This window comes from Bradyrhizobium sp. JHI2711 (assembly GCF_056156565.1).
On sequence record NZ_JBPZPT010000006.1, the window covers coordinates 110,395 to 199,006 of the forward strand.

Annotated in this window: 90 protein-coding genes, 4 tRNA genes and 2 pseudogenes (1 of these 96 cut by a window edge); 42 read left to right on the top strand and 54 right to left on the bottom strand. The window is 63.0% G+C overall.

Annotated elements, in window-relative coordinates:
- The 7 genes from ACTEK7_RS33400 to ACTEK7_RS33430 all read left to right on the top strand — a co-directional run.
- Window positions 1–130, top strand: partial view of a class I SAM-dependent methyltransferase gene (locus tag ACTEK7_RS33400; RefSeq protein ID WP_225147685.1) — the 3' end only. It extends 536 nt beyond the left edge of the window; the window shows 130 of its 666 coding nt (coding positions 537–666); its start codon lies off the left edge, out of view; the stop codon is at window positions 128–130.
- On the top strand, window positions 108–692 hold the full coding sequence (locus ACTEK7_RS33405) for a WbuC family cupin fold metalloprotein (RefSeq protein WP_225147686.1): 585 nt from the start codon (window positions 108–110) through the stop codon (window positions 690–692). Before ACTEK7_RS33400 ends, ACTEK7_RS33405 begins: the two co-directional genes overlap by 23 nt.
- A gap of 103 nt (window positions 693–795) precedes the next feature.
- Window positions 796–2,259: a hypothetical protein gene (locus tag ACTEK7_RS33410; protein WP_225147687.1), complete on the top strand. Its 1,464-nt coding sequence runs from the start codon at window positions 796–798 to the stop codon at window positions 2,257–2,259.
- Window positions 2,260–2,655: 396 nt separating this feature from the next.
- Window positions 2,656–3,621: a lysylphosphatidylglycerol synthase transmembrane domain-containing protein gene (locus ACTEK7_RS33415; protein ID WP_225147688.1), complete on the top strand. Its 966-nt coding sequence runs from the start codon at window positions 2,656–2,658 to the stop codon at window positions 3,619–3,621.
- 193 nt (window positions 3,622–3,814) lie between these two features.
- A complete protein-coding gene (locus tag ACTEK7_RS33420; RefSeq protein WP_225147689.1) occupies window positions 3,815–5,020 on the top strand; it encodes a class I SAM-dependent methyltransferase in 1,206 nt (401 codons plus the stop codon).
- 9 nt (window positions 5,021–5,029) lie between these two features.
- Window positions 5,030–6,235, top strand: a complete 1,206-nt coding sequence (locus ACTEK7_RS33425; RefSeq protein ID WP_225147690.1) for a class I SAM-dependent methyltransferase — start codon at window positions 5,030–5,032, stop codon at window positions 6,233–6,235.
- Window positions 6,236–6,238: 3 nt separating this feature from the next.
- Window positions 6,239–7,300: a Gfo/Idh/MocA family protein gene (locus ACTEK7_RS33430; RefSeq protein WP_225147691.1), complete on the top strand. Its 1,062-nt coding sequence runs from the start codon at window positions 6,239–6,241 to the stop codon at window positions 7,298–7,300.
- On the opposite strand, the gene ACTEK7_RS33435 is transcribed toward ACTEK7_RS33430, so the two are convergent.
- Window positions 7,263–8,957, bottom strand: coding sequence for a hypothetical protein (locus ACTEK7_RS33435; protein WP_225147692.1), 1,695 nt, complete (start codon window positions 8,955–8,957; stop codon window positions 7,263–7,265). The two genes, ACTEK7_RS33430 and ACTEK7_RS33435, sit on opposite strands and share 38 nt — an antisense overlap.
- 136 nt (window positions 8,958–9,093) lie before the next feature.
- Here ACTEK7_RS33435 and ACTEK7_RS33440 point away from each other — a divergent pair, with 136 nt between their 5' ends.
- The 3 genes from ACTEK7_RS33440 to ACTEK7_RS33450 all read left to right on the top strand — a co-directional run bounded on the left by ACTEK7_RS33440 (window position 9,094) and on the right by ACTEK7_RS33450 (window position 11,011).
- Entirely contained in the window at window positions 9,094–9,600 is a 507-nt protein-coding gene (locus tag ACTEK7_RS33440; protein ID WP_225113242.1) for a hypothetical protein, read from the top strand.
- 4 nt (window positions 9,601–9,604) lie between these two features.
- Window positions 9,605–10,111: a hypothetical protein gene (locus ACTEK7_RS33445; RefSeq protein WP_225147693.1), complete on the top strand. Its 507-nt coding sequence runs from the start codon at window positions 9,605–9,607 to the stop codon at window positions 10,109–10,111.
- A gap of 138 nt (window positions 10,112–10,249) precedes the next feature.
- A complete protein-coding gene (locus ACTEK7_RS33450) occupies window positions 10,250–11,011 on the top strand; it encodes a glycosyltransferase family 2 protein (RefSeq protein ID WP_036010911.1) in 762 nt (253 codons plus the stop codon).
- Between the two features lie 105 nt (window positions 11,012–11,116).
- Here ACTEK7_RS33450 and ACTEK7_RS33455 read toward each other — a convergent pair.
- A tRNA-Trp gene (locus ACTEK7_RS33455) sits at window positions 11,117–11,192 on the bottom strand.
- 148 nt (window positions 11,193–11,340) lie between these two features.
- On the opposite strand from ACTEK7_RS33455, the gene ACTEK7_RS33460 reads away from it, so the two are divergent.
- Complete coding sequence (locus ACTEK7_RS33460) at window positions 11,341–12,576, top strand: serine hydrolase domain-containing protein (protein ID WP_225147694.1); 1,236 nt, start codon at window positions 11,341–11,343, stop codon at window positions 12,574–12,576.
- A 190-nt stretch (window positions 12,577–12,766) separates the two neighbouring features.
- On the opposite strand, the gene ACTEK7_RS33465 is transcribed toward ACTEK7_RS33460, so the two are convergent.
- Together ACTEK7_RS33465 and ACTEK7_RS33470 are read right to left on the bottom strand one after the other, a co-directional pair.
- On the bottom strand, window positions 12,767–13,534 hold the full coding sequence (locus ACTEK7_RS33465) for an SDR family NAD(P)-dependent oxidoreductase (RefSeq protein ID WP_036010906.1): 768 nt from the start codon (window positions 13,532–13,534) through the stop codon (window positions 12,767–12,769).
- A gap of 34 nt (window positions 13,535–13,568) precedes the next feature.
- The gene (locus tag ACTEK7_RS33470) at window positions 13,569–14,267 is read right to left on the bottom strand and encodes a histidine phosphatase family protein (RefSeq protein WP_225147695.1); all 699 of its coding nucleotides are present in this window, start codon (window positions 14,265–14,267) and stop codon (window positions 13,569–13,571) included.
- Window positions 14,268–14,401: 134 nt separating this feature from the next.
- Between ACTEK7_RS33470 and ACTEK7_RS33475 the strand changes: the two genes are divergently transcribed.
- Together ACTEK7_RS33475 and argE are read left to right on the top strand one after the other, a co-directional pair.
- Window positions 14,402–15,187 (top strand): SDR family NAD(P)-dependent oxidoreductase, encoded by a 786-nt coding sequence (locus ACTEK7_RS33475; protein WP_109143341.1) that lies wholly within the window; start codon window positions 14,402–14,404, stop codon window positions 15,185–15,187.
- Between the two features lie 332 nt (window positions 15,188–15,519).
- Complete coding sequence (gene argE / locus ACTEK7_RS33480) at window positions 15,520–16,692, top strand: acetylornithine deacetylase (RefSeq protein ID WP_225147696.1); 1,173 nt, start codon at window positions 15,520–15,522, stop codon at window positions 16,690–16,692.
- Window positions 16,693–16,843: 151 nt separating this feature from the next.
- On the opposite strand, the gene ACTEK7_RS33485 is transcribed toward argE, so the two are convergent.
- The 3 genes from ACTEK7_RS33485 to ACTEK7_RS33495 all read right to left on the bottom strand — a co-directional run bounded on the left by ACTEK7_RS33485 (window position 16,844) and on the right by ACTEK7_RS33495 (window position 20,145).
- Window positions 16,844–17,470, bottom strand: coding sequence for a LysE family translocator (locus tag ACTEK7_RS33485; protein WP_057029609.1), 627 nt, complete (start codon window positions 17,468–17,470; stop codon window positions 16,844–16,846).
- Between the two features lie 249 nt (window positions 17,471–17,719).
- Window positions 17,720–18,778, bottom strand: coding sequence for a phosphotransferase family protein (locus ACTEK7_RS33490; protein WP_036010960.1), 1,059 nt, complete (start codon window positions 18,776–18,778; stop codon window positions 17,720–17,722).
- A gap of 131 nt (window positions 18,779–18,909) precedes the next feature.
- Window positions 18,910–20,145 (bottom strand): acyl-CoA dehydrogenase family protein, encoded by a 1,236-nt coding sequence (locus tag ACTEK7_RS33495; protein WP_057029608.1) that lies wholly within the window; start codon window positions 20,143–20,145, stop codon window positions 18,910–18,912.
- 208 nt (window positions 20,146–20,353) lie between these two features.
- Here ACTEK7_RS33495 and ACTEK7_RS33500 point away from each other — a divergent pair, with 208 nt between their 5' ends.
- Complete coding sequence (locus ACTEK7_RS33500; protein ID WP_036027671.1) at window positions 20,354–21,016, top strand: TetR/AcrR family transcriptional regulator; 663 nt, start codon at window positions 20,354–20,356, stop codon at window positions 21,014–21,016.
- A 303-nt stretch (window positions 21,017–21,319) separates the two neighbouring features.
- On the opposite strand, the gene ACTEK7_RS33505 is transcribed toward ACTEK7_RS33500, so the two are convergent.
- The 8 genes from ACTEK7_RS33505 to ACTEK7_RS33540 form a co-directional block, all read right to left on the bottom strand.
- Entirely contained in the window at window positions 21,320–21,535 is a 216-nt protein-coding gene (locus ACTEK7_RS33505) for a hypothetical protein (protein WP_036010888.1), read from the bottom strand.
- 206 nt (window positions 21,536–21,741) lie between these two features.
- A complete protein-coding gene (locus ACTEK7_RS33510) occupies window positions 21,742–22,971 on the bottom strand; it encodes a CaiB/BaiF CoA transferase family protein (RefSeq protein WP_036027673.1) in 1,230 nt (409 codons plus the stop codon).
- Between the two features lie 180 nt (window positions 22,972–23,151).
- Complete coding sequence (locus tag ACTEK7_RS33515) at window positions 23,152–24,354, bottom strand: MFS transporter (protein WP_225147697.1); 1,203 nt, start codon at window positions 24,352–24,354, stop codon at window positions 23,152–23,154.
- Between the two features lie 132 nt (window positions 24,355–24,486).
- A complete protein-coding gene (locus ACTEK7_RS33520; protein WP_036027676.1) occupies window positions 24,487–25,314 on the bottom strand; it encodes a 3-oxoadipate:acetyl-CoA acetyltransferase in 828 nt (275 codons plus the stop codon).
- Window positions 25,315–25,618: 304 nt separating this feature from the next.
- Window positions 25,619–25,789: a hypothetical protein gene (locus ACTEK7_RS33525; protein WP_225147698.1), complete on the bottom strand. Its 171-nt coding sequence runs from the start codon at window positions 25,787–25,789 to the stop codon at window positions 25,619–25,621.
- Between the two features lie 13 nt (window positions 25,790–25,802).
- Window positions 25,803–26,018 carry a hypothetical protein gene (locus ACTEK7_RS33530; RefSeq protein ID WP_036010879.1) on the bottom strand — a complete coding sequence of 72 codons (216 nt, stop codon included), beginning with the start codon at window positions 26,016–26,018 and terminating at the stop codon, window positions 25,803–25,805.
- 61 nt (window positions 26,019–26,079) lie between these two features.
- Window positions 26,080–27,414, bottom strand: a complete 1,335-nt coding sequence (locus ACTEK7_RS33535) for a PQQ-dependent sugar dehydrogenase (RefSeq protein ID WP_225147699.1) — start codon at window positions 27,412–27,414, stop codon at window positions 26,080–26,082.
- The gene (locus ACTEK7_RS33540; protein ID WP_225132621.1) at window positions 27,411–27,863 is read right to left on the bottom strand and encodes a DUF2231 domain-containing protein; all 453 of its coding nucleotides are present in this window, start codon (window positions 27,861–27,863) and stop codon (window positions 27,411–27,413) included. The genes ACTEK7_RS33535 and ACTEK7_RS33540 overlap by 4 nt, the downstream gene beginning before the upstream one ends.
- Window positions 27,864–28,027: 164 nt before the next feature.
- Here ACTEK7_RS33540 and ACTEK7_RS33545 point away from each other — a divergent pair, with 164 nt between their 5' ends.
- Window positions 28,028–28,891 (top strand): formate/nitrite transporter family protein, encoded by an 864-nt coding sequence (locus ACTEK7_RS33545; protein WP_036010870.1) that lies wholly within the window; start codon window positions 28,028–28,030, stop codon window positions 28,889–28,891.
- A 135-nt stretch (window positions 28,892–29,026) separates the two neighbouring features.
- Here ACTEK7_RS33545 and ACTEK7_RS33550 read toward each other — a convergent pair whose 3' ends face one another.
- The 3 genes and pseudogenes from ACTEK7_RS33550 to ACTEK7_RS33560 all read right to left on the bottom strand — a co-directional run.
- A complete protein-coding gene (locus tag ACTEK7_RS33550; RefSeq protein WP_225147700.1) occupies window positions 29,027–29,194 on the bottom strand; it encodes a hypothetical protein in 168 nt (55 codons plus the stop codon).
- A 55-nt stretch (window positions 29,195–29,249) separates the two neighbouring features.
- Window positions 29,250–29,323 (bottom strand) — tRNA-Gly (locus ACTEK7_RS33555).
- Window positions 29,324–29,652: 329 nt separating this feature from the next.
- A pseudogene (locus ACTEK7_RS33560) lies at window positions 29,653–31,398 on the bottom strand (ATP-binding protein); the annotation flags it as partial.
- Window positions 31,399–31,809: 411 nt separating this feature from the next.
- Here ACTEK7_RS33560 and ACTEK7_RS33565 point away from each other — a divergent pair.
- Window positions 31,810–31,980, top strand: a complete 171-nt coding sequence (locus tag ACTEK7_RS33565) for a hypothetical protein (protein WP_463671665.1) — start codon at window positions 31,810–31,812, stop codon at window positions 31,978–31,980.
- A gap of 11 nt (window positions 31,981–31,991) precedes the next feature.
- Here ACTEK7_RS33565 and ACTEK7_RS33570 read toward each other — a convergent pair.
- Window positions 31,992–32,253: pseudogene (locus ACTEK7_RS33570) on the bottom strand (hypothetical protein).
- A 27-nt stretch (window positions 32,254–32,280) separates the two neighbouring features.
- A complete protein-coding gene (locus ACTEK7_RS33575; RefSeq protein ID WP_036010865.1) occupies window positions 32,281–32,466 on the bottom strand; it encodes a hypothetical protein in 186 nt (61 codons plus the stop codon).
- 211 nt (window positions 32,467–32,677) lie between these two features.
- Between ACTEK7_RS33575 and ACTEK7_RS33580 the strand changes: the two genes are divergently transcribed.
- Window positions 32,678–33,052, top strand: a complete 375-nt coding sequence (locus tag ACTEK7_RS33580; protein ID WP_036027698.1) for a YciI family protein — start codon at window positions 32,678–32,680, stop codon at window positions 33,050–33,052.
- Here ACTEK7_RS33580 and ACTEK7_RS33585 read toward each other — a convergent pair.
- Window positions 33,019–33,612, bottom strand: coding sequence for a TMEM175 family protein (locus ACTEK7_RS33585; RefSeq protein WP_225147712.1), 594 nt, complete (start codon window positions 33,610–33,612; stop codon window positions 33,019–33,021). The two genes, ACTEK7_RS33580 and ACTEK7_RS33585, sit on opposite strands and share 34 nt — an antisense overlap.
- Before the next feature lie 122 nt (window positions 33,613–33,734).
- On the opposite strand from ACTEK7_RS33585, the gene ACTEK7_RS33590 reads away from it, so the two are divergent.
- From ACTEK7_RS33590 to ACTEK7_RS33600, 3 genes are all read left to right on the top strand, one after another.
- Entirely contained in the window at window positions 33,735–35,792 is a 2,058-nt protein-coding gene (locus ACTEK7_RS33590; RefSeq protein ID WP_225147701.1) for an ATP-dependent helicase, read from the top strand.
- Between the two features lie 56 nt (window positions 35,793–35,848).
- Window positions 35,849–36,829 (top strand): NADPH:quinone oxidoreductase family protein, encoded by a 981-nt coding sequence (locus ACTEK7_RS33595; RefSeq protein ID WP_225147702.1) that lies wholly within the window; start codon window positions 35,849–35,851, stop codon window positions 36,827–36,829.
- A gap of 95 nt (window positions 36,830–36,924) precedes the next feature.
- On the top strand, window positions 36,925–37,956 hold the full coding sequence (locus ACTEK7_RS33600; RefSeq protein ID WP_225147703.1) for an LLM class flavin-dependent oxidoreductase: 1,032 nt from the start codon (window positions 36,925–36,927) through the stop codon (window positions 37,954–37,956).
- A gap of 125 nt (window positions 37,957–38,081) precedes the next feature.
- On the opposite strand, the gene ACTEK7_RS33605 is transcribed toward ACTEK7_RS33600, so the two are convergent.
- Window positions 38,082–38,167, bottom strand: a tRNA-Tyr gene (locus ACTEK7_RS33605).
- A 207-nt stretch (window positions 38,168–38,374) separates the two neighbouring features.
- Between ACTEK7_RS33605 and rlmB the strand changes: the two genes are divergently transcribed.
- On the top strand, window positions 38,375–39,205 hold the full coding sequence (gene rlmB, locus ACTEK7_RS33610; protein WP_225147704.1) for a 23S rRNA (guanosine(2251)-2'-O)-methyltransferase RlmB: 831 nt from the start codon (window positions 38,375–38,377) through the stop codon (window positions 39,203–39,205).
- Between the two features lie 262 nt (window positions 39,206–39,467).
- Here the strand turns inward: rlmB and ACTEK7_RS33615 are convergent, their stop codons facing one another.
- Both ACTEK7_RS33615 and ACTEK7_RS33620 read right to left on the bottom strand, forming a co-directional pair.
- On the bottom strand, window positions 39,468–39,974 hold the full coding sequence (locus tag ACTEK7_RS33615; RefSeq protein WP_225147705.1) for a hypothetical protein: 507 nt from the start codon (window positions 39,972–39,974) through the stop codon (window positions 39,468–39,470).
- A gap of 41 nt (window positions 39,975–40,015) precedes the next feature.
- Window positions 40,016–40,498 (bottom strand): hypothetical protein, encoded by a 483-nt coding sequence (locus tag ACTEK7_RS33620; RefSeq protein ID WP_036010846.1) that lies wholly within the window; start codon window positions 40,496–40,498, stop codon window positions 40,016–40,018.
- A gap of 281 nt (window positions 40,499–40,779) precedes the next feature.
- Between ACTEK7_RS33620 and ACTEK7_RS33625 the strand changes: the two genes are divergently transcribed.
- The 5 genes from ACTEK7_RS33625 (at window position 40,780) to ACTEK7_RS33645 (ending at window position 45,433) form a co-directional block, all read left to right on the top strand.
- Entirely contained in the window at window positions 40,780–41,274 is a 495-nt protein-coding gene (locus ACTEK7_RS33625) for a hypothetical protein (protein ID WP_057029593.1), read from the top strand.
- A 171-nt stretch (window positions 41,275–41,445) separates the two neighbouring features.
- A tRNA-Thr gene (locus ACTEK7_RS33630) sits at window positions 41,446–41,520 on the top strand.
- Between the two features lie 409 nt (window positions 41,521–41,929).
- Window positions 41,930–42,193, top strand: coding sequence for a hypothetical protein (locus ACTEK7_RS33635; RefSeq protein ID WP_225148780.1), 264 nt, complete (start codon window positions 41,930–41,932; stop codon window positions 42,191–42,193).
- A gap of 301 nt (window positions 42,194–42,494) precedes the next feature.
- Window positions 42,495–44,321 (top strand): DUF3696 domain-containing protein, encoded by a 1,827-nt coding sequence (locus ACTEK7_RS33640; protein ID WP_225148781.1) that lies wholly within the window; start codon window positions 42,495–42,497, stop codon window positions 44,319–44,321.
- Between the two features lie 155 nt (window positions 44,322–44,476).
- Window positions 44,477–45,433, top strand: a complete 957-nt coding sequence (locus ACTEK7_RS33645) for a hypothetical protein (protein WP_225148782.1) — start codon at window positions 44,477–44,479, stop codon at window positions 45,431–45,433.
- Here ACTEK7_RS33645 and ACTEK7_RS33650 read toward each other — a convergent pair whose 3' ends face one another.
- A complete protein-coding gene (locus tag ACTEK7_RS33650; RefSeq protein WP_225148783.1) occupies window positions 45,434–46,303 on the bottom strand; it encodes a hypothetical protein in 870 nt (289 codons plus the stop codon).
- A 362-nt stretch (window positions 46,304–46,665) separates the two neighbouring features.
- Here ACTEK7_RS33650 and ACTEK7_RS33655 point away from each other — a divergent pair, with 362 nt between their 5' ends.
- On the top strand, window positions 46,666–47,118 hold the full coding sequence (locus ACTEK7_RS33655) for a hypothetical protein (protein ID WP_225148784.1): 453 nt from the start codon (window positions 46,666–46,668) through the stop codon (window positions 47,116–47,118).
- Window positions 47,119–47,139: 21 nt separating this feature from the next.
- Here the strand turns inward: ACTEK7_RS33655 and ACTEK7_RS33660 are convergent, their stop codons facing one another.
- The 13 genes from ACTEK7_RS33660 to ACTEK7_RS33720 all read right to left on the bottom strand — a co-directional run bounded on the left by ACTEK7_RS33660 (window position 47,140) and on the right by ACTEK7_RS33720 (window position 58,523).
- Entirely contained in the window at window positions 47,140–47,637 is a 498-nt protein-coding gene (locus ACTEK7_RS33660; protein WP_225148785.1) for a hypothetical protein, read from the bottom strand.
- A 40-nt stretch (window positions 47,638–47,677) separates the two neighbouring features.
- Complete coding sequence (locus ACTEK7_RS33665) at window positions 47,678–48,073, bottom strand: response regulator (RefSeq protein ID WP_225148786.1); 396 nt, start codon at window positions 48,071–48,073, stop codon at window positions 47,678–47,680.
- A 749-nt stretch (window positions 48,074–48,822) separates the two neighbouring features.
- The gene (locus ACTEK7_RS33670; protein ID WP_225148787.1) at window positions 48,823–49,050 is read right to left on the bottom strand and encodes a hypothetical protein; all 228 of its coding nucleotides are present in this window, start codon (window positions 49,048–49,050) and stop codon (window positions 48,823–48,825) included.
- A 693-nt stretch (window positions 49,051–49,743) separates the two neighbouring features.
- Window positions 49,744–50,454, bottom strand: a complete 711-nt coding sequence (locus ACTEK7_RS33675; protein WP_225148788.1) for a hypothetical protein — start codon at window positions 50,452–50,454, stop codon at window positions 49,744–49,746.
- 12 nt (window positions 50,455–50,466) lie between these two features.
- Window positions 50,467–51,900: a terminase large subunit domain-containing protein gene (locus ACTEK7_RS33680; RefSeq protein WP_225148791.1), complete on the bottom strand. Its 1,434-nt coding sequence runs from the start codon at window positions 51,898–51,900 to the stop codon at window positions 50,467–50,469.
- 345 nt (window positions 51,901–52,245) lie between these two features.
- Window positions 52,246–52,629: a hypothetical protein gene (locus tag ACTEK7_RS33685; RefSeq protein ID WP_225148789.1), complete on the bottom strand. Its 384-nt coding sequence runs from the start codon at window positions 52,627–52,629 to the stop codon at window positions 52,246–52,248.
- Window positions 52,630–52,996: 367 nt separating this feature from the next.
- Window positions 52,997–53,584, bottom strand: coding sequence for a hypothetical protein (locus ACTEK7_RS33690; protein WP_225148790.1), 588 nt, complete (start codon window positions 53,582–53,584; stop codon window positions 52,997–52,999).
- A gap of 242 nt (window positions 53,585–53,826) precedes the next feature.
- Window positions 53,827–54,834 carry a hypothetical protein gene (locus ACTEK7_RS33695; RefSeq protein ID WP_225148748.1) on the bottom strand — a complete coding sequence of 336 codons (1,008 nt, stop codon included), beginning with the start codon at window positions 54,832–54,834 and terminating at the stop codon, window positions 53,827–53,829.
- Complete coding sequence (locus tag ACTEK7_RS33700) at window positions 54,824–55,081, bottom strand: hypothetical protein (protein ID WP_225148749.1); 258 nt, start codon at window positions 55,079–55,081, stop codon at window positions 54,824–54,826. The genes ACTEK7_RS33695 and ACTEK7_RS33700 overlap by 11 nt, the downstream gene beginning before the upstream one ends.
- The gene (locus ACTEK7_RS33705; protein WP_225148750.1) at window positions 55,078–55,377 is read right to left on the bottom strand and encodes a hypothetical protein; all 300 of its coding nucleotides are present in this window, start codon (window positions 55,375–55,377) and stop codon (window positions 55,078–55,080) included. Before ACTEK7_RS33705 ends, ACTEK7_RS33700 begins: the two co-directional genes overlap by 4 nt.
- A 382-nt stretch (window positions 55,378–55,759) precedes the next feature.
- Complete coding sequence (locus ACTEK7_RS33710) at window positions 55,760–56,209, bottom strand: hypothetical protein (RefSeq protein WP_225148751.1); 450 nt, start codon at window positions 56,207–56,209, stop codon at window positions 55,760–55,762.
- Window positions 56,206–57,597 (bottom strand): tyrosine-type recombinase/integrase, encoded by a 1,392-nt coding sequence (locus tag ACTEK7_RS33715; protein ID WP_225148752.1) that lies wholly within the window; start codon window positions 57,595–57,597, stop codon window positions 56,206–56,208. The genes ACTEK7_RS33710 and ACTEK7_RS33715 overlap by 4 nt, the downstream gene beginning before the upstream one ends.
- A 206-nt stretch (window positions 57,598–57,803) precedes the next feature.
- Window positions 57,804–58,523 (bottom strand): class I SAM-dependent methyltransferase, encoded by a 720-nt coding sequence (locus ACTEK7_RS33720; protein WP_225148753.1) that lies wholly within the window; start codon window positions 58,521–58,523, stop codon window positions 57,804–57,806.
- A 320-nt stretch (window positions 58,524–58,843) separates the two neighbouring features.
- Between ACTEK7_RS33720 and ACTEK7_RS33725 the strand changes: the two genes are divergently transcribed.
- Window positions 58,844–59,047 carry a hypothetical protein gene (locus ACTEK7_RS33725; protein ID WP_225132630.1) on the top strand — a complete coding sequence of 68 codons (204 nt, stop codon included), beginning with the start codon at window positions 58,844–58,846 and terminating at the stop codon, window positions 59,045–59,047.
- A gap of 43 nt (window positions 59,048–59,090) precedes the next feature.
- On the opposite strand, the gene ACTEK7_RS33730 is transcribed toward ACTEK7_RS33725, so the two are convergent.
- The gene (locus ACTEK7_RS33730) at window positions 59,091–59,255 is read right to left on the bottom strand and encodes a hypothetical protein (RefSeq protein WP_167361680.1); all 165 of its coding nucleotides are present in this window, start codon (window positions 59,253–59,255) and stop codon (window positions 59,091–59,093) included.
- Window positions 59,256–59,354: 99 nt separating this feature from the next.
- On the opposite strand from ACTEK7_RS33730, the gene ACTEK7_RS33735 reads away from it, so the two are divergent.
- Window positions 59,355–59,726 (top strand): hypothetical protein, encoded by a 372-nt coding sequence (locus ACTEK7_RS33735; RefSeq protein ID WP_128264674.1) that lies wholly within the window; start codon window positions 59,355–59,357, stop codon window positions 59,724–59,726.
- A 312-nt stretch (window positions 59,727–60,038) separates the two neighbouring features.
- The gene (locus tag ACTEK7_RS33740) at window positions 60,039–60,293 is read left to right on the top strand and encodes a hypothetical protein (protein WP_036010552.1); all 255 of its coding nucleotides are present in this window, start codon (window positions 60,039–60,041) and stop codon (window positions 60,291–60,293) included.
- Window positions 60,294–60,320: 27 nt separating this feature from the next.
- Here ACTEK7_RS33740 and ACTEK7_RS33745 read toward each other — a convergent pair whose 3' ends face one another.
- The 4 genes from ACTEK7_RS33745 to ACTEK7_RS33760 all read right to left on the bottom strand — a co-directional run bounded on the left by ACTEK7_RS33745 (window position 60,321) and on the right by ACTEK7_RS33760 (window position 62,860).
- Window positions 60,321–60,476 (bottom strand): hypothetical protein, encoded by a 156-nt coding sequence (locus ACTEK7_RS33745; RefSeq protein ID WP_225124862.1) that lies wholly within the window; start codon window positions 60,474–60,476, stop codon window positions 60,321–60,323.
- Between the two features lie 384 nt (window positions 60,477–60,860).
- A complete protein-coding gene (locus tag ACTEK7_RS33750) occupies window positions 60,861–61,565 on the bottom strand; it encodes an outer membrane protein (protein WP_036010580.1) in 705 nt (234 codons plus the stop codon).
- A 261-nt stretch (window positions 61,566–61,826) separates the two neighbouring features.
- Window positions 61,827–62,222, bottom strand: a complete 396-nt coding sequence (locus ACTEK7_RS33755; protein ID WP_057029712.1) for a hypothetical protein — start codon at window positions 62,220–62,222, stop codon at window positions 61,827–61,829.
- A 230-nt stretch (window positions 62,223–62,452) separates the two neighbouring features.
- Entirely contained in the window at window positions 62,453–62,860 is a 408-nt protein-coding gene (locus ACTEK7_RS33760; protein ID WP_225148754.1) for a His-rich protein BRANT, read from the bottom strand.
- A gap of 248 nt (window positions 62,861–63,108) precedes the next feature.
- On the opposite strand from ACTEK7_RS33760, the gene ACTEK7_RS33765 reads away from it, so the two are divergent.
- Together ACTEK7_RS33765 and ACTEK7_RS33770 are read left to right on the top strand one after the other, a co-directional pair.
- The gene (locus ACTEK7_RS33765) at window positions 63,109–63,651 is read left to right on the top strand and encodes a tetratricopeptide repeat protein (protein WP_225148755.1); all 543 of its coding nucleotides are present in this window, start codon (window positions 63,109–63,111) and stop codon (window positions 63,649–63,651) included.
- Between the two features lie 109 nt (window positions 63,652–63,760).
- Window positions 63,761–65,149 (top strand): serine hydrolase domain-containing protein, encoded by a 1,389-nt coding sequence (locus tag ACTEK7_RS33770; RefSeq protein ID WP_225148756.1) that lies wholly within the window; start codon window positions 63,761–63,763, stop codon window positions 65,147–65,149.
- Here ACTEK7_RS33770 and ACTEK7_RS33775 read toward each other — a convergent pair.
- Window positions 65,136–66,704 carry a S10 family peptidase gene (locus ACTEK7_RS33775; protein WP_036027728.1) on the bottom strand — a complete coding sequence of 523 codons (1,569 nt, stop codon included), beginning with the start codon at window positions 66,702–66,704 and terminating at the stop codon, window positions 65,136–65,138. The genes ACTEK7_RS33770 and ACTEK7_RS33775 overlap by 14 nt on opposite strands.
- 253 nt (window positions 66,705–66,957) lie before the next feature.
- Here ACTEK7_RS33775 and ACTEK7_RS33780 point away from each other — a divergent pair, with 253 nt between their 5' ends.
- The 3 genes from ACTEK7_RS33780 (at window position 66,958) to ACTEK7_RS33790 (ending at window position 68,982) form a co-directional block, all read left to right on the top strand.
- Window positions 66,958–67,737 carry an NAD kinase gene (locus tag ACTEK7_RS33780; protein ID WP_036010536.1) on the top strand — a complete coding sequence of 260 codons (780 nt, stop codon included), beginning with the start codon at window positions 66,958–66,960 and terminating at the stop codon, window positions 67,735–67,737.
- Window positions 67,738–67,829: 92 nt separating this feature from the next.
- On the top strand, window positions 67,830–68,375 hold the full coding sequence (locus ACTEK7_RS33785) for a response regulator (protein ID WP_011088265.1): 546 nt from the start codon (window positions 67,830–67,832) through the stop codon (window positions 68,373–68,375).
- Window positions 68,376–68,403: 28 nt separating this feature from the next.
- On the top strand, window positions 68,404–68,982 hold the full coding sequence (locus ACTEK7_RS33790) for an Hpt domain-containing protein (RefSeq protein ID WP_225148757.1): 579 nt from the start codon (window positions 68,404–68,406) through the stop codon (window positions 68,980–68,982).
- A gap of 135 nt (window positions 68,983–69,117) precedes the next feature.
- On the opposite strand, the gene ACTEK7_RS33795 is transcribed toward ACTEK7_RS33790, so the two are convergent.
- From ACTEK7_RS33795 to folE, 4 genes are all read right to left on the bottom strand, one after another.
- A complete protein-coding gene (locus ACTEK7_RS33795) occupies window positions 69,118–70,293 on the bottom strand; it encodes a DUF2336 domain-containing protein (protein ID WP_225148758.1) in 1,176 nt (391 codons plus the stop codon).
- A gap of 327 nt (window positions 70,294–70,620) precedes the next feature.
- Window positions 70,621–71,640, bottom strand: a complete 1,020-nt coding sequence (locus ACTEK7_RS33800; RefSeq protein ID WP_225148759.1) for a transglycosylase SLT domain-containing protein — start codon at window positions 71,638–71,640, stop codon at window positions 70,621–70,623.
- 214 nt (window positions 71,641–71,854) lie between these two features.
- Entirely contained in the window at window positions 71,855–72,277 is a 423-nt protein-coding gene (gene hisI, locus ACTEK7_RS33805; protein WP_036010523.1) for a phosphoribosyl-AMP cyclohydrolase, read from the bottom strand.
- 27 nt (window positions 72,278–72,304) lie between these two features.
- On the bottom strand, window positions 72,305–72,997 hold the full coding sequence (gene folE / locus ACTEK7_RS33810) for a GTP cyclohydrolase I FolE (RefSeq protein WP_036027718.1): 693 nt from the start codon (window positions 72,995–72,997) through the stop codon (window positions 72,305–72,307).
- 252 nt (window positions 72,998–73,249) lie between these two features.
- Between folE and ACTEK7_RS33815 the strand changes: the two genes are divergently transcribed.
- Window positions 73,250–73,705, top strand: coding sequence for an iron-sulfur cluster assembly scaffold protein (locus ACTEK7_RS33815; protein ID WP_036044037.1), 456 nt, complete (start codon window positions 73,250–73,252; stop codon window positions 73,703–73,705).
- A gap of 105 nt (window positions 73,706–73,810) precedes the next feature.
- Here ACTEK7_RS33815 and ACTEK7_RS33820 read toward each other — a convergent pair whose 3' ends face one another.
- Window positions 73,811–74,707 (bottom strand): COG3904 family protein, encoded by an 897-nt coding sequence (locus tag ACTEK7_RS33820; RefSeq protein WP_225148760.1) that lies wholly within the window; start codon window positions 74,705–74,707, stop codon window positions 73,811–73,813.
- 255 nt (window positions 74,708–74,962) lie between these two features.
- Here ACTEK7_RS33820 and yidD point away from each other — a divergent pair, with 255 nt between their 5' ends.
- Both yidD and ACTEK7_RS33830 read left to right on the top strand, forming a co-directional pair.
- Window positions 74,963–75,301, top strand: coding sequence for a membrane protein insertion efficiency factor YidD (gene yidD, locus ACTEK7_RS33825; RefSeq protein ID WP_036010511.1), 339 nt, complete (start codon window positions 74,963–74,965; stop codon window positions 75,299–75,301).
- Window positions 75,302–75,390: 89 nt separating this feature from the next.
- Entirely contained in the window at window positions 75,391–75,597 is a 207-nt protein-coding gene (locus tag ACTEK7_RS33830; RefSeq protein WP_036044035.1) for a hypothetical protein, read from the top strand.
- Here ACTEK7_RS33830 and ACTEK7_RS33835 read toward each other — a convergent pair whose 3' ends face one another.
- Together ACTEK7_RS33835 and ACTEK7_RS33840 are read right to left on the bottom strand one after the other, a co-directional pair.
- Window positions 75,598–76,812 carry a hypothetical protein gene (locus ACTEK7_RS33835; protein ID WP_085972298.1) on the bottom strand — a complete coding sequence of 405 codons (1,215 nt, stop codon included), beginning with the start codon at window positions 76,810–76,812 and terminating at the stop codon, window positions 75,598–75,600.
- Window positions 76,813–76,814: 2 nt separating this feature from the next.
- Window positions 76,815–78,182, bottom strand: coding sequence for an APC family permease (locus ACTEK7_RS33840; protein WP_036044034.1), 1,368 nt, complete (start codon window positions 78,180–78,182; stop codon window positions 76,815–76,817).
- A 360-nt stretch (window positions 78,183–78,542) separates the two neighbouring features.
- Between ACTEK7_RS33840 and ACTEK7_RS33845 the strand changes: the two genes are divergently transcribed.
- Window positions 78,543–79,862, top strand: coding sequence for an alpha/beta hydrolase (locus ACTEK7_RS33845; protein WP_225147499.1), 1,320 nt, complete (start codon window positions 78,543–78,545; stop codon window positions 79,860–79,862).
- Between the two features lie 21 nt (window positions 79,863–79,883).
- On the opposite strand, the gene ACTEK7_RS33850 is transcribed toward ACTEK7_RS33845, so the two are convergent.
- Together ACTEK7_RS33850 and ACTEK7_RS33855 are read right to left on the bottom strand one after the other, a co-directional pair.
- Window positions 79,884–80,249, bottom strand: coding sequence for a hypothetical protein (locus tag ACTEK7_RS33850; RefSeq protein WP_036010500.1), 366 nt, complete (start codon window positions 80,247–80,249; stop codon window positions 79,884–79,886).
- Window positions 80,250–80,338: 89 nt separating this feature from the next.
- Window positions 80,339–81,514, bottom strand: a complete 1,176-nt coding sequence (locus tag ACTEK7_RS33855; protein ID WP_225147500.1) for an MFS transporter — start codon at window positions 81,512–81,514, stop codon at window positions 80,339–80,341.
- A 187-nt stretch (window positions 81,515–81,701) separates the two neighbouring features.
- Between ACTEK7_RS33855 and thrS the strand changes: the two genes are divergently transcribed.
- The 3 genes from thrS to ACTEK7_RS33870 all read left to right on the top strand — a co-directional run bounded on the left by thrS (window position 81,702) and on the right by ACTEK7_RS33870 (window position 85,734).
- Complete coding sequence (gene thrS, locus ACTEK7_RS33860; RefSeq protein ID WP_225147501.1) at window positions 81,702–83,744, top strand: threonine--tRNA ligase; 2,043 nt, start codon at window positions 81,702–81,704, stop codon at window positions 83,742–83,744.
- A 93-nt stretch (window positions 83,745–83,837) separates the two neighbouring features.
- The gene (locus tag ACTEK7_RS33865) at window positions 83,838–84,401 is read left to right on the top strand and encodes a nitroreductase family protein (RefSeq protein WP_036010490.1); all 564 of its coding nucleotides are present in this window, start codon (window positions 83,838–83,840) and stop codon (window positions 84,399–84,401) included.
- Window positions 84,402–84,465: 64 nt separating this feature from the next.
- Complete coding sequence (locus ACTEK7_RS33870) at window positions 84,466–85,734, top strand: serine hydrolase domain-containing protein (RefSeq protein ID WP_225147502.1); 1,269 nt, start codon at window positions 84,466–84,468, stop codon at window positions 85,732–85,734.
- On the opposite strand, the gene ACTEK7_RS33875 is transcribed toward ACTEK7_RS33870, so the two are convergent.
- The gene (locus tag ACTEK7_RS33875; protein ID WP_225147503.1) at window positions 85,720–88,182 is read right to left on the bottom strand and encodes a putative bifunctional diguanylate cyclase/phosphodiesterase; all 2,463 of its coding nucleotides are present in this window, start codon (window positions 88,180–88,182) and stop codon (window positions 85,720–85,722) included. The two genes, ACTEK7_RS33870 and ACTEK7_RS33875, sit on opposite strands and share 15 nt — an antisense overlap.
- Window positions 88,183–88,612: the final 430 nt, after the last annotated feature.

Below are 88,612 nucleotides of genomic sequence, written 5' to 3' on the forward strand. Positions count from 1 at the left end.
CGAGCGCGAGAAGGCCAATCTGCTTTACTGGCAGCTCACCTGCCTGAGCTTCCACGGCCCGCAAACATGGGCCTGGATCTACGACAAATGCGGGTATCGGGGCGACCATGGGTTCATCTTCTTCGAATGAGGCAGGCCTGCACCGGCCGACCTCGTTGCGCGCGCAAAATCCGGAAGTGTACTATTCGGACGATGCCATCGTCACCGCGGACGATGCCACGATCGCGGAGCTGAAGCGCATCGCCGCCGGCAACCCGCGCCTGCGCAGTCGGCTGTGCACGCATCCCGATCCTTCGTCCGGACTGCACGAGATGCTGATCGTGCACCATCGCGAAGCCTATGTGCGGCCGCACAAGCACCTTGGCAAACCTGAATCGTTCCACGTGATCGAGGGGACCGCGCAGGTCGTGATCTTCGAGGACGACGGCGGCATTCGCGAGGTGCTCGAGATGGCGTCCTACGGTCAGGGCAAACGCTGCTATTATCGCATGCCGGAACAGGTCTTCCACTCGATCCTGATCACCTCGGAATGGCTGGTATTTCACGAAACCACCGCCGGCCCGTTCGATCCTTCGCGCACGGCATTTCCCGATTGGGCGCCTGATGGCAGCGACGCTGCCGCGGTGCAGGACTACGTGATGAGAACTGGCACCCTCGCTACGGAGTATTTGGAGAGACGAGGCAAAGCTTAGGACCATGGCCACGCCCGTCGGTTTCGGTGATACTCGCACGAATGTAGACCCGATAGCTGCAGCTCTCCGACAACGGGAGCGGGCGAGCATTGGATATGTCTACATGGCTCTGGCTCTCGCCTTCGTTACAAGCCTGCCTGCGCTGTTCGCGCGGGAGGTCTTCGGCGACGATTGGACCGTGTACTACATTTACTGGACTCAAGGTGCAGCCGGCGTCGCTCGCGTGCTGTGGGAGTCGGCGCACGCCGGCTTCGCAATCCCGATGACGCTGTTTGTGGCACTTTTGGACAATACTCCCGATGTGGCCGCACGGCTCGCCGGACTGGGCTGCCATCTCGTCAATGGCTTGTTGCTCCACTTCATCCTGTTGCAATCATCACATACGAGACGGATCGCTGCACTTGCCACGGCTCTATTCCTACTCAGCCCATTTTATGCAATCCGCCTGACGCTCAACGCAGTCTACGACTTCTTCCTGCTCTTCTATTTGCTTTCCTACGCGCTGACATATTCAAAGGTTCGAGCACTTCGACGGACGGCGCCGTTTGCTCTCTTTTTCTCGCTGTCGTTGGAAGTTCTGATCGCACTTGAACCGCTCCGCATCGTGCTGACCTGGTCCACCTCCGAAACGTGGAAACGCAGGCTCGTGCGTCTTGCTCCGTTCTACCTAGTGATCGCGGCGGTGGTCATACTGCGTCTGACCATCCTGGGAAAAAGCGGTCACTACGCGGGACAATACGGCTTTATGTACGACCTCAGCGTCATCCGCAATTCGCTGCTGGAACACCTCCGGGCTTTTCCCGAGGGCCTATCCTATGCCGCCTCCCATGGGACCGCACTGCTGGGCCATTCTGTCCGGACGGCACTGACGTTAGTTGCAATTGCGGGATTCGCTCTCCTCTCTTCCAGAGCATTGTGGACACCTTGGGTGCTCGAGGGTCGCGGCTCGATCAGACGCGTGCTGGTGTTGCTCCTGTTGGGAGCCGCGATTGCCCTTCTTGGCGCTATGCCATTCGCCCTGACTGGGACTTATGGCGCCATGACCAGGGGGGAATCGAGGCTACTCTTCGCCTCGCAAGTCGGCATACTGATATTGGCGGCTACCATTGTACAAATGATTCCGACGTCGCGCCTCCGCGCCGCTACCGCGGGCGGACTGATCGCGATCTTCGCACTGGCGATGGCGCAAGATTCAAAATGGCTGCTGTATGATGGTCTGATCAGCGCAGACCTGCAGCGGCAAGTTCGGGCAGCCTTACTTGCAGATCCCCAGCCAAAGGTCGTAAAGCTCCGAGTTGAGAACAGCGAGATTATCTCATTTCGGTCCAGATGTCTCGGTGCCAGTGACATGAATGTTGCGCAAATGATGTTGCGGGATGAGAATCGCGAAAGGTCGTTTATCTATACGGATTATTGCGGGGATTTTCAGTACCCTGGCGCCATCCTCAGTGGCAACTGCACGGTCTCTTACCTCGAGTTTTTTCCCTGCCCGCCACGCCGAGAGACCTGGCGCTATCGCGCTGAGCCGGGGTTCCGAAGCTCGACAACATCGGATTCGTTGAACTAATGAAGGCCGCCCTCACGGAAGCGCCGTCGGCCACGCAAGGTCGCGGCGAACTCGTCCAATTGAAGGACGATCTGCCGGTCCCCTTGCCAAGAGCAGAATACCGGCCGCCTTGCCGCCGGCCTGGAGTACGCGGATCCGCCTGGCTGCTGGCTCTACCCACGCCGGCCTGCGAGGATTCTGGCTCAGGAGCTCGATAGACTACAACGATCCTTGTACTTGGCACACTTTTGAGTCACAGCAGGGTATTCTGGAGATGGACCGGTTGGATTGGTTCTTTCCCCTCATTCTCGTCGGAGCTCGTGCCGCGGCTCACAATTACCACCGCCCGGCGGGTCGCATTCGGCCGATACGCGCTGCCGGACGAAACTGGTTGATGACGGGTAGAACGAGCTGACGATGCTGCTCGGCAGGAAGAAGATCATTGTCGTCCTGACCAAGCTCATGGTCTCGGCCGGCATCATCGTTCTGATCGCACGCGACTTGGATCTTTCGTCACTCAAGGCCGACCTTCTCGCTGTTAAATTGCACCTCCTGGCGATAGCGATCTTGCTGTTATTCGCGCAGACGCTCGTACTGTGCAACCGCTGGATCCTGGTCCTCCGCGCGATCGGCGTATCTCTGAAGTGGCTGGCTGGGTGGCGCATCCTCATTGCCAGCGCCTGGTTTAATCAGGTATTGCCCTCCGGTGGTGAAGCCATCCGCATATGGATGTTGCGGCGGCATGGAATACAGTGGCCGCAAACCCTTAGCAGCATTATCGCAGATCGGTTCATCGGCCTCCTGGCCCTCGGCTTCCTCATTCTGGCAGGAACGCCCTTCTTGATCTCGCGCATCCACGATAATGTCTTGCTGTTCGCCGTCTTGGGTATTCTCGCTGGCGCATACTTCGGCGCAATTGCCCTAACAATGCTGAATCGTTTGCCGGCCCGAGTGACTGCAGTTCTTCCAGAAAGGCTCTTGCAATTTGCGGCACTTCTCGAGGCTCCGCTACTCGCGCGAGCAGGACGTACAGCATTATTCGGGTCGGCTATTGTTGTTCATCTTCTGACCGTTTCAGCTTGTTATGCCCTCGCGATTGGATTGGACGCCGGGCTGTCCGCATTTGATGCACTCATCCTCGTTCCGCTGGTAATTATGGCGGCCGCTGTCCCGCTATCCATCGGAGGGTGGGGCATTCGCGAGGGAGCGATGGTCGGAGCGCTCGGTCTCGTTGGTATTGCACCCGACAAGGCGCTCGCAATATCGATCTTGTTGGGGCTCGGCAATCTCATCGTGGGCGTCGTCGGAGGAGCTGTGTGGCTGCTTGCACCAGAGCGTGCGACTGACAGTCCTGATGCCACTGCGCTGCTGCGACAACCGTAATTACGCGGTCCATCGCACTGAACTGCAGCGGTGACCGAACGCCCTGGGTGCTTCTGCTCGAACGCGCCCGCGTTACTGCACAGCACTGTTCCGGCCCGGTTGGTGCAGGGAAAGGGCAACTTAGGAATTGTCGCGCAGGCGGAGCCAATATATAGGCTGTTGTCCAGCGTCATTCCTGCGAAGAGCCGAAGCCGTGACCGACCATTGCCGCCTTTGCCATTCGACCAACCTGCGTCCGGTCATCGACCTCGGATTGATGCCGATTGCGCATCGCCTTCGGCATAGCCGAAACGAGCAGGAGGAACGCTATCCGTTCGAGGTGCTGGCGTGCGGCGAGTGCGGCCTGCCGCAGATTGTCAAGCCGATCGATCCAGACATCCTGTATCGCCAGTTCAACTACAATTTCAGCAGCTGGAAGCCGGAGCCGCACCAGGTCGACGAGCTCGACACCATCGCGAAATTCTCGAAGCATCAGTCCGTGTTCGAGATCGGATGCAACGACGGCCTGTTCATGGACAGGCTGCGCGAGCGCGGCGCGAAGGTCCTGGTGGGCGTGGAGCCCAACCCGGTGTCGGGCAAGATCGCCCGCGAGCGCGGCATCAAGGTCTATTCCGACATGATCAGCCCGGCGCTGTGTCACGACGCGGTCGCCCAGGCCGGCAAGTTCGACCTCGTCGTCTCGCGCCAGGTGCTGGAGCACATCGTCGATTTCGAGAACTTCTTCGACTGCGTGAAGATCGCGCTCAGCGACGAAGGGCTGCTGTTCATCGACGTGCCCGACTTTGATCCCGGTTCAACGGCGGGCGACCTCTCCGTCCTGTGGGAGGAGCACGTCAGCTACTTCACCGAGCCGACCCTGCTCGCGCTCTTGGCTCGGCACGGCTTCGAGACGGTTTCGGTGAAGAAATACAACTTCAGCGGCGGCAGCCTCGCGGTCGCCGCTCGTCGTGCAACCCGTGACGTGACGCCGCCGCCTGCGCCCTCCGGCGTCGGTGAGAAATTCGGCCAGCGCGCAAGGGAGTACGGCGCGCGCCTGCGGCCGATCCTCGCCAAGGCCCGTGCGAACGGCGCCGAGATCGCGATCTACGGCGCGGGCTGCCGCGCCTGCACCTTCACCAACGCGCATGAGCTGGCGGATCTCGTCGACCTGTCGGTCGACGACCAGAGGGAGCGTCAGGGGCTGTTCCTGCCCGGCACCGGCATACCGATCCGTTCGCCGGACGAGCTCGCAGGCAAGTCGGAGCCGCTCGTCTGCCTTCTCGCCGTGAACCAGGAAAACGAAGCCAAGGTCAGCAGCCGGCTGCGCGAGAACGTGAAGCGGCCGCTGCACATCGTTTCGATTTTCGCGCCCTCCGACATCTGGAGCGAGCTCGATCGGCTCGAGGCGGCCTTGGGTTAGGGACGCGGCATGGCTGACGAGAAGCTCTTCAATTACTACGAACGTCAGGACGTCCTACCGACGTTCGGGAATTTCAAATCGGCCGCCGAACTCGATGCATATGCCAGCCAGCGGCGCGAGCTGTTTTCAGACAAGCTCGTGCTGCCGCCGCGGCTGTTCCGCGATGCGGAGGTGCTCGAATTCGGTCCTGATTCCGGTGAGAACGCGCTGGTGTTTGCCGGCTGGGGCGCAAACATGACGCTCGCCGAACCGAACCGGCATGCGCATCCGAAAATTGAGGCCTATTTCGCGCATTTTGGCCTGACCGAGCGCCTGCGCGAACTCGCGTTGGCCGATGTCGAGGGATTTCGCAGCGAGCGCCGCTACGACATCATCGATGCCGAAGGTTTCATTTACACCGTGCAGCCGACCGAAAATTGGCTCGGCGTCTTCGACCGGCTGCTCCATCCGGACGGTTTCGCCGTCGTATCCTATTACGAGCGCTATGGCGGCTTCTTCGAGCTCGCGCTCAAGGCAATCCATGCCGCCGGCAAGGCTTTGTCGGGCCGTCCTGCACTCGCAACCGCGAAGACGCTTTTCGACGCGAAATGGAACAGCATTCCGCACACCCGCAGCTTCGAATCCTGGCTGATGGACGTGCTCGAGAACCCGTTCGTCCGGCATCGGTACTTCCTCGACGCAGCCGCCTTGTGCACGGCAGCGCATGAGCAGGGATTCGACATCCATTCGGCGTGGCCAGCCTATCGCGACAGCCTGGACGTTTACTGGCACAAGAAGGTTCTCTCCGCCGACGAGAAGCTGCGGCGTGCGGCGCGCCATCTCGACCGCAGCCGCCTCAGCTTCCTCGGCGGACGCAAGCTCTACCTGGTCGGCAAGGCCGATGCCGTGGCGGCGATTTCGGCATCGATCGAAACGCTGGTTCTCGACGTCGACGCGATGATCGACGCCCCCTTCGGCGAGAGCCTGCCGCGCGTGATCGCGAGCCTTGCGTCCTTACGCGAGGCGATCCGAACGACGGACATTCTCGCGGACGATGCTTCCGACATCGAAACCATCGTTGCGACGCTCGACAGTTTCCACCGCATCTTTGGCGCAATCGGGCGACGCGATGCGCCCGCGGTCACGGCCCTGACCCAGACAGATCCGGCGTTCATCAGCACCTGGGGACAGCCGGCGCATTTCCTCGTCATCCGGAAGCGGTTCAAGGGATCATAGCCAGTGAGGCCAGGCATTGGCATCATCGGAACCGGGATGGTCGGCCAGATGTGCCACCTCGCCAATTTCGTCGCCAATCCCGCCTGCCGCGTCGTCGCCATCGCCGATCTCCGGCCGGATCTCGCTGCCGCTGCAGCGCAGAAGTTCGGTGTCTCGCGGGTCTATGGCACGCATCGGGAGCTGCTTGCGGACAGCGAGGTCTCCGCCGTGGTCGTCGTGACGAAGCGGCGCGCGACCGGGCCAATCGTCCTTGACGCGCTGAACAGCGGCCGCCACGTGCTGTCGGAAAAACCGATGGCCTATACGACGGCTCAGGCGAATTTGCTGGTCGAAGCGGCGCGGCAGGAAAACCTCGTCTACAGCATCGGCTACATGAAGCGTCACGATGCCGGTGTGGCGCGCGCGTTCGAGGTGCTGACGCGCTTGCGCAACGACCGATCGCTCGGAGACGTGGTCCGTGCCAAGGGCTGGTGTTTCGGCGGCGACACCGGCCGGTCGCGCGACAATTTCGTCATGACCGGCGAAACGCGGCCGGACGGGATCGAGCTCTGGCAGGACGGTCCCGACTGGATGCCGAGCGCGATGCGGGCCGGCTACGACAACTTTCTGAACGTCTTCAGCCATATCATCAACCTGGCGCGCTACTTGCTCGGATCATCGCCAACGGTCGCCGACAGCTCCGTCGAAACTTCGGGAGCCGCGCGCATCACCCTCGACTTCGACGGCATCGCTTGTACGCTGGATCTCGTGAACGGGTCCGAGGGAGCCTGGCGCGAGGGACTGACGATCGATTTCGAGCGCGGCGCCCTTACCATCGAATTGCCAGCGCCCTTCGCCGAAGAGGAGGCACGGGTCATCCTCGATCATCAAGACGAGACCACGCAGCTCGTGCATGCAACCAGCTGGGCATTTCGGCGCCAGGCCGCTGCCTTTGTCTCCGATGTTACCGAACGACGGATGCCCCTCGCGTCTGGCCAAGACTCGGTGACCGACATCGCGCTTGCAGAAGCGATCTGGAAGCGGCGCGCTAGCGGCCAGGCGAGACATCTTCGCTGGCGCCGTTGAGCGGCAAGATTCCAGCGATCGGGCCGACCGTGATCTTGACCTCCGCGAGTTGAGCCAGAAACTCTGCAACGTCACAGCGCGCCAGCAACCGACATGCGTAGTACTTTCGCACCAATGCCCGGTCCGACGCAGCTCCAGAGCCCGCCTTCAACAAGATCGTCGCCTGCGGTCCCGACGGATCGAAATGACGGAATGCAGTTCCCGGAGCAACCCGCTTCCACTCCATTTCCTGGAGGATGTCGGGCCGCTCGGCACGCAAGGCAAACCCAAAGAAGGGCTGATTGCCCCAGGCGAGCCGGAGCATACCGGTGACTTCGGCCAGGCCGAACGGCACGTCCCGTGACCGATAGTCGAAGAATCGGTCGTCGAGCGCGTAGACCGTCGCCGTGGGCTGGATCCGGTCGGCGAGGCTGCGCGTCAGAGCCTCCTGCTTCAGCGTTCTCGCCTGCATGAAGACGTAGTCATTCCACAGCATTCCGATCCATAGGATCGAGCCCAATCCGAACAACATCGCAACGGCGGCGGTCGGGCCGATCCAACGTTCGGCCTGACGCTTGAACGCGAGAAGCGCCAGCCCCGCCGGCACGCCAAACAGCAGCAGGTGACGGCTTTCGTAGAAATGCTTGGACGAGGGACGCAGGCCGGCAATCAGATAGGGCGAGGACAACGCGAGGAACAAACCAACGGCGAGGATGAGCGGCAAGGCGGTCGCCCGTCTGAGTGCAGTTGCCTCTGTGCCGGGACGAAGTAGCAGCAATGCGACGCCGACGAGCACCGCAGCCAGGACAAAGGGAGCCGGGACCTGGATCGCCGCCCTGATCGCGTGGCCCACGACGTCCCTGTAGCCGGCGTCGAAGAACGCCTTCCATCCGCTCGCCAGCTCCCCGAGGGTCGGCAAATGGGCGCCATAATGCTGCGCGTACAAACCGATGCGCTTGAACCAGATACCAAGCGTGCCCGCATAAACAAGAGGAAGGGCAATCAATTCCGGATAGCCCAAAGCACAGCGCCAGGCTGCGAGCCATGCACGACGAACGAAGCCATGCGCAACGGCTCCGCTCCGCCATGTTGCAACGAACAGTCCGAGCATGACACAGGCATAGAGCACAACCGTCGAGTTGAGCGCGAAGCTGAGCACGAATAGGCATGCACAGGCCACGCGAAGCAACACACGCCGCCAGCCCTGCGCGCTGAAGGCGAGCGTCAGCAGCCATGCGCCGACGAACAGGAGTCCGAAGCTGAAGACATAGACCGCGTTCGCCTTGCCGGCCCAAAGCTGATAACCGGGATAGGTCCAGACGATCAGAGCGAAGCCGACCGCTTCGGCGCGGTCGAGCAGATCGAGCCGTATCGCTGTCAGCATCAGACACACCGCGCCGAAGACGATTCCGGCCAGTGCCAGCGATACCATCACAACGACTGGGGCGCCGGTCCAGTTCGCGAACGTGTCGTAGCTGTAGAAGATCGGATGGCCGGCGCCATTCAACAGGAAATCGATGTCGATGAAATAGTCCGGACGCGGCTTGAGCACCAGCCAGTCGTCCATGAACAGGCCGTCATTGAGAAGCATCGGCGCATGCGCGACAAGCAGCACGACGATCAGGATGGCTATGGCGCGCAGCGACGGGGACAAGCTCGGAGGGGAAAGAGAGGACATCGTCGGCGAGGATTCGCACGCCCACGCGGCGACCGCAAGGCCGGGGCGCCAGGGCTCCCTTGACCGCAAAAATGCGACCTCCTATAGACTGCCACTCTGGCTGGGCCTTCAGAGGCGTCCGGGACGATTTTCCGCAATGAACCTGCTACCGGGCCCGGCGCAAGCTGCTGCGATTGGTGTCAGCCTCGCCTTTCCACTGTTGTTGCTGCTTTACGCGCGCATCGCCGCCACCGGCGGAGCCGGCCGTCGCTTCCGGCTGGGCTGCATCAGCGTCGTCATCCTTTACGCCGTCGCCTGTATCGCCCTTCCAGGTCAGCGCCACGTCGGCGATGTGCTTGGCGGTCTCTTCCTGCTCGGGACCGCAATGATGCTCTGCTACATCCTGTTCAGCCTGCTGGCCTGGGGCTTCACGCTGACGCTGCTCACCGCACTCGTTCAGGCTGGACATCCTCTCACCCTGGAGCAATGGGCGACAGCCTACATGCAAGGTGGAGATCTCGGCACCTTCACGCACAACCGCCTGAAGCTCCTGATCGGGGCCGGGATGGTCATCACGGCGGACGGCCGGCTTGCCCCCACCTCCAAGGGGGTTGCGGTAGCGCATCTCGTCAAGCTCGTTCGTCTGTCGACAGGCCTTGGGTGAGTCGATGTCCTTTGCTGTCGGACTTGCCGCCGTCGCCGTGTTCGCCCTGCTGGCGCCTGCCCTGCAATTCATGGCCCGCGCACGCGCTTGGCCGCTCGGACCCGTGACCCTGCTGGCGATTGCCACGGTTGTCTCGCACGGTCTCGGGGTGATGCTCGGAATTCTCTTCGTCCCGCAGCTTCAGTACTGGGACGCCGCATCGATTTTCGGATTTTGCGTCATGGCTTACGTGTTCGCCTTTGGCGCCGTGTATAAATCGGTTTCGCTGGGCATCCTGCTCAGCCTCGTCGATCGCCCCGATCGCAGGGCACCGCTATCGGAGATCGCTGACGGGCAGGTTCCAGATCTGTTCCGCGGACGAATTGGGAACTTGGTCGATGGCGGCTTGGTGGAACGGACCGATTCGCACTTCGCGGCGACGGCGGCGGGCCGGAATATGGCAGGCCACGTCGGACGGCTGCGCCGCGCCTTCGGCATTGGCAACACCAGCCTCTATGATTTTTCCGACTAGTTGCGCGGAACACACACATCATAGGTTTCGCGCCGGTCTTGTGGGCATACCGGCGAGCCGCATTGTTCGCCCGGTTCAGATGACCTAGACTTGCATGGGGCCACCGGGACAGAGTGGCCCCGCCAACGGGCGCATACAATGACACCTTCTAGGGCGGCAAAAAGGCTTACGATCGTCATTCCTGCACTGAACGAGCAGGACAAGATCGCCGACACGATCGACGGCGTGCTGCCGCTCGCCCGCGACCTGCTCGACGATTTCGAGATCTTCCTGATCGACGACGGCAGCACCGATGCCACTGGCGCGATCATGGACGAGTTCGCAGCCGGCGAGCCGCGCATCATTGTGCATCACAATGCCGAACCGCGAGGTGTCGGTGCCGGCTTCGAATATGCGCTGTCGCGCGCGAAATTCGATGCCATCACGCTCATCCCCGGCGATCACGCCTTCCAGAACGAGGGTGTTGCCCGGATGTTCAAAGCGGCGGGCGCCGCCGACCTCGTCATCACCTATCGCGACAACCAGTCGGACCGCTCCGTCAACCGCTCGCTGCAGTCGCATTCGTTGCGGTTCATCCTGAACTGCCTGTTCGGCTTCTGGCTGTCCGACTATCACAGCATGATCGTCTATCCCGTGAAATGGCTGCGCCAGATCGCGGTCAAGGCCGACGGCTACGGCTACCAGATCTGTGCGCTGATCTCCCTGCTCCAGCTCGGCCTCACCTACGTCCAGGTTCCGGTGAGCCTGAACGCGGAGCTGAAGGGCTCGTCGCGCGCGCTGCGGCTGCGCACCTATCTCGAGCTCGGCGGGACCATCCTTTCCCTGCTGCGCCGCGTTCCCATCCGGAACGTCAACCTCAGGCAGATTCCCGCCGACGCGGAACGGACCCCGGCGCGCTAGGCCTCGCCGGACCACGACACGGCACCTCCAGCACAGCGGCTGCGAGAGCACGGGCGCGCGCGGGACGCCCTCCCGCCGAAATCTAGTCTAAGTGATTGATTTGGCTGGCAGGAGTGGCAGGGCTCGAACCTGCGACCCCCGGTTTTGGAGACCGGTGCTCTACCAATTGAGCTACACTCCTACGAACCCGCGTCGCCGCGGATCAGGGGCGCTTTCAAGCACAGAGAGCGGCCGGTTTGCAAGGGTGAACCGCGCCGGCTTCGCTTGTTTGTGCCGGGGGTTCTGGGCCACAGTCCATCGGCCATAACGAAAAACAATCGGGAGTGCCCATGACCGCTACAGCGACCGCCTCTGCCGCCCCGCAGGCCGCAAACGCGCCCCACACCCCAGCTTTGCCGGAAGCGCGCCCAGAGACGCTCGGGCTGTCGCGGCCGCGGCTCCAGGCCATGTCGGACGCCTTCAAGCGCGAAATCGACAAGGGAACCGTTCCCGGGGTCACCGTGCTGGTGGCGAGGCGCGGCCAAATCGGCTGGTTCGAGGCGCTCGGCAAGCAGAGCCCGGCAGGCGCGGCGCCGATGGCGCGCGATTCGATCTTCCGCATCTTCTCGATGACCAAGCCGATCGTCTCGGTCGGCATCATGGCCCTGGCCGAGGACGGACAGCTCCTGCTCAGCGATGCCGTCGCAAAGTTCATACCGGAGTTCGCGAGCCAGCAGGTCGGCGCCGTCAAGGACGGCCGGTTGGAGCTGGTACCGCCGGCGCGGCCCATGACCGTGCAGGACCTGCTCCGCCACACCTCCGGCCTCACCTACGAGCACCAGGGCGACGGCCCCGTGCACAAGCTCTACCAGGAGTCCCGCGTCCGCAGCCGCAAGATCACCAACGCCGAACATGCCGCGCTGGTGGCGAGCTTCCCGCTCGTCTGCCAGCCCGGCGCGGAGTTCAACTACAGCCGCTCCACAGATATTTTGGGCCGCATCATCGAAGTCGTCAGCGGCAAATCGCTCGGCGCGTTCCTTACCGAGCGCGTGCTTGCGCCGCTCCAGATGGCCGAAACCGGCTTCTCGACAAGCCAGGCCAATGCCAGCCGCCTTGCCGAGCCGTTCGCGGCCGACCCGTGGACCGGCGACAAGGTCGCCCTGTTCAACATGCTCGAGCAGCCCGTGATGGAGTCCGGCGGCGGCGGCCTGGTCTCTACCACGATGGACTACGCCCGCTTCTGCCTGATGCTGCGCAATGGCGGCACGCTCGACGGCAACAGGATCATCGGCCGCAAGACCCTGGAGCTGATGGCCTCCGATCACCTCGGGCCAGGCGTGCCGACCAACGGCACGCTGCTATCGCCGGGCCATGGCTTCGGCCTCGGCTTTGCCGTGCGCCGCGAGGCCGGCATCGCGCCCTTCCCCGGCAGCGTCGGCCAGTATTTCTGGAGCGGCATTGCCGGCACGTTCTTCTGGATCGATCCGAAGGAGGATCTGTTCGCAGTGTTCATGAGCCAGGGGCCGGGACAGCGCGACTACACGCGGACCTTGGTGCGGGATCTGGTTTACGCGGCGGTGGAGTGACCGCTGGTTGAATCGAATGATCGGGCGGCGAGCTCGGTGCAACCTCTCCCGCTTGCGGGAGAGGTCGGCGCATAGCGCCGGGTGAGGGCTTTCTCCTCGTTGGGAGTCTCTCTGCGGATATACTCTCTCCCGCAAACGGGAGAGGGAGCGCACTGTTCTTCGCGGCTACACCTCGACCTGATCTCGCACCTCAACTGATCGTCGCGCCGCCGTCGATCACCATGGTCTGGCCGGTCATGAAGTCGCCGGCCTTCGAGCCCAGGAACACGGCCGCGCCAGCGATCTCGTCGGGGATGCCGATGCGCAAGAGCGGCGAGCGCGAGGTCGAGGCTTTCAGGTTCTCCGGATTGTCCCACAGCGCCTTGGCAAAATCGGTCTTGATCAGGCCCGGCGCGATGCAGTTCACGCGAATGTTGTGCTGGCCGTATTCGCAGGCGAGATTGCGCGCGAGCTGCATGTCGGCGGCCTTCGAGATGGCATAGGCACCGAGGATGGTCGAGCCCTTGAGGCCGCCGATCGAGGAGACGATGATGATCGATCCGTCCTTGCGCTCGATCATCTGGGGCACCACCATCGAGATCAGCCAATTGTTGGCGACGATGTTGTTGTCGAGGATCTTCCTGAACTGATCGTCGGAGATGCCGGCGAGCGGGCCGTAATATGGATTCGATGCGGCGTTGCAGACCAGCACGTCGATCTTGCCGAAGGCGCGGTTGCTCTCGTCGACGAGGTTTTGCAGATTCTCTTTCGAGGAGATGTTGGCGGCGACCGCGACCGCGGTGCCCTTGCCAAATCTGTCGTTGATGCCCTTCGCCACCTGCTCGCACACGTCGGCCTTGCGCGAGGAGATCACCACCTTGGCGCCGTGCTCGGCCATGCGCTCGGCGATCGCAAGCCCGATGCCGCGCGTCGAGCCCGTGATGACGGCGACTTTCCCCTTCATGTCGAACAAGGTCATGTTTCTCTCCCAGATTTGATTTTCGTATTCAGTGTCAGGCCAGCTTCTTGACTTCCGGTCCCGCCGGCTGATGCATCGCCGAGTGCGCGGGATCGGCGATCCAAGGCTGCTGATTGACCATCGGCAGCCGCCAGACCGTGCGATCGGGACTCGCAAAATAATCCAGCCGCGTCACCGAGCAATTGTCGATGTCGAACGACAGCCCGCGTTCCGGCTGCCCGCCGAGCGCGAACCCCACTGCCGCCCTGATAGTGCCGCCATGCGCGACTGCGATGATGTCCTGTCCGGCCGCCTCGGCGTTGATCCGCTCGATGGTGCGGCGCGTGCGGTTGTACAGGTCCATGAAGCTTTCACCGCCGGGCGCGGGCTCGTTGATGTCGGCGAACCAGCTCGCACCGACGGGGCGGCTGGCAATGAACTGGGCGCGGTTCATGCCCTGCCAGCGGCCGAGGTTCTGCTCGGCGAGATCCGCCTCCCATTTCAGCGCTGCCGGCCTTGGAAAACCCGCAGCCCAGATCGCCTCGGCAGTTTGATGGGTGCGCATCAGATTGCTCGAATACCAGACCGCCTGGCGTGGCAGCACCTTGGCAACAGCATTGAACACATAAGTATCGCTGGTGTCACAGGCGATGTCGCTCTGCCCGTAGATGTTGCCGCCGTCGTTGCGCACCGGCGCGTGACGGACCCACCACCACCGCGTGATGACCACGTTCGGCTTGTCTGCACCTGCCATCGAAACCCTTCCATCCAGTCTATTGTCGCTGTACGTGAGTAGCGAACGTGTCTCAAGACACTTTGCCGTTTGAAATCTTGTTTGAAATTCCGTCGCGCGGCAAGCGTCGTGCGCGAACAAAAGGGAGAAAACGCATGGGCCGCCTGCAAGGCAAATCCGTCATCATCACCGGCGCCGGCAGCGGCATCGGTCGCGCGGCTGCGCTGCTGTTCACCAAGGAGGGCGGCAAACTGATCGCGGTCGATCGCACCGAGGCGGTGAAGGAGACGGTCGAGGAGATCAAGAAGGCCGGCGGCGTCGCGGAAGCGATGGTTGCGGATGCCGGCTCCGAACAAGACGTCATCGCTGTGATCGACAAGGCGGTGAAAACGCACGGCCGGCTCGACGTGATCTGGGCCAATGCCGGCGTCTCCGGCGGACTCGTTCCGCTCGCCGAGCAGACCGTCGAGCATTGGCAGGAAATCCTGCGCGTCAACCTGATCGGGCCGTTCCTCGCGGTGAAGTACGCCATGCCGCACATGGTCAAGCAGCAGTCCGGCGCGATCGTGCTGACCGCCTCTGTCGCCGGCCTCAAGGCCGGCGCGAGCGGGCATCCCTATGCCGCGAGCAAGGCCGGCGTGATCAGCCTGGTGCAGACCACGGCGTATTCGCTCACCGGCACCGGCGTGCGCATCAATGCGGTCTGCCCCGGCCTGATCGAAACAGGCATGACCAAGCCGATCTTCGACCGCGCCAAGGAGCGCGGCACCCAAGACAAGATCGGCCAGCTCAACCCGCTCAAGCGGCCGGGACAGCCGCACGAGCTCGCGGCGATGGGACTGTTCCTGGCGAGCGACGAGGCTTCGTATGTGAACGGCCAGGCGTTCCCGGTCGACGGCGGCTTGACGGCATCGATGCCGTATACGGGCAAGCCGGTTTAGTTGCACGGCGCGCTGTGGCATGGGCCGCAGCTCTGCAGCGCACCGCCGAACCGGACGATGCTTCGCATCGCCGGGGAGACGCTGCGCAGCGTCCGGGCCACGAGACGTGAGTTTCAGGTACACAGCTGCCTCAACCCGTCATTGCGAGCGCAGCGAAGCAATCCAGAATCCCTCCGCGGAAAGACTATGGATTGCTTCGCTGCGCTCGCAATGACGGTCGTGTGGTGGGCAGCATCCGGGCTGCGGGACTGTGTTGATTTGCTCGACCGGGGCTCACGTTGGTATGGTTCCTGCAGGCAACTCAGCCTCCATTCCCTGACAAGACCGAGACAATGCCAAGCTCAAGACCCGACCGTATCCGAAAACTCCTCGCCGACCTCGTCTCGTTCGACACCGTCAGCGACCGCACCAACCTGCCCCTGATTGCCCATATCGAGAGCTATCTCGCCGCGTTCGGCCTCAAGGGTGAGCGCATCGTCGACGAGACCGGGGAGAAGGCTTCGCTCTGGGTCACGATCGGGCCGGAGGATCGGCCGGGCTTCGTGCTGTCGGGCCATACCGATGTGGTGCCTGTCGTGGGCCAGGACTGGAGCCATGATCCGTTCAAGCTGGTGGAGCGTGACGGCAAGCTGTACGGCCGCGGCACCACGGACATGAAGGGCTATGTGGCGGTGTGCCTCGCCATGGTGCCGGAGATGGTGGAGGCGAGACTCAAGACGCCGATTCATCTGGCGATCTCCTATGACGAGGAGATCGGCTGCGTCGGCGTGCGGCCGATGCTGCACGAGGTCGCGAAGAAGAGGGTCCGGCCGCTCGGCGCATTCATCGGCGAGCCCACCCAGATGCAGGTCATCATCGGCCACAAGGGCAAGCACGGTGTACGCGCCACGTTCCATGGGCTCGCGCGTCATTCCTCGATCGCGCCCGACGGCGTCAATGCGATCGAATATGCCGCCGAGCTGATCGTCGAGATCCGCCGCCGCGCCGTGGCGCTGGCGGCCGTGCGGTCGACGGACAGCCTCTACGACGTCCCGCATTCGACGCTGCTCACCAGCATCGTGCACGGCGGCGCAGCGCTGAACATCGTGCCTGATACCTGCACCGTGGATTTCGAATGCCGCGGCATCGGCATCACCGAGTCCAAGGAGGTGACCGATGCGATCGTCGCCTGGGCCAAGGCCGAGATCGAGCCGGCGATGAAGGCGAGACATCCGGATTGCGGCATCGATTTCGAGGAGATCCTCGACTATCCCGCGCTCGACACCGCCGCCGACGCCGCCATCGTCACGCTGGCCAAGAGCCTCGCAGGGCGCAACGACCACGCCAAGGTCGCGTTCGGCACCGAGGCGAGCTTGTTCGCCGACATCGCCGACATTCCCTCCGTGGTGATCGGCCCGGGCTCGATCGCACAAGCGCATACGCCTGATGAGTTCGTGGAGATGGCGGAGCTGGAGAAATGCGCGGGGTTCCTGGAAAGGCTGATCGCGCATTGTGCGAAAGGGTAGTCCGCGTCTTTGCGAGGAGCGAAGCGACGAAGCAATCCAGCTGTCACCGCGGAACGACTCTGGCTTGCTTCGCTTCGCTCGCAATGACGGAGCGCGGGGGAACCACCTGTCCGGATCGTCGCACTCATTGCCGCTACGGCTTCACCGCGCCCTACCGCTCCTGCAGGGCCAGCCGCACGCCGACGGCGCAGTAGATGGTCCCGACCACTTTGCCCTGCCACTTCACCACCGCCGGATGGCGGCGCAGTAGGTTGCCGAGACGACCGGCGCCGACGGCGAACACGACAGTGCTGACGAGACCGAGCAGCACGAAGACAACACCGAGAATGGCAAGCTGAAGTGCAGGCGCGCCGTGCTCCGGCTTCACGAATTGCGGCAGGAACGCCAGGAAGAACAGTGCGGTCTTGGGATTGAGCACCTCGGTCAGCACGGCCTCGCGAAAGGCACGGCCCGCGCCGATCGGAGGGGCACCGCCGTTCAGCGCGATCGGCGCCTTGTCCAGCATGGCCCGAATGCCGAGATAGATCAGGAAGCCAGCGCCGGCATATTTGACGATGCTGAACAGCAGCGCCGAGGTGGCGATGATCGCCGAGAGTCCGACAATCGCCATCCCCGTATGTACCAGGTCTCCAGCGGCGATTCCCGCACCCGTGGCGATGCCGACCTTCGTTCCCGAGCTTGCCGCCCGCGCCATCGTGAGCAGCGTCGCTGGTCCCGGGATGAAGACGAAACCGAGCACGATGAGGACGTAGGTGATGAGGGTAGTGTGGTCGATCATGCGCGGGTCTCCCGGGGCGGATTGGGCAAAGGGATACAAGGACTCGGTCGCTGCGAAAGGCACTTGCGCGGTGTGAATTGCGAGTCTTGGATTCCGCCTCCTCGTCATTGCGAGCGCAGCGAAGCAATCCAGGGGGCCACCGCGGAAAGAATCTGGATTGCTTCGCTGCGCTCGCAATGACGGCGCGTGTGGAGCAGCGCCTTACCAAAACAAAAAAGGGCGCGGCCATCAGCCGCGCCTTTGTTCTTCCTACACCGCCCCCGCCTTCTGCGCGTATTCCCAGGAAGCCTTCGAAAGCGGCACGGTGCGCTTGGCGGATTCGAGCGCCTTGGCGTTGGCGGCAGTGCCGTCGCGGACGCGGCCGGCGATGCCCTGGGTGATGCCGGCGAGACGGAACAAATTGTAGGCGAAGTACCAGTTGAGATCGGGCACCGTCATCTCTGTGACGTTGCAATAGATCTGCGCGGCCTCTTCGAGGCTCGGGATATTGAGCGCCTTGAGGTCGGCACCGTCGAGGCCCGGCATGATCCATTGCATCAAGAGATAGGTGAAATCGGCCATGGGATCGCCGAGCGTCGACAGCTCCCAGTCCAGCACCGCCTGCACGCGCGGTTCCGTCGCGTGGAAAATCATGTTGTCGAGGCGATAGTCGCCATGGACGATGGAGACGCGCGCCTGCTCCGGCACCGTCTTCGGCAACCATTCGGCCACCTTCTCAAACTCCGGAATGTGCTGGGTCTCGGACGCCCGATATTGCTTGGTCCAGCGATCGATCTGGCGGGCAAAGTAGTTGCCAGGCTTGCCGAAGTCGCCGAGCCCGATCGTAACAGGGTCGAACATATGCAGCTTGGCCAGCGTCTCGATCTTGCTGGTGAAGATCTTGCGCCGCGCTTCCGGCTCCTGGCTCGGCAGCGTCGGATCCCAGAACACGCGCCCCTCCTCCATCGACATGATGTAGAAGGCCGCGCCGATGACGCCGTCGTCCTGGCACAGCGCATAGGCGCGCGCGACCGGAAAGCCCTGCTTGCCAAGCGCGGCGATGACGCGATACTCGCGGTCGACTGCATGCGCCGAGGGCAGCAGCTTGCCGAACGGCTTGCGGCGCATCACGTAGGAGCGGTTCGGTGTGTTGAGGCGATAGGTCGGGTTGGACTGCCCGCCCTTGAACTGCAGCACCACAAGCGGGCCTTCGAAGCCTTCGACGTGCTCGCGCATCCAGGCCTCGAGCCGCATCTCGTCGAAGCGATGCCGCTCCTCGACCGGCTTGGTGCCCGAAAACTCCTCGTCTTTCCTGACGCCGTCAGCCACGGTCACGCTCCCTCTTCAGTCCGAACATGATCCTAATCGGTAACCGCTAACGCACTTGCGTCAAGCGGTTACCGCAATTGGATCATGTCCCGTCGTTTCTTCAAGTCGGGAGCGCCGCAGGGCTCCCCCGCTTAGTGATTGGGAGAGTTTGCATACTTCCGAAGTTCGAGCCTGGCAATGGCGCGGTTGTGCACCTCGTCCGGGCCGTCGGCGAGGCGGAGCGTGCGGATGTGCGCATAGTCCTTGGCAAGGCCGGCTTCGTCCGAGACGCCCGCACCGCCGAAGGCCTGGATCGCCTCGTCGATGATCTTCAGCGCCATGTTGGGCGCGGCGACCTTGATCATGGCGATCTCGGCCTGCGCGGTCTTGTTGCCGACCTTGTCCATCATGTCGGCGGCCTTGAGACACAGAAGTCGCGTCATCTCGATGTTGGTGCGCGCCTCGCCGATGCGCTGCTCCCACACGCTGTGCTCGACGATCTTCTTGCCGAACGCGGTGCGCGAGGCGAGCCGCTTCACCATCTTCTCCAGCGCCTCCTCGGCTTTGCCGATGGTGCGCATGCAGTGATGGATACGGCCCGGACCGAGGCGGCCCTGCGCGATCTCGAAGCCGCGGCCTTCGCCGAGCAGGATGTTCTCCTTCGGCACCCGCACGTTCTCGAGCAGCACCTGGGCATGGCCGTGCGGCGCGTCGTCGAAGCCGAACACCGGCAGCATCTTCTCGACCTTGATGCCTGGCGTGTCGAGCGGAACCAGGATCTGCGACTGCTGCTGGTGCTTGGCCGCCTTGAAATCGGTCTTGCCCATCAGGATCGCGATCTTGCAGCGGGGATCGCCGACGCCGGACGACCACCATTTGCGGCCGTTGATGACGTAATGGTCGCCGTCGCGCTCGATGCGGGTCTCGATGTTGGTGGCGTCGGACGAGGCCACCGCCGGCTCCGTCATCAGGAAGGCGGAGCGGATCTCACCGTCCATCAGCGGCCGCAGCCATTTCCGCTTCTGCTCCTTGGTGCCGTAGCGGATGAACACTTCCATGTTGCCGGTGTCGGGCGCGGAACAATTGAACACTTCCGAGGCCCAGGTGATGCGGCCCATTTCTTCCGACAAAAGCGCGTATTCGAGATTGGTCAGTCCCGCGCCGCGGAATTCATCGTCCTCATGCTCGGACGGCGGCATGAACATGTTCCAGAGGCCTTCGGCCTTCGCCTTCTTCTTGAGGTCCTCGAGAACAGGGATCACCTTCCAGCGGTCGCCGCTCTTGTCCTGCTGATCGTAGATCGGCACCGCCGGGCGCACGTGCTTGGCCATGAAGGACCGCACGCGGTCGAGCCATTCCTTTTGCTTGGGCGACATATCGAAGTCCATGCGACGCTCCTCTCTCTCACTGGTCCTTTTGCGCCGGACTGTCCTCCCGCTTTGCGCGGCCCGCAAGCGCGAATGCGCGTCCTTGCGGACCTGTCGAAACCCGGCTGCAGTTGCGAACGAGTCCCGATTGCGGATTGACTTTTCCCGACCTTCAAACGATAGTTTCATACAACTGTTTGAATTGCAACTCCCCTCCCCGAGGGCATCCATGGCCAGCGATCATACGAGGTCTGCCATTCTCGCCGCCGCCGAGCGGCTCTATGCCGATCGCGGCTTCGGCGACGTGACGCTGCGCGACATCGTCGCGGAGGCGGGCGTCAACCTCGCCGCGGTGAACTATCATTTCGGCTCAAAGGACGAGCTGATCGCGGAACTGTTTGTCACGCGGTCGATCGCCACCAACCGCGAGCGCCTGCACGAGTTGAAGGCGGCGGAGGAGCAAGGCGGCGGCCGCGCACCGATCGAGGTCATCCTGCGCGCGTTGGTCGGGCCGACCTTGCGCGGCTGCCTGGGGCCGGAGAACCAGCGCTCGACCGCCGCGCGCTTCATGATCCGCGCCTCGATCGAATCCGTGCCGCCGATCCGGCGCATCAAGAACCGCGAGATCGACCATTTGCGCAAATTCGTCGGCGCGATGCGGCGGTCCCTGCCCGACCGCAGTGACGTCGATATCTATTGGGGCCTCAACTTCGCGCTCGCCATGGCGCATCACACCATCCGTGAGAGCGAGCGGCTGACCAAGCTGTCGGAGGGCAAATGCGACCTCGACGACGTCGAGGATGTGGTCACGCGCGTCGTCAGCGTGGCGACGATGGCGCTGACGGCGGGACGGATGGAGCCGAAGGTCTCTTCAAAGGTGGCGGCGCGTTAGCGCGGATGGGCGTTGACGGTACGGAGCTGGAAGCTGCATTCGCGGTGCGCTCCCTCGCCCCGTTCTTACGGGGCCGCGACGAGCTTTGCTCGCGCTGAGAGGGGTTGGGGTGAGGGGCCTCTCTCCACACGTGCGGTCTTCGGGGAGACCTGTACCCCCTCACCCGGATCGCACCGGACGATGCTTTCGCATCGCCGAGGCGATCCGACCTCTCCGCGCAAGCGGGGAGAGGTGAAGTCAGCGCCATTCACCTCACAACAGGCGATGCAGTCGATCTGGTCGAAGAATGATTGGTGGGCGGGACTACGCCCGCTGCGGCATCTCCTCGGCCTCTTCCTTGGCGAGCAGCAGCAGCATCTCGATGCCCATTTCGCCTTCCTGCGGCGAGCGGATGAACTTGATCTCGTCGGCGCTCTGCCGCAGCGCGGCAATGATGGCGACGGCCTGATTGGCGGTGGCCGCCTCGGTCGCCAGAATGGCTTTCTGGTCCTTGGCCTGGAACCCGATCGTGTAGGACATTCACTTCCCTCCCCGAACTCAAGTGGAGAGATCGAATCAGAGTCGGAGGCAAAGCGGAAGCCTGTGCGACTACGGACCGGGATTACTTGGGGATTGCGGGCAAGCTTCACGCAAGCCCCGGCATGGCGCGCGCGTCCACGGCTGTCACAATATAGTCGCGCTGCGCATGAATCCCGGCCTCTTGGCCCCAGGCGCGGAACAGAGCGTCAGATAATCCCCTGCGCCTTCAGCTGCTCGATCTTGCCGGCATCATAGCCGAGCTTGCCGCCGAGCACCTCCTGGGTGTGCTCCCCGAGCAGCGGCGGGGCGCGGTAGTCCTTGATCGGCGTCTCCGACAAGGTGAGCGCGTTGCGGACCAGCGACAGATCGGGCTCGAAGGGATGGTTGACCTTCACGCGCATGCCGCGCGACTGGACGTGCGGGTCGGAGAACACCTGCTCGAAATTGTTGATCGGCCCTGAGGGCACCCCCGCCTCCTCCAGCTTCTCCAGCCAGTAGGCTACCTTTTGCTTCAGGAACAGGCCGGCGAAGATCGCCATGATCTCCTTGCCGTGCACGACGCGGTCGTTGTTCTTGACGAAGCGCGGATCGTTCGCGAGCTCGGGCTCGCCGAGCACGGCGCAGGTGCGCTGAAACTGGCCGTCATTGCCGACCACCAGCATCAGCTCGCCGTCGGCGCAGCGGAACACGCCGGCGGGCATGCCGCCATTGCCCCAGGTGCCGCGGCGCGGCGGCGTCTTGCCGTTGACAAGGTAAATTTGGAGCCAGTGCGACAGCGATGCGATCACGGTATCGAACAGGCAGACGTCGATGTGCTGTCCCTGCCCGCCATTGGCATCACGATGGTAGAGCGCCGAGAGAATGCCGATCGAGGCGTTCATGCCGGTCATGTAGTCGACGATCGAGGGGCCGACCTTCATCGGGCCCTCGCCGGGCTCGCCGTCGATATGGCCGGTGACGCTCATCAGGCCGCCCATCGCCTGCAGGATGGCGTCGTAGCCGGCGCGCGGCGCGTAAGGTCCGGTCTGGCCGAAGCCGGTCACCGAGCAATAGATGATGCGGGGATTGATCGCCTTGATGGTCTCGTAGTCGAGACCGTAGCGCTTGAGATCGCCGACCTTGTAGTTCTCCATGAAGACGTCGGCGTCCTTGGCGAGCTCGCGGACGATCGCCTGCCCTTCGGGCTTGGCGATGTTGACGGTGACCGACTTCTTGTTGCGGTTGGCACAGAGGTAGAACGAATTGTTGTTGTTGGCCTTGCCCTCCGGGTCGGCCAGGTAAGGCGGACCGAAAGCGCGCGCGTCGTCGCCGGTGCCCGGCCGCTCGATCTTGATCACCTCCGCGCCGAGGTCGCCCAGCATCTGGGCCGACAGCGGCCCGGCCAGCACGCGGGTGAGGTCAAGGATCTTGATGCCTGAGAGCGGCAGGGCCGACATGTCGATTTCCTCCGGGGAACTAACCTTGGCGCGGCGGCGGGATCGCGAGGCTGCGCTCCCTGCCGATACCACCATTTTCGCACGCTGAGCACTGCACTGGCGGCATACGGCTATCTCCTGCCGGGCCGGAGGTGATCGCCGTCCGCAAACTTTCCGCGCCGCGAATATTGCGTGATCGGCTCAGGTCACGACCGCCGGCTGTCGCGGCCGGCGGCGAGCGAGCAGAACGAGGATCAGCACCGTCGCGCAGGAGAACACCAGCGTGAGACCGAGCGCAGCACGGCTGCCGAACTCCGTCAGCAGGCCCGCGAGCAGCGGCGGTGAGATCGCGGAGGCGAGGTTGAGCGGCAGCGAGATCATCGACATCGCCTTGGCGAACTCGGCCTGGTCATAGAACACCAGCGGGATGGTCGCCCGCGCCACCGCCATTGCGCCGCTGCCGGCGCCATAGAGCAGGATGAAGACCGCGACCGCCCACGTGGCGCCCTCGCTCGACATCAGCAGCAGCATGGCGACCGGCAGTGCGCTGCCCGCGACGAGCCCGGTCGTGATGCCGTCCCATCGTCCGCCGCCGAGAAAATCCAGCCCGCGGGCGCTGACCTGGATCACGCCCAGCATCGAGCCGAATACCAACGCCTGAGCCGGCGCCAGCCCCTCCGCCCGCAACAGCTCGATCAGGATCGCACTGACGCCGAAATTGACGAAGGCGTTCAGCGTGATCGCGGCGACGACGAGGCCGAACGTGCTCCGTGCAATCGCCGGCGGCGGCGACCGCTTCGCCGGCGCGGTGCCCTCGTCCTGTGCGATCTTTCGGCGCGGCGCGCCGAACGCATAGAGCGGGAGGCTGACGAGGAGCATCATCGCGGCGTAGACCAGGCACGTCCCCCGCCAGCCGAGGTGACCGCTCAGGAACGAGGTCGTCGGCCAGAAGATGCTGCTGGACAGGCCCGTCACCAGCATCAGCGCGCCGATCGCGTTCTTGGCCTGCCGCCCCGCGATCTCGTTCAGCATGATATAGGCGCCGGTCGACAGCGTGGCGCTGCCGGCGATGCCGAGCACGATCCACGCGGCGAAATAGAGCATCGGCTCGCGCGCGAGCGACAGCAGCACGAAGCCTGGCGCCGTGACGATCGTGCCGACCATCATTACCGTCCGCGCGCCATGCCGCGCAAACGACTTGGCGAGCAACGGACCGCACAGCCCCATCGAGACGTAGAGAACGGACGTGCCGGCGAACACCGCCGGCAGGCTCATGCCGAGATCGACGGCGAGATCGCGCCCGACGATGGCGGGAAGCCCGATCGTGCCCCATCCGACCAGCTGCGTGGTGGCGAGCATCAGCAGGACCCCGATGAGCCTGCCGTCATATTTCAAGAACTGCATTCCAAACGTCGCCTGCCCGGCAGGCGCAGATTGCGCCTGTAGCACCTGTCTACTCGGAGAAACGGCGCACGGGAACGCCGGCCGCCGAATGGCAGGCGGCAGCCGGGAGCATGTGAGGACGAGGAAGTCGCCCTACCCTGCCATGGCGAGCAGCGATCGCGCCTCAGTCGCGGTCGCAACGCGCCGGCCGTGGCGCGCGACCGCCTCGCAGGCCAGGGTCACGAGCTCGGCGTTGCTGGCAGCGAGGCGCGTCTTGTCGATGCGGATATTGTCCTCGAGCCCGGTGCGGACCGCGTCCGCCCCTCGGGCGAGCGCCCACCCCATGACCTCGGCCTGATGGCGGCCGATTCCGGCTGCGGTCCAGGTTGCCTTCGGGATCAGCCGCCTGAGCTCGCCCAGGAGAATGTCGAGCACATGCTCGTCCGCCGGCATCGCGTTCTTGACGCCCATGACGAACTGCACGTGCGGACGCGCGTCGATGAGGCCCGCATCGATCAGGCGGCGGGCGCCATGCAGATGCGACAGATCGAAGATCTCGATTTCCGGCCGGATGCCGTTCGTCTTCATGCTAGTGGCGAGCGTCTCGACCAGCGCGGCGCTGTTCTCGTAGACGATGGTCGGAAAGTTCACCGATCCCGTGGAGAGCGAGGCCATGTCGGGCTTGAGGTAGAGCGCCGATCCGCGCGCCGAGGGATCGCGGCCACGCCCGCCGGTCGAGAACTGGACGATCATATCAGGACAATGCTTTTTGATCCCCTCCTGCACCTGGGCAAAACGCTCCGGATCGGAGGACGGCGTCTCGTCGTCGTTGCGGACGTGGATATGCGCAAGCGTGGCGCCCGCCTCGAAGGCCTGGTGCGTCGATTCGATCTGCTCCGAGGGCAGGATAGGCACCGCCGGATTGTCCTTCTTGCGCGGAACGGAGCCGGTGATGGCGACGGCAATGACAGCGGGGTTCATCCAGCGACCTCATGATCTTCGCGCTCGCGCGCATAACGTTCGGCCAGTCTTGCTACAAGTGAAACCCTGTCGCCGCAACATTCGTCGATCGCAGCGACAGGGCCTTTTCGTCCGAATCAGGTCGGAAGTGCGGTCGCCCGGCCTGCTGTAGCCGTGCGGCTGGCGGCGGCGCGCGCGATGACCTCGAGGCGACTACCTCGATGAGGCGACTACCTCGATTCAAAGGCCGCTACGGAAATGACGGAGGAGTGCCGCCCGCCGCGGGCGATTGATCGTCTGGTCGGTTGGCCGCAGCGGAGCCCCCTCACGCGGTGTGGCCGGGATCCACGTGCTTCGGCGTCTTCTTCTCGCGCTGCGGCGTCATCTTGGCCGGATCGGGCGCGCCCGGCACGCCGCGCGGGCCGAGCTGGTCGCGCTGGATGTCGTCCTCGGAGCGGGATGGCTCGACGCCGTTGGGCTCACGGGGCTCGGTCATCGCGTCTTCCTTCTCAAGCGTTGTCCCGGACGCCGAGCGCGTTGCCTCCCGCCTCGCGGCCGGGCACGCTGACCTGAACTTCATGTCCCTCACGCAGCGCGAGGGATGCGGCGGCGACTGCGGACTCGAACGCGGCTTCCTTGGTGGCGTAGGTGTTCTTGACGTCGCCGTCGTGCAGCACGCCCCATTCGTCCCGCACCGGCACGATGGCATATTGCGCAAGGCCCATTGTCCAAACTCCTGGCTCTAGATTTCAGAAAAAAGGTCTGCACGACAACGCGCCTGCGCGCTTAACGTTGCGTCAGCTGCGGATGGGTCGCGCTCACTCGCCAGACCGTGTTGCCGCTGTCGTCCGCAACCAGAAGCGCGCCGGTCTTGTCGATGGCAACACCAACGGGGCGGCCGCGCGCCTTATTGTCGCTGTTAAGGAACCCGGTGACGACGTCCTGCGGCGGGCCGCTCGGCTTGCCGTCCGTGAACGGCACGAACACGACCTTGTAGCCGCTCAGCACCTGCCTGTTCCAACTGCCGTGCTCGCCAACGAAGGCGCCGCCGCGATAGGCGGCCGGCAGGCTGGTGCCGGTGTTGAAGGCGAGCCCGAGCGGGGCGACATGCGAGTTCAGCGCGTAGTCAGGCACGATCGCCCTGGCGACGAGATCCGGCCGCTCCGGCTTGACGCGGGGATCGACGTGCTGGCCGAAATAGCTGTAGGGCCAGCCGTAGAAGCCGCCGTCCTTCACCGAGGTCATGTAATCGGGCACGAGATCGGGACCGAGCTCGTCGCGCTCGTTGACCACCGCCCAGAGTGCACCGGTCTGCGGCTCGAAGCTGAGGCCGTTGGGATTGCGCAGGCCGCTTGCGAACACGCGCCAGCGGCCGCTGGCGCGATCGACCTCGAGGATGGCGGCGCGATTGTGCTCGGCCTCCATGCCCCTCTCGGCGGCGTTGCTGTTGGAGCCGACGCCGGCGTAGAGCTTCGAGCCGTCGGGGCTGGCGACCAGGCTCTTGGTCCAGTGATGGTTGATCGGACCGCCCGGCAGCGGCGCCAGCACCGTGCCCGGCGCGGTGATCTTCGTGTCCCCTTCGGTGTAGGGATATCTGACGATGGCGTCGGTGTTGGCGACATAGAGATAGTTGCCGACCAGCGCGACGCCGAACGGCGAGTTGAGATGGTCGAGGAAGATGCTTTGCGTCTCCGGCACGCCATCCCCGTTGCTGTCGCGCAGCAGCGTGATGCGGTTGCTCGCGCCGCTGTCGCCGCCGGAGGTCGCCCAGGACTGGATGACGCCCATCACGAGTTCCTTGGGCCGCTTGATCGGAGCGCCTTTCGGCGCCTTGGATTCCACCACCAGCACGTCGCCATTGGGGAGAACGTAGAGCGAGCGCGGGTGCTGCAGGCCGGTGGCGAAGGCCTTGGCCTGCAGGCCCTGCGCGACCGTCGGCGTCTCGTCCTTCTTCCAGCCGACGATGCGGGCAATGTGGACCGGCGGCAGCAGATATTGCTGGATTTCGGGAAGTGCCGGATTGGCGCCGACCTGCGCGTTGGGATCGCCGCTGCCGTCATTGCAGCCGGCCAGCCCCAGCAGCGACGCGCACAACAGCGCGCGGATCATCGCAGATATCATCGTGCAACTCCCACGCCGTGGCGATAGACAAGAGCCCAGCCGAGCCACCCCGTGATCGGCAGGATCAGCACTGTGAGAGCGGACAAGGCGAGCCCGCTCGGCCACACCGAAGTCCAGCCATCGCGCATGTGGATCATCAGATTGACCATCGAAAGGATCAGCACCACGACATTGCCGATCAGATGCGGCCAGGCCGGCGCCTGCGCCCGCACCAGCCGATTGCCGAGGAAGTCGATCAGGCCCACGATCGCCGCCAGCACGCCGAAGACGATTCCGGCGAGCAGCAGCCAGGCCGAAAAATTCGCCCACATGATCTCGGCACTGGCGACATAGGCGATGTCGGTCAGCAGCGCCCCGACGAAACACGTGATCGGGATCGGCACCAGCATCGGATGAATCGGATGACCCGCGATCTGCGCGGTGGAACGCACGCGCACGTCGTCTTGCACGGTTGGCCTCGTGACTTTCACCCTTGCCCCCACGGCGAACTCCTGCTCATGACGAAGGTTCCTCCGCGTGCTGCATCGCGCCTGGAGCGAGGCTGCACCGCGCAAGGGGAACTGAATGGGACATCCGGAAGTCTTGACTGGATCAGCCTTTCGGAGACCGCAGCGTGGATCAGTCTGGCGACGGCGCCTCATTCAACCCAGCATCCAAGCTCGACGGCGTGTCGCGGCGCCAGACCAGGCAGATCGAATCCCAGAGCAGGCCAAGCGCCGCGCTGATCCATGAGACGATCCGCGCCGAAGGCGAGCAGGAGCTGGAGCGGCGATGGTGGGCCATCGTGCTGTCCGGTTTTGCTGCCGGCCTTTCGATAAGCCTGTCGCTAATCGTTCAGGGCGAGTTGCATGCGCTGATCTCGGATGAGGCGACCCGCCGCCTGGTTGCTCCGCTCGGCTACACTGTCGGCTTCCTGGTCGTCGTGCTGGGACGACAACAGCTCTTTACCGAGAACACGCTGACACCGATCCTGCCGCTGTTGCACAACAGGGATCTCGGCACCTTGGCAAGCGTGCTCAAGCTCTGGATCCTGGTTCTCGCCTCGAATATCGCAGGGACCTGGGCGGCCGCCTCCGTGCTCGCTCGCACCAGCATCTTCGAACCTCGCATCGTGGACGCCTTCATCGATCTCAGCCGGCCGACGATCGAGGGGACGTTCTCGAGCACCTTCGTCAGGGCCATCTTCGCCGGCTGGCTGATCGCCTCGATGGCCTGGCTTCTTCCGGCTGCCAAAGGCTCGCGCGCACACATCATCGTAGTGATGACCTATGTGGTCGCACTCGGCCAGTTCTTGCACATCGTCGCGGGTTCGATCGAGTGCGCCTTTCTGGTGCAGAGCGGCCTGGCCTCGTTCAGCCAATATGCCTCCGACTTCTTCATACCCACGCTACTCGGCAATATTATCGGCGGAACGACCCTGGTTGCGCTGCTGAACTACGGACAGGTCGCCGCCGAAATCGATAACCACAGGGGATAGAGCCTGCACGAAGCGGCTGCTTTGGACAGGAACGATAGCGCAGAGCTGGGTTTGCCCTAGCAATCAACGCGGTCAAGCAGGATCATTCATGAGCATCGAGAGCAAGAGCCCATTCGACAGGAACCGGCCGAAGGATCACGCGACATCATTGATCGCGAACTTCAGCGCGGCGACGAGGCCGACAAGAACAAGGTCGGTCATCTCCCCGGCGTGAAGGTCAGCGGACAGCCTCAAGGCGGCGCGCTCGATCGCGCACGGAAGGAACGCGAGCGACGGGACGAGGAATAGCTGATCGGCCGTCAAGCCACGGGCGGCTATCTAGGAAATGCCCTGCTGGGATATCGCGTCCAACAGGTTCTGGAGCGGGTGAAGGGAATCGAACCCTCGTATTCAGCTTGGAAGGCTGCTGCTCTACCATTGAGCTACACCCGCGTTACGGGCTCCCTAACACGGCCGGGCTGCGGTCTCAACTGCCCAGGAGGTCGCTTTCCGGCGTCTTCGGCGGCCTTGCGAACCACCCGGGTTCCTGCGGACCCGCCGCCCCTTAACAGCGGCGGGATCGCCGCGTATATTGAAGACTTCCGAAACCAACGAAAGGAGGTGATCCAGTGTCTTATCTCAAGCGCTGTCACCTCGCTGGGATCGCCCGCTAAGCTTCGAGTAGGGCTTGGCATCGGGGCGCTCTCAGCCCTGGACCAGCGAGCAAGAAATCGGGCGCGACGGGGCTTCCCCGCCGCGCCTTTTTCGTCTGTCGCCGCGGCTCAGGCGGGCGGCTCGCCGGCAAGCACCTCGCGAATCTTCTGCGACAGCTCCGCCTTGCGGTATGGCTTGAACAGCAGCGCCACGCCGGGATCGAGATGTCCGTCGTGGACGATGGTGTTGTCGGTATAGCCGGAGGTGTAGAGCACCCTCACGCCCGGCCGGCGGAGCCTGACGGCTTCGGCCAATTCATGCCCGTTCATGCCGCCGGGCATGATGATGTCCGTGAACAGCAGATCGAATCGGGCACCTTGGTCGACCAGCGTCAGCGCGGACGCGCCGTCGCTCGCAGCGAGCGTGCGGTAGCCGAGGCCGCCGAGTTGCGCGATGACATAGCCCTGGACCAGCGGATCGTCCTCCACCACGAGTATCGTCTCCCGCCCGCGCGCCGTGGCGGGCGCTTGAACCGGCGCCGTCCTGGCCACCGCCTCGCCCTTTGCCCGCGGCAGGAACAGCCGCATCACGGTGCCGCGCCCCTCCTCGCTTTCGATCGCAACAGTGCCGCCGCTCTGGCGGGCAAAGCCGTAGACCATGCTCAGCCCCAGACCGGTGCCGCGGCCGACCCCCTTGGTGGTGAAGAACGGCTCGAAAACACGCTCGCGGATATCGGCCGGAATGCCGTGACCGGTGTCGCCGACTGCAACCATCACGAAGGCGCCGCGCACGCCCTCGCCAGCGGTCCCCGTGCCGTCGAGCTCGCGGTTCGCGGTTTCGAGGGTGAGCTTGCCGCCGCCCGGCATCGCGTCGCGCGCATTGACGGCGAGGTTGACGATCGCGGAGGACAGCTGCGACGGATCCACCATCGCGGACCAGGCCTCGTCGGCGAGCCGCGTCTCGATCTCGATTTGCTCGCCGAGCATCGGCCTCAGCAGCTTCGCGGTCTCGACCACGAGCGCGTTGACGTCGATCTCGCGCGGCTCCAGCGGCTGGCGGCGCGCGAAGGTCAGGAGTTGCGAGGTGATCTCCGCTCCGCGCGCGGCCGCATCATCGATCAATTGCGCGATCGCGGCCAGCTCGGGCTTGTCCGCAAGCCCCTCCTGGATGATCTCGATCGTGCCGGTGATGACCGTGAGCACGTTGTTGAAATCGTGCGCCACGCCGCCGGTGAGCTGGCCGATCGCGTCCATCTTCTGGGACTGACGCAGCCGCTCCTCGATCTCGTGCTGCGCGGTGAGGTCGGTCGCGGAGCCGCGGTAGCCGAGGAAGCGTCCATCGTCGTCGAAAACCGGCTTGCCGTTGACGCTGAAATGATGCATCCGCCCGCGCGTGTCGCGTCCGCGATACTCGAATTTGCGGAACGGCTCGTGACGGTCCAGCGTCGCCAGATGCGCGCGCCATTTCTCGGCCTCGGTATCCCGATCGAGCGCAGTATCGATGCGACGCGTGCCGATCCGCACTTTGGGATCCATTCCGAAGGCAATCACCCGGTCAGAGAGATAGGTGAAGCAGTGGTCCGGCCCGGTTTCCCAGAACCAGTCGGACGCGGTTTCGGCATAGTCGCGGAAACGCTCTTCGCTCGCCCGCGCCTCCGCTTCGGCGCGCCGGCGGATGGTCAAATCGCGCTCGAGATTGGCATTGGCCTCGCGCAGCTCGCCATAGGCCTGCTGGAGGTTCGCGCACATCGCGTTGAAAGCCTCGATCACCTTGTCCAGCTCGTCGGCATCGGAGGGCGGCCGGCGCTCCAGGCGTAACGGCGGTGGGGGCCGGGTCAGGCTGTATTTGCTGACGTACTCGGCGATGGCCGCAAGCGTCTCGATGTCGGTCAGACCAGGCTTCGCCGCCGTCGGCGCGATGGCGTGGCTGCGCTTGGCGTCCTCGTCAGCTGCGTTGGCCATGCACCATGTTCCCGAAATGGCGGCTCGCTGCTGCGGTCGAGCGGTTGCAGTCTCGAGCAATCCATGGGCTGAGACGCGCCCGTCTCGTCACCCGATGCAAGCGACGTCCCGTCGGCCCGCGAGCTCGAAGTCGGCAAGTCACGTCTTCCGCCCCCGCAGCGGCACTGCTGGGCAAATTATCACTGCTCGTGCTAAAATGTCATCGGTGAAAGTCCGGTATGGCTCGCGGGACGAGCGCGCAATGATCGTTGCGACCGGGTGTGCAGGCGCCAACTTTGGCGGCTAGCCGTCGCCTGCCTGTCGCTGCTCGCCACTGACCCTGCGTTGGCGCAGGACACGATCCGGCTGGCGCGCATCGCCTGCAACCACTACCTGCATGAACGTCATCGCGATCTGGTGCCTGAGGTCGACAAGGTCATCGCCCAGATGCAGGCGAGCGGCGAGCTGGCCTCGCTGCGCGAGGCGCTGGTCAAGCAGGTCTTGAGCGGGCAATGACGAATGCGGCGTCAGCCGGCGCGAAGCCGCTCGCGCAGCGCGACGGCGGCGATCAGCATGCCGACGCACCAGGCCACGACCGCGCGGTGCGGTTCCTCGCCGAGCAGCACCGTGACCAGAGCATGATCCGGAAAAGTGTGTAGCGGTTTTCCGAAAAGATCATGCTCAAACATAACCTCTCGTCAGAAGGCACGGGACGATGGCCTTGGAGGTCCGGCTCATCAGCGCGAGCAGGAACGGCATCGCCGCGATCGATATCTGCAGGACGTCCATTTCGAACGCCGGCCTCGCCGCAAGGCTTCAGAACCCGAAGAAGTTGAACGCGCGCCGCAGTTTGCCGCGCCGGCTCTCGACGATCCGCTCACCGCCGTTCTCGGCCGAGCTGCCGTAATAGCGGTGATGGCCGGCCTGGTCGTGCAGATCGGCCGGCTCCGACTGCCCTGCCCGCCGCGCGTCGCAGATGATCTTGATGGTATGACCCGACATTGCCGCCTCCAGCAAAGAACTTGTTGTTTATGGTCCATCAGTCGCGATCAGTTCCGGCGGCGTTCACATCGGCGAGGACGCAATCGGGTTTCAGGACGGTTTCGCCGCTTGCGGGCCACGCAATATTTTGCTTCGGAAGTGTCGGCACGGGCCGCCGTGCCACGTCCTCAGGACTTGCGCAGAAACAAAAGCAGAAAAGAACGAGGTGACGATGCTGTACGCCATCCTGGCCTATCACGTGGAAGACGAGGTCCTGTCCTGGACACCGGAGCAGGATGCCGCGGTCGTCGCCAAGGTCATCGAGGTTCAGGCGCCGCTGCGGGCCAGCGGGCAGTTTGGTCCGGCGGCCCGGCTGGATGAGACCCGCAAGGCCCGGACCTTGCGGGGTCCCGGCGCGGGAATGGTGCTGGACGGGCCGTTTGCCGAGACCAAGGAGCAGCTTCTCGGCTTCCACTTGATGCAATGCGCCACCGAGGAGGAGGCGATCGAAGCGGCGCGGAAGCTGCGCGCGGTCAATCCGACGGCGGTGTACGAGATCCGCCCGGTCAAGCTTTACGTGCCGGCCGATGGGTTCGGCGCGACATAGAAGCGCTGGATCAGGAGGCCGCCAAAGGCAAAACACCAGATGTAGGGCGCGATATGCGGCGCAAACGCCGCAACGATGGTGCCCGGGATGAACACGGCGACCGGAAACAGCGAAGCCATGATCTCGCGGCCCCAGCCGCGCAGGATGGTCCACCACAGCAAGGCATTGAGGCCGCCGATCGTGGTCAGGTGCAGGCCGTAGAGCACTGCCACCGCGCTGCTCATGGCGTAGTTGGTGTAGAGCCCGTTGGTGACCGGCAGCAGCACGATCGAGAGCAGGAAGAAAAGGTTGAGGACCACCATGCCGCGGCTGCCGACGGGCTGACGTGCCAGCCGGCGGTGATGGCTGATCCAGAACACCCCGGCGATGATGAAGCTGAGCGCGAAGCCGGCAAGCTTGCCGGAATACACCCGGGCGAGATCGTTCCAGCCGGGCGCGCCACTGAACACTGCCGCCTTCGGCAGATCGTAAGCCAGCAGCGTCATGGCGACGCCGAAAATGGTGTTGCTGAGCGATTCCAGCCGCCGCATCTCGAATTGTTCGGGCTTGAGCTCGGTCATCTCGCCATGGGGGTGCTGGAACCAAAGGGTCATCTTCCCCTAAATCCTAATTCCAGTTCCGTCCAGCCGCATTGCGATTCGCGCCGGGATCGCCGAGTCTCATCCTTTCACCGGGGCGATTCGTGGCGACATATCTGGACACGCTCAATGCGGAGCAGCGCCGCGCCGTCGAGCATGGCGTGGCCGAAGGGGCCATCGTGGGCGGTCCCCTGCTCGTCATCGCCGGTGCCGGCTCCGGCAAGACCAACACGCTCGCCCACCGCGTCGCGCATCTGATCGTCGCAGGCGCCGATCCCCGCCGCATCCTGCTGATGACGTTCTCCCGACGCGCGGCGGCGGAGATGGCCGGAAGGGTCGAGCGCATCGCGCGCAAGGTGCTCGGCGAGAACAACGCCGCAATCATGCGCGATGCGCTGACCTGGGCCGGCACCTTCCACGGCATCGGCGCGCGGCTCCTGCGCGAATATGCCGAGCGGATCGGCGTCGATCCCGCCTTCACCATCCATGACCGCGAGGATTCTGCCGACCTGATGAACCTGGTCCGGCACGAGCGCGGCCTGTCGAAGACCGAGAGCCGCTTTCCGGCCAAGGGCACCTGCCTGTCGATCTATTCCCGCTGCGTCAATGCCGAGATGGAGATCGAGAAGGTGCTCGCCCAGCATTTTCCCTGGTGTGCGGGCTGGGCCGCCGAGCTGAAGGGTCTGTTCGCCGCCTATGTCGAGGCCAAGCAGGCCCAGCACGTGCTCGATTACGACGATCTGCTGCTGTATTGGTCGCAGATGATGGGCGATGCGCTGATCGCTCAGGAGATCGGCGGCCGCTTCGACCACGTGCTGGTCGACGAATATCAGGACACCAACCGTCTGCAATCCTCGATCCTCTTGGCGCTCAAGCCCGACGGCCGCGGCCTCACCGTGGTCGGCGACGACGCGCAGTCGATCTATTCGTTTCGCGCCGCCACCGTGCGCAACATCCTGGACTTTCCGCAGAGCTTCTCGCCGCGCGCGGAGATGATCACGCTCGACCGCAATTACCGCTCGACGCAGGCGGTGCTGTCGGCGGCGAACGGCGTGATCGGCCTCGCCCGCGAGCGCTTCACCAAGAACCTCTGGACCGACCGCACCTCAGGTCAGAAGCCGCAGCTCGTCACCGTGCACGACGAGGCCGACCAGGCGCGCTACATCGTCGAGGCGGTGCTGGCGAACCGCGAGCAAGGCGCGCTGCTCAAGCATCAGGCGGTGCTGTTCCGCACCTCCTCGCATTCGGGTCCGCTGGAGATCGAGCTGACCCGCCGCAACATCCCCTTCGTCAAGTTCGGCGGCCTGAAATTCCTGGATGCCGCGCATGTCAAGGACGTGCTGGCCGTGTTGCGCTTCGCCGAGAATCCGCGCGACCGCGTCGCCGGCTTTCGCATCCTGCACCTGCTGCCGGGTATCGGGCCTGCGACCGCACAGCGCGTGCTGGACCAGATGGCGGAGAGCACCGACCCGCTTGCCGCGCTCGGCCGGCTGCCGGGGCCGGCGCGCACCGGCGAGGACTGGACCTGTTTCGTCCGCACGGTCGAAAACTTGCGCTATTCGGAATGGCCCGTCGATCTCGAACGGGTGCGGCTCTGGTACGAGCCGCATCTCGACCGCATGCACGAGGATGCCGAGACGCGCCGCGCCGATCTGATGCAACTCGAGCAGATCGCGAGCGGCTATGCCTCTCGCGAGAAATTCCTGACCGAGCTCACGCTCGATCCGCCGGATGCGACCAGCGACAAATCAGGGCCACCCCTGCGCGACGAGGACTACCTGATCCTCTCCACCATCCACTCCGCCAAGGGCCAGGAGTGGAAATCGGTGTTCGTGCTCAACGTCGTCGACGGCTGCATGCCGTCCGATCTCGGCGCCGGCACCAGCGCCGAGCTCGAGGAGGAGCGCCGCCTGCTCTATGTCGCGATGACGCGCGCCAAGGACGATCTGCATCTCGTCGTGCCGCAGCGCTTCTTCGTCCACGGCCAAGCCGCCAGAGGCGACCGCCACGTGTACGCCTCGCGCACCCGCTTCATCCCGGAGCAATTGGTCTACCTGTTCGATCGCACCGCCTGGCCGAAGGCCGCAAGCGGTGCCGCGCGCACCGCGGCGCAGGGGCCGAAGATCGACATCGGGGCGCGGATGCGGGGGATGTGGCGGTAGACACAAGAGGCTAGTGTCGAGACCTGTCAGGATAACTGGAACAACAGAGGTCCGACATGAAAGCCGTTGTCGTCGAGCAATACGCCCCCATCGATCAGATCGAGCTGAAGGACGTACCGCCTCCGTCCATGGAGGCGGGACAGCTGCGCATCCGGGTGGAAGCGACCGGGATTGGCTTCGTCGACGGCCTGAAGATCGAGGGACGCTACCAGACCAAGGACCCCCTCCCCTTCATTCCCGGCACGGAATTCGCGGGTGTGGTGACGGACGCGCCCCGTGCACCGGGCGGCTACCAGCCCGGCATGCGCGTGATGGGGATGACGCGCTCGGGCGCGCTTGCCGAGGAGATCGTCGTTAGGCCTGAAGCGGTCCATCCCCTGCCGGACGGCGTCGCAGCCGAGGTCGCCGCCTCGTTTCGCGCCAATTACTTGACGGCCCTTTATGCGCTGGGCGCGCGCGCTTCGCTGGCCGCAGGCGAGCAGCTTCTCGTGCTGGGTGCCGCCGGCGGCACTGGGATTGCGGCCGTCCAGATCGGAAAGCTGCTCGACGCTCGCGTCATCGCGGCTGCATCAACACCGGAGAAGCGCGAGTTTGCGCAGGCGCATGGCGCCGATGCGGTGATCGACTATACGCAGGCCGGCTGGCGCGACACGCTCAAGGAGTTGACGGCAGGACATGGCGCGGACGTGATCTTCGATCCCGTTGGCGGCGAAATCTCGGTGCAGGCATTTCGATCCATCGCCTGGCGCGGGCGCCATCTCGTGGTCGGCTTTGCCGCCGGCGCCATTCCCGCGCTGCCGTTCAATCTGCCGCTTCTGAAAGGCGGCGCCTTGCTCGGTGTCGATCTCGCGCAGATTCCCGTGCGCGAGCCCGATCTGCAGAAGCGCCTGATGTCGGAGCTGACGGGCTGGCTCACCGACGGCAAGCTGAAGCCGGTGGTCGGCCACGTCTTCGCGCTGGCGGATTTTCGCGAGGCGTTCAAGACGATGCAGGCGCGCGCTGCGCTCGGCAAGATGGTGGTGCGCATCTCGGGATAGCACGCACAAACGGAAACCGAGCATTTCCGAAAGCCACCTTGTGAGCCGGCTGTCGTCCATTAAGTCTCATCGTTCCTCCCACAGAGACTTGATCGATGACCGCACCGCTCGAATTCGGACTGGATACCTTTGGCGACGTCACAAGAGATGCGTCCGGCGACATGATTCCGCATGCGCAGGTGATCCGCAACGTGGTCGACGAAGCGGTGCTGGCGGACGAGCTCGGTCTCGATTTCATCGGTCTCGGCGAGCATCACCGCGCCGATTTCGCGATCTCCTCGCCGGAGACCGTGCTCGCGGCGATCGCATCGCGCACCAGGCGCATCCATCTCGGCTCGGCCGTGACGGTGCTGTCTTCGGACGATCCCATCCGCGTGTTCCAGCGCTTTGCCACGCTGGATGCGGTCTCGAACGGACGCGCCGAGGTGATCCTCGGCCGCGGCTCGTTCACCGAATCCTTCCCGCTGTTCGGCTTCGACCTGCGCAAATATGAGGAGCTGTTCGAGGAGAAGCTCGATCTGTTCGCCGCGCTCTTGTCGCAGCAGCCGGTCACCTGGCAAGGCAAGCTGCGCCCGCCGCTGAAAGATCAACTGGTCTATCCGCCGGTCGAGAACGGCAAGCTGAAAACCTGGATCGGCGTCGGCGGCAGTCCGCAATCGGTGGTGCGCGCCGCGCATTACGATCTGCCCTTGATGCTGGCGATCATCGGCGGCGATCCCGCGCGCTTTGCGCCCTATGTCGAGCTCTATCATCGGGCCTTCAGGGAGTTCGGTCGCCCGGCCCAGCCGATCGGCGTGCATTCGCCGGGCTACGTCGCCGAGACCGACGCGCAGGCGCGCGAGGAGCTCTGGCCCGACTACAAGGCGATGCGCGACCGCATCGGCAAGGAGCGCGGCTGGCCGCCGATGGGCCGCGAGGAGTTTGTCAGCGAGGCCGAGCACGGGTCGCTCTATGTCGGCTCGCCGGAAACGGTGGCGCGCAAGATCGCGAAGACCGCAAAGGCGCTCGGCATTTCGCGGTTTCAGTTGAAGTATTCGGCGGGGCCCTTGCCGCACGAGAAGCTGATGCGGAGCATCGAGCTCTACGGGCGGAAGGTGGTGCCGATGGTGCGGGAGATGATGGGGTAGCGGGCTTGAGAACAGTCCCAGTCCGCCTACGCCCTGCGGGCTACGGCGCGACAGCCTTCGCTCACTTCGCGCCACGAGCACTTATGCTGGCTTGCCTAGCCGTAGCTCGCGAAGCGAGCGAAGGCTGGTGGGGGAGGCAGGACTCGAACCTGCGAAGCCATGAGGCGGCTGATTTACAGTCAGCTCCCTTTGCCACTCGGGACACTCCCCCGCTCGACGGCAGCACAATCGGGCCGGACCTTGCCGGCGGACCGAAGACGGCCATGGAACGTGAAGGCCGCGGCAACCCGTATCGGGGCGCGACCGGGCGCGTTTATGGGCGAAGCGGTGGGGCAAAGTCAACCGAGGCAAGCAGCTAAAATCGCCCTCGAAGCCACTCAAATTGCCATATTGGGGTCCCCGTGACACAAGCGAGCCCATGAAGGACAAAAAATTCGCCCCGAGGGGCCCCCGCAGGGGGGCTAAGCCCTTCAACAAACCAGGGAAATCGACCGGCCGGCCGGCTTGGCGCGAACGCGATTCGCACCCCGACGGGCCCGTCATTCTCTATGGCTGGCACACCGTCACCATGGCCCTCGCCAACCCGCAGCGGCGGATCCGCAAGCTGACGCTAACCGAGAACGCCGCGCGGCGGCTGGCGGACGAAAACATCGCGACCCGCATCGCGCCCGAGATCGTCCGTCCCGAGGAGATCGACCGCCTGCTCTCGCCCGACGCCGTGCATCAGGGCCTGCTCGCCGAGGCCGATCCCCTGCCCTCGCCGGACATCGAGACGCTCAAGCAGGAAGGCATGGTGCTGGTGCTCGACCAGATCACCGATCCGCACAATGTCGGCGCCATTCTGCGCTCTGCAGCGGCCTTCGCGGTGAAGGCGATCGTGACCACCGCGCGTCACAGCCCCGAGGCGACGGGCGTGCTCGCCAAGGCCGCCTCCGGCGCGCTGGAGCTTGTGCCTGTCGTCACGGTGCAAAATCTCGCCCGCGCCTTAACGGCGTTGAACGAGCGCGGCTTCCAGACCGTCGGTCTCGACAGCGAAGGTACCGAGGACCTCTCGAACGTCACACTGCGCGAGCCGCTCGCGCTGGTGCTCGGCGCCGAAGGCAAAGGCTTGCGGCAATTGACGCGCGAGACCTGCAGCGTCGTGGCGCGGCTCGACATGCCCGGCGAGATCAAGAGCCTCAACGTCTCGAATGCGGCCGTACTCTCGCTCTATGTCGGCGCGAGCCGGCTGGGGCTGATGAAGCGCTAGCGCTTTAGGCGCCGCGCATATCCGGACGATGCTAGACTACGCCTGTTTTGCCCGACGGATCAATCGAAGTCTCTGTTTTTCCGAAATTTTGGGTTCGAACAATGAGCTAATGAGCGATGCTCGCTCATCTCGGGCACATTGCGCTTCAAGTCCTTGATTTCACTGTTCCCGGCTACTGTGCATGGGGTTGTTTTGAAGAGAAAGCAAAACGCCCGTCCGCATCACGCGAACGGGCGCTTCGCAAATCTCAACCGATCAGAGATCAGTAATAGCGGCGCAGCACGCGGTGACCGCCATAATAATGCGGCGCGTGGCGGTGGGCGTGGCCGTGGCGGTGAGCATGGCCGTACTGCACGCGCGGCAGATAGCCGTAGCGCGGGCCGTAGCCGTAGCGATAGGGACGGAAGTACGGGCGGCGATAGGGATAAGCGGCCGGCGGCGCGACCGCAGCGGCACGATAGCCATAGCCATAGCCGTAATTGGCGGGCGCGACGACCGCGTCCTCGCGATAGGTCGGGTACGGCGCGAAGGCGCCCGGACCGGTATAGGTCGGACCCTGGTTGACGTAATAATACTGCGTGGTCGGCTCGGCGAGACGCTCATAGGCGCCGTAGCCGTAGCCATAACCATATCCGCCGCATCCGGTGTTGCAGCCGGCATAGACCGGCGCAACGGGCGCGCATGTGCTGAAGCCGCAGGCCGCGGCCGGCACGGTGGCGGCGAACATCACGGCAGTTGCCGCGACCAGTCCCGAAATCATTTGACGCATTACTCTCTCCTGTTGATTTCCGTTTTTGGTTTTCACGTTTCTCAACCCGGCGGCCTGCCGGGTATCTCTGTGCGCGGCCGCGGCCGCGGGGGCCGAGGACGGTCGTTGATCTCGGGCGCGTAGATCACCGGCGGCGGATCGACGGGCGGATCCATCTGCGCCGGCAGCGGCGCGGACGAGGCACCCCAGCTCTGGTGGTAGCTCTCGGCGGGCTTGGGCAATTTGCGGTTCGCCGGCGGCTCGACCTCGAGCCGGCCGTAGCCCGGCCGCAGGCCCAGCGTCGGATAATAATGGCCGACGTCGTCGGGCTGCCGCTCGGCGATATAGCGTCCGCCATAGATCGTGGGCTGCACCTGCTGGCCCTTGCCGAGACCCCAGGTGCCCTCGACGACGGCATAGGACGCATCGATGTTGTTGATAATGATCGGCACGCCGGGACGGCCGGGAACGACGATCTCGAAGCCGGCTGCAAACGCGGTTGCAGGCAGTCCGATCAGAAAGGCGGCGAGCGCCACGGCACGCATGAGGAGACCCCGGTTATCCGGGCGCAACCTAACCGATCGCGACGCAGAGAGAGTTAAGGCCTGCTCACCAAATTCCGGTAAGCCTAACGTGCAAGGATTGCGCGCCGCTCAAATGTTGCACGGCGAGCTAGTGAAGCGTTAACGGCGCGGAACCGCGCGGCTGGAACAGCGTACTGCTCACATCGGTTTGACGGCTCGCATCCGAAAAATCCCAAGGTTGCATCGGAACGTCCCGCGCCGTCGGCGTTTAGCTCCTGTCAACAAAATGGGAGCGAACAACCATGACCATCAAGCTTCTCGGGGCCACGGCGATCGCAGCGACCATGCTGGCAGGCTCTGCCATGGCGCAGACCGTCGTCACCAATCAGGGCCGCTGCTCGGCGCAATTCCCGAACGCCAATTGCCAGACCTTCGGACCGGGACAGGCCACCACCGAGAGCGGCTACCGCCACCGCCGCGCGGCCTATCGCCAGACCAACCGCGACTGGAATAACGACTGGAACAGAAGCCCCACTGGCTTCTGGCCGACCGACGTTGCGGCGGGCGCTGTCGGGACGGCGGCCGGCGTCGCGGGTGCCGCGATCGGCACCGCCGGCGCGATTGCCACCGCCCCATTCCGAGGTTGGGACAATTCCTACGCCTATGACAATTCGTGGGACCGCGGCTGGGACAATCGTAGCTGGGACAGGCGCACCTATGCCCAGCGCAACGGCTTCGTCTGTACGCCCGGCACGTACTTCAAGGGCGCAGACGGCCGCCGGCAGCTCTGCCAGTAAGCCGGCTTGAGCCGAACGCGACACATCGGGCGGCCCGCGCGGCCGCCCGATTCACGTCCTGCGACGACGACCTCCCGGTTCTGGCACTTTCCGATCAAGTCTGGTATTGCGGCGCGCACGGGTAGACGGGGCCCGGCGCGAGCCGAGCTCTGCCCTGCCTCTTGAGGCATCGCCGGCTTAGCTCAGCGGTAGAGCAGCGGTTTTGTAAACCGAAGGTCGGGGGTTCAATCCCCTCAGCCGGCACCAAAAGTCCGGCCATTTCAGTCAGTTATAAAGCGGTAAGATCGAGCCGCTACGGCGCGCGGCCCAGGGGTAAACACACGGGTAAACCGAACAGCTAAAGCCCCGCCACCGCGCGGCAACGCCGGGGCTCGCGCTGCTTACCCCCCAAAGGCAGCCCTACAGGCGTCCGTACAGGAGCTAATGGCTGCGGCCGGGCACCCCCGCCGCCCCCGGGGACCCCCCCAGCAGGTGGGGTCTGCAAGGCCGCCTGCTTCGGGTACTACCAAAATAGCGCCAAGCCCTACCGCCGGGCCGCTAGCCCGCGCCCCGCTTCATGAGATCGCTCTTTCGTTTTATCCGAACAAAGGCTAGACGCGAAAGTAGCTGGCCAAGCTACTTTGGCGTGCGACTCGAACGAGAGAGCGAGAAAACTATGTCCAAGCCTTCCAAAGCGGCTGAGCCGCAACCCAAGAACGAACTCCCCAAGTCTGAACAGGAAAAGCGGATCGAAGCCTTGATTGCTATCGCAGACGTCGTGCTTGCATATCAGGATAATGCGAAGCCTACGCTGGGCGAACTGGCCCGGATCACCAACCGGGCGAGCGGATTACTCCGCATCAAAGGCGACGAGCGGATGGCCATCGAGAACGCGGCCACTCTGGAAATTGCTCGGGCGCGTTCACTACTCCTAAGCTGATTGCTTCTTTCGCAACTCTGGGCCACGGCTTTTAAGCCGTGGCCCAAGCCATTCTGCTGCAGACAGGACCACCGCCCCTTTAGTCAATCGCGCACCCTTTGTTTCGTTTAGCGGAGGGCTACATCTTTTAAGACTTTAGTCTCGCGGCCACAGCCCAACCCTGCTGGCGCGGAAAACCGCGGATCGTTAAGATCGACACACCTAAAAAGCTTGTTCAAAACGGCGCAATCTCTATGGTTGTAGATGATTTCGGAGCCATTCAAGGGTATCATTAATCCGAAAAGTTTCGCGGAACATTACAATGCTGAAGCGGTGGTCGATTGAGAATTTCAAGTCTTTCGCAGGGCGGACAGACATCACGCTTGCACCTATAACTATTTTCGCCGGCGCGAACAGCAGCGGCAAAAGCACGATCATCCAAAGCATTCTACTTCTGAAGCAGACGGTCCAGTACGCTCCCCCAAATCGGCCAATGGCCCTCAACGGCCCACTGGTGAAGTTGGGCACGTTCAACGATATCAAAAATCACAAGTCTGACGAACCGTACATTGGTATTGCGTGGGAGATGGACGTCGAAGAGAATTTCCAGCGATTTCGTGGGACAGGCGACCTCTTCTCGGAGCACTTCTACTTTAGCCGCTCGCACATCCGATCGATAACTGGTTCCTTCAAGTGGGATGCAACGGTGGTCAACCAAGTCGGTCCACCGCTGAACTTGACAAATGCCGAGTTCCTTCAGCTCAATCCTAGGATCGTCTCAGCAGGACTGCTGGCCCAGGCTCGAGAGAAGGACGACAATCACTTTCGGCTGTCGATTAACCGGGCCGAAAACAAGCTCGACGTTTCAGATATTGATGAAGCCTCAAAGAAAGAAATCTTCGGCACAAAGCCAGAATGCTCCATAATCGGCGCCACTTTGCGCCATTTTCTTCCAGCCGCCGTCGCTGTTTCCTACAACGCAACACTCAATCGGGCTCGACTGATCGCCCAAATAGTTATCGGAGACGATAACTATTATCCCTGGCAAGCACGTGATCTCTCTAAAGCCGAGATCCAGGCGGATCGTGCGCGCGAGATTCTGACTGTCTTAACAGGCGATCAGTCGGCGCCCAATCTTAGTCTCTTTCCAGAAGCGGAGGTGGCAATCACGGCCGACGAGCTTGCTGCTCGTTTCCGTCGCTATCGCGCCCACCAAAGAACGCAAAGAACAGAGGTTAAGCAAACCCGCACGATGAGTGAACTAAGAGCGGAAATCGAAGAGATAATAGCTCGCGATCAAATGCCCCTCTTTGAAACCGAGCCGACATTTCCCAGTGCTATAAATGAGGGCGTTCAATATGCCTCCTCATATTTTGCTTCCTCTGTGCGCTACCTAGGCCCACTGAGAGATGAACCAAAGCCAATCTATCCGCTGGAAGCGTTGTCGAACACGACTGAAGTTGGTTTTAAGGGTGAACATACGGCGGCAGTCTTGGACTTGCATCGCGAGAAGCAAGTCCGCTATCTGCCAAGCTCATTCATTCAGCCAGATGGCTTCAATCTAAAGTCCAAATACGCAACGTTGCACGATGCCGTGGTCGACTGGCTAGCTTACGTTGGAGTTGCCAGCGAAGTCTCCACAGCCGACCAGGGCAAAATGGGACACCAACTACAAGTCAAAACCGCGGGCCTAGACAGATATCACGATCTTACGAATGTCGGCGTCGGAGTAAGTCAAGTCCTTCCGATCATCGTCATGGCACTACTGGCCGACTCGCCTTCATTGCTGATTTTTGAGCAGCCCGAACTGCACCTTCATCCCAAAGTTCAGGCGCGATTAGCGGACTTTTTCTTGTCTGTTTCGCTCATCGGTAAGCAATGCCTTCTTGAGACTCACAGCGAGTATCTGATCGATCGCTTCCGGCACCGAGTCGCGAGCGCTTCAGGAGATTCTCTGGTCCAGACTCTTAGAATTTATTTTACGGAGCGTGATGGCGGCACGACAAAGTGTCGGGAAGTCCCAGTCTCTCGCTATGGCGCCATCTCCGATTGGCCGAAAGATTTCTTTGAACAGTCTCAGATCGAGTCGGAATCGATTCTCCGAGCCGCGGCAGCGAAGCGGCAATCAGAAAAGAATAGCCGTAAGTAGATCGAATGCTCCTACATTTTGATCCCGCGCTGCTCGCGATACCTAACCATGCCTCGACACAAGACGAGGCAGAGCTGATCGTGCATCGCATACGTTATTGGGCGCGGTCTTGCTTTTTCTCGACGCTGTTTCAGGGTGTGATCTTAGGAGACACGTTGGACATCTTGGCGAACGGAGATTTCTTTCCCAGCGCTCCAAACATAACGAGCTTGTTGAGTGAATGGGATCTCAAGCACGTATATTCTACCGAGGATGTCCGACGGTCCATCAATTTCATCCTTGAGCGGTCTGCCATTTTGGAAGACGCACTCGATGTTGAGGTGACGGAGGTCGAATTTTTTGCCTCGACGCCTGACTTATCCACGTTGGTCAAAGTCCCAGCTTTGTTCATTGCGACTGCGAGACACTTAGCAACACTGGCACTGGCATTTTGCCTCGATAAAGTCTCTTCCTCTCCAATCGTGATTTCCGGGTTCGCCGATACCTTAGGCAAGGTCGAACTTAAAACTACAGCGGGCAGCGGAGCTGTTCTTGAACTTCACGACGAGGTGGCTTTTCCGGTCAGTTCAAAAGCAACTGTGCTTTTTGCTGACAAGGTCGAAGACGTCGCAAGTAACGTGGGGGCGAAGAACCTTTGGGACGGAGCAAAAACGCCGGAGCAACTTCATTTCGCCCTGATGACAGAAGCTGCAGGTCTTTTGCGCACGAAGGGGCTCGCATGTAAGCCGGAGAATGTGCCCAAGTTTACAATTGGATCCGACTTCTTCGACACTGCTAGGAGGTATGGGGCTCTGGGCGCTGATGGTCCCAATTCCGACCTTCTGCGCGAAACCTGTGCGCGCGTCGTGATCAACGATCCGAAATATCCTATTGGAGAGCTCAAGAGGCCGAACAAGGTGGGGAAGCTTATGCCTATTGTTCGGAAAGATGGAGCGGTGGCCTGTCGAACCCATGTTCAAAAAAGCCATGCAGCCTTGCGTCTGATGTTTTGGCGCCATAACGATGGAACCGTCGAGCTTGCGAATGTTGGTCCTAAGCAGGAGCTGGAAATCTTCAATGGCGCTAGCGCGGCGACGGAACAGCATGAATGTTGGATTCAGAAAGAGGAATGACTAATTAGGCGCGATCTTCTTATATTCAGCGTCCATAAACTTTTTGAACTGCCTGAGCCGCGGCCTCATGGTCATTGCTGAAAAGTTAAATTCGGAAAATCTCCACGCGACCGGCGTGATTGTTTTCGAAACGACGGTTTTGGTGATGTGCCCTACAATCGCAGCCGCGATAGTTGGCAGAATTGCGAGCACGCACAGACCGGCAAACATTCCTCCCAGGGTGGCCAGCATGAAGACAATTAGACCAGGATCTTCCTTGAAAGGAAAATATGTTTTGCTGGCATCTGGCGTAGGGAAGGCTTCCCTGAACGAGTATAGAATCAACAGCTCAAGCGCGAACAATGCCATCAAAGTAAGAAATGCGGCCACCGCTGGATAGATGTAGTGGAGACAGGACGTGAAAGTGCTCATGTCGGCCGACTTCATCTCAATGGCTATGTCAGGCCTGTAGCTGTCGCTAGTCACCTCGGCAACTAAGGTTATCGCTTCGCCAGGTCGAAGCAGTGCGATAGTAAGCTCTCGCGCCGCCGCGTTAAGCGTTGCGGCCGCGGCCGCGTCTTTATCCTGGATTTGCAAATTCAGGATAGGCGCAGATGCGTCGAGTTTGATGGGAGAGAGAAAGTCCGCAGCTTCTACAGGAGCAGTCCCGCGATTCCAGAACAGTATGTAGACCCGCGATAAAGCAGAGATAGATGCACCTTCGTAAGTGACCTTCAGATCGCCCAACGTGGTCAAAAGCGGAATTGGACTGGTATATGCGATGCCCAAAACCTTCGTACGTACCGACTTCTTATAGAAGTAATATGCGAGGAACAGCCCGAGCAAGCCTGTTACCGCGCCAAAAAGACCAAGGAAAGTGTCGATTGTCATGGCAGGCCCCCTCCCAAGAGGCATCCTGCCTGAATCGCAACCTCTGAGACAAGATTAAAACTTTTCGATACCGCCTAACGCTAGGCGCCTACTTTGCGCTGTTTTGACGAGGCTGAGCTGCCCTTAGGAAAAGCCAGAGCCCGCAAAGAGCATTACTTGTACCCAGCCCGATTCACTCCGGTCTCTTGCAATCCGAAGTGACATGTTTTTGAGCTAAAACAAATCGGCGCTTGCTTGGCTAAGCGAGCGCCGAACAGTTCGCCTTTGTGGCGTGTGGGAAGACAGTCGGGGGGAATCGAATGTCTACACAACCGAGTGGTCCGAACAGTACGATCTTGGGAGCTGCCGGCGAGCACTTCGTAATGTCACAGCTTCTGCGCCGGAACATGATAGCGGCTCTTGCTCCGACCGGAGTTCCAAATGCGGACATTATTGTGACCGATAAGCTAGGCGATCGGCTCTGCGCCGTGCAAGTAAAGGTACGGCGCGACATCGGTTCAGACGGCGGGTGGCATATGGGGCAGAAGCACGAAGAACTGGTGTCGCCGAATTTATTCTATTGTTTTGTCGACTTTGGACGATCGCTCGCCGACCAGCCGAGAACCTGGGTGGTGCCGAGTGGAATTGTCGCCAAGTCCCTCCAGGAAATCCATAAGGATTGGCTGCACACGCCTGGAGTGAGGGGACAGCAGCGGAATGACACCGCGTTTAGGCGATTCATGCCGGGTTACAATGCGTTACCCCAGTACAAGCTGGGATGGCTCAACCCATACTTTGAGAATTGGGCGAGGCTCGAAGCCGCATCGAGGCAGTGATGTCACCAGTGCGCTGTGCTCTCAGCCGATGGAATCCACTGAAGCAGGTCCAACGATGTGGGTGCTATCCCGCAGCCTCAGGACGCCAATACCTTCACCTTCGGGCAGCAGCCCAACGTTTGCGGCAAGGGGAGCTGGCTGCGGTAACCGCAAAGGTTGAAGCGCATAAAGCCGGTTCAAGTTGATCTGCGGATTCGCGACCCTCAACTGGGCCAGACAACGTCCTATAGGACCTTTGATGATGCCGCGACATACCTTGGTGGCAGTGTCGCCTGGCCGAACGATGTACGTGTTCTCAAACAATGAGAGCTTGTAGAGCGGCGGAATGACAATACTCTCCCCTGTTTTGATATGGTTAGGCTTCTTCGGGGGGCGACCATTCGCGAACGACAGGGCTTGATGCAAGTAGGGTGCGTTGTAGTATGATTTCGCAAGCTTCCAAAAACTATCGCCTCGACCGGCTGACACTGTGATTGCTGGTGTCTTGAAAGATTCGATGAGTCGAATCTCCTGCTTCATCTTCCACCAGGAGGATTGAAGTAGGCACGGATCGATGACCTCAAGCGAGACCCGTCTGCTGCGAGCCGGCGTTCAAGAGTTGAGAAACAGCCGCAACGACTTGCGCGGGCGCAAATGGTTTTTGCAGCAGAAGGCTGTGCGGTACACCCAGGACAGGCCACTTATCGGCGGCGCCGCCGGTCATGTAAACCACGGGAAAATGCGGATCGATCTCCCTTGCCGCTCTTGCGACCTCCCAACCGTCGAGACGTCCTAGTAAGTTCACGTCGGTGACGAGAGCTCGGTAGGGCATGAGACCGCCCTTTAGAAGGGTCACGGCCTCCTCGCCCGTCTTCACCGTCGCGATCTGAAACCCTCCCTCAGCGAGGACATCTTCAACGATGGCTTGGATCGCATCGTCGTCTTCGATCACCAGAATGATCGGAAGCTCTGTCACCACATCTTCCCCTCTCTGCTCTATGTAACAAAGTGCACACAGGGTCGTTTGTTCCAGAAGTGGAACGGAGGTCGGCGCAAATAGGACAGGAACATTCTCGCAATTGCCAAGTTTTCCCGAAGCCCTTCCCCAAGGGCGATCCCGACAGGCCCCAGCTCAATGCCCCCCAATTGCCCCCGCGAGCTGGGGCCAACCGGAAGGAAGGGCAATGTTGTACGTTGATCCTCGAATCACGCCTCGACACCGTGATGCCGACACAAGGCGTCAGCTGCGAGCCCGCCCCGGAACTGAGGCCTTTTTGTCGCTCGTTTGCATTTTTGTACTTATACTCGGAACGTAAATTTGGTTCCTGAATCATCCTGTTGCTGGGAATGCTAGGGTTCATGAGCCGTGCCGCGCTACACCTCCTTCGCCCGAGAGGCGGCAGCAACGCTGCTGCGAATGGCAAAAACAACAAAGGACCCGCAGGTTGCGTCGAGGTTGATCCAGCGAGCGGCGACCTGAAGGACGGCACGGGCGAGTTGCCCCCCGGTCATATTAAGATTGTCGCCGCGGAGCCAAAGAAGCCCCTGACCAAGAACTGAGCTTGCCTTGGCCCTTTATCTCGGAACCCACGGTAAAAAATGGCCCCAGCTTCTGGGGGCAATGGGGATGAAGCTGGGGCCGATTGGGGATGCCCTTGGGGAAGGGCACCGGGAAAACGTGGCAGTTGGCTAAGCGTTCCGTGCCCGCTGTTTTTCCCTGAGGCGTCAGCGATACTTATCAGGCTTGCCGTTGGGGCTGCCGTCACCGCCTCCATTGCCGTAGCCATTGTTGCCCCGAGGGCCATGCACCAAGCCGCCGCCCGAGTGGGCGATGGCCGTGCTGGTGAGGGACGTGGACAGCAACGCGGTGATAGCGGGAGGCGTCACCACGGCAAACCTGCCGCAGGTTTTCAGAAACTCCCGCCGGTCATCATCTTCTCGTTCAGTCGTCATTGCACTCTCTCCAGGTCCCTCGGCGCCACTATATAATTACCGAGTGAATTAAATAAATTAAATGGGTTAATGTTCAATCACAAAATGTGACGGAGAGCGGGCTTGAGCGGCGGCCCCGTCTCCTGCTGGCCCACCCCGCCTTGGGTTTTGTGCAGGAACATTGCCCGACCTTGGGATGTTGGAGAGCAACTGCCATAACTTAGGAGGAACTCGTATGAGAACTCTGTCATTGGCCGGCGTACTCGCGGTTGCTGGTTTTGCTATCGCCACGCCGATTACTATTGCGCCCGCGTCAGCTCAAGTTGGCGTTGACACTCCGTTCGGCGGCGTAAGGGTGGGCCCGGAGCGGCGTTACTACCGAGAGTACGATCGACCCGCTTATCGCGCTTACGGATATGATCGCCGATATCGCGGTGGATGCCGCACCGTCACCATCGAGCGCGACGACGGTTCGGTCCGCAGGGTCCGTCGTTGCGATTAGCAGTCCGGACCAGAAGATTGACGCCGGGCATTCACAACAGAGCGCCCGAGTCCACGAAATCGGGAACCAATACTAAGGCCGCTTCAGTTGGCGGCCTTTTTCATTTTGCGAATGGTCAAGTGTTGGCCCATGCTGACAAGCGGCTGGGCCACGTCCGCTATCGATGTACAGCGGACACTCAGCCGCGCCGCCTCCGGACCCAAAAGACGAGTTTAGGCCGCCGTCGGTCTGCCCGACGTGGCCGCCGGCTGCCGGATCGGCCGGAACTGACCCTCACCATCTTCTCGCAAGTCGCAACGCTCCAATAGCATCCGCTTCGCGGCGCTCAGACCGGACCGCACCTCAGCCAGTGCCTTGTTCAAACATTCCTGCATCTCGGCCTGCTGTGGATGGAGGGCGGCACGTGCACGTTGCCGCACCACGTTCCACTCGATCTCAGTAAGCCCGGATAAGTAAGCGGGTGCATTGATCATCGCGCTCAATGCGCGCTGGTCTGCGATCAACCTGAGAGCAACGTTGAGCCGAGCCTTTTGTCTTCGAACGTAGGCGCGAATTTCCTGCTCCATCAAGAAGTCGATGGAGTTGGTTGTCGGCTTTGGCAGTTCGACCATGCGTTCTTCGAGGTAGGCCAGATTGCTGGCCACCGCCTTCTCGGCTCTTCGAAATGGCTCAAACTCGGTCAGTTCGCGTAGAGCTTGCTGTCCGATTTGCGCCCGGCGCCGGATGATGCCTTCCGGCGAAAGGTCCTGATCCTGCTCGGCTTCCTCGCAATGCCCGTTCACGGTGAAGACCAATCCGCGTAAGGCATCAACGCACTCGCGGAGGCGATCCCAGGCCACAGTCTTTGAGATATCAGCCGGCCAACGCACCAGCGTTGGCACGATACGGGCCGCGATTTCTGTATCAGTAATGCGTCGTGTCATTGTCGTTCTCCTCTAGTTTGCTCCCCTCGCAGCGGGAGCGTCAGCTTCTCGAACATTGACCCACTTGATGCGGGTCGGCTGATGGTTGATCGGTCGTCCGGTTCTTGGATCTGTCTCGGTCACCGGGCCGCCATAGCCGCAACTACCTGTGCGGACCTTCCGCTGCCGACCAGCGACGGTGGTGAGCACCCCAGCGACGCAGTTAGCTAGGTCATCGTGCCCACCTGGACTGTGATCAATGCTGTCGCGGCCGCCACGCGCCGTTCTGCGCTCTAAACCGACCAATTGAGTTGCGAGCCGACTGTTATCGAGCAGGTCGGCTCGCCGAGAATTGAGCAACGGCAGTAGATCGCGATAAAGATCGCTCTTCGGTTTGGCGGAAATCTCGTAGGCGATCCCATGCTTTCTAAATTGTTCTCGCGGCCACTCGCCCGCATATCGGTCGCCAGTCACGCGACTGATGCCATAGGTTCTGAGCAGTCGGGCGAACTCATCGACTACACTTTCAGGCGAGAACGGCGGTCGAACTTCGCGCACGGCATCTAGTACGAACCTGTCGCTATCCCGATGAGCAATTGCCAAGGTAAATGAGTCATTGCTGCCGCCGCTCGGGTCGGTGAATGCGATGTACCGCCATCGCGTCTGGGGCGCGCGCTCGAAGACGCCGAGACTGATGCACGCCTGCACGACGTCCAGATTGATGTAGGACTCGATGTCTGACCTGAAGTCCGCGCCATACTCTGCCGCAGCGGATGCAGGGTCTTCCTCGTAGGCCAAGTCGATCACCGACTGCGGTATCGTTGGGTTCATGACCTGCGTCGGCGCCTGCCACACCAAGATAGGACTGTCCTTGCCGAAGTGCTTCCGGTATGCGGTCCACAATGCGCCCTTACGAGCGTAAGGACTGGACGCGATCAGCAGCAGTCCATCTGGGATGCTGGCTAAGCCAGGGCGCAGAGCATTGAGGATTTCAATGTCGGGGTTCGCGGATTCCTCAGACCGCCAAAATGCCGCCTCATCGCAAAGGGCGGCAACGATAGTGTAGCCTCTGATCGACCTATATGAGGCGGTGTGAACTTCGATTGTTATCCTGTTGCTGAGGTCGATTGCTTCTGCCCGCTCGTTCTCGATCAGCGGCTTGAGCATCGGGGTTTCTGAGAGGAGCCCCTTGGCGTATCGCAGGATCGTACGCGCCTGCTTGCGATCGGCAGCAATGACCATCACGGTGCATCGCTCACCCACCGCGAGGTAGTGGGTCCACGTTCTGATTGTGGCTAGATAAACCGCCACCAAAGCGAGCGTGAAGCTCTTGCCACCTCTGCGACCAATAACTAGGTCGGCTTCACGGTAGCCGTTCGGATCTGGTGCGGTGCGAGCAGTGCATTGCTGGAACAGAGCGAGTTGATCGACGTCGAGTGGCAGACCAAACAACGTCGCCAAGAACACCCGCCACGCGGACCATGACTTGGGATTGCGAAAATGACGCGCAAACAGGCGCGGGTCCGCCATCGCATCGAGGATTGAGATCGCAGGTTCGGCTGGTCGGGAGCGGCGAAGGTTCAGAGGCCGGGACCGGGGCCGATATCTGGGCACCATTATCCAACCACCTCGTGCAGAGCCTTATGGATGGCTCGATTGACAAGTACGTCGGTGGGAGAGCTTCCCGTGGTGCTGATGTGGAGGCACCGTTCCACTCGCAATGTGAATGGGTGACGCAGTTCGGGCCGGAGTTGGTTGGCTGTAGCTAAAATGAGGGTGCGTTGGTTCGGTGAGAGCGAATAGCGTGAGCTGTTACTCCTCGTTCGCACCATTCTCCTCCTGCCGTTGGCGTAGGTACTGATCGAGCGATGGCGCGATGTCACGCGCACGCCGCTTTAAGCCGATGCTTTCGAGTATGCGACGCAGGCTGTTCGCTACGCGCTGGTAGAGGACGAGCGATTTTGCTGAAGCCTCACCACCGTCCTGAGCCCACTTTTGCTCGATCAGCTCGAGTTGTAGGGTGAGCATCGAGGCACGACGAGCCAGTGACTTCTCGGCTTCGGAGCAATTCTCCGCTCCGCCGAGATCAGAAACCATGAGCGCGAGCAGGTCACGCAATCGTCTGGCCCAAGGCGAATTCTTGTCACGCAATTCGATGTGCAGCCGTGAGCCGTTCGTGACACCAGACCTGCGCATGGGTGGCACGGGTATGGGAGCCGAGCTATTCTCGGCTGAAAGCTGATAGCGCCTACGCGGCTTAGATCGGGCCACCTGTTAACCCCTCTGTTTACCCTACAACTTTAGCGCGAAATTAAGCCGCTGACTAGGAAGGGCAAACCCAGCAAAATAAGGGGTTTGCTGGGACCGGGCCTAAAACGACTTACGGTTTGAGTAAACGCAGGTGGGGTACCGCAGCCAAGCATTGAGACTGCGAGAAAGCATCACGGAGACTGTTGCTCTCGAATGACGAGATCAGAATTTAATGGACGATGGGCGGCTTCGTGTATGGAACTGTAGGAAGGATGCAACCATCTCTCGCTGCCTGATGGACCCGACGTGAACGTTAGGAATGAAACCTTTTTCCTGGCGTCCCCAGGACGACAAGAATCATCCTGTTCCTGAGATATCCCGGGAACGACTCGTCGAAGTAAGCGGGCAACTGATCGACGCAGTTGAGCACCTTACTGACCGTAGTCTTTGTTCTGAACCTCGTTATCATCGCCTGAGTTGCGAGCTGGGCGAGCAGCACCTTTTCCTCGAAGGACAGCTTCCGAGGAGATCCGGCTTCCAAGGTTTCTCGTGCGGTCTTCATTTTCTCGGTGTAGTTCTTGATGCCGATAGAGACAGCAGGCTCGTAGAGCTTCGATTTGTTGATGATCCCGTGCTCGTGGAGAGCAGCAGCTATTCCTGCTAGAAGCCAGTCATTTTCACCATTACCGATCGGCTCGGACGACGAGGACGGAAGTACTCCACCCAGAGCCTTGAACCGATCGAGAGCTCTTTTCCTTTGATCTGGGTTCAGTTTCGGGATCGTTAGGAGGAACGCCTTGAATTCTTTATCTGTACACACTGCATGACCTCCGATCGATTTTCTTTTTGACTGGGTGTGTATCTTCTTCTCCAGTCTCCTTCTCGCGAAGCGAGAGAACATGAGCGCGCCAGCGCTATTTCATTTTGATATTTTTTATCTTTTCGAAACTTATATCTATTGAAGCGGCGACCGGAAACACGAGTTGTCCCAGTGCTGCAGGCATATTTGGAATTCTCGGCGGGTCGTGGGGGGCCGGGGTGTGGCAGTAAAGGGGGTCGTGGGGGGCCGGGCGTGACCGATAGAGCGGGTCGTGGGGGGCCGGGTCCCCACTATTTGCCCTTTTGCTGTAGGAGTTTTCGTGGTCACCATCCAACCTCTCTTCCTGCCTGCTTCTCGCCCCGAACGCGATCCACTGCTGTGAACCCCTGGGCTTGGAGTTCGGCTTCTGCCTCGACACGTTCTCTTGCCGAGGCGCTGTACACGGCAGAGAACCGAATGCGCTGCCTCCTCTCGAACACAGTCCGCTCTACCTTTCTCGGAAAGACTGACTCCATAGCGTCGTGAGCCAGCGAGAGATGTGCATTTGCACCCCGCATGGCACGTTCCAGAGCGCGCCGCGCGTGACTGGGTCTGCTGTCACGAATGCCGATCCGTTGGTAAAGACCTTCCAGAGAGATGCTGGTCTTTGCCCGAAGCCGACAGCCAGCCAAGAAGAGGTAAAGGGCCAGCACGACTGAACCGTTCTTGGGTGGCGGCCACAAAACGCGACCGTAGTTCTTGTTCGGCAGCCATTTCGGATCAACTGTGATACACAGCTTACCGTTCGGCACGGCCTTAATGCTTTGGAGTAGCGGCGGCAGGCTCTTCACGATCGGCTTTGTCAGCCGTGCCAAGGCCGCACCTAATTCGCGCAGATTCTCACCCTTATCAGCCTGTACGGCGGTCTGCCCGGTCGCCAACAATAGTTCGACCTTTGTGACGGTAATGTCCAGCGGACCCGTGAGCTCGAACTGCTTCTGGCCTCCCCAGTAGGCGTCCCCGCCGACGTTGCGATATTCGCTGTTAAGGAAGGCATCAAAGTCGCGCTGGGTCTGCTTCTTGCCCCGTTTGAACTTGGGCTTGTAGCGCTGTATCGCTTCCTTTCCTTTCTTGAAGGCAGACGTGTGGCGGGTCTCCCCATACGCACCTTTGCCGTACGCCCGAGACCTTGCCATCAACAGGATAGCTCCGAGCACCGCGCATTCGAACACACCAACGCCAACGTCCGCGTCCTCACCACGAGACCTAATCGGCGGATAGTGCAGGAATTTATTTGGCAAACATACGAACTGATGCAGCGGTGTGTCGCCCCCTGGGGATTTAGCTACCACGAGGCACCTGCGAAACCATCAACGCGCGCATCAAGTCTCGCCATGCCTCACGCTCCTTGCGGTGAAGTGTCAGGGGCGAAGCACCCGGAGCCAAGATGTGAGGTTTTTCCTGCCAAGACCAGTTCGCTTGCAGTTCATAGAACGCATCGAGCACGGCGGGTTCTGCTGGTCTGATCTTGGCGCGACGCGGCAGTTTCTGCTTTGGCTTGTATCGAGGGGTAGACGTCTTGCGGTAGCGCGGCGTCATTTGCCGCGCACCGTTTTGCGCTTGCGTAGCTCTGGGTCAGCGCCCGCCCCGCGCGCCTTGATGCGAGTGACTTCCAACCCGCGCTTGATGGCTTGTTGCTTGAACTCATCGAGCGCCTTGCGCGATCTATAAGTGCGTTCAAGAATGCTGATGCGCGGCGGAAAGTTGAGGCGCGGGTCTCGCTCCCATTTTCGTAGCGTGGTTGCTGTGATGCCACCGAGTTCGTTGCGTACTTGCTTGTCGGGCACGAACGAATCCGGCGCATCACCGGTTATCTGAACTTCGGTGTCGGACACGGCTAGAGTTCTCCCTTCGCTGAGTTGCGAGGGAAAGCTTAGCGCGATGCTGGCAGGAGCAAAGGACTGTCTACCGGGTATAAGGCTTGGGTTGTACCCGGCACTCTTCTGTTGCGAAGAGCGTGCGGTTGTTGTGGTGATCACAAGCGCACACATGCGGTGTGCCTCAGAACCACCGGAGAAGTTCAATGCGGAAAAAGATCAGAAATCAGGATGCAGACATTGATATCGGGGGAATCAGTGCGCGGGTGGCCGCAATTGAAGGACGACTAAAGCAACTGGAAGAACGGGACAGCGCGCGGCGAAAGCGGCGAAACCGACCTACGTTGGAGTCGGCTGGCAGTTCGCTATTCGATTAGGTACGAGAAGGCCGCCTTTCGAATTATTCAGCGCTCGCGGCTTTCTTTGGCGACTTCCTCGGTCGAGTTTTCCCAATTCGGCCGGGGTGGTCATGCATTTCCCAAACTTGCTTTTCGGTGCATCCGAGTTCGTTGGCGGCATCTTTTATAATTTCAGCAATATCCTTGTCGTGATCGCTTGTTGGTTTCGGCGCACGCCGATACGCGGCCGTTAGCTCATTGAGCCGTTGCCGCGTTTCTTCGATGACCATCCTCCGAAACCGCACGGAATGCTTGGGTGGACGGCCTTTGGTACCTGGTGCGTCCGCGCGGTCGGCAATGTCCAGCAACCGCTCAAGGTCCTCAATCCGAACAGACACGACTTCCTCGCCAGACTGTTTGGCTCGCTCTAGGACATTCTGCCTGACCGAGGCAAGAAAGCCGTGTTGGCCGTACCGATACCGTGGGACTCGCGGCTTCACTTCTCCGGTCATTGCTTGACCCTCATCGGCACGACATTGTCGCCGCCTTCGATCAACCCGGCTACGTGCTGGCTCCAGCGCAGCAATGCCCCAGCGACTTCATCCGTCAGGGGGTCACGCTGGTAGATACCGGCCACACCTGCAAACGTACCGCTCACATGGTTCAGAAGGCGTTCGACCGCTTCGGACCTGATGCCCAAGCGCAACATTCCGCTGGCACAGGTACGGCGCAAGTCGTGAATTCGCCAAGGCGGAGTATCCTTCCCCATCGCCTCATCAATTGCCTGCTTGACCTTGTACCCAATCGTGACCGGCGTCTTGCCGGTGGCTCCCGTAAATGCAAAAGCTGAGCCTTCGACGACCGGCACCCCCGCGATGATCTCCCGGACCAATGGCGGCAGGACTAACAAATGCGCCCTGTGGTTTTTCGTCCTGGCAGCGGGAATTGCCCAAATGCCCTCGGCGCCAGCAATCGCCATCAACTCCTCGCGACGCATACCGCGGACCTCGTTCAATCGCTGCCCTGTCAATAACAGCACCCGGAGCAACGCCCTCACAGGTTGCGGCTGCTTCTCGGTCGCATCCCAGAAGCTCCGAATCTCTGCGTCGGTCAGGTTCCGCTCACGTGATAACGGAGCTTTCGGGGCCTTGCCGCGCACAGGGCTGACCTCGATCTTCTCCTGATCCACACACCACCTGAAGAAATTCGACAACGCAGCACGCAGCCTCCTGGCCCGATTCTCGGAGCGATCGGTGTTGCGCCGTGCAATCCCGGGGATACCCGACCTACGCGCCTCATCAACGATGGATCGAATGTCTTTACTGCTGATCTGGTCGAGAGGCTTCTCACGCCACCGAGCAGCCAACCCCCTTCTTGCCGTTTCCGGTTCTGCCTTGTTCGGATCAACGCAATCGCGGGGCCATCGGAGACCGAGAACGACAGCATCCTCTTTCCACCTGCGCGGCAGCGTTCCCCACCGACGCACCCTGTGCTCACGGACGAACTCAACAACTGCTCCGCCGAAAGTGTTGGCGGCAGCATTCCTAGCTTCCTCAAGCTCACGAGCCCGGGCATTTGTGTATTTCGTATAAACATCCTCGCCGCGAGCGCGTTCACGTTCGATCCTGCTGGCAAGTTCTCGCGCCGCCGCCAGCGTCAAGGCGCTTCCAAACACCGGCTCGCTCGTGATGTCCTTGTCCTCTGTGAGATCGACAGAGCCGAGTGTCAGCTTGCAATGCTTGCCAGTCACAGGACGACGAAATCTCATCGCCCATGACTTGGCACCGCTGGGCTGTATGACGACGCGCAAACCCGGCGACTTCGCATCGGGAATTTCGCGTCGGACGTCTGTCGGCTTCAGGTTCTTAATGCCAGCGGGGGTCAGAGTACGGGCAGCCATTAGGGGCCACGCCTCCCAGGGTAAACGGCCGGGTAAACCGCCGTAGGGGTTAAAGATGCTTTCCCTTAGAGGCGTAGCCTAGGCCGATTTTTCCTACATAACCAAGAACTTATTTGGCCTTCCAGTCGTCTAATGTTTACCCTCGCTTTCCCTTCTTAGGGTGCCTATCACGGGTTTGTAAACCGAAGGTCGGGGGTTCAATCCCCTCAGCCGGCACCAGCTTCTGACGCGAAGCTATTCTCCGGCAGCTCATCCAGCCGCCAGAGCCCGAGGCTCTTGTCGCGCCAGCCGCCACCGCCCTCCTCGCAACGCTCGTCGATCAGTGCCTGCGGTGCCGGCCAGCCAAACGGCGCTTTCTCCATGTTGAGCGCGCGCCAGTCGCCATCCTCGCAATCGTGATTGTCGTCCCACTCCGGAAAGGTCGTGACGAGCAGGAAGCGCGCGCCGCTCATCCGAAATTGCACGAGGGCGCGATAGATGTTCGCAAAGCTCAGATGCACCAGGCAATCCCGGCAGAGAATGACGTCGGCGTGCGGCAGCGCATCGCGCGTGATGTCAGCAACGAGAAACCGACCGGACGAACCGTCAGCTGCGACACGCCGGCGGTTTGCATCGATCAGCGACGGTACGATGTCGATGCCGGTGTAATCGATATCGAGCGCGAGCCGGCCGATCCAACCTGCATCGCCGCAGGGCGCATCGAGCAGCGAGCGCGCGCCGAGCCGTTGCAGCAATGCAGGCAGCGCCTCCTGGATCGCGGCTGTGGCAACATCCTCCGAGCCGAGGCCGGACACCGAAGTGGCCGCGCCCCAGAGGTTGGTCCGCTCGATCCGCGCGAACCGCGCGGCGAGATCCAGCCCTGAGAAATTGTCACGGTCGGCAACGAAGCGTTCGTGCGCAAGCACGGGGGGACGATCGGCGGTCATTGGGCGAGCCTTTTGCGGCGCGGGTACACTATACAATCCGGCCGAACTGTTCGAAATTCCCTGGCAGCGAACCTACGCACGTCATTCGTCTCGTCGAGACCATGCGCTCCACCACTCCCAAAGAGAAGGCCAAGATCGTCGCCGGCGCGCTTACGGCCGTCGTCGCGACGGCCATGCTGTTCGTGCTCGCGCTCGGCTTGGTGCTGTCGCACTAGGCGCGATCTAAAGCCCCCCGTTTTCGCATCGAAAATCGCCGGCCCGGAACCGGCTCCGGCGCCAGCCGTTGTCAGCGCATGCGGATCCGGGAAGAAAACCGAAACATGATTCTGCTGGCGACGGTGACGCTGTGCTGTAGCGCCGTGGCCGGGACGTTGGCGCTGTTCGAGCCGGCGCCTGTACGGACGCCCGATAAGCTGGTCGCCGATAGAGCCGTGATCGACCCCACTCCGCGCACGCCAGCTCAGATCCCGGTTCGGGTGGTCGGCGCGCCGTTCGAGCCCAACGTCAATCCGCGCGAGCGGTAGCGCTCACCTCGGCCAGGCCTTGCTTACCCCGGCGAGGCCTTGCTCACCTCGGCGAGGCCTTGGCGCCCTCCTCGGGCCGGCCGTGGACACGCGCCAATTCCTCGACAAACGCGATCACCTCCGCCCGCTTGTCGGGCGGCAGCGTCAGGAACGCGCGGATGAGCCTCAGGCCCTCCGCCTCGTTCGGTCTTTCTTTCGATGCATCCATCTGCCCAGTGTCGGGCTACCGGGAAAAATATGCAACCCTTGCAAACAGCCTTGATTCGAAGCAGCCGCTTTGCTGGAATACGCGCGGCTGAGGTGGATCATGAAATGGATCAGGGAGCGCGACGCACTGATCGCGCAGACGCTGGCTTTCGTCCAATCGGTGACCGGCAGGAAGGATGATGTCCTTCAGCCGGAGGCGCCCGCATCTGGCCCGGCCGTCGCGATGGAGATCGTCACCGTGGAGGCGGTCACCGTCGAGATCGAACCGCCGCAAGCCCCCCTTCCGCCGCGGCCCGCGCCTCTGCCGACGCGGACGAGCGGCGAATTCCGTGCCGAGATGCAGGCCCGCATCGCCAATTTCCGCAAGCACCAGGAGCGCTTCGAGCGCGAACGTGAGGAATATTGTGCGGCGACCCTGACCAAATTGCGTGCAGCCATCCGCGACGCCTCAGGTCCGCCGGCCGAAAAATAAGGCCCGGCCAGGGACCTACAGCCAGGACCCTACAACCACGACCAGACCAGCCAGAGATTGGCCGCGCAGGCGCCGAACAGCGCCAGCGTGAGCGGCAGGAGCATGTGCCCGCAGGATGTGTTCAGGTCGCTCGTCATGGCCGAAAACATCCGCTGATTCCGGCCGAAGAGTCCCAGGGATTCTTTTTTCCGGGATTCAGGACTCGTTAAGGACTCAAGGGCCGTCCACAACGATCACGGGCGCGTGATCGGGCGGGTGGCCGGAACCCTCCCCCCGTAAGCTCGTTAACGGGCATTCCTGGAGTCGGGATGCATGCCCTACGCCCTCTTCTGCAATGACGCCCAAATCAGCAAGTCCTATCCGAGCGAGGCCGACGTCTGGAAGCTCGCCGAGCGGAGTGGTCTCGTCGTGGACGTGACGGCGGACGACGAGCGGCCGGGACCGCGCCGGGTGCTCGACAATGATTACAAGATCGAGCCGTGCCAGGCGGCTCAAGGCGAGGACCCCGCCAAGAACAAGGCGGAGGCCGATCGGCAGTCCAGAATGGAGCTTGAGCTGAATTCCTGAGCTCCGGCACGGAGCCGGAGCGAAAGCTCAGGGGGTGGCCGCCACAAGCGAGGCCTGCTCGCCCGGCATCGTTACGCAGGCCTTGCGGCGGTGCAGCCCGCGGATGGCGCCGGTGACCTTCATGACCTTGCCCGACGGACATGAAGCGTCCTTCACGAAGGCGACCTCGTAAGGTGCCAACATCAGAGGCTCGGATCTGAGGATTGTCTGTGCAGAGCACGGCAGGCAGCCGAAGAACGAGAGCACCACTGCCGACACCAAGATACGCATGTCCGTCGTCCCACCTGCCCGGTAATTGTCATATAACGCGCCCCGGAGCGCGAGTTCCGTAAACCGCAAAAATTATTTTTGCTTTACGCCAGCCTCATGACGCGCGTGAGAAGGCGCGCCAGCATCGTTTGCAAGCAAATGACGCGCCAAATGGTTCACGGAATGCAAAGAAACAGGCGCCGGAGGCGGGAGGCCGGCAGACGAAAGGCCGGCGGAGCCGGCCTTTGTCAGGACTTGGATGTTCAGGTGTTGGATCTTCAGGTCTTGGATCTTCAGATCTTGGATCGGCGCTGACCGTCAGTATCGCGAGGCGGCCGGGCCGCCCCAGCCGAAGCGATAGTTCACCCCGGCCTTGACGGTATGCTCGTCCTCCCGGCCACGAACGCCAACGATGTCAGCCGGGCCGGAGGTGAAGGTGGTGCTGCCGAAATTGTAATATTGATACTCGGCCTTGGCCGACCAGTTCGGCGCGAACATGTATTCGAGGCCGGCGCCGACCGTATAGCCGTCCTTGTTGTTGCCGGTGGTGGTGAAGGCCTGCGGCACCCCGGCGATGTTCACGCCAAGGCCGTTATTCCGCCAGGCATAACCGCCCTTGGCGTAAAGCAGCGTCGGTCCCCAGGTGTAACCGATGCGACCGGTCACCGACCCGATCTGGTCGGTGTTGGATGTCACCTGCGTGCCCAGCGGGAAGATGGCGCCATTGTTGTTGGTCGGCAGCCAGGAATACTGGGCCTCGATACCCACCACCCAGTTGGGCGCGAACTGGTAGTCGAAGCCGCCCTGCACGCCGCCCAGGAAACGCGCGTCGCTCGACTGGAAGCTGTTGTCGCCGGCAAACGCGCCGCCGAGATGGCCACCGATATAGAAACCGGTCCAGTTATAGATCACCTGCGGCGGCGTGACCGGAGCCTTGGTATAGGCGCGCGGCTGCATGTCGGCCGCTGCGGCCGGCGCAACCAGCGCCAGCAGAGCTGCTGCACCCAGCAAGATCGACTTCATGATCATCCCCGTTCTTTCATTACGACACTCGGGAAACAACGTGGCGTGAATTGGGTTGCTTCGCGGCAATGCCGGAACGTTGATCGTTCGTGACTGTGACGGCGTGGCAACAACACGAATTTGTTCTGTCAATTCGGCTGCGCAAGGCCGCCGCCACGATTTGTCGCAACACGAAACCACCCCGTTCAAAGCTCGCCGAAATGTGATCCAGCGGCTCCGGCTCCTTCTGTCTAACACCGGGCGATAAAGGCTGCCTTTGCGCTACCGCGTCATCTTTTCCAGTTCCGGAAACGGTGCGTAAACCGCACCGGCGCAGAGATCGCTGGTCTGGTCGACCACGCGGTCCGCCCGGCCGTTGACGAAGATCACGGCCCGCTCGCGCATGCCCTTGTAGCTCCCATCCGTCTCGCGCGGGGTGAAGTGCAGGCAGCTCACATAGAACTGCCGGCCGCCGACCTCGCGCTGCACCGGCTCGGCCATGGCGGCATTGCGCACGCCGACCGGATTGTTGAGATAGGCCCGCATCAACGCCACCGTGTCGTTCCGGAAATTGTCGGGAAACGGCTGCGGCCCGCCGGCCTGGATCCCGCCCATGAAAGTCGGACGGTCACTGTCGCTGCCGAAACATGCCGCAAGCGCCAGCGGCAACGCCAGGATCACCGCACATCTCGCCAATCGCCCCACAGGCCCCGCTCTCCGCTCGAACAGATCAGGAGACGTTCTAGCCCCAAGCCGGGATGAAGGGAATTCGCTTGCAGCGGCGCAAACAGCGCACCGGCCAGCCGCCGACATCTCGGGCTTCCGCCCGAGGCGTGGCAACGGGCCAGGCCTGACGTCCGCGCGCGGCGGCGGGCAATGCCAGGGATGCCGCCGCGCGGGATCAGTCGTCAGTTGCGCTTGTCAGACGTCGCGGGCTTGGTCACATCCGGCTGCGCCTTCTGCGCCTCCTTGGCCGTGACCTGCTTGTCGTGATGGCGATGCTTGCTCACGCTCTTGTGCTGGTCGGTGGTGACCGCGGCATTGGCGTCCATTGCCTTCGACTTGCCATCCACCTTGGCGTCCGTCTTGACACCGGAAGCCTTCGCGTCCGTCGTCTTCACGTCCGTCTTGGCGTCGGTCTTGGCGTCGGCCTTGACGCCGGCTTCCGGTTTTGCGGCAGTGGTCGCCGCCTTGGTCTGGCTCTGGTCGGCCTTGATCACCGGCGCGGCTGTGGTGGTCTTGCCGGCCTCGGCGGCGAACGCCGGGGCTGCGATCACGGAGGTTGCGAGCAAGGCTGCAGAAATGGTCTTCAACATGGTGGTCTCCTCTTGGAAGGATCATCAGGCGGCGCCCTCTCGCCCCCATCGATCGTGGGAAGGAACATAAGCGGGGTGCACTGAACCCAATCTGAAGCCCCTTGCAGGCTTCCGTTCATCTCGATGACACGTTTGTCATCCACGGCCGGGCGAATAGATCGTGCGACGCGGGAATGTTTTTGCCCGAGAGGTGTTCCGGTCTTCGGGCAATCGTGTAGGATCGCCACGTTCCATACCGGAGAACTTAGATGCGCAAACTCTCAATGCTCGTTGTGCCGGGACTCGTCGCCGTGACACTGGCGGCCGCACCGGTGCTGTCCAGCGCGTATGCCGCCGCCGGCGACGACCCTTCGTCGCCGCCGAAATCGGACACCTCGACCAAGAAGGGCAAGAAGAAGAGCTCTTCCGTCAGCGACCCCAAATTCCTCGCGGCCTACCGCACCGCCTACGCCGCGATCTACGACAAGCACGATTACAGGGGCGCGATCGACCAGCTGAAGTCGCTCAAGCGCAACGACGTCGCCGACGTCGCCAACCTGATCGGCTACTCCTATCGCAAGCTCGGCGACTACCAGTCGTCGAAGGTCTATTATGAGCTGGCGCTGAAGGACGATCCGAATCACGTCCGCACCTGGCAATATTACGGCCTCTGGCAGCTCGAGCAGGGCAACCGCGAGCAGGCGCAATATCACCTCGACAAGATCGCCTCGCTCGCCGGCACCGGCAGCTCGGAATATCGCTCGCTGGCCGAAGCGCTCGACAAGCCGACCGGCGCGACGCTCGTCTACTGAAGGCATCGCATCTCCGAACGACGCAAACGGGCACAACCTTTCAGGTTGTGCCCGTTCTGCTTTCTCGGCTAGCCTTTCGCACCGACCTCCCTCGCAAACCGGTAGCGCAATGGACACGTGGCTGCGATCCGCGATCGACTACATCGGCTCCTGGATCGAATACCAGCTGACGACGATCCAGCAGCCGGGCGTCATCGTGGCTTTCGCCCATCGCGGCGAGGTCGTCGCCGAGCATGCGTTCGGCCTCGCCAATCTCGACACCGGCGAGAAGCTCACCCCGCGCCATCGCTTCCGCATCGCCTCGCACTCCAAGAGCTTCACCTCGGCCGGCATCATGAAGCTGCGCGAGCGGGGCAAGCTCCGGCTCGACGACCATGTCGGCCGATATGTCGGCGGCCTCGATCCGCGCGTCGCCGAGACCACGATCGCGCAAGTGCTATCGCACAGCGCGGGGCTGACGCGCGACGGCGCCGATTCCGGCCAGTTCATCGACAGCCGCCCCTATCTCGATGCCAAGGAGCTGCTTGCAGAATTGAAGCTGCCGACCGCGATCGACCCCGGCACACGCTTCAAATATTCCAATCACGGCTTTGGCCTGCTCGGCCTCGTGATCGAAGCTGTTGCGAAGGAGCCCTACTCCGTCTGGATCAAGCGCGAGATCATTGCGCCCGCCGGCCTGCGCGAGACGGAGCCTGACGCACCGTTTCCCAAGGGCGCAGCGTTCGCGCGCGGCCACACGCGCAGGGTGCCCTTTGGCGAGCGTTGCGTGATCCCGGGCGACAATCCCGCCCATGCAATGGCATCTGCCGCAGGCTTCGTCGCCACCGCCGCCGACACCGCCCGCTTCTTCGCGCAGCTGGCGCCCAACGCGAAGAAGAGCGTGCTGTCGGTCGCCAGCCGCCGCGAGATGACGCGAAACCATTGGCGCATCCCGCAGAGCTTCGAGGCCTATTACGGCTTGGGCGTCAATGCCGGCAAGACCGATGGCTGGGACTGGTTCGGCCATGGCGGCGGCTTCCAGGGCTATATCTCGCGGACCTGCTCCATTCCCGCTTGCGAGCTTGCAATCAGCATCCTCAGCAACTCGATCGACGGCGCGGCGCCGTTCTGGATGGACGGCGCGATGCAGATCCTGCGCGTCTTCCAGACCCGCGGCGCCCCCGACCGGCGCGTGCGCGACTGGACCGGGCGCTGGTGGACGATCTGGGGCGCGACCGATCTCGTCCCCGCCGGCAACCGCGTGCTCGTCGCCAACCCGCAGTTCAACAACCCGTTTATGGATGCCGCCGAAATCGAAGTGACCGGCCGCGACACCGGCAAGCTCGCCTGGGCTGCCGGCTATTCCAGCCACGGCGAGCCGGTGCGCCGGGTCCGTGACAAGCGCGGCAAGATCAGCGACATCTGGATTGCCGGCGCGAACGTGAAGCCAAAAAAAGTCGTCGCACGCGAGATCGCGCGCCGGTATCCGCCGCGCAAGCGCCGGCCTACTCCCGAATGAGCGCCTCGACCTCGCTTCGGAACGCCTGCCGCGATCCGTCGCGCGAATAGAACATGTGGCCGCCGGGATAGACCACGAACTTCACGCGCTGCGTCACGAAGGCCGGCAACTGGTCGAGCACCCGCCTCGTTGCGAAATAGGGCGTGGCGAGATCGAACAGGCCGTGCGTGACCAGCACGTTCAGCTTCGCATCGGTGGCGAGGATCTGGCGCAGCTCGGAGACCGATTGCGGCGGGTTGATGCCGCGGCCGAAATCCCATTGCCCTTCGACAGCACCGTTCAGGACTTCATATGAGCCGCCGGGCCGCCAGTTGAGCTTGCGCGAGAGCACGTCGACCGCGGCGCTCGTCAGCGGTGCCTGGAGCGCATCGCCGGAGGGATCGCCGAAGCGCGAGCTGCTCGAGTCCGGATAGGGATCGAAGCCGCGCACCGAGGCATCGTAGCGTCCGGTCACCTTGCCGTTCTTGCGGTCGAATTCGCGGCGGAATTCACCGACGTCGAAGCGGCCGGCGAGGCGGCGGCTCACCGCCTGGTCGATGCCGGTGAGTTCGGCGACCTTGTCGGCCAGACGCGTGGTTGCCTCCTTGTCCGCCTCGCCTTTGACGAGGTCGGTCAGGAATTCGCCGCGCGCGTAAGCTTCGACGTCGGCGAGGTCGGCGCGCTTGACCGGACGTTTGGCTTCGCGCGCCACTGCCACGTAGCTCGGCAGCGTCGCGACATATTGCAGGAGGCTCGTGCCGGTGAACTCGCGGAAATCCAAGAGCGGCGAGACCAGGATCAAGCCCCTGACGCCGACGCCGTGCTGGAGCTGCAACTGGCGCAAGACCTTGGGGCCGCGAATGCCGCCATAGCTTTCGCCGGCGACGTATTTCGGCGAAGTCAGCCGCTCGTGCTTTTCGAGCCAGCGTCGGATCACGAGCGCGATCGAGTTGGCGTCGCCGTCGACGGAGTAGAACGATTTGCGGGCATCCTCGCCGCTCGCCACGAAGCGGCTGTAGCCGGTGCTGACGGGGTCGATGAAGACGAGATCGGTGAAGTCGAGCCAGGTCTCCGCGTTCGGCTTCACCTCGGGCGAGGCCGACGGCGACAGGGCCTCGCCATCGAGCGGCAAGCGCCACGGCCCGGCCGCGCCGAACTGAAGCCAGGCCGAGGACGCACCGGGCCCGCCGTTGAACAGGAACGTCACCGGACGCGTGGCGCGCTCGGCACCGTCGAGCTGGTAGGACGTATAGGCGATGTCGGCCAACGGCTCGCCTTTGCCATCGAACACGCGGATCGACCCGGCGGTGGCCGTGAAGTTGAGGGTCCGGCCGGGCAGATCGAGCGTCTGCTTCGTGGTCGAATCCGGCGGCAGACGGTGCGGCTCGGCCGCGGACGACGACGTCTGCGGCGCGCCTTGCGCGGCACCGCCGCGCCCACCCTTCTGTCCGGCCGGCGCGGCCGCCTCGGAGCGCGGCTGCGGCGCATCATCTGCGTGTGCAAGGCCGGCGAACGCGAAAGCCGACACCGCCAACACCAGGCCCGCGCGGCGGAGCGCCGGCAAAGTCGTGACCATGATCATCCTCCGTGTCCGGCCGTGACCGCCGGGGAGTCAGAAAGGTAGCGCCAAATTACGACGGTTTGGGGAATCATTGGCGGTGCGGGCCCTGAAGCGGCCGGCCGGGTTCAAATTGCCCGGTTCTGTGCTTAAGTCCGGTTGGACCGTCCCCATTAGCTTTGGTGGGCGGTCATCCTCGACAATACGGGCCTACCTCGTATAGACGAGCCCGGCGGAACCTTCCTCGACCCAGCGGCCCTGCCGAGAAGCCATGACCAAGCCTGCGCGATACGACCGGATCGCCTTCGTCGCCAGCCCGAGCAACGAGGCGCAAGCCGCCTTTGGCCAGCTGACCAGGGACTATGGCAATTGCGATCCCGATGAGGCCGACGTGGTCGTCGCACTCGGCGGCGATGGGCTGATGCTGCAGACGCTGCACCACCATATGCGTACGGGAAAGCCGATCTACGGCATGCACCGCGGCACGGTCGGCTTCCTGATGAACGAGTACTCGACGCATGATCTGCGCCAACGGCTCGAGACGGCGCATGAATCCGAGATCAATCCGCTCTTGATGCGCGCGACCGACGTCAACGACCGCGTTCACCTGCACCACGCCATCAACGAGGTCTACTTATTCCGCCAGACCTCCCAGGCGGCGCGCTTGCGGATACTTATCGACGAGCGCGAACGCATGCCGGAGCTGATCGCCGATGGCATTATCGTCGCGACGCCGGCAGGCTCGACGGCCTATAACCTCTCCGCCCAGGGACCCATCCTCCCAATCAACGCCGCCCTGCTGGCGCTGACGCCAATCAGCGCCTTCCGGCCGCGGCGCTGGCGCGGCGCCCTCCTGCCCAATACCGCCTATGTCGTGATCGAGGTGCTGGAAGACGACAAGCGCCCCGTCGCAGCGGTCGCCGACCACGAGGAGGTGCGCAGGGTCCGGCGCGTCGAAGTGCTTTCGGACAAGAGCATCTCGATGCGGATGCTGTTCGACCCTGGCCACAGCCTGGAAGAGCGTATCCTGCGGGAGCAGTTCGGCTACTGAGTGTCCTGCCGGCCCACCCCTGGCCGCAACCCTTCGTTAACTCCCGGCACGATATGGTTAACGAAGGTTGACCCGCTTTTGGCCCGGGCGTCATGTTCCGTATCGACTTCAACAAGCTGCGCTTCCTCGTCTGCGACGACAATCCGCACATGCGCCGCATCCTGCGGACGCTGCTGCATTCGTTCGGCGCGCGCGAGGTCTATGAGGCCGAGGACGGCGCCACGGCGCTCGAAATGTACAGCCATTACGTGCCCGACATCGTCATCACCGACTGGGCCATGCCGATCTTCGACGGGCTCGAGCTCGCGCAGATGATCCGGCAGCCGGAATCCAAAGGCAATCCCTATGCACCGATCATCATGCTGACCGGACATTCGGAGAAACGTCGCGTCACGGTCGCGCGCGATGCCGGCGTCACCGAATTTCTGGCCAAGCCGATCTCGGCCAAGGGGCTCTATCAGCGCATCCTCAACGTCGTCGCCAATCCCCGCCCCTTCATCAAGACCAAGACCTATTTCGGCCCCGACCGGCGCCGCAACACCAACTCCGCCTATATGGGCCCGGAGCGCCGCGTCGGCGAAAAGCACGAGGTGCTGCAGCAGCCCTCGCTGCTCGACAAGGCCCGCTCCACCATCTAGCGCAACCGCTTCAGACGAGGCAGGCATCATGGCGAAGAACAGCGCAAAGGACATCGAGGTCAAGGCCTTCGCCACGCACCAAGTCATCACGCAGCCCAATCCGCTGCGCAAGGTCCTGCGCCGCGTCGAAGAAAAAGACCTGGACGACCCGGTCGGCCGCGCCGAGCAGGCGCTCGCGCGCCTCTCCGGCGAGTTCAAGGACTGGATGGTGATCGAGGTCCAGCGACTGTCCGCCGCCTGGACCGCCGTGCAGAAGGACGGCTTCACGAAGAAACTGCGCGACGAGCTGTTTCACGCCGCGCATGACATCAAGGGCGATGCGGCGACGTTCGGCTTTCCTTCAGCCGCAGGCATCGCCGAAAGCCTGTGCCGCGTCATCGAGCACGCGCCTGACCTGGAAAAGGTGCCGGCCGAGCTGTTCACGCACCACATCAACGCCATTCTCGCCATAGTGCACGAGAACACCAGGCTGGACAGGATCAGCGTCTCGGCCGAGCTCAGCCGCCGCCTGCGCAAGGTCGCCGACGATTATCTTGCCCACGTCAACCGCGACCGCCCCGAGCATCTCGAGGTGATCCTGGCGCCGAGCATTGCGCCGGCGGAATAAGGCTTCACTCTCTCTCGTCATTGCGAGCGCAGCGAGGCAATCCAGACTGTCCCCGTGGAGGGATTCTGGATTGCTTCGCTGCGCTCGCAATGACGGAGCCTGTCTCTTCCGGCCCGCCTTGTCGCGAGCTTCGAACTACGCCGCAATCAGATCGTCATAGACCGGATCGACCACATCATCCGCGACAATCTCGTCGCAGAACAGCCGTGCCTCTTCGCGCGCGGACTCGGTGGCGAAGCGTCGCAGCAGGACCATGAGTGGCTCGGTGGCGCCGCGATCGGATTCGCAATGGGTGAGCACGCGTTCGACCATGCGCCGGCGCAGCCGCACCGCGCCGTCGTCGCTGTCGACGAAGCCCTGCTCGTGGCAGGCATCGAGCGCGACCTGGAACGCCGCAAACGTCGCCTCCGGAAGCCCGGCGCGACGGAGCAGCGCGTGCACGCTGTTGCCGCCGCGCTCGTGCAGCAGCGCCGAGACGCGCGCCAGCGGCAGATCGGCGAGTTCGGCGAGTGCCGCGTCGAACAAGTCCAGATTGCCCGACAGCAATGCGCGCAGGATCAAGCCCGCGGTCAGCTGGCCGGTGATGCGCAAATGCCGGACCAGGCCCTGCATGTCATCGCCGCGCGAGCGCGCCGCGATGTTCATGGTGGAGCGGTCGCGCGCCTCGATGGTGATGCGGTCGGCGCGGTCGGCGCTCAGCCAGTTCCGCGCCACGACGAATTGCGCCAGCGTCTCGGAGAGCTTTGCCACCAGCGCAGCACGCGTTGCAGCCGGCAGATCCTCCAGCACCAGCATCGCCTCGCGGATCGCGGCTAGATGGCCATGACGCTCGACGATCCGGTCCCAGGAGAACGGGGCGAGCTCGGCATGGGGATTCTCGATCAGCTCCAGCGCGGCAGCCGCGCAGCCGACTTCGGCGATCGCGGCGCACACCGACACCGGCAATGCGATGCGGCGCGCGACTGCGCATTGCACCTCCTCGCCGCCGGTCGCGACGATGTCGACGAGATCGGCGTCGATCAAGAGCGGGGAATGTTCGAGCACCGGCAGCGCGACCGTCGGCTGATCGGCCGACAGCGCCCGCACGATTGCGGCCGGCGCATCGAGGCTGCGGGCAAAAGCTTCAGCCATCGCCTGCCGCACCAGCGGCGAGGCATCGTCAAGCAGCATCAGAAGCGCGCCTTCGGCGGCGATGCGATCGTCTGCAGAAAGGTCCGAGATCAGCCAGGCCCGGGCCAGCGCCCGTGTTGCCTCGGCCCGCTCGCCTGCGGGTGCCGTCCTGATCCAATGAATGAACTGCCGAACAATCATGCTGCTTCCGGCTTACACAACAAACGAAAAACGATGACGCTCGTCACCTGCAACACAAAATAAACCACGACGCTTAACAAAGCGTTCACCATAACTGGCTGGTTTTGTTGATGATTTGTTAAGGGAACAAAGCCGCCACGCGCGGCACACGCGACGAGCTCTCGCTGATCCTCCGTCATTGCGAGCGCAGCGAAGCAATACAGGACTGTATCCGCGGAGAGATTCTGGATTGCTTCGCTGCGCTCGCAATGACGGTGTTGACGCAGCTGCGCACACAGTCTCGATCTTGTGCACGGACGTAACGCGGCGTCCGGAGCAAGAGCGAAGCTAGCTCGAGAACGTGCCGCTGCGATCGCTGAAGAGATCGAGCGGTTGCGGCGGCCGCACGTCGGGCGTTGCCGATGCGACCGAGGTGAGCGAGGCACTGTTGCCCCATAGTTTCTGCACCGTGGTCGAGACCGGCTGCGTGGCATCGCCGGGTTGATAGATCGAACGAAACACCGGCGTGCCCGTCGCATTGTCCGCGACATGTGTCGACGAACTCGCGCTGACGGGCGTCACGTTGCGGGTATTCGGGAAGGTCTGGAGATAGGCGGCGTTGTCCACGACAGGCGCTGTGGGCACCACCGCATTGGCGCTCGCGACCTGCGTGGTCGAGGGCGTGGCGCCATACATCGCCATCGCGCTGCGGGTCACCTTCGAATTCGCGGCGCTGGCATAGCGGGCGTCCAGCACCGAATAGACCTCGGAGACGCTGCGGGCGCGGCCGTCCTTGGCGTAGAAGATCGGGCGGTTGGCCGCCGCCGCGTTGGGAAACAGCCGCGCGCCGACGGCTTGCGGATTGTCCTCGGCATTGGCGATCAATTTCGCCGCGCCGCGGACGCCCATGAAATGGGCCATGTAGAGTTCGCTGTCGCTCGGCCTGCGCCCGAGCAGGCCGGTTAGCTTGAAGCTGTTCGACTGCGTCAGCGCCGCGGCCATGGCGGAAGCGGCTTCGGGATCGTCGCGCAGCTTCATGATCGACCGCTTCTTGACGGGATCGTCGACGGTGTAGGTCCCCGATGACGTCCTGGTGATGGCGTCGGCGTAGCTGCCATAGCCGAGCTGGGCACCCGCTTCCTTCACCGTGCCGAGCCAGGTCTGGTCGATGAACTGGTAGAGCCCCTGCGCGGACGAGGTGGTGGCGGCGGCCGTCGGATTGAAGTCCGATTCCATCTTGGCCGTGGTCAGCATGTACTGGAAGCTGACGCCTGTGACGTTCGAGGCCTGCTTGATCGCACCGGCGACACGCGCGCGCGAGGGGTCGAGACCGGCCGCCTGCGTCGCACTGAAATTGTCGACCGACATAATGAAGTGCCCGCCCCGTGCGGCGTTGTGCGGCGCCGGCAATTCGGAGCCCTGCGCGTCACCGTGGGACAGCTATGGTTAATGCGGGGTTAATTGATGCTCCGCGTCATTCCGGGGCATCGCGAAGCGATGAGCCCGGGATCCATTGAGCTGCGCGTGATGCCTTGCGATGGATTCCGGGTTCGCACTCCGCGCGCCCCGGAATGACAGCGAGCTATTTCTTGTAGACCGCGTCTGGATCGAACAGCCGGTCCGCCTCAGTGAAGACCAATCTCGCTCCCCCGCCCTCGGCCTCGACCTTGCGGTAGAAGCACGACCGCCGGCCGGTATGGCAGGCCGCGCCGATCTGCTCGATGCGGATCCAGACCGCATCCTGATCGCAATCGGTGCGCATCTCGACCACGCGCTGGGTCTGACCCGACGTCTCACCTTTTCGCCACAACGCATTGCGCGAGCGGCTGAAATACCAGGCTTCGCCGGTCGCAATGGTCTTGCGCAGCGCCTCCTCGTTCATGTGCGCGACCATCAGCACGTCGCCGGTGGCGACGTCGGTGGCGACGACCGTCACGAGGCCAGCGGCATCAAATCTGGGCAGGAAGGCGAGGCCCTCCTCGATCTCATGGGAATGAGCGGACACAGCAACTCTCGCCGGTTTGTCGCGAGGTCAGCGCGTCGTGCCTCGCACCAGGGACAGGAAACGGGCCTGCTCCGCCGGATTGTCGCGGAACATGCCGGTGAAGCGGCTGGTGAAAGTAGAGGCGCCATGCTTGGCGACGCCGCGCACCGACATGCAGGTATGCTCGGCCTCGATCAGCACGGCAACGCCGCGAGGCTTGAGGACCTCGTCGATCGCGGCGGCGATCTGCGCGGTCAGGTGCTCCTGGGTCTGGAGCCGGCGGGCGAAAATGTCGGTCAGGCGGGCCAGCTTGGACAGGCCGACGACGCGCTCCACCGGCGTATAGGCGATGTGCGCCTTGCCGTAGAACGGCATCATGTGGTGCTCGCATTGCGAGGTGAACTCGATGTCGCGCACCAGGACGAAATCGTCATAGCCCGCCGTCTCGCCGAAGGTGCGGTCGAGCACCTCGGCCGGGCACTGGTGGTAGCCCTGATAGAGCTCGTCGAAAGCCTCGACGACGCGGCGCGGCGTGTCGAGCAGGCCCTCGCGCTCGGTGTTCTCGCCGATATAGGCGAGCAGCGTCTTCACCGCCGCTTCCGCCTCGGCGCGCGCGGGACGCGGCTGGTCGGCGCGGACGGCGGCCGCGAGGAATTCGGCAGGATCAAGCTCGGCCGGGCGGTTTTCGGGCTGCCGGTCGGAGGGCTTGCCCGGGCGGATGGATTTGATTGCAGCGTCCATATCTTCTCCGTTCGACGGCCTAACGGCCGGAGTGTCACCGGCAGACGGGTCGGCCAAGCCGCCGGACGCCTGAACAGAACAGTTTCGGTGCAAAAGTCCCAAGGTCACAAGCCGGCAGCGCAGATCTGGATCACCACCACCGCTCCGCTGGACTGTTTTTCCACCAGTTCCGCCCCTATATAGGACCGTGGGCGGCGCCCGCCAAGGCCGATCCGGCCTGGAAGCGGGTGTGGACGCGTTGGACTCCATCACATGCTGAACGACATTTACAACAAGCGGATCATCGAGCTGGCCGGGAATATTCCGCGGCTCGGACGGTTGGCGGACCCCGATGCCTCCGCCACCGCCCATTCCAAGCTGTGCGGCTCGACCGTGAAGGTCGATCTTAAGATGAACGGGGATACCGTCACCGACTTCGCCCATGACGTGAAGGCCTGCGCTTTGGGCCAGGCCTCTTCATCCATCATGGCAAGTCACGTGGTCGGCTCGACTGCGAGCGAACTCCGTGAGTTACGCGAAACCGTTCGCAAGATGCTGAAGGAGAATGGTGCGCCTCCTCAAGGAAAATGGGAGGAGATCAAGTTCCTCGAGCCGGTCCGCGACTACAAGGCGCGCCATGCCTCGACGCTTCTCACCTTCGATGCCGTGGTTGATGCCATCGGCCAGATCGAGGCCAGAACCAAGCAGCCGGCCGCAGCGCAAGGCTGACCCCCTCTCCGTCATTCCGGGCGAACTTGCGCACCCCAGGTACGCACTTGCTCACCAAGGTTCTCGCTGACGCGCGCCCCGGGATGACTACCGAGATTTAAGAGCTTACTTCGGCGCCGCCGCAGCAGCCGGTGTGGCAACACTACCGGTCGGCACCAGGGCTTCCGCCGTCTTGGTCGACTTGGAAGCCTGCTCCGGTTCCGCGCCGAACCTCGCCTGCGTCTTCGGTGCAAGCTCCGCCATTGCCGGCGCCGAGATATCCACGTGCGGGAGCACGTCAGCCACGAGATCGGTCGTAACCAGATTGGTGAGCTTGAGCTCGCCGGCATCGAGCTCGTGCAGGTCCTCCCAAGGCGGGACGCTGAGCGCAAGCGACAACAGATCCCCGGCGCCACCCATATCGAAGGTGTATTTGGCGAGGCGCCCGATGTCGCGCTCCACGATCATCAGGTCCTGCGCGCTATAGCTCGCCGCCTTGGCATCATCGGCGCGGTCGCCCATCCAGATCTGGTGAACCCGGACATGAGCGGCTTCCGGCACGTAACGCTTCTTGCCGGCCAGCAGCAGGAAGGCGCACATGGATTCGCAATACGCTTCCGGCGCGACGGCCGGCCGTGTCGACGGTCCGCCGCGGAGGCTCACGCCGACCGTGGTCAAAAGCCCGAGATTGCGGAAGCGCCGGCCGAGCGTGATCGCGTCATTGACGGAGCCGCCGCTGGAATCGAGCACTACGGTGGCGCCGCCGAGCTGGCGGCCGCGCGAAAACTCTTCGAATTCTTTGGGCGTATCGGCGGTGATGATGCCGACCGCGCTGATCCAGCCGCGGCAGTTCGGCTCGCAGGCGACCCAGCTGAACTTCATCGGCAGCTTGCGCTCTTCGAGGGCAGCGCCGGCGCGGGCCGACGATCCGAATGTTGCGACAGCGCCAGCCAGCGCGACTCCGCAGACGGCGGTTCCCACCAGCAACCAGCCGCGAAGTTTAAGGGAGTTCAGAAGTGTCAATCTGGTTCCTTCCCCAAGCCCCAAAGCCCCAAGGTCCCCAAACAATCCCCGGTGGCGCTACCTGAGTCCATCATACAGGCGTATGTTTCTACACACGACCGTCATAAAAATGGTATCCGGGCGAATACAGATCGTCCACAGATACTTGCTGCACTGCTCCCAAAAAACACGCAAAATATGGCGTGGAAACAACAACTTATGGTTCCCTGCACCGGAACCGGGCAAAGCTTCGCTCAACATCGCAGCACAACGCACATGAAGCATTCAGCCTGCCAGCGCTGTTCCAGTTCCGTCGATGGTGTGCTCCGGCTGCCGCGCAGATTCGGCCGTGCACTGATCTGGCTGTATCGCCACACGCTGTCACCTCTGGTCGGTTACAATTGCCGGCACCTGCCGACCTGCTCCGTCTATGGCGATGAGGCAATCGAACGGTTCGGGCTGTGGGCCGGCGGCTGGATGACGCTCGCGCGCCTGCTCCGTTGCCATCCCTTCGGCACGTCCGGCATCGACAACGTGCCTCTCACGGCGCCCAAAGGCGCACGCTGGTATCTCCCCTGGCGCTATGGCCGCTGGCGCGGAGTTAACGCGTCCTGACCTGCGGTGCTCTGAACAGCGCCGCCCTGACCGGAACCTTAGACTTTCCGCCCGCGTTGTCTTGATGCTCCCCACGGGAGGAAACAACAATGCGCTGGAAAATCAGCCCGCATTTTCACGTCAAGCCCGGTCCGAATCTCGATCACAGGGCACACGATCCAAGAACCATCGACCTGCTCGCCATCATCGCTTTGCTTGCGCTCGTCCTCGGCTCAGGCTGGTATCTTGAGAGGAGCCTTGCAACACAGCCGAGCACGACGACGTTCATCGTGCCGAGCCAGAGCGTGCATTGGTAGTCACCGGAACCAGTAGAACCGTCCCTGTGACGGAGGGATCGACTCCGGCGGTCGTAGCCGCTTCGGGCGCGGCGGCTTTGGCGCCGGCTCGGCGGCCGAAGTGGTCTCTGCAGCCGGTGCGGTCTCGCTGCCCGGCACCTTCACCGCCAGCAGCAAATTCGATTCACGCATGCGCCAGCGATAGCCGACGCCGAAATCGATCGGCTGGGCGCGCGTGAACAGCTCGGCGTAGCGCTCCTGGTAGCGGCCGGGGAATTCGTCGATGGGGCCGAGATAGCGGCCGAACGGGAAGAACCGCCATTGCCGCGCATTGTAGTTCGCAAGCGGAATGCCGGAATCGTCCTGTATGATGGTGGCGCTGTTGGCGAGCAACCAGTCGCGCGCGACGGTGAAATTGCCGGAGTGCAACAGGTAGGACGCACTCTTGAGCAGGCTGTTGCCGGGCCCGAGCGTCTCGCAGAATTTCAGGAAGCCCGTGGCACGTGCGCCGGAATTTGAGAGGTCGGTCGCGAAATAATACAGCGTACGCGCTTCCCCGTCGCTGCCGGCAAAGCTGATGCGGACGCCGCGCGTCGCGTTCCGTCCGGGATTGTCGCCGCCGACATGTAGCCCGCCCTTGTCGTCGAGCGCGACCATCTCGACGTTGCGGATGGTCTTGCCGGAGCGGGCGAGGAAGACATAGAGAATCGGCAGGGTGCCGTTGACCTGGTTGGCGCTCAGGTCGACCTTCATCTGCTTGGTGATGAAGAACGAGAAGCTCAGGATCGAGCCAAGCGAGCGTTCGACGTTATAGAGCGCAGCGCCGACCGAACCGCGCGGCAGCCGCGTCAAATCGGGCACCGCGCCGACCGGCTCCAGCGCGCCGAGCACGTAGGTGCTGGCTTTGGGATAGAAGGTGTTGGCGTAGAGGAAATCGGGGCCGCTGAACAAATAGAACATGGTCGGTCGGGGCGCGGCCAGATTGAGGTCGGCCCAGCTGCGGATCTTCGAGAGCTGACGCTGCTCGAGCTGAGCGAAGGCGCCGTCGAAGAATTTGGCGTGACGCTGCCAGGCCGGGTCCCTGGTGAGCGGCACCAGCGGCGAGTCCGCCGAAGGCTGCATGCCCGCAAGGAAGCGCGCCGTGTCATCGAAGGTGACGTCTGCGGCACGCGCGGACGAGACGGCCGCAGCCAGGAGGACGAAAGCAACGGCCGCAATTCTCAGGGGGCGGAGCATGTCTATTCGCGATGCGGTGATGCGGCAGCGACGACGGGCCGCCTGCGGAAAACAGCGTAAATCAAAAGGCCGGAGAGCATGACGAGCATTCCCGACAGCGACTGAAGCGGCCGCTCCGTCAGAAGGTAGTACATCATGAACGCGGTCACGAGCAGAAACACGAGCGGCGTGAACGGGTATCCCCAGGCGCGATAGGGCCGCGGCAGATCGGGATCGGTGATCCGCAGCTTGATGACGCCGGCGACCGTGAAGAACGAGCAGAACAACAGCGCGAACTGGATGAAATCGAGCACCGCCTCGAAGCTGCGCGTGAACAGCAGAAGATTGGCGATGGCCAGTTGGAACAGGATGGCATAGGCCGGCGCGCCGCTCACCGACCGCTTGGAGAAAACGCGCAAGGCGGGAATGTCCTCTCCCATCGTCATCATCACGCGCGGGCCGATCCACATCATCGCACTGATCGAAGAGATCAGACCGAAGCAAATCATGGCGCCGACGATCCGACCGCCGAGACTGCCGAAGATGGCGGTGCCGGCGACACTGGCGACGTCGAGCTGGCCGGCGAGCGCGCTGACCGGCGTCGAATGGAGAAATACCGCGTTCAGCGCGACATACAGCACGAGCACGATCAGCGTGCCCGCGAGCAGCGCACGCGGCAAGTTCCGCTGCGGCGTCTTCATCTCGCCGATGATGTAGGTGGCGGCATTCCAGCCCGAGAACGAATACATCACGAAGACGAGCCCGATGGCGAACGGCGCGCTGACGATATGGGCGATATCGCCGGGCTGCGGCGTGAAGCTGATCGGCTGCGGCACGGCGATGACGAAGCCGGCGACCAGGAAGGCGACGATCAGCACGACCTTGAGGACGGTCGAGATCAACTGGAACGTGGATGAGTGCCTGACGCCGGTCAGTTGCACCAGCGAAACCAGCCACACCACGCCGATGGCGAGCGGAATCGCCGGCAGATCGGGTACGACCGACTTGGCATATTCCCCGAACGCCATCGCGGCGAGCGCGACCGGCGCCGCGAAGCCGACCGTGGCCGACACCCAGCCGGCGAGGAAGCCGAAGGCCGGGTGATAGGCACGGCCGAGGAAATTGTACTCGCCGCTCGAGCGCGGAAACATCGCGCCCAACTCGCTGTACGCGAACACACCGCACAGCGCGACGACGCCGCCGACCGTCCAGAGCAGCAGGATCGAGAAGCCGGACGGGATGTCCTTGACCTGGAAGCCGAGGCTGGTGAAGACGCCGACCCCGATCATGTCGGCGACGACGATGGCGGTGGCGACCGGAACGGAGACCCCGGCCCCCCTCCCGGTCAGCCGGTCCGTCCAGGGCGGGGTACCCGCATCTGATGCCGTCATCGGGGTCCTTAACCTCAGGCGCTTCGCCTAATGGGCCGATCGTGCACTTTGGCCCAGTCAATTCAAGCAGGGTTAACAAGGGTTAAATGAGGCAACGGAGGTAGGTACCTGACCACCGCTTAGGCGCTTCTTTGGACGATGTCTCTGGATGCACCCGGGATTGTCCGTTCCGCTCCCCCACAATCAGGACACGATTGCATGGTCCTTTCGAGCGTTCCGGATGTGGGGAAGTTTCTCCGGACGCTTAACGTCGCCTAAACGCCAGTCGGCTCAATTGTTTCAAGTTTGCCGATGGACGTGTGACTTGGACGTGTGACCTGGGACGTAAGACTTGGGTCGTGACTTTGGGGTCATGGGTGGATGGCCGGGGCCGCTCCTAAATTGAGAGCTGATGATCGTGCCGATCGGACAATGTCCGGTCGGCATGATCGTGCGCTCCGGGCCGCTCTAATCTCAGTCATGGTGCCGTTGTCGCTGACGCTGGTTCAATGCGGCAAGGCGCCGGATCCGGCGGCGCTGGCGGCGAACTCCCAGGCGAATGTCCAGGTGGTCGCCAAGACCAATTCGCAGAGCTCGAACGCGCACCTGGCAAGCGGCGACACGTTCGAGGACCGCTTCCCTGCCCCGCAGTTCAGGGAGCGCTTTCCCTCGGCGAGTGAGAGCTTCCTGCAGCGGCAGATGTCGGACTTCTCGCCCAAGCGCGCCGTGCAGTCTCAGCCGGAGCAGGCGTCCTACAAGGTGGCCTCGCTCGAGCCGCAAGTGCCGTACAAGCGCCCCGCCCGCGAGGATCTGACGACACTCGTCAGCATGAAGTCGTCGGCCTTTCCCTATTTCGGCAACAACCCCGCCTCCGACGCGCCCTTCCTCAACATCTCCAAGGGCGACCGCCGCGGCCACCGCAGCTATTCCGGCCGCGTCTACTGGCAGGACGAGACCTACAGCGACAGCCGCGTGCTGGTGCACGTGCCCGAGCATTTCGACCTGCGCAAGCCGGGCGTGATCGTGGTGTTCTTCCACGGCAATGGCGCAACGCTCGAGCGCGACGTCCGCGACCGGCAGATGGTGCCGAAACAGGTCACCGATTCCGGCGCCAACGCGATCCTGCTCGCGCCGCAGATGGCGGTCGACGCCGCCGATTCCAGCGCCGGAAAATTCTGGCAGCCGGGCGGCTTCAAGCGCTTCATGGCGGAATCGGCCGACCATCTTGCGCGCCTCACCGGCGATCCCAACAGCGCGCGCGCCTTCGCCAACATGCCGATCGTGATCGTCGGCTATAGCGGCGGCTTCCTGCCGACGGCCTGGAGCCTCGAGGTCGGCGGCATCAGCGACCGCGTGCGCGGCGTGGTGCTGCTCGATGCCGTCTATGGCGAGATGGACAAATTCGCGTCCTGGATCGAGAACCACCGTTCCGGCTTCTTCGTCAGCGCCTACACCCGCCACACCGCGCGGCGCGACCGCGAGCTGATGAGCATGCTCCGCCAGAAGGGCATCAGCGTCGCCGAGGACATGGACGGGCCGCTACGACCCGGCAGCGTGGTGTTCGTGGAGACCGGCGAGGGCATCACCCATCGCGACTACGTCACGCGCGCTTGGACGCGCGATCCGCTCAAGGACGTGCTGGTGAAGATGGCGGCGACGCCGTCGCTCGCGCTGACGCGCGTCGCCTCCACAAATCCCTAGCCGGGATATCAGTTCCCAATATCAGTTCCTGGGCAGCTTCGGAATGCTCTCGGCAAAGCCGTTGAAGCAGGCCAGCCGCTCGTCCTCTTCCTTGAAGAAGCGGCAGTCGGCATAGCCCTTGGCCTTGGCCGGCTTCGGCTTCGGCGCCGGCGGGATCACCGCGTCGTAGCAGTTGAGGCGATCCTTGGTGCCGTCGTCGATTTCGAGGCAGGTCTGGAGGCGGACCGCGATCGATTGCGGCTTGCCCTTTGGAGCGGCGACAGCCTCCTTGGCGCCTTTCGGCTTGACCTGCACCAGCGGCTTGTCCCCCACCATGGGTGGCTTCTCGGTCTGCGCAAATGCGGAGGCTGAATAGAGCACCGCGGCAACCGCCAGAATCATCCTCATCTCAGTCAACTCTCTTTGATCCCCACGCCGGCCTTCTACCGCTCCCGCGCGAGGTTTGCCAAGCGCCTTGCGCGCACGACCTGCTGCGTTCAGGCGGTGGCGGCAGCCGCCCGCCGGGGCCGGGTCACGACCACCAGGATCAACGCCAGCACGACGAAACCGACCGCGACGAAGCCGAGCGCGTGCAGAAGTTCGCGGGCAAACAGCAACCCGCCGACGGCGGAGCCGACCGCCTGGCCGATATAGAGAACCGACGTGTTGAGCGCGACGGTGGCCGATGCCAGCGGCGGCGCAGCCGCGACCAGCCGCACCTGCTGCATCGAGTTGGTCGAGGCGAAGCCAAGGCCCCAGATCGTCACCGCGCCCGCCATCATGACGAGCGAGCCGGCGCCGAGGGCCCACCCGCTCATCCCGGCAAGCAGCAGGCAGGTGAACAGCAACGAGGTGCGATAGGGCCCTGCAGTGTCGACGATGCGGGTGGCGACGACGACGCCGAGGAAGCCGCAGATCCCGTACAGCGCGAAGACCGAGCCGATCGCATCGGGACCGGCGCCGGTGAGCTTGTTGAGCAGCGGGCCCATATAGGTGAACACGACGAACTGCCCCGACATTTGCAGCATCGTGATCGCGAGCAGCAGCAGGATCGTCCTGCTTCGGCCGACGGCGGCCCATGTCTTCAGATCGACCGGTGCGCCCTGCAGGCCCGCCGGCAGGCGCAGCAGCAACAGCAGCAAGCTGACGCAGCCGAGCGCGCCGACCCCGCCATAGGCCGCGCGCCAGCCGTAACGGCTGGCGATAAAGGTGATCAGCGGCAGGCCGATGGCGGCTGCGAGCGACCAGCCGAGGAAGAGGTACGCAATGGTGCTGCCGCGCCGTTCCGCCGGCACGATCAGCGCAGCCGTGCCGGCGGCCTGCGGCGTATAGAGCGAGCCGACTGCGAGCATCGCGAGCCGAATGATCAGCAGGCTGGTGCAATCGGGCGCAAGCGCGGAGGCGAGATTGCCGAGTGCGAGCACCGCCAGTGTCGTGGCGAGCAGGATCCGCCGTTCGATGCGGCTGGTCAGCCACGCCGTCAGCGGCGAGCCGACGCACAGCGTCACCGCGCCGAAGGTGATCAGGAGCCCGGCCGCGTGGATGCTGATCCCGAGCCCCGCCGACAATTCCGGCAGCATGCCCGCCGGTGCCAACACCGAGCAGCCGGTCACGAGATTGCCGAGCATCAGGGCGGTTGGCGCGAAACGGCCGGCGGCTGGGGCGCTTTTCATGCAAACGCATGTAGCGGCGGCCTGCGACCGGTTAAAGGGTACAACGTGAAATAGTTGCTGGCTCCGCCCCGGGTTTTGCGCGCCACTTTCTTGGAAATGCCGGATTGCGCAGGCCGAATCGCCTGATATATCGCTCGTTCCCGCTTACCTGCGCTCGTTCGCAGGAGTGAGCCCCAGGAGAAAAGCAATGTCCGACCAGCCCAAATCCGAGTCCGGCTTCCAGTACAGCCTCTCCAATTTGAAGCCCGTGACCCCCGCCGCCAAAGTCACCCTCACCTTCCCCGACGGCGCCAAGCGCCAGTTCGACAAGGGCATCACCGGCCTCGATATCGCCAAGGGCATCTCGCCGTCGCTGGCCAAGCGCACGGTCGCCATGGCGCTCGACGGCACGCTTGCCGATCTCAACGATCCGATCGAGGCCGACGCTGGAATCGAGCTCGTCAATCGCGACGACCCGCGCGCGCTCGAATTGATCCGGCACGACTGCGCACACGTGCTGGCGGAAGCGGTGCAGACGCTGTGGCCGGGAACCCAGGTCACGATCGGCCCCGTGATCGAGAACGGCTTCTATTACGACTTCTTCCGCAACGAGCCGTTCACGCCGGAAGACTTTGCCGCGATCGAGAAGAAGATGCGCGAGATCATCGCGCGCGACAAGCCTTTCACCAAGGAAGTCTGGGACCGCGAAAAGACCAAGCAGGTGTTCCGCGACAAGGGCGAGGCCTTCAAGGTCGAGCTGGTCGACGCCATTCCCGGCACCGAGCCGATCAAGATCTACTACCAGGGCGACTGGTTCGACCTGTGCCGCGGTCCGCACATGACCTCGACCGGCAAGGTCGGAGGCGCCTTCAAGCTGATGAAGGTGGCCGGCGCCTATTGGCGCGGCGATTCCAACAACCCGATGCTGACCCGCATCTATGGCACGGCCTTCGCCAAGCAGGAGGACCTCGACGCTTACCTGAGGCAGATCGAGGAAGCCGAGAAGCGCGACCATCGCAAGCTCGGGCGCGAGCTCGACCTCTTCCACTTCCAGGAGGAAGGTCCGGGCGTCGTGTTCTGGCATCCGAAGGGCTGGACCATCTTCCAGCAGCTGATCGCCTATATGCGCCGGCGCCTCTCCGGCGACTACAACGAGGTCAACGCGCCGCAGATCCTCGACAAGGTGCTGTGGGAGACCTCGGGCCATTGGGGCTGGTATCGCGAGAACATGTTCGCGGCGCAATCGGCCGGCGACGAGGCCGAGGACAAGCGCTGGTTTGCGCTCAAGCCGATGAACTGCCCTGGCCACGTCCAGATCTTCAAGCACGGCCTGAAGAGCTATCGGGACCTGCCCTTGCGCCTCGCCGAGTTCGGCGTGGTGCACCGCTACGAGCCCTCCGGCGCCATGCACGGCCTGATGCGCGTGCGCGGCTTCACCCAGGACGACGCGCACATCTTCTGCACCGAGGATCAGCTCGCCGAGGAGTGCCTGAAGATCAACGATCTGATCCTGTCGACCTATGCCGATTTCGGCTTCACCGGCGACCTCACGGTGAAGCTCTCGACCCGGCCGGAGAAACGCGTCGGCACCGATGCGATGTGGGATCACGCCGAGCGCGTGATGGCGACGGTGCTGCGCGAGATCCAGTCGCAGAACAATCACATCAAGACCGAGATCAATCCGGGCGAAGGCGCGTTCTATGGGCCGAAGTTCGAATACGTTCTGCGCGATGCCATCGGTCGCGACTGGCAGTGCGGCACCACACAGGTCGACTTCAACCTGCCGGAGCGGTTCGGCGCCTTCTACATCGACCATGACGGCGGCAAGAAACCGCCGGTGATGGTGCACCGCGCGATCTGCGGCTCGATGGAGCGCTATATCGGCATCCTGATCGAGCACTATGCCGGCAACTTCCCGCTCTGGCTCTCGCCGGTGCAGGCGGTTGTCACCACCATCACCTCGGAAGGCGACGAATACGCCAAGGTGGTGCTGGAGCAGGCGCGGCGCGCCGGGCTTCGGGTCGAGATCGACCTGCGCAACGAAAAGATCAACTACAAGGTCCGTGAGCACTCGCTGGCCAAGATCCCGGCCCTGCTCGTGGTCGGCAAGAAAGAGGCCGAGACGCACTCCGTCTCGGTCCGCCGGCTCGGCAGCGACGGCCAGAAAGTGATGACCACGGCCGAGGCGATCGCCGCCCTGGTCGACGAGGCGACGCCGCCGGACGTGAAGCGGGCGCGCGGCGCCGTCTGAGCCCTGAAATCGATCTAAATTCGCTTCCGGTTGCGGGCGTGCATGCTTATCTCGGCATGGCACGCCCGCCGACCATTTGAAGAGGATATCGCAGTGCCCGATGCCATCGAACTCCTGAAGACCCGCCGCTCGGTCAAGCCGCGCGAGATGACGGGGCCCGGCCCGTCGGCGGCCGAGCTCGAGACCATCCTCACCATCGGGGCGCGCGTGCCCGATCACGGCAAGCTCGCGCCCTGGCGCTTCATCATCTTCGAGGGCGAGGCCCGGCTACGTGCCGGCGAGGTGATCGCGCGGGTCTTCGCCAGGAAGAATCCGGGGGCACCGGCGGCCGACGTCGAGACCGAGCGCAAGCGCCTAATGGACGCACCGCTGGTGATCGGCATCGTCAGCTTCACCAAGCCGCATCCGAAGGTGCCGGCGTTCGAGCAGGAATTGTCGGCGGGCGCCAGCGCCATGAACATCGTCACCGCCGCCACCGCACTCGGCTACGGCGCCTGCTGGCTGACCGGCTGGTTTTCTTTCGACCGCGACGTGCTCGACGGCCTCGGCCTCAAGCCGGATGAGAAGCTCGCCGGCTTCATTCATATCGGCACGCCGACCAAGCCGAACGAGGACCGTCCGCGCCCGTCACTTTCGGACATCGTGACGCGATTTTAATCGATGTTGTGTTGACGCATCGAGCCTCTTGCGGCTTTGATCCCGCCGAGGGAGGAAGGTGCGGATGAGACGCCGTGAATTTCTGGTCGGGGCCGCGATGCTCGCCGGCACGATGGCGCGAAGCCGGGCCGCGGACATCCCCGCCCCCTCGCCCGACGGCCTCGACCGCATCACGGCGTACTTCGACAATGAGGTGGCAAGCGGCCGGCTGCCGGGCGCGGTGATCCTCGTTCAGCAGCACGGCAAGCCGGTCTACCTGAAGTGCTTCGGCGTGCGCGACACCAGGAGCGGCGTCGCGATGACGCCGGACACGATCTTCGCCATCCATTCCATGACCAAGCCGATCACGTGCCTTGGCGCGATGATGCTGATCGACGAGGGCAAGCTCGCGCTGACCGACCCCGTCTCGAAATACGTCCCGCTGTTCGCCGGGACCAAGGTGGGCCGCGAGGTGACCCTGCCCAGCGGCACGGTCGAGCTGGACCTCGACCCACCGGACCGCCCCGTCAACATCGAGGATCTGCTGCGGCATACTTCGGGCATCAGCTACGATTACATCGGCAGCGAATGGGTCGAGCACGCCTACAAGATGGCCAACATTTTCGCGGGCCATTTCGACAACAGGGAATTCGCCGATCGCATCGCCAAGCTGCCGCTGGCGCGGCAGCCCGGAACGCTGTGGCGCTACGGCCATTCCACCGACGTGCTCGGCAGCGTCATCGAGATCATCTCGGGCCAGACGCTGTACGACTTCCTGAAAGCCCGCATCTTCGATCCGCTCGGCATGAACAGCACCAAATTTACGCTCGCGACCGAGGACGAGCTGGCGCGGATGGCGCGGCCGCTGCCGAGCGACTCAATCCTGCTCGCCGGCGAGCGCGACCGCCTGGACCATCCAGAATGGCAGTCGGGCGGCGGCGGCCTCCTCTCGACCATCACCGACTATCAGCGCTTCTCGCAGATGCTGCTCAACGGCGGCGAGCTCGAGGGCAGGCGCTATCTCAGCCCCGCCGCGTTCAAGGCCATGACGACCGATCAGATCGGGCCGGGCTCCGGCGTCGGACGCGACTATTTCTATTTTCCAGGCGACGGCTTCGGCTACGGCTACGGCCTTGCGGTGCGCACCGATCCCGGCAATGCAAAACCGCCGCCGCCGGGCTCGCTCGGCGAATTGAAATGGGACTCGGGGAGCGGCACCTATTTCGGCGTCGATCCCAAGCTCGACATGGTCTACGTCATGATGCAGCAGACCCAGAACGAGCGCGGCCGCATCACCCCCGCGTTCAAGGCGCTGGTCTACGATTGCTATCCGCCCGCGTTACGCCGCCCGTGAGGTGCGCTGGCCGAAATCGGCGAGGAGCTTTCCGAGCTCGGCCGCCGGCCGCGCGGCGCTGAACAGAAATCCCTGCACCTCGTTGCAGCCTTCGGCGCGCAGCCAGTCGAGCTGATCCTCGGTCTCCACGCCCTCCGCGGTCGTGGTGATGTTGAGGCTGCGCCCCAAACCCGAGATCGCGCGCACGATCGCACCGCAGTCGGGCCGCTCAGCCAGATCCTTGACGAAGGAGCGGTCGATCTTGATCTTGTCGAACGGAAAGCTGCGGAGATAGCTCAGGCTGGAATAGCCGGTGCCGAAATCGTCCATGGAAATGCCGACGCCGAGCTCGCGCAACTGGTGCAAGGTGGCGACATTGGCGTCGGTCTCGGCCAGGAAAATCGACTCGGTGATCTCGAGCTCGAGCCGCTTCGGCGACAGGCCGGACTGCGCCAGGGCCGAGATCACGACCTGGACCAGGTTGCGGCTGCGGAATTGTGCCGGCGACAGGTTGACGGCGACCTTGACGTCGACGGGCCATTTCACCGCCTCGGTGCAGGCTTCGCGCAGCACCCATTCGCCGAGCTGGGTGATCAGGCCGATGTCTTCGGCGACGGGTATGAACTCCGCGGGCGAGATCATGCCCTTGTCCGGATGACGCCAGCGCAGCAGCGACTCGAAGCCGGAGATGCGGTCGGAGGCGATCGACACCAGCGGTTGATAGTGCAGCTCGAACTCGCCGTTGGCGAATGCCCGGCGCAGATCCAGCTCCATGTCGCGGCGCCTCTGCGCCTGGAGGTCCATCTCACGCTCGAAGAAGTGGTGCACGCCGCCGCCGTCGGCCTTGGCCCGGTACAGCGCCATGTCGGCATTGCGCATCAACTCTTCCGGCGTGGTGCCATCGCCCGGGGACAGCGCGATGCCGACGCTGGCGCCGATCACCATCTCCTGTCCGTCGACGTCGTAAGGTGCCTTGAGCATGTCGATCAGCAGGGAGGCACAGGCGCTAGCCTCGTTCGGCGAGACGTCGGCAGCCAAGATGACGGCGAACTCATCGCCGCCGAGCCGCGCGGCGAGATTGGTGCCGCGGACCGCTATGGTCAGGCGCTCGGCGACCTGCTTCAACAGGCGATCGCCCACCGGATGACCGAAGGAATCGTTGATGTTCTTGAACAGGTCAAGATCGATGTAGAGCACGCCGACCCGTTTTCCCGCGGCCTGGTCCAGCGCCTGCTTCAGGCGCTCCTGGAAGTGTTCGCGGTTCGGCAGGTCGGTGAGCCCGTCATGATGCGCCATATAGGCGATGCGCGCTTCGGCCTTGCGTCGTTCGGTGATGTCGACCACCGCCACCAGATAGCCGTCGCGCTCGTCGAAGGCGACGCGACGGCCGAAGGTGAGCACCTCGATCTCGCTGCCGTCGGCGCGCAGGTGTCGCCAATTGCGCGAGGAGTGGTAGGCGTCGCCGAGGCGCTCCAGCGCCGCGGCGTGGCTGTCCCACTCGTCCTCCGGCCATATCTCGTGCAGCTTCATGCGCAGGAAGGTCGCGCGGCTGTAGCCGTAGTGCTGGACCGCGGCGTCGTTGACGCTGAGGAACTCCTTGGTCTCTGCGTCGAACACCCACATCGGCATTGGATTGTTGTCGAACAGGAGGCGGAACGAGGCATCGCGCCGCTTCAGGACAGTGACATCGGAGATGGTCAGCGAGACCACGTCGGCAAAGGCCGTGGCGCTGAGCCTGAGGTAGCGCCCCTCGCTCTCCAGCTCGAGCTGCTCGCAGCGGCTGCCCGCAACGGCCTTGAGCAGGAATTCCATCACCTCGGGCAAAGCCAGCAGCGTGCCGCCTTCGCCGATCCGCCGCCACAACAGGCTTGCGCCTGCAACCTTCAGCAGCTCGCCCGCACTCTTGTTGTGGTGCACGACCTGAAGGTCGAACGGCTTGCCGGCGGCATCGCGCAGCGTCGCCAGCGAGACCACCGCGTCGTCGGTCGCGGAAAAGATGGCGTCGAGGAGATTGTATTGCGCGCCGCGCTCGTTGACATAGGCGCCGATCAGCGTCGCGCCCCAGCGCGAGGACGTCGGCAGCGCCAGCATGTCGTAGGTCCTGACCATGCCGTCGCGCACGCAATGCGCGCTCGCCAGGTGCGGCCGTCCGGCCGCCAGCGCGCTCGCCGCCGCTTCCGACAGCGCCGTGGCGCAATCGGGCGACAGCTCGGCTAGGGGAATGTCCCAGCGCTCCTCGCCGAGCCATTTCTGCACGTAGCGTCCGCTGCGCGACAGTTCGAGCACGCCATCGTTCTTCAAGAGCGCGATGTGGTCGGCGAGCCGTCCGAGACTGCCGAGCATGACGTCCTCGTAGCGCGGCAACCGCTCGCCCGGCTTCAACGCCGCACGCCATTTGCGCTGAAGCACCGGGATGTCGTCGAACATTTCGGCGGCCGGTTTTCCCGGCATCTTCTTCGCGGCAGTCATTGCAGTCCCCAACGCACTTTCCCGCCGCATCCAATGCAGGCGCGCTTAACGACGTGTAAAAAGCGCGCAGGCGCGGGTTCCATTCAGCGATTATGACAGTTTTAAGTCAGGTGTTGGTTAGTGGGCGTTAGAGACTGTGACGGTTGCGCGAAGCTGCTCTCGTGTCCCGGACACAGCGCGGCGCGCAAGCGATGCGGCGCAGAGCCGGGCCCGAGAGCGGAGCTTTGGCGCGCACCTGCCTCAACACCGTGAGCGCAGCGAAGCAATCCAGAATCTTTCCGCGGATGCCTTCCTGGATTGCTTCGCTTCGCTCGCAATGACGGAGTGTGTGGTGGGCAGCGCCGTTCTTCAATTCGCATTTCGCTTGCAGACACGCTTCCGCATCCTCGCGGCATTTCTCGCCCGAGCTTTGCTTCTCGCTCACCCTCAT

Bases quoted from the DNA above. Each gene is read 5' to 3' on its own strand.
- ACTEK7_RS33530 (WP_036010879.1), bottom strand. From the start codon at position 26,018: ATGGGCCTTGCGCAATATGCCATCGTGCCGGTGCGGGACGAATGGGGC.
- ACTEK7_RS33615 (WP_225147705.1), bottom strand. From the start codon at position 39,974: ATGCGTCAAATGATTTCGGGACTGGTCGCGGCAACTGCCGTGATGTTC.
- ACTEK7_RS33700 (WP_225148749.1), bottom strand. From the start codon at position 55,081: ATGACGCCGCGCTACCGCAAGACGTCTACCCCTCGATACAAGCCAAAG.
- ACTEK7_RS33620 (WP_036010846.1), bottom strand. From the start codon at position 40,498: ATGCGTGCCGTGGCGCTCGCCGCCTTTCTGATCGGACTGCCTGCAACC.
- ACTEK7_RS33855 (WP_225147500.1), bottom strand. From the start codon at position 81,514: ATGAAAAGCGCCCCAGCCGCCGGCCGTTTCGCGCCAACCGCCCTGATG.
- ACTEK7_RS33795 (WP_225148758.1), bottom strand. From the start codon at position 70,293: ATGATTGTTCGGCAGTTCATTCATTGGATCAGGACGGCACCCGCAGGC.
- ACTEK7_RS33425 (WP_225147690.1), top strand. From the start codon at position 5,030: ATGGCTGACGAGAAGCTCTTCAATTACTACGAACGTCAGGACGTCCTA.
- ACTEK7_RS33730 (WP_167361680.1), bottom strand. From the start codon at position 59,255: ATGGATGCATCGAAAGAAAGACCGAACGAGGCGGAGGGCCTGAGGCTC.
- ACTEK7_RS33595 (WP_225147702.1), top strand. From the start codon at position 35,849: ATGAAAGCCGTTGTCGTCGAGCAATACGCCCCCATCGATCAGATCGAG.
- ACTEK7_RS33660 (WP_225148785.1), bottom strand. From the start codon at position 47,637: ATGAAGCAGGAGATTCGACTCATCGAATCTTTCAAGACACCAGCAATC.
- ACTEK7_RS33840 (WP_036044034.1), bottom strand. From the start codon at position 78,182: ATGACGGCATCAGATGCGGGTACCCCGCCCTGGACGGACCGGCTGACC.
- ACTEK7_RS33765 (WP_225148755.1), top strand. From the start codon at position 63,109: ATGCGCAAACTCTCAATGCTCGTTGTGCCGGGACTCGTCGCCGTGACA.
- ACTEK7_RS33750 (WP_036010580.1), bottom strand. From the start codon at position 61,565: ATGAAGTCGATCTTGCTGGGTGCAGCAGCTCTGCTGGCGCTGGTTGCG.
- ACTEK7_RS33720 (WP_225148753.1), bottom strand. From the start codon at position 58,523: ATGACCGCCGATCGTCCCCCCGTGCTTGCGCACGAACGCTTCGTTGCC.
- ACTEK7_RS33785 (WP_011088265.1), top strand. From the start codon at position 67,830: ATGTTCCGTATCGACTTCAACAAGCTGCGCTTCCTCGTCTGCGACGAC.
- ACTEK7_RS33405 (WP_225147686.1), top strand. From the start codon at position 108: ATGGGTTCATCTTCTTCGAATGAGGCAGGCCTGCACCGGCCGACCTCG.
- ACTEK7_RS33635 (WP_225148780.1), top strand. From the start codon at position 41,930: ATGTCCAAGCCTTCCAAAGCGGCTGAGCCGCAACCCAAGAACGAACTC.
- ACTEK7_RS33780 (WP_036010536.1), top strand. From the start codon at position 66,958: ATGACCAAGCCTGCGCGATACGACCGGATCGCCTTCGTCGCCAGCCCG.
- ACTEK7_RS33435 (WP_225147692.1), bottom strand. From the start codon at position 8,957: ATGTCCTCTCTTTCCCCTCCGAGCTTGTCCCCGTCGCTGCGCGCCATA.
- yidD (WP_036010511.1), top strand. From the start codon at position 74,963: ATGAAGCATTCAGCCTGCCAGCGCTGTTCCAGTTCCGTCGATGGTGTG.
- ACTEK7_RS33710 (WP_225148751.1), bottom strand. From the start codon at position 56,209: ATGACCGGAGAAGTGAAGCCGCGAGTCCCACGGTATCGGTACGGCCAA.
- ACTEK7_RS33445 (WP_225147693.1), top strand. From the start codon at position 9,605: ATGTCCTTTGCTGTCGGACTTGCCGCCGTCGCCGTGTTCGCCCTGCTG.
- ACTEK7_RS33790 (WP_225148757.1), top strand. From the start codon at position 68,404: ATGGCGAAGAACAGCGCAAAGGACATCGAGGTCAAGGCCTTCGCCACG.
- ACTEK7_RS33575 (WP_036010865.1), bottom strand. From the start codon at position 32,466: ATGTCGGGTCATACCATCAAGATCATCTGCGACGCGCGGCGGGCAGGG.
- ACTEK7_RS33460 (WP_225147694.1), top strand. From the start codon at position 11,341: ATGACCGCTACAGCGACCGCCTCTGCCGCCCCGCAGGCCGCAAACGCG.
- ACTEK7_RS33415 (WP_225147688.1), top strand. From the start codon at position 2,656: ATGCTGCTCGGCAGGAAGAAGATCATTGTCGTCCTGACCAAGCTCATG.
- ACTEK7_RS33520 (WP_036027676.1), bottom strand. From the start codon at position 25,314: ATGAACCCCGCTGTCATTGCCGTCGCCATCACCGGCTCCGTTCCGCGC.
- ACTEK7_RS33510 (WP_036027673.1), bottom strand. From the start codon at position 22,971: ATGTCGGCCCTGCCGCTCTCAGGCATCAAGATCCTTGACCTCACCCGC.
- ACTEK7_RS33475 (WP_109143341.1), top strand. From the start codon at position 14,402: ATGGGCCGCCTGCAAGGCAAATCCGTCATCATCACCGGCGCCGGCAGC.
- ACTEK7_RS33440 (WP_225113242.1), top strand. From the start codon at position 9,094: ATGAACCTGCTACCGGGCCCGGCGCAAGCTGCTGCGATTGGTGTCAGC.
- ACTEK7_RS33735 (WP_128264674.1), top strand. From the start codon at position 59,355: ATGAAATGGATCAGGGAGCGCGACGCACTGATCGCGCAGACGCTGGCT.
- ACTEK7_RS33775 (WP_036027728.1), bottom strand. From the start codon at position 66,704: ATGGTCACGACTTTGCCGGCGCTCCGCCGCGCGGGCCTGGTGTTGGCG.
- ACTEK7_RS33525 (WP_225147698.1), bottom strand. From the start codon at position 25,789: ATGACCGAGCCCCGTGAGCCCAACGGCGTCGAGCCATCCCGCTCCGAG.
- ACTEK7_RS33870 (WP_225147502.1), top strand. From the start codon at position 84,466: ATGAGACGCCGTGAATTTCTGGTCGGGGCCGCGATGCTCGCCGGCACG.
- folE (WP_036027718.1), bottom strand. From the start codon at position 72,997: ATGGACGCTGCAATCAAATCCATCCGCCCGGGCAAGCCCTCCGACCGG.
- ACTEK7_RS33580 (WP_036027698.1), top strand. From the start codon at position 32,678: ATGCTGTACGCCATCCTGGCCTATCACGTGGAAGACGAGGTCCTGTCC.
- ACTEK7_RS33690 (WP_225148790.1), bottom strand. From the start codon at position 53,584: ATGTTCTCTCGCTTCGCGAGAAGGAGACTGGAGAAGAAGATACACACC.
- ACTEK7_RS33685 (WP_225148789.1), bottom strand. From the start codon at position 52,629: ATGCGCAGGTCTGGTGTCACGAACGGCTCACGGCTGCACATCGAATTG.
- ACTEK7_RS33760 (WP_225148754.1), bottom strand. From the start codon at position 62,860: ATGTTGAAGACCATTTCTGCAGCCTTGCTCGCAACCTCCGTGATCGCA.
- thrS (WP_225147501.1), top strand. From the start codon at position 81,702: ATGTCCGACCAGCCCAAATCCGAGTCCGGCTTCCAGTACAGCCTCTCC.
- ACTEK7_RS33640 (WP_225148781.1), top strand. From the start codon at position 42,495: ATGCTGAAGCGGTGGTCGATTGAGAATTTCAAGTCTTTCGCAGGGCGG.
- ACTEK7_RS33670 (WP_225148787.1), bottom strand. From the start codon at position 49,050: ATGACGACTGAACGAGAAGATGATGACCGGCGGGAGTTTCTGAAAACC.
- argE (WP_225147696.1), top strand. From the start codon at position 15,520: ATGCCAAGCTCAAGACCCGACCGTATCCGAAAACTCCTCGCCGACCTC.
- ACTEK7_RS33800 (WP_225148759.1), bottom strand. From the start codon at position 71,640: ATGTCGGTCGACAATTTCAGTGCGACGCAGGCGGCCGGTCTCGACCCC.
- ACTEK7_RS33505 (WP_036010888.1), bottom strand. From the start codon at position 21,535: ATGTCCTACACGATCGGGTTCCAGGCCAAGGACCAGAAAGCCATTCTG.
- ACTEK7_RS33815 (WP_036044037.1), top strand. From the start codon at position 73,250: ATGCTGAACGACATTTACAACAAGCGGATCATCGAGCTGGCCGGGAAT.
- ACTEK7_RS33485 (WP_057029609.1), bottom strand. From the start codon at position 17,470: ATGATCGACCACACTACCCTCATCACCTACGTCCTCATCGTGCTCGGT.
- ACTEK7_RS33725 (WP_225132630.1), top strand. From the start codon at position 58,844: ATGATTCTGCTGGCGACGGTGACGCTGTGCTGTAGCGCCGTGGCCGGG.
- ACTEK7_RS33835 (WP_085972298.1), bottom strand. From the start codon at position 76,812: ATGCTCCGCCCCCTGAGAATTGCGGCCGTTGCTTTCGTCCTCCTGGCT.
- ACTEK7_RS33500 (WP_036027671.1), top strand. From the start codon at position 20,354: ATGGCCAGCGATCATACGAGGTCTGCCATTCTCGCCGCCGCCGAGCGG.
- ACTEK7_RS33495 (WP_057029608.1), bottom strand. From the start codon at position 20,145: ATGGACTTCGATATGTCGCCCAAGCAAAAGGAATGGCTCGACCGCGTG.
- ACTEK7_RS33740 (WP_036010552.1), top strand. From the start codon at position 60,039: ATGCCCTACGCCCTCTTCTGCAATGACGCCCAAATCAGCAAGTCCTAT.
- ACTEK7_RS33650 (WP_225148783.1), bottom strand. From the start codon at position 46,303: ATGACAATCGACACTTTCCTTGGTCTTTTTGGCGCGGTAACAGGCTTG.
- ACTEK7_RS33830 (WP_036044035.1), top strand. From the start codon at position 75,391: ATGCGCTGGAAAATCAGCCCGCATTTTCACGTCAAGCCCGGTCCGAAT.
- ACTEK7_RS33745 (WP_225124862.1), bottom strand. From the start codon at position 60,476: ATGTTGGCACCTTACGAGGTCGCCTTCGTGAAGGACGCTTCATGTCCG.
- ACTEK7_RS33600 (WP_225147703.1), top strand. From the start codon at position 36,925: ATGACCGCACCGCTCGAATTCGGACTGGATACCTTTGGCGACGTCACA.
- ACTEK7_RS33875 (WP_225147503.1), bottom strand. From the start codon at position 88,182: ATGACTGCCGCGAAGAAGATGCCGGGAAAACCGGCCGCCGAAATGTTC.
- ACTEK7_RS33410 (WP_225147687.1), top strand. From the start codon at position 796: ATGGCTCTGGCTCTCGCCTTCGTTACAAGCCTGCCTGCGCTGTTCGCG.
- ACTEK7_RS33770 (WP_225148756.1), top strand. From the start codon at position 63,761: ATGGACACGTGGCTGCGATCCGCGATCGACTACATCGGCTCCTGGATC.
- ACTEK7_RS33675 (WP_225148788.1), bottom strand. From the start codon at position 50,454: ATGACACGACGCATTACTGATACAGAAATCGCGGCCCGTATCGTGCCA.
- ACTEK7_RS33465 (WP_036010906.1), bottom strand. From the start codon at position 13,534: ATGACCTTGTTCGACATGAAGGGGAAAGTCGCCGTCATCACGGGCTCG.
- ACTEK7_RS33850 (WP_036010500.1), bottom strand. From the start codon at position 80,249: ATGAGGATGATTCTGGCGGTTGCCGCGGTGCTCTATTCAGCCTCCGCA.
- ACTEK7_RS33515 (WP_225147697.1), bottom strand. From the start codon at position 24,354: ATGCAGTTCTTGAAATATGACGGCAGGCTCATCGGGGTCCTGCTGATG.
- ACTEK7_RS33625 (WP_057029593.1), top strand. From the start codon at position 40,780: ATGACCATCAAGCTTCTCGGGGCCACGGCGATCGCAGCGACCATGCTG.
- ACTEK7_RS33450 (WP_036010911.1), top strand. From the start codon at position 10,250: ATGACACCTTCTAGGGCGGCAAAAAGGCTTACGATCGTCATTCCTGCA.
- ACTEK7_RS33655 (WP_225148784.1), top strand. From the start codon at position 46,666: ATGTCACAGCTTCTGCGCCGGAACATGATAGCGGCTCTTGCTCCGACC.
- ACTEK7_RS33470 (WP_225147695.1), bottom strand. From the start codon at position 14,267: ATGGCAGGTGCAGACAAGCCGAACGTGGTCATCACGCGGTGGTGGTGG.
- ACTEK7_RS33535 (WP_225147699.1), bottom strand. From the start codon at position 27,414: ATGATATCTGCGATGATCCGCGCGCTGTTGTGCGCGTCGCTGCTGGGG.
- rlmB (WP_225147704.1), top strand. From the start codon at position 38,375: ATGAAGGACAAAAAATTCGCCCCGAGGGGCCCCCGCAGGGGGGCTAAG.
- ACTEK7_RS33715 (WP_225148752.1), bottom strand. From the start codon at position 57,597: ATGGCTGCCCGTACTCTGACCCCCGCTGGCATTAAGAACCTGAAGCCG.
- ACTEK7_RS33585 (WP_225147712.1), bottom strand. From the start codon at position 33,612: ATGACCGAGCTCAAGCCCGAACAATTCGAGATGCGGCGGCTGGAATCG.
- ACTEK7_RS33845 (WP_225147499.1), top strand. From the start codon at position 78,543: ATGGCCGGGGCCGCTCCTAAATTGAGAGCTGATGATCGTGCCGATCGG.